This window comes from Pseudoxanthomonas sp. 97-1-1 (genome assembly GCF_057773125.1).
In genome coordinates this window covers 562657-673419 of the sequence record NZ_JBYMTJ010000001.1, presented here as the reverse complement: position 1 = coordinate 673419, position 110763 = coordinate 562657, and the positions used below count along the sequence as shown (strand labels likewise).

The following is a 110763-nucleotide window of genomic DNA, read 5'->3' as shown; positions in this document are numbered from 1 at the left end:
AGCATCCACAAGGTCGACGAGCACGTGCGTGTCGCGGACCTGGAGGCACTGCCGGGCCTGTACCAGGCCCTGGTCGAACGGCTGATGCTGCCGGCGCGCGCGCCCTGAGGCATTTGCGCGCTGCCGGTCGCTTTCGGATGAAACAGTTGCCAAGCGGCGGCGGGACCGGTTACGGTCGCGCCATGCCCTGCCGCACCGCCATCAACAACAACCGCAATAACCTGCGCCCGAACAACGGGACGCGGGCGATGCGGCTCTGCGACTAGGCAACGAAAGACCTGCCGGATACCAGAAACCCGCATCGCGAGATGCGGGTTTTTTCGTTTCCGGCTTCCATCATCGAACCCCACCAGGAGTTTCCTCCCATGTGTTCCATCTTCGGCATCTTCGGGCTGCAGCCCGGCGACGACATCCAGGCCCTCCGGCGACAGGCGCTGGAACTTTCGCAGAAGCAGCGCCATCGCGGACCCGACTGGAGCGGTGTCTACCATGACGACGGCGCCATCCTGGTGCACGAGCGGCTGGCCATCGTCGACCCGGCCGGCGGCTCGCAGCCGCTGCGTTCGGCCGATGGGGCGCTGGTGCTGGCGGTCAACGGCGAGATCTACAACCATCGCGAGTTGAAGGCGGAACTGAAGCAGGACTACGCCTTCCAGACCGGTTCCGACTGCGAGGTCATCAATGCGCTGTACCGCGAGGACGAACCGGCGTCGTTCCTCAACCGCCTCAACGGGATCTTCGCCTTCGCGCTGTGGGACAAGGCGACGGGCCGGGCGCTGATCGCGCGCGATCCCATCGGCGTGTGCCCGCTGTACTGGGGCCACGATCGCGAGGGCCGGCTGTGCGTGGCATCGGAGATGAAGGCGCTGTCGCCGATCTGCGCGGATGTCGCCCAGTTCCCGCCGGGCCACTACTACGAGACGTCGACGCGGACGCTGGTCAAGTACTATGAAAAGCCGTGGCGTGATTACGCCGCAGTGGAGCATGTGGAAGTCGCCAGGCAGGAGCTGCGCGAAGCATTCGAGCGCGCCGTGCATCGCCAGCTGATGACCGACGTGCCCTACGGCGTGCTGCTGTCCGGCGGCCTGGACTCCTCGCTGGTCGCGGCTGTCGCCGCGCGTTATGCGCGGCATCGCATCGAGGACAACGACACGACCGAAGCCTGGTGGCCGCGGCTGCACTCGTTCGCCATCGGCCTGGACGGGTCGCCCGACCTGGCGGCGGCGGAAGTCGCGGCGAAGGCATTGGGCACCGTGCACCACGGCTTCACCTACACGTTCCAGGAGGGGCTCGACGCCATCCCGGAAGTGATCCGCCACATCGAAACCTACGACGTCACGACCATCCGCGCCTCCACGCCGATGTACCTGCTGGCGCGTCGCATCAAGGCGATGGGGGTGAAGATGGTGCTGTCGGGCGAGGGCAGCGACGAGATCTTCGGTGGCTACCTGTACTTCCACAAGGCGCCGGACGCGCGCGAATTCCACGAGGAGCTGGTGCGCAAGCTGGACGCGCTCTACAACTACGACTGCCTGCGCGCGAACAAGTCGATGATGGCCTGGGGCGTGGAACCACGCGTGCCGTTCCTCGACGTGGAGTTCCTCGACGTGGCCATGAAGATGGATGCCTTGCACAAGATGATCGACAAGGGCAGCGCCGGCGCGCAGCGGATGGAGAAGGGCATATTGCGCGAGGCGTTCGAGGGCTATCTGCCGGAGTCGATTCTGTGGCGGCAGAAGGAGCAATTCAGCGACGGCGTCGGCTACGGTTGGATCGACGGGCTGAAGGCGCATGCGGAGGCACAGGTCAGCGATCGCGAACTGGCGGCGGCCGACAAGCGCTTCCCGGTCAATCCGCCGCAGACCAAGGAGGCCTATTTCTATCGCACGCTGTTCGAACAGCACTATCCGGGCCAGGCCTGCGCGGAAACGGTGCCGGGCGGCAAGTCGATCGCGTGCTCGTCGCCGGCGGCGATCGCGTGGGATGCCAGCTTCGCGAAGATGGCCGATCCGTCCGGCCGTGCCGTGGCCGGCGTGCACGCGGCGGCCTTGCAGGCGGGCTGACGATGTCACCCGCCGACGTGGTGCGCGAATGGGTCCGCCGCTTCAACGCGGCGGACGTGGATGGCCTGGCCGCGCTGTATGCGGAAGACGCGGTGAATCACCAGGTGGTGGCCGACCCGCTGCTCGGACGCGAGGCGATCGCGAACCTGTTCCGCACCGAATTCGCGCGCGCGACGATGGTGTGTGAGGTGGAACAGATCCTCGAGGACGGCGAGTGGGCCGTGATGGAATGGCGCGATCCGCTCGGACTGCGCGGCTGCGGCTTCTTCCGCGTGCGCGACGGTCGCATCGTGTTCCAGCGCGGCTACTTCGACCAGCTCAGCTTCTTCCGCCAGCAGGGGCTGGCGGTACCGGATCACTACCTGGGCTGAGCGTTGGCGGGACGCAGCGTCAGTGTGTGGGCGGCATCGCCCGGCAGGAATGGCGTCGGCCGTCCGTGTACCCAGTCGTCATGGCCTGCGCCCCAGAACGGCGACATCGGGTGGCCACTCTGGCCGCCCGGCATGTGGATGATGCCGTCGGCCTCGTGGCCGGGCGACACCACCATGCGTTCCGAGGCGCCGAAGGACGGACCCTGCACGCGCGGCATGGCGCCGTCACCGGCGAGCGGTTCGCCCGGCATGCAGAGCTTGGGCTTGAGGAAGGCGGGCAGGGCGTTCGCCAGCGGATGGCAGATCTTCGCAGTGTTGCGCTCGCCCCAGCGACGCTGCGCCAGCGGCCCTTGATCGGCCAGGTCGTCGCGGACTTCCTTCGCCGCGTCTTCCAGCAGGGCATCCCACGTCCTGTAGCGGCGCGACAACAGATGCGGGGGACGCTGTTCGAGCAATGGCCAGGCGACGCCTTCCAACTGCGGCAGGTCGGGCATGATGAAGTCGTTGCCCAGGGCTGCCTGTGCCGGTGCGGTCAGGCCATCGGCGATGCGCGCATGCACGGCGAGGCGCCAGGCGCGCACGAGGCGATAGCTGACGGAGTCGACGCTGGCGACGCCTTCCCAGGTCCTGCCCGCATCCGCGAGTGCCTTCACGGAGGAGTCCGCGGGCGATCGTCCGGCTTCATCCTGCAGCAGTTGCCACCAGCGCTGCAGGAACACGGCGCGATCGTCGAGCTGGATGGCCAGCAGGTCCTTTTCGGTGAAGCCTTCCTTCGCCAGCAGGCCGTCGCGGATCTGCCTGGCACGCGCGCCCAGCGCATAGCCGCCATCGCCGACCCGTGCCAGCGCGTCTCCCTCCAGGACGCGCGCGTTCGCGGTCCACAAACGGTGGTTGGGCGGCGAGGTCAGTACCGGCGTGAGCTGGCTGGAGATGAGCCACGGCGTGCATCGGCTGGGTGGTGCGGGGGTGGCTGCTGATGCATCCGCGCTGCCGCGCGTGAACTCCAGCGAGTGCGTGCATGCACCCGCGCGCGATGCCAGTGGGCCCAGGATGCGCCAGGCGACGCGCCCCTTGTGGTCCGCGATGACGAGATTCTGTGCCGGCGTGGCGGTGCGCTGTGCGACTGACAGCACGGAGGGAAGATCACCGGCGGTGGCGAAATCCACCAGGCCGAAGTTCAGCGCGCCGGGCTGGTGTGCGACCCAACGCAGGGCCAGCGCGGGCTTGCCGGGCGTCGCGGGATGCACGATGGGCCCGTAGCGCGTGTCGACAACGTCCAGCGTGACGGCATCGGCACCGGCCACGCGGATGGTTTCGGCATGGTGTTCGATCGCATCGCAGGTGGCCGGATCATCGCCCTTGTTGCACGGCTTCACCGGATACCAGTCCGCGGTGTCCGCATAGCTGTTGGTGAAGCCCCATGCCACATGCCCGTTGCTGCCGACGATGATGGCGGGCAGGCCGGGCAGGCTGAAGCCGGATACATCGACCCTCCCGCCGGGCGCGCGCGGGTTCGGATAACGCAGGCGGACGCGGAACCAGATGTTGGGCGCACGCAGGCCCAGATGCATGTCGTCGGCAACGATGGCGCGGCCGTCGGCGGTCAGTGCGCCGGCCACCGCCCAGTTGTTGCTGCCGGGCGTGCCCTTGTCGGCCAGGCGCTGGTGCGAGTCGGTCTTCGGCATCGGCAGCGTGCGCAGGTCGACGCCCGTTGCCGGTGGAAGCGCGGCATTGCCTCGTGCCTGCCCGTAGAGCGGTGCGTCCCATTCGGTGCCATCGTGGGTCAGCAGGTCGAACAGGGCCGGCGGCACGTGCTGGCGGATCTTCCACAGGCCGAGCTCGCGCAGGTTCCCGGAGTCCTGCAGGTCGAAGTACATCGCGTATCCGGCCAGCGCCGAGTCGGTCACCTCCCAGGCGCGCGGCGATTGCCGCAGCAACAGGTAGGGCCAGGGACGTGCGCGCAGGTCGCCAAGTCCGGCGTTGACGCCAGCGGCATAGGCTTCGAGCTGCGGCATGCGGTCGCCCGCGAATTCGCCCAGGTGCGCGGATACCCGTGCGCGGATGCGGTGGGTGCGGCGCTCCTTGTCCATGTCCACCGCAATGGGGCCGAACAGTTCCGACAGTTCGCCGGCGGAACTGCGTCGCATCAGGTCCATCTCGAAGTAGCGCTCCTGGGCGTGCACGTATCCCAGTGCGCGGGTGGCGTCGGCCTCGCTGGCGGCGTCGATGGTCACCACGCCCAGCGCATCGCGCTGGATCGAGACCGGTGCCGACAGTCCGGCCAGGCCGGACTCGCCTTCCAGCCGGGCCAGGCTGCCCCGCATCAACCACCACACCACAAGCAATGCCACGACGACGAGGGCCAACAGCAGCAGCGCGATGCGCCGGGTCCACTTCAGCATTGCGGGATCCTTGCGGTAGGAGCGTGGGGGTCGCGGCCGATTATTCCATGGAAGCCATGACCGCCACTGCCGCAGCGCAACGACGAACGAGAGTGATTCCGATTCGGTCATCATGGTGCCCGATCGGGCATCCTGTGCGCCTCGCTACCGGAGCCACGTGCCATGAAAGGCCATCCCGACGTCGTCGACTATCTCAAGTTCCTGCTGCGCGGCGAACTCGCTGCCCGCGACCAGTACTTCATCCATTCCCGCCGCTACGAGGACATGGGGCTGAAGGCGCTGTTCAACCGCATCGACCACGAGATGCAGGAAGAGACCCAGCACGCCGATGCGCTGCTGCGCCGCATCCTGTTCCTGGAGGGCGATCCGGACATGCGCCCGGAGTCGTTCGTCGCGGGCAGGACGGTCGAGGAGATGCTGCAGCGCGACCTGGAGGTCGAGTACGCCGTACGCGCGAACCTGGCCAAGGGTGTCGGCCTGTGCGAACAGCATGGCGACTATGTCAGCCGCGAGATCCTGCTGGCCCAGCTCAAGGATACCGAGGAAGACCACGCGCACTGGCTGGAACAGCAACTGGGCCTGATCAAGCGCCTGGGCATCGAGCTGTACCTCACGTCGAAGCTGGACGGTGGCAGCGTTTCGGGCTGAGGCGAAGACTCAGGTCCGGCGAAGCCGATAGACGGCGGTGGTGAGCGCGGTCAGGCCTTCAGCCTGGAAGCGCGGCTCCTGGTCCAGGATGTCGCGCCGCTCGAGCAGCACGTGCTGCCACGGTGAAGCGAACAGCGCCTCGACTTCCGCCTGCCCGACCGAGAATGGCGGACCGTCCTTCTGCTGCTGCGGGTACTCCAGCGTGATCAGCAGGCCCCGGCAGCCGGACGGCAACGCGGCATACAGCGTGTCGAGGTAGCGGCGACGCAGGGCGGGCGGAAGCGCGATCAGCGCTGCACGGTCATAGACCGCCTCCACATCGGCAAGCAGCGCTGGCTCCAGTCCGAACGCATCCCCCTGGATGATCTCGATGGGGCCGGCAGTGAAGTGCTCGCCGTACTGGCTGACTGTCCTGACCGGCTCCACGCCCGCCTCCTGGAAGAACTGCGCCACGGCCAGGGGCGACAGTTCCACGCCCAGCACGCGGTATCCCTGCGCGGCCAGCCAGTGCATGTCCAGCGATTTGCCGCACAGCGGCACCAGGACGCGGGCATCGGCACGCACCTGCAGCGATGGCCAGTGTTTTTCCAACAGCGGCATCACGTCGCTGCGGTGGAAACCGATCTGGCCTTCCTGCCATCGCTGCAACCAGAAATCGGCATCCATTCGTGCGGCCCTCGTCGAAACCGTTGGATTGAAACTCGCCCAGCTGTTGTAGGAGGGGCTTCAGCCCCGAGGCTTCTCCGCGTGTAAAGCGGTCGGGGCTGAAGCCCCTCCTACAGCAATGCCGCCCTGTTGCATGCAGGTCGTCGCGATCACGAACGCGCCGCAGCGCGTCCATGCGGTGGACTACTGGACATCCAGTCCATCGACCTTCTGCCAACCCCGCGGCAACAACCCACCCCGCGTCGCTCGCGCACCGACGTAGGCATCCAGGTCCTTGAACGACAGGCTCATCGTGCGCTGGCCGCTTTTCACCTGCAGCGTGCCGCCGGGCGACACCGCGGCGATGGCGACGACATGCTCGGTGCCCAGCTTGGCCTTCGGGATTTCGATGATCTTGTTGCCCTTGCCCTTGTCGAGTTCCGGCAGTTCGCTGACGGGGAACGCCAGCAGGTGGCCGGCGCTGGTCACCGCGACGATGCGGTCGGTTTCCGCATTCGGCACCGCCGACGGTTGCAGTACATGGGCACCGGCGGTCAGGTTGAGCATGGCCTTGCCGGCCTTCTGGCGACCGGTGAGGTTCTCGAAGCGGGTCACGAAGCCGTAGCCATGCGACGAGGCCAGCACGAAGCGCGTGTCGTTGTCGCCGCTGGCCAGCGCCTGGAACGATGCGCCCGCGGCAGGAGAGAACCGGCCCGTGAGGGGCTCGCCATTGCCGCGCGCCGATGGCAGCGTGTGCACGGCGGTGGAATAGCTGCGGCCCTCCGAATCGAGGAACGCCACCTGCTGCGTACTGCGCGAACGCACCGCTGCGAGCAGGCTGTCGCCGTCGCGGTAGGAAAGCGTGGCCGCATCCATGTCGTGGCCCTTGGCCGCACGGATCCAGCCCTTCGCCGACATCACGACCGTCATCGGCTCGCTGGCAACCAGTTCGGTTTCATCCAGCGCCTGTGCGGCATCGCGTTGCACCAGCGGCGACATGCGCGCGTCGCCGAATTTCTTCGCATCGGCGGTGAGCTCGTCCTTGATCAGCTTTTTCAGCCTGGCCTTGGAGTCCAGCGTGGCGATCAGCTTCTCGCGCTCGCTGGCGAGTTCGTCCTGCTCGCCGCGGATCTTCATTTCCTCAAGGCGGGCGAGTTGCTTCAGCCTGGTGTCGAGGATGTAGTCCGCCTGCTCCTCGCTCAATGCGAAGCGTGCGATCAGCGCGGCCCTGGGCTCGTCCTCGGTGCGGATGATGCGGATGACTTCATCCAGGTTGAGGAACGCCACCAGCAGGCCTTCCAGCAGGTGCAGGCGGCGCTCGACTTTTTCCAGCCGGCGCTTCAGGCGGCGGGTGACGGTGTCGCTGCGGAAGGCCAGCCACTCGGTCAGCAGCATCTTCAGGTTCTTGACCTGCGGCCGGCCATCCAGTCCGATGATGTTGAGGTTGACCCGGTAACTCTTCTCCAGGTCGGTCGTGGCGAACAGGTGGCCCATCAGCTGTTCGGCATCCACGCGGTTGGAGCGCGGGATCAGCACCACGCGCACGGGGTTGGCGTGGTCGGATTCGTCGCGGATGTCTTCCAGCCAGGGCAGCTTTTTCGCGCGCATCTGGGCGGCGATCTGTTCGATCACCTTCGACGGCGAGACCTGGTAGGGCAGGGCATCGATGACGATGTTGGCGTTGTCCTTGCGCCAGACGGCGCGCGCGCGGACGCTGCCGGTACCGTTTTCGTACATCGCGCGCAGGTCCGATGGCGCGGTGATGATCTCGGCCCTGGTGGGGTAGTCGGGGCCCCGCACGTGCTCGCACAGGTCGGCGACGGTGGCATCCGGGTCGTCGATCAGCCGGATGCAGGCGCTGACGATCTCGTTGAGATTGTGGGGCGGCACGTCGGTGGCCATGCCGACCGCGATGCCGGTGGTGCCGTTGAGCAGCAGGTGCGGCAGGCGCGCCGGCAACCAGGTGGGCTCCTCCAGCGTGCCGTCGAAATTGGGCGTCCAGTCCGCCGTGCCCTGGCCCAGCTCGCCCAGCAGCACTTCGGCGATCGGCGTGAGCTTGGATTCCGTGTAGCGCATGGCCGCGAACGACTTGGGATCGTCGGGCGAGCCGAAGTTGCCCTGGCCTTCGATCAGCGGATAGCGGTAGGAGAACGGCTGTGCCATCAGCACCAGTGCCTCGTAGCACGCGCTGTCGCCGTGCGGGTGGTATTTGCCGATGACGTCGCCGACGGTACGCGCGGACTTCTTCGGCTTGGCGCCGGCATTCAGGCCCAGCTCGCTCATCGCATAGACGATGCGCCGCTGCACGGGCTTCAGACCGTCGCCGATGAAGGGCAGGGCGCGGTCGAGCACCACGTACATGGAGTAATCGAGGTAGGCGCGCTCGGCGTACTCGCGCAGCGGTATCTGCTCGAAGCCGTGGAAGGTGGGGCGGATCGTTTCGGTCATTGCGGGCTTGCAGTCTGCAGGTCGTGGTCGACCCCGCCATTCTACCCGCCGCCCCGTCTCACCCGATGCTACCGGGCAGCAACGGACCGTCCAGCCACAGCCAGCGCGCCAGCCACGCCGTGGTGAAGGCGATGCCCAGCGTGAGCGGAACGCCGACGCGCAGGAAATCGCCGAAGGTGTAGCGGCCGGGGTTGAGGATCAGCAGGTTGCCGTGGTGGCCGATCGGGGTGAGGAACGAGGCCACCGCTCCCATCGCCGTGCATACGACGAAGGGCACCGGGTTCAGCTCCAGGCCACCCGCCAGCGCCAGCGCGATGGGGGCGAGCAGTACCGTCGTCGCGGCGTCGGACAGGATCTGCGTCAGCAGCGCGGCGGTACCGAACATCACCAGCAGCAGCACCAGCGGCGACCAGTGTGCGGTGTGGTTGAGCAGCAGGTCCGCCACCAGCGCCGCAGTGCCGGTCTTCTCCATGGCGATGCCCAGCGGGATGACGCCGCCGATCATCACGAAGATACGCACGTCGATTTCCTGGTAGGCGCGCTCGATGTCCACGCAGCGCGTGAGCACCATGGCGACCGCGCCGGCAAGGAAGGCGATGTGCGGCGCGAGCACCTCGGTGGCCGCGGCCGCCACCGCCGCCGCCATGATCAGCAGGGCGATGGGCGCACGACGACGCGGCTTCTCCCTGCCACCGAACGGCATCAGCATCAGGAAGCCGTGATGGGCCGCCAGCGGTTCGAGATTCTGCTGCTGGCCCCACAGCACGAGCAGGTCGCCCTCCTGCAGCACCATTTCCGAGAGCTCGCCATGCAGCCAGCCTTCGCGGCGCCACAGGCCGACCACCACCACGCCCAGGTTCCGCAGGAAATCGATGTCGGCGACGCTGCGGCCGACGAACTCGGAATGCGGCGCGACCACGGCCTGTACCAGCTGCTCTTCGCCCAGGGCTTCGGTCTTCGGTTGGTCGTTTGGTTTTTCGCCGTACTTGGCCACGGCATGCAGGGCCAAGCCGGGCTCATTGCGGATGGAGGCGATCTCGTCCGGCGAGGCCCGCACCAGCAGCACATCCCCGGCATCGAGCTTGCCGTCCATCCGCTGGTTGCGGCGACGCATGCCCTGGCGCAGCCAGTCCACCACCTGGAGCCGCTTGTCGAACGCTTCGGCGAATTCGCCGCGCGTCTTGCCCACCCACGGCGAGGCTTCTTCCACCAGCAGTTCGGTGTAGTAGCGGTCCAGCTTCAGGTAGTCGCCCTGCGGTGTTTCACCCTCGCGCTTGGGTACCAGCCAGCGTCCCAGCAGCATGTAGGCGGTCCCCAGCACCACCAGGGCGGCACCGATGGGCGTGATGGCGAAGATGTCCAGCCCCGGCAATCCCGCGCGCTTGATCAGGTCGTTGGACAGCAGGAAGGCGGGCGCGCTGAACAAGGTCAGCGTGGTGCCGAGCGATGCCGCCAGCGACATCGGCATCAGCAGGCGCGATGCGGCAAGCTTCTGCTCGCGGGCGATCCGCATCAGGATGGGCAGCATCATCGCGGTGACCATCACGTGGTGCGAGAACGCCGCCAGTGCGGCAGTGGCGGGCATCACCACGGCGATCGTGCGCCATTCGCTGCCGCCGGCCGCCCTGCCGATGCCGGCACCGATGCGTTCGGTGATGCCGGTGGCGGACAAGCCGGCCGACAGCACGAACACGGCGGCGACGATGATCGCCGGTTCGCTGGCGAAGCCCGACAGCGCTTCCTTCGGGCCGAGGATGCCCGTCAGCGTGAGCGCGAGCAGCGCAAGCAGCGCGACCAGGTCGACGCGGAGTTTTTCGCTGACGAACAGACCCAACGTGATTGCCAGGATGGCAAGGAAGAGGATCTGCTGGAACTCCATTCGCGCCCCCTGTGTTCGATGTCGGGTCGGATGTCAGGCGCCCAGCCTAACGCGTGCGGCGATGCGTGCGCCCGGCGTCGTCGCGGGGACCGGCGGGTGCGTCGTGACGAAGCACGCAGGCCGGAACCCCGAAAACAAGAAACCCCCGCTTGCGCGAGGGTTTCGTGATGCGTGGTGCCCAGGAGAGGACTCGAACCTCCACGGTTTTACCCGCTAGTACCTGAAACTAGTGCGTCTACCAATTCCGCCACCTGGGCAGGTAAGCGAGGCGCGCATTTTGTGGGGAGTGCGGGGGATTGTCAACGGTCCCCTTCGCATGGCGTTGTTCAGGCGGGGTGTACCATCCCCCCATGACCAACAAGACACCACGCAGCGGCGGCAAGACGCCCGCCGGGAAAGGAAGCAAGCCAGGCGGCACGCCCGGTTCCCGCAACGCCGGCAAGCCGGCCCCCTCTGGCAAGTCCGGCAAGCCCGGCAAGCCGGCCAAGAAGAGCCTCCCGCCCTGGATGCCCGATGTGCCCGCGCGAGCGCCGTCCCGCACGCATGCCGGCGCACCGCCCGCGCGCCGCAACCCCGGCTCCGGATCACGTACGGGCGGTCGTTTCGTCGATCCGCATGCGCAACGCGAAGCGCAACGTTATGAACAACCCATCGCCAGTCGCGAGGCCATCCTCGGCTTCCTCGAAGCAGCGGAAGGTCCGCAGACGGCGGAGGAAATCGCCGGTCCACTGGGCCTGGACGCACCCGAGCGTTTCGATGCGCTGTCCAAGCGGCTGGGCGCGATGGTCCGCGATGGCCAACTCGTGCAGAACCGGCGCGGCGGTTTCGCGCCGGTGCAGCAGACCGACCTCATCTCCGGCACGGTGATCGCCAATCCCGACGGCTTCGGTTTCCTGCGTCCTGATGCGGGCGGCGACGACCTGTTCCTGCCGCCCTACGAAATGCGCAAGGTCATGCATGGCGACCGCGCGCTGGCCAACGTCACCGGCATCGATCGCCGCGGTCGTCGCGAAGGCAGCATCGCACGCGTGCTGGAGCGTGGCGTCACCCGCCTGATCGGGCGGTTCGGTTTCGAAGTGGGCATCGCCTACGTGGCGCCCGACGACAAGCGCATCCAGCGCAACGTCCAGATCCCGCAGGACGCGACCGGTGGCGCGCGCGACGGCCAGCTCGTCGTGGTCGAACTGACCCAGGCGCCGGACACCCGGCGCCCGCCCATCGGCAAGGTCATCGCTGTGCTCGGCGACAGCCTGACGCCATCGCTGGTGGTCGAGGCTGCGATCCACGGCCACAACCTGCCGCACGAGTTCCCGCAGGAGGTGCTGGACGAGGCCACGGCCGTGCCGCTGGTCATCGAGCCCTCGATGATCGGCGATCGCGTGGACCTGCGCGACATGCCGCTGGTGACCATCGACGGCGCCGATGCGAAGGACTTCGACGATGCGGTGTATTGCGAAAGCAATCGCCAGGGCCTGCGCATGAAGAACCGCAGCGGCTACCGCCTGGTGGTGGCCATCGCCGATGTCTCGCACTACGTGCGCCCGGGTACGCCGCTGGATGATGAAGCGCAGAAGCGCGCGACCTCGGTGTACTTCCCGGGTTTCGTGGTGCCCATGCTGCCGGAGACATTGTCCAACGGCATCTGCTCGCTGAATCCGAAAGTGGACCGCATGTGTTTCGTCTGCGACATGCAGGTCAACAGCGAGGGCGAAGTCACCCAGTCGAAGTTCTACGAGGCGGTGATGCGCTCGCACGCACGCCTCACCTACGACCAGGTGTGGAAGGCAGTGGGCGAGGGCGACGCCGAGGCCCGCCAGTCCATCGGCGCCTTGCTGCCGCAGGTCGAGCGCCTGCACGAGCTGTATGGCCTGCTGGCCAAGGCGCGCGAGAAGCGTGGGGCGATCGAGTTCGAGACGTCCGAAGTCCGCTTCGAGCTGGACAACCGCGGGGAAGTCACCCAGGCCGGCATGTTGCAGCGGAACGATGCGCACAAGCTGATCGAGGAATGCATGATCGCGGCCAACGTGGAAGCCGCCAGGTTCCTGCTGGGCGCGCGCATTCCCGCGCCGTACCGTGTGCATGACCGGCCGCCGGAATCCAAGTACGCCGACCTGCTCGAGTTCCTGAAGGAATTCAAGTTGAGCCTGCCGGCCTGGAGCAAGGTGCAGCCACGGGATTTCACCCAGCTGCTGAAGAAGATCCGCGAGCGTCCCGACGTGGCCCTGCTGGAATCGGTGGTGCTGCGCAGCCAGAGCCTGGCGGTCTACTCGCCGGACAATGCGGGCCATTTCGGCCTGGCACTGGAGGCCTACGCGCACTTCACGTCGCCCATCCGCCGGTATCCCGACCTGCTCGTGCACCGCGCCATCAAGTACGCGCTGACCAAGGGCAAACCGGAGAAATTCCTGTATTCCGCGCACGAGATGGCGGCCCTTTCGCTGCAGTGTTCAGAGCGCGCGCGACGCGCCGACGAAGCCGAGCGTGAAGTCGATGAGCGCTACCGTGCGGCGTGGATGGAGCAGCATGTCGGCGGCCAGTTCGACGGCGTGATCAGCGGCGTCACCAGCTTTGGCCTGTTCGTGGAGCTGGACCAGTCCAAGGTCAACGGCCTGGTCCACGTGACCCAGCTGCCGCAGGACTATTACCACTTCGATCCGCTGCGCAAGACATTGTCGGGCGAGCGCCGCGGCATGTCGTTCCGCCTGGGCGACCGCGTCCGCATCATCGTGCTGAAGGCCAGCCTGGAGGAACGCAAGATCGACTTCCGCCTGGTCGACGACAAGGCGAAAGACGGTGGCACGCCCTCGCCCCAGCCGCGTGGGCAGCCGGCCAAGCGCAGGAAGCAGAAGTACTGATTGAAGCCTGTCGTCCCAGCGCACGCTGGGACCCAGCTTGATCTTGGCTTTCTTCAAGGACCTGCGTGAAACGGCAGCATCAGGATGGATCCCGGCTTCCGCCGGGATGACGATCAAGGGCGGCACCGTCGTCCCAGCGCACGCTGGAACCCATTTTGATCTTCGCTCTCTTCGCACGGACCTGCGTGCAACGGCAGCATCAGGATGGATCCCGGCTACCGCCGGGATGACGATCAAAGGCGACACTGTCGTCCGGTGCTTGTGGGATGACGGGACCCTTGTCGTCGGGCGTTGCAGGATGGGCGTGCTCCTGCAACGACATGCGCATCCCACGCCAGGAGCGTCAGTCCATGTCCATCCCGACCCACTCCGGTGGCTGCCAATGCGGCGCGATCCGCTTCCGCGTCAGCGGCGAGCTGAAGGACGCTTCCATCTGCCATTGCCGCATGTGCCAGAAAGCATTCGGTGCGTACTACGCGCCGCTGGTGTCCACGCGCGGCGCGGTGCTGGCGTGGACGCGGGGCGAACCGAAGCGCTTCCGCTCGTCCAACGTCGTCCGGCGCGGCTTCTGTGCCGACTGCGGCACGCCGCTGACCTATGAGGCGCCCGACGGCGTGGCGCTGGCCGCGGGGGCATTCGACGACCCCTCGGGATTGCCGCCGTGGGTGCAGTACGGGGTGGAAGGCAAGCTGCCGTACGTGGATACCCTGCCTGCATTGCCGCAGCGGCGCACCGAGGAAGACGAGGCGGCGGCCTTTCTTGCCGGAGTGGTGTCGTTCCAGCATCCCGACCACGACACGGCCGCGTGGCCGCCGCGCTGAGCGACCGGTCGGTGCGATAATGCCGGCCTTTCCAACGCGGCCGTACAGCGCATGAGCAAGCAGAACCAGTGGATCGTCGGCGTCAACGCGGTCGCTTCGGCCGTCGAGAACGATGCCGACAACGTGCGCGAGATCCTGATCGAGGGAGGCAGCAAGAACGCGCGCCTGACCGAGATCGAGGAGAACGCACGTCGCAAGGGCATCGACGTGCGTCGCGTCACCGGGCAGGCGCTGGACGGCGTGGCCGGCGCGTTGCGCCACCAGGGCGTGGCCGCGCGCTATGCCGCTGCCAGGACCTGGGACGAGAACGAACTGCAGGGTCTGGTGGAAGCCGCCGAAGGCAAAGCGCTGTTGCTGGTGCTGGACGGCGTGCAGGATCCGCACAATCTTGGCGCCTGCCTGCGCAGCGCCGCCGCGGCCGGCGTCACCGCCGTGATCATTCCCAAGGACAAGTCGGTCGGCGTCAACGCGACCGTGCGCAAGACGTCGGCCGGTGCGGCCGACCGCATTCCGGTCGTGCAGGTCACCAATCTCTCGCGTTGCCTGCGCGACCTGCAGCAGCTCGGCGTGTGGATCTATGGTCTGGCCGGCGAGGCGGATGCCTCGCTGTACGCCACAGACCTGCGCGGCAACGTGGCGCTGGCGCTGGGCGGCGAAGCCGATGGCCTGCGTCGCCTGACCCGCGAGCATTGCGACGGGCTGGTGAAGATTCCCATGCCCGGCGACATCGAAAGCCTCAACGTGTCGGTCGCGGCCGGCGTCACCCTGTTCGAGGCCGTCCGCCAGCGCCAGTAAAGGAGTCCCCATGTCCCGCACGCCGCATCCTTCGTTCCCTCGACTGGCGGCGCTGCTGCTGGGGCTGTCCTCGCTCACCGCCATCGCGCAGGAAGCGCCGCGCGCACGGGCCCGCGACCTCGGTGTCGCCCCCGGCATCTTCGCGACCGGCACGCACAATGCCATCACCGATGTCGCCGGCGTGCGCGTCGGACAGGTGACGCTGAAGGAAGGCGACACCGTGCGGACCGGTGTCACCGCAATCCTGCCGCATGCGGGCAACACGTACCGCTCGCGCGTGCCGGCCGCAGTGCATGTCGGCAACGGGTTCGGCAAGTTCATCGGCAGCACCCAGGTCAACGAACTGGGCGAACTGGAAACCCCCATCCTGCTGACATGCACCCTGTGCGTGTGGAAGGCGGCGGATGCAATGGCGGCCTGGATGCTGGACAAGCCGGGCATGCAGCAGGTGCGTTCGCTCAACGTGGTCGTCGGTGAAACCAATGACGGCGGTCTCAACGACATCCGTGCCCGTCCGGTGACGGCCGAGGCGGTGCGGGGCGCGCTTGAAGCCGCCCATGATGGTCCGGTGCAGGAAGGCAGCGTGGGCGCCGGTACGGGTACGGTGGCGTTCGGCTGGAAGGGCGGCATCGGTACGTCCTCGCGCAAGCTGCCCGGTTCGCTGGGAGGTTGGACGGTCGGCGTGCTGGTACAAAGCAATTTCGGTGGCGTGCTGCAGGTATCCGGTGCGCCGGTGGGCCGTGAACTGGCGCGTTACGCGTTCCAGGATGCCGTCGCGGTGCGCGCCGGTGCTGGCCGCGGTCCTGCGGATGATCGCGGGGACGGATCGATCATCATCGTCATCGCCACCGATGCGCCGCTGGGCGACCGCAACCTGCGGCGCGTCGCCTCGCGCGCAATGATGGGGCTGGGCCGGACGGGCAGTTCGGCGTCCAATGGCAGCGGGGACTACATCCTCGCGTTCTCCACCGCCGAGTCGGTGCGGCGCGCCTTCGATGCGCCCCGGCTGGAAACCGCCGAACTCGCGAACGAGCAGATGAGCGCGGTATTCCAGGCCAGCGTGGAAGCGGTGGAAGAGGCGATCTACAACTCGCTGTTCATGGCCACCACCGTCAGTGGCAATGGCGAGACGGTCGAGGCGATTCCGCTGGACCGCGTACGTGACGTGCTGCGCCGCCATGGCATTGCGCCCACGCGGTAGTCCCGTGCGAGTTCAGTGCGCCACGTTGCGGATGAAGCGCAGCGGTGTGTCGCCATCGTTGCGATAGGCGTAGTCGCGGTCGCTGGGGAACACGAAGAAATCGCCCGCATCGACCGCATGTTCTCCGTCGGGCAGTTCCACCACCAGCGTGCCTTCGATGACGAAGAACATTTCGTGCCATCCGCTCGGGTCGGCCGCCGAGGTGTAGCGGTCCCCGGGCATCAACGTCCAGGCCCACAGTTCCACGTCGTGGGTTGCCGGTGCGCTGGCCAGCAGCACGCCCTGCGAGCCCGGCGTGCGCCCGCTCCAGACCAGGGCTTCGATGCGGTCCCGGCTCGGATTGCCCGGCGCCTTCACCAGGTCGGCGAACGTCACCTCCAACGCCTCGGCGATCCGGTCGAGGGTATTGAGGCTGACATTGGCATCCCCGGATTCGATCCCGACCAGCATGCGGCGGCTGACGTCCGAGGCATCCGCCAACGCCTGTTGGCTGAGGCCGGCTGCGGTCCGCAGGCGGCGGACGTTCTCGGCAACGTGTTCAAGTACGCTCATGGGCAGGGGTTGCGCACTATATTGCGCATCCGGTAAGCTTCGATGTGCGCAATATAGTGCGCAATTCGTTCATCCTTCAAGCGCGGCGCTTCCGGCGTCCGCAGGTAGTGTCGCCATGTCGTCCCCGAATTCCCCCGTGCCCGCCCACTGGCAGCCGATCGCGCTGCTGCTCGTCGCCATGCTGTCCATCCAGGCCGGCGCGTCGATGGCGAAGAGCCTGTTCCCGGCGGTGGGTGCCACCGGCGCCACCGCGTTGCGGCTGGCGCTGGCGACATTGATCCTGGTGATGGTGTTCCGCCCGTGGCGGGTACGCATCACGCGGGCGCAGTGGCCGCTGCTGCTGTTCTACGGCGCCTCGCTGGGGCTGATGAACCTGCTGTTCTACAAGGCCCTGGAAACGGTGCCGCTGGGCATTGCCGTCGCGCTCGAATTCACCGGTCCGCTCGCCGTGGCGCTGTTCGGTTCCCGCCATCTGCGCGACGTCGTCTGGGTGGCGTTGGCCGTCGCCGGACTGGTCCTGCTGGTGCCGGAGCAGGGCGCCCAGGCAGTGGACCTCGTGGGGGTGGCGTACGCGCTCGGCGCGGGTGCGTGCTGGGCGATGTACATCGTGTTCGGCCAGAAGGCCGGCAACGCGCATGGCCCGCAGACGGTCGCGATAGGCAGCTGCATTGCTGCGGCGGTGGCGGTGCCGTTCGGTGTCGCGCACGCCGGGGCAGCGCTGCTGGCGCCTGCATTGTTGCCCGTGGCGCTGGCGGTGGCACTGCTGTCCACCGCGATTCCCTACAGCCTGGAGATGGTCGCGCTGACGAAGATGCCCACGCGCACTTTCGGCATGCTGATGAGCCTGGAGCCGGCCATCGCCGCGTTGTGCGGCCTGCTGTTCCTGCACGAACGCCTGTCGATGCTGCAGTGGCTGGCCATCGCCGCGATCATCGTCGCGTCGGCGGGTGCCGCGATGACGGCACGTCCGGTCGTGGCGGCCGCCGGCAGCGGCCAGGGGTGATGCAGCGCGCTCAGCCCAGTGGGCGCGGCCACGCATTGGCGATCTTGCAGAACAGCCGCGCTGTCTGCTCGGCATCGTAGACGGCGGAGTGCGCGTCCTCCGCATTCCAGTCGAAGCCCGCCGCCTGCACCGCGCGCGCCAGCACGGTCTGGCCGTAGGCCACGCCGGCGAGCGTCACCGTATCGAACACGCTGAAGGGATGGAACGGGTTGCGCTTGTGCGCCACGCGCGTGACCGCCGCATTGAGGAAGTTCAGGTCGAAGTGGGCGTTGTGGCCTACCAGGATCGCGCGTTGGCACCCGTGCTTCTTTACCGCCGCACGCACGGGCGCGAAGACATGGTCCAGCGCATCCTTTTCCTGTTTGGCGAAACGGAACGGGTGGTCGAGGTCGATGCCGGTGACTTCCAGCGACTTCGGATCGATTTCGGTGCCGGGCGCCGGATGCAGGTGCACGCTGGCGGTCTCGCCGCAGACCAGCAATCCGTTTTCGTCCAGGTCCAGCGGCACCGCAGCCATTTCCAGCAGTGCGTGGCGGTTCCAGTCGAAGCCGCCGGTCTCCACATCCACCACCACCGGCAGGTAACCGCGGAAGCGCTGGGCCATCGGGGTGATGCGGGTGGGTTCGGTGGCGTTTTCCATGTGGGAAAGGGTAGCAGACGGCGTGGCGCTTCTTCTGCTGGAAACCCAGCCGCGAGCTCGCAGTTGTAGGAGCGACGTGAGTCGCGACCGCACGCGATCGGCGTTCCGGTTCTCCCGGATCTTCGCGTAGCGGTCATGCGACACCTGCCTGTCGGACGGGCACGCGTGCGTCCCGGGTCTGCGGTCGCGACTCACGCCGCTCCTACAGAAGTCAGGGACGCGTACCCAGCAGCGTGCCTTCTTCACGCATACGGGAAAGCATGGCGCCCCCCTGGTCGACGAAGGCGGGCAGGTCACCCACGCCCGCTTCGACCGCGAGTTGCCGCAGCGCATCGCCACCGCTGCGACCGCCTTCGCCCAGCAGTTCCATCAGCCGGTACACCAACGGCGAGATGGCCGCGAATCTCACCTGGTGGCCGGCATCACGCCGGACGAGCAGCAAGGTCGGTTCGGAGGGCGCGGTGTCGGGCAGGTAATCCGGTCCGATGCGGTGCACGGGCCATTGATAGGCGAGCGCCCATGCGAAAGGCGATACCACCGGCTCACCCGTGACAAGGTCGCCGTCCGGCACGTGGGGTGGCACGGTGTCATCGGCGATCTGCAGCGCCAGTTCGACCCATTCGTAATGCGCCAGTTCGCGCAGCCAGGCAGGCAGTGAGTCGTTGCGCCCGGCACGTGACTCCAGGTAACGGATGAACTCGCGCGCCACTTCCGGAAACAGGGGCGTCCTGCTGCGGTGTTCGGCATAGAACTGCCGTACCAGCATGCACCAGGCATCGTCACCCAGGGTCTTGCGGATCACCGGGAAGTTGCCGGCCAGCAGGCTTTCGATGTTGTTGAAAAACAGGTCGCGATAGACCGCCAGCCGGCGTGCCTCGATGCCCGGTGGTGGCGGATGCGCCGAGGGATCGCGCAGGTGGCGCGACAGGGCGAATTGCTGGTCGCGCAGCGCGTCAGCCATGCAGCGCGTGTCCGTCGGAGGTCGCGTGCGCCGATTGCAGGTGACGGATGCGCTGGAGTTCCGCAGCGAGTTCGGCCAACGGAGGGAAATTGAAATCGCGCTCCAGCAGGGTAGGGCGCACGCCGTGCGTCGCATAGGCCAGTGACAGCAGCGACCACACATCGTCCTTTACCGGCGCGCCATGCGTGTCCACCCTGAGGTCGTCGGCTTCGTCGTAGTGGCCGGCGATGTGGTACGAGGCGATCCGCGCCGACGGCATGCGCGCCAGGAAACCACGCGCGTCGTAGCCATGGTTGATCGCATTGACGTAGATGTTGTTGACGTCCAGCAGCAGATCGCAGTCCGCTTCGGACAGCACCGCGATGATGAAGTCGGCTTCGTCCATCGCCTGGTAGGGCGCGGCGTAGTAGGAGACGTTCTCCACCGCGATGCGCCGGCCGAGGGCGTCCTGTGCCCGGCGGATGTGCGCCGCGACATGCCGCACCGCTTCCTCGGTGAAGGGAATCGGCATCAGGTCGTACAGGTGGCCGTCGTCGGTGCAGTAACTCAGGTGTTCGCTGTACAGCGCCACGCCGTGCTGGTCGAGGAAGCGGCGCGTGCGGGCGAGGAAGGTATCGTCCAGTGGTGCAACGCCGCCGAGCGACAGCGACAGGCCGTGGCAGGTCAGTGCATGGCGCGAGGACAAGGTCTGCAGCGCTTCACCGTAGCGGCCGCCCACGCCGATCCAGTTGTCCGGCGCGCATTCGAGGAAGTCGAACGCATCCGCCGGCGCCGCCAGCAGTTCGTCCAGCAGTGCGCGACGCAGGCCGAGGCCGGCGGAAGGGGCGGGCGGGGAGCGGTTCATTGCGACACGGCGACGTCCCGCCTTCCGGAAAAGACGGGACCGTCGTTCAGTGCGGACGGATCAGCCTTCGGTCTTCTTGTCGGCACCGCACTTGCCTTCGCCACACTTGCCTTCACCGCACTTGCCCTCGGTGCCCTTGGCACCGGCGTGGGCCTTGTGCTCGGCCGCGTCGATGAAGCCGTCCTTGTTGGTGTCGATGTCGGCGAACTTTCCGGCCTTGTCGGGATGCGCGGCGGCGAATTCGGCCTGCGAGACCTTGCCGTCCTTGTCGGTGTCGGCCTTGGCCATGCCGCACTTGCCTTCGCCGCATTTACCCTCACCGCACTTGCCTTCCCCCGCCTTGGCGGCCTCGGGTGCGGCCAGCAGGTAACCCTGCGCCAGTGGTTCCATCGCGAAGCTCGAACCGGCCAGCAGGATGCCGCCCGCCAGGGCAACGGCGATGGTGGCGGGCTTGGTGGTGTTCTTGGACATCGTGGTCTCTCCCGGGAATGTGCGGGGTATCCGCACCAACGTGGCGGGATTGTAGCCGCGGGACGTTAGCGGTTCGTGTGGGCAGGGGGCTGGAACGGAAACGCCCCGCAATGGCGGGGCGTTCCGGGTGCTGCGGTGCGGCGAAAGCCTCAGATGACGCCGGTGGTGCTGGTCTCGTCGCGCTTGTCGCGCGGGGGCAGCGGCTGCTCGCCATGCACCAGGAACCAGACGTTCTCGGCGATGTTGGTGGCGTGGTCGCCGATCCGCTCCAGGTTCTTGGCCATGAACAGCAGGTGGGTGCACGGGGTAATGTTGCGCGGGTCTTCCATCATGTAGGTCAGCAACTCGCGGAACAGCGCGGTGTAGTGCGCGTCCAGTTCGGCGTCGCGCGCGCGGACCTGGACGGCCTGTTCGGCATCGCCGTTCTGGTAGGCGAGGAGCACGTCGCGCACCTGGCGGGCCGCCAGCTTGCCGAGCGCGCGCAGGCCGGTGATCTGCGGCATCGGCGGCGACACGTTGAGGGCGATCGAACGCTTGGCCACGTTGGCCGCGTAGTCGCCGATGCGCTCGATGTCGGCCGGGATGCGCAGCCCGGCGAGGATCTCGCGCAGGTCGCGCGCCATCGGCCCGCGCAGGGCGAGGTGCATCACGTCGTGGCTGACCTGGTGCTCGATGGCGTCGATGGCTTCGTCGTTGGCGATGATGCGCTGGGCGGCCTTGTCGTCGCGGCGTTCGACCACGTCCAGCGCGGCCTCCAGCTGGGCGACGGCAGTCTCGCCCATGCGCACGATCTCGGCCACGATGCGGCGCTGTTCTTCGTCGTAGCTCTTCACGATATGGTCGTTCGGTTGGGTGTTCATGGGCGTCCTCAGCCGAAACGGCCGGTGATGTAGTCTTCCGTCTGCTGCTTGCCGGGGTTGGAGAAGATCGTCGACGTGACGTCGTGCTCCACCAGCTCGCCCAGGTACATGAAGGCCGTGTAGTCGGACACGCGCGCGGCCTGCTGCATGTTGTGCGTCACGATGGCGATGGTGTACTGGTGCTTCAGTTCCTCGATCAGCTGTTCGATCTTGCTGGTCGAGATGGGATCCAGCGCCGAGGTCGGCTCATCGAGCAGGATCACGTCCGGGCGCAGCGCCACGGCGCGCGCGATGCACAGGCGCTGCTGCTGGCCGCCGGACAGGCCCAGCGCGCTCTGCTTCAGCTTGTCCTTGGCCTCTTCCCACAGCGCGGCCTGGCGCAGCGCCTGTTCGACGCGCACGTCCATCTCGGCCTTGCCCAGGCGCTCATGGTGGCGGATGCCGTAGGCGACGTTCTCGTAGATCGTCATCGGGAACGGAACGGGCTTCTGGAACACCATGCCCACCTTGCTGCGCAGGCGGTTCATCGGGTACTTGGCGTCCAGGATGTTCTCCCCGTCCAGCGACACCACGCCGGTGGCGCGCAGCTTGGGATAGAGCGAATAGATGCGGTTGAACACGCGCAGCAGCGTGGACTTGCCGCAACCGGACGGACCGATCAGCGCCGTCACGCGCTTCTCGGGGATCTCCAGGTTGATGTTCTTCAGGGCGTGGTAGTCGCCGTAGTAGAAGTCCAGGTCCTTGGCGGCCAGCTTCACCTTGGCCTGCGCGCTGTGCTCGTCGTGGCGCTGGGTGGCAACGACCGAAATGCGGGCCGCGTCATTCATGGGTCACCTTGTTTCGAAGAAGGATGGTTCGCGCAGCCAGGCTGAGCAGGAGGACCAGGGCAGTCACCAGGAATGCACCGGCCCAGGCCAGCGAGTTCCACGAGTCGTAGGGGCTCATGGCGTACTGGAAGATCACCATGGGCAGGTTGGCCATCGACTGGTTGAGGTCGGTGCTCCAGAACTGGTTGTTGAAGGCGGTGAACAGCAACGGTGCGGTTTCGCCGCTGATGCGCGCCAGTGCCAGCAGCACGCCGGTGACGATGCCCGGCAATGCAGAACGCATCAGCACCTGCGTGGTCACCTTCCACTGCGGCACGCCCAGCGACAGCGCGGCCTCGCGCATCTGCTGCGGCACCAGCCGCAGCATCTCGTCGGTGGTGCGCACGATGACGGGCAGGGCGATGAATGCCAGAGCGACCGCACCGGCCCAGGCCGAGTAGTGGCCCATCTGCGCCACCATCACGGTGTAGATGAAGAGGCCCAGCACGATGGACGGTGCCGACAGCAGGATGTCGTTGACGAAGCGGACCGTTTCGCCCAGCCAGTGCTTGTTGGCGTACTCGGCCAGGTAGGTGCCGGCGGCCACACCGATGGGCGTGCCCAGCAGGATGGCCAGGAGGCTCATGACCACGCTGCCGAACAACGCGTTCGCCAGGCCGCCGGGTTCGTTCGGCGGCGGGGTCATCTGGGTGAACAGGTCCAGATTGAGGCTGCTCATGCCCTTGGTGATCGTGGTCCAGAGGATCCAGACCAGCCACATCAGGCCGAAGATCGCAGCCGCAATGGACAGCGTCAGCGCGACGCCGTTCTTGACCTTGCGGAAGGTGTACAGGGACGCGGACATCAGTTGCCCTCCCGCTTGGCCAGCTGGCGCAGCATCAGGCGGGCGATGGCCAGCACGATGAAGGTCAGCAGGAACAGGGTGAAGCCCAGCAGCAGCAGCGAGCCCTTGTGCAGCGGGTCGGTGGCCTCGGCGAATTCATTGGCGATCGTGGAGGCGATGGACGTGCCCGGTTCCAGCAGGGCGGCGCTGATCGTGTAGGCGTTGCCGATCACGAACGTCACCGCCATGGTTTCGCCGAGTGCCCGGCCCAGGCCGAGGAACACGCCGCCGATCACCGCCGAGCGCGTGTAGGGCAGCACCACGTCCCACACCACTTCCCATTTCGTGGAGCCCAGTGCGTACGCCGATTCCTTCAGGCGGCCCGGCACGGTCAGGAAGACCTCGCGCATCACCGACGACACGAACGGGATCACCATGATGGCCAGCACCAGCCCGGCGGTCAGCATGCCGATGCCGAGCGGCGGGCCGGACAGCACCGCGCCGATCAGCGGTAGCTGCCCCAGGTTGTCGTTGATCCACGGGTAGACGTGTTCGCTCAGCTGCGGCGCCAGCACGAACAGGCCCCACATGCCGTAGATGATCGAAGGAATGCCGGCCAGCAGCTCGATCGCCATCCCGACCGGGCCGCGCATCCACGCAGGCGCCACTTCGGTCAGGAACACCGCGATGCCGAAACTCACCGGCACCGCGATCAGCATGGCGACGCCGGCGCTGACCAGCGTGCCGAACACCGGCACCAGGGCGCCGAATTCGCGCGTGCCGACATTCCATTCGGTGCTGGTGAAGAAGCCCAGGCCGAAGGTCTGGAGGGCTTCGCGACCGCCCCACAGCATCGACAATGCGGCTGCGATCAGCGAGATCAGGACGAACATGCCGGCGCCGGTCATGGTCCAGCGGAACAGCTTGTCGGCACGCGCGTCGCGCGTGGTACGCACATCCGACAGGGAAGCGGGGAGAGCGGTGGCGTTCATGCAACCCGGGAGATAGGGGGGAGGGGCTGGTGCGAAGTGTTCAAGTGCACGTTGTCGCGGTTACCGCGTGATGACACCGGGCCGCTCATGGGGCGGCCCGGCGCGTTCCCTTCAGAGCTTGATTTCGGCGGCCCAGTACTTCTCGATCTGTCCCACCAGCTCGGGCGGCAGCGGAACGTAGTCCAGTTCGTTCGCCTGCGCCTGGCCCTGCTCGTAGGCCCACCTGAAGAAGTCCAGGGTGTGCCTGGCTTTCGCGGCATCCTTCGGCTGCTTGTAGACCAGGATGAAGTTGGTCGCCGTGATCGGCCACGCCTGTTCGCCGGGCGCATTCGTGATGACCAGGTTGAAGTCCTTGGCATTCGCCCAGTCGGCGCTGGCCGCCGCAGCGGCGAAGCTCTCCGCCGTGGGCTGCACGAACTGGCCGGCCGCATTCTGCAGCGACGCGTACGACATGTTGTTCTGCTCGGCGTACGCCAGTTCGACGTAGCCGATGGAGCCCTTCAGCTGGCGCACGTACGCCGCCACGCCTTCGTTGCCCTTGCCGCCGACGCCGCCGGGCCAGTTGACGCTGGTACCTTCGCCGACCTTCGTCTTCCACTCGCCGCTGACCTTGGACAGGTAGTTGACGAAGTTGAAGGTGGTGCCCGAGCCATCCGAGCGGTGCACGGTATTGATCTTGCCGGCCGGCAGGGTCACGCCCGGATTGAGCGCGGCGATGGCCGGATCGTTCCAGGTCGTGATCTTGTGCAGGAAGATGTCGGCCAGCACGGTGCCGCTGAGCTTCAGCTGCCCGGGCTGCAGGCCTTCCACGTTGATGACGGGCACCACGCCGCCGATGACCGACGGAAACTGGCCCAGGCCAGCCTGCGCCAGCTCTTCGGACGACAGCGGCTTGTCCGACGAACCGAAATCGACGGTCGCGGCCTTGATCTGCGCGATGCCGCCGCCCGAACCGATGGACTGGTAATTGATCTTGGCGCCGGTGGCCTTGTTGTAGTCGGTCGACCAGCGGGCCATCAGCGGGTAGATGAACGAGGCGCCGGCCCCGGTGATCTCGGCGGAGATCTTCTGCGCACCTTCGGTCGCTGCCGGGGTGGCCTCATTGCCTGCCGTCGCGGCGGGTGCGTCGGTCTTGCCGCCGCAACCGGCGACGAACAAGGCGGTTGCCAGGGCCAGCGTGGCCAGGCGAGCGTTACGGACGTGCATGGGATCTCCGGACGTGTCGTTTGTGATCCACGCTATGAAATGATGTTTTTGTTACAGCGTGATGACATGGCGGTCTCGCACTGTCATGCGACAGGACGTGCCTGTTCGTGCGCCAAAAAAAGGCGGGCCCGAAGGCCCGCCCGGGTGATGCAGGCGCGGGAGGAACGCCGCATCGGGCCGGCACGGGGAGAGACCGTGCCGGCGGGTGCGATCAGTACTTCAGGTTGGCCTTCCAGTAGGTCTCGATCTGCTGCACCAGGGCCGGCGGCAGCGGCACGTAGTCGAGCGACTTGGCCTGGGCGTCGCCATTGGCGTAGACCCAGCGGAAGAAGTCGCGGGCGTCCTTGTTGCCCTTCTTCGGTGCCTTGTACATCAGGATGAAGTTGGTGGCGGTGATCGGCCAGGAGTTCGCGCCCGGGGCATTGGTCATGACCAGGTAGAAGTCCTTCGACTTGCCCCACTCGGCGCTGGCGGCGGCGGCGGCGAAGGATTCCTCGCTGGGCTGCACGTAGTTGCCGGAGGCGTTCTTCAGGCTGGCGTAGGCCATCTTGTTCTGCAGCGCGTACGACAGTTCGACGTAGCCGATGCCGCCTTTGATCTGCTTCACGTAGGCCGCGACGCCTTCGTTGCCCTTGCCGCCCACGCCGGTCGGCCACTGCACGGAGGTGCCTTCACCCACCTTGGTCTTCCACTCCGGGCTGACCTTGGACAGGTAGTTGACGAAGTTGAAGGTGGTGCCCGAACCGTCCGAACGACGGACCACCGTGATGCGCTGCGCCGGCAGCGTCAGGCCGGGGTTCAGCGCGGCGATGGCGGGATCGTTCCAAGTCTTGATGGTGCCCAAGAAGATGTTGGCCAGCGTGGGGCCATCCAGCTTCAGCTGGCCCGGCTTCAGGCCGGCCACGTTCAATACCGGCACCACGCCGCCGATCACCGACGGGAACTGGGCCAGGCCGTACTTGGCCAGCTCTTCGGGCTTCAGCGGGGCATCGGAAGAACCGAAATCCACCGTGCCGGCCTTGATCTGCGCGATGCCGCCACCCGAACCGATGGACTGGTAGTTCACGCGGTTGTTGGAAGCCTTGGCGTAGTCGGCAGACCACTTGGTCATCACCGGATACACGAACGATGCACCGGCGCCGGTCACGTCGGCAGCGAACGCCTGCGCGGAGAAAGCAGACGCCAGCGCCAGCAGCGCCACGCGGGATTTGATCGAGTTCAACACGGAAGTCTCCTGGGAGAAGGCAGGGTGAAAGGCACAGGCGTGCCCGTTGGGTGGCCATTCCACGACGTTTGTGTGACAGCCCCGTGTCGTGATTGCGACAGTCGCGTGACGGAATCCGGGCGGCCCATGCGTGGTCGCCACGTGCCACCTCTCCGTGACTGTGGGCGAGCGGAGCGGGGGGGAGGGATCGGCCACCGGACGCGACCCGTCCCGCCATCCGCTTCCTTTCTATATATGCGGCTGACCACCGCGGAGCCGCTGGCGGGCGTGGTCGCCGTCTCGCTGTCACACGACGGTCATGAAACTCACATGTGACTGCAAGATTTCACTCCCATCCTTTAGCGCATCTTTGACGGGCGCTTAATGATTTCCGAAGGTGAACTCGGAAGTGAAGCACGGCGTCCACGAAGCCAGCGTCCTTACTCCTACTTCCACTCGGAGAGTCACCATGCGTTATTCCCTCCTGGCTGCCGCGCTTGCCGTTGCCATGGGCAGCACCAGCTTTTCGGCCGCCGCTGCCGACAACCGTGACCAGCAGATCGCCGAACTGAAGGCGCAGCTGGAAGCCATGCAGACCAAACTGCTGGAACTGGAAGAACGCACCGACGCGCAGTCGGACGTGAACCTCGACACGGCGGCGCAGCTGGACAAGCTCAACACCGGCTCGCCGAAGATCGACACCAAGGGCGGCATCAAGGTCACCTCGGCCGACGGCAAGTTCGAAGCTACCGTGGGCGGCCGTATCCACTTCGATACCTATGCCTTCGATCGCGATCTCGCCAGCACCACGGGCACCACCGAGTTCCGTCGCGCGCGCCTGACCCTGGGCGGCAAGGCCTATGGCTGGGAATACAAGCTGGAGCAGGACTTCGGCGCCGGCACCAACCTGGACGGCCTGCGTGATGCCTATATCGCCAAGTCGGCGCTGGGTGGCAAGTTCACCATCGGTCACTTCAAGCCTTACCGCGCGATGGAAGAACTGACCAGCTCCAACGAACTGCTGATGATGGAGCGTCCGTTCGCTTCGGCCACCGGTCTGTTCAGCAGCCGTCAGTTCCAGCAGGGCGTGGGCTACCTGCGCGCCGGCGAGAACTACACCGCCGGCGTCAGCGTGTTCAACCTGCGCGGCGCTGCAAGTGCACGCAACGAAGGCGTCGGCTCGGCCGGCCGCGTGACGTTCGCGCCGATCAACAACGACAACAACACCCTGCACTTCGGTGCGTGGTACAGCTACGAGAACGCCAACAACGGCTCGGACAACCTGGCCGCCACGTTCAACTACGCCGGCCGCCGTGGCCCGTCGCAGGCCATCGCCACCACCACCGGTGCGAGCCGCAACCAGGTGACCGCCTACGCGCTGGAAGCCGCCGGCTCGTTTGGTCCCGCGTTCTTCCAGGCCGAGTACGCCGATGCCACCTTCGGCCAGCCGCTCGGTCGCGACCAGGACGTGACCAGCTACTACGTGCAGGGCAGCTTCATGCTCAACGGTGGCCACAAGGGCTACAAGGCGGCGACGGGTGTATTCGCATCGCCGAAGTACGTCGACAAGGGTCTGTGGGAACTGACGGCGCGCTATGACTATGCAGAGAACGAAACGCTGAACCGCGAGGTCACCAGCTGGATCCTCGGCATGAACTACTACGTCAACCCGAACCTGCGCTTCATGTTCAACTACACGCAGGGTGACAACGAAGTCACCGGCGACGAGACCGCCCAGTACGCGCTGCGCACGCAGTTCAGCTGGTAAGCACCGCACAGGCTGCAAACGAGAAACCCCGGGCATGTCCCGGGGTTTTTTATATAGGGTTTCACCGTGGGAGCGACGCAAGTCGTTATGAGGCTCTACCAGCGACCCCATCGCGACTTGCGTCGCTCCCACACAGGGCTGCCTCCGAGGCCTGCCGCGGACATACCTGCGGGCGCTCACGGAGGCAGCGTCTTGTCCTTGAACCGGCAGAGGTCGCGGATCACGCATTGCGGACAATCCGGTTTGCGCGCCTTACAGACGTAGCGGCCATGCAGGATCAGCCAGTGATGCGCGTCCTGCATGAACTCCGCCGGCACCACCTTCACCAGCCTGTCCTCCACCGCCCGCACGTCCTTGCCCGGTGCAAGCCCGGTCCGGTTGGCGACGCGGAAGATGTGCGTGTCCACTGCCATGGTGGGCTCGCCGAATGCCGTATTCAGCACCACGTTGGCGGTCTTGCGGCCCACGCCGGGCAAGGCTTCGAGTGCCTCGCGCGAACGTGGCACTTCGCCGCCGTGTTCGTCGAGCAGGATGCGGCAGGTGGCGATGACGTTCTTCGCCTTCGCGTTGAACAGGCCGATGGTCGAGATGTACTTCTTCAGCCCGTCCTCGCCCAGCGCCAGCAAGGTCGCGGGCGTGTTGGCCACGGGGAACAGGCGCCGGGTCGCCTTGTTGACGCCCACGTCGGTCGCCTGCGCGGACAATGTCACTGCGACCAGCAATTCGAAGGGCGTGCTGTATTCCAGCTCGGTGGTCGGCTTCGGGTTGAGCTCGCGCAAGCGCGAGAAGAGCTCCACGACTTCCGCGCGCGTGAGCGTGGGACTGCGCCGGGGCGCACGCGTCATCGCTTCGACCTGTCGGCTGCCTTGGCCTTGGCACGTGCCAGGATCGCCGCAGCGCTGGCAGGCAACGCAGGGCGCTCCGGGGCAGAGGACGCGGTGTCCGTGCTGGCAGGGACGGCCGCCAGGCGTCGGGCTTCGCGTTCCTGTGCGCGCCGGGCCAGGCGCACCTGCCGCAACCGGTAGCGGCGGCGGGCGTCCCAGGCGGTACGCAGCCGCGCCTGCGCCTGCATCACGGGCGCGATCGTTCCTGGATCGCCACCCGTGCACCCGCAGGCAGTGAACGTCATCAGGCCCGCCTCGATCGCGCCATCGACATCGTCTGCCATGAGCAGGGCATGCAGTGACCGCGCGAGGTCGCACGCAGGGCAGGGACAGGGAGTCATCGCGATGCCCCGCCGCTCAGCGCCCGGCGAAGGCCGGCTTGCGGCGTTCGATGAAGGCACGCGTGCCTTCGCGCATGTCATCGGTGGCGAACATCAGGCCGAACTGCGCGGTTTCGTACTGCAGCCCTTCTTCGATGCCGCACTCGCCGCCGACATTCACGGCATCGAGCGTTGCGCGCAGTGCAAGCGGCGCGGACGCGGCCAGTTGCGCCGCGACCTTCGCCGTTTCGGCCTCCAGCTCCGCCACCGGCACCACGCGGGTGACGATGCCCAGCTGCAGTGCACGCTCGGCCGTAACCGGGGCACCGAGCAGGCAGAGTTCCAGCGTGGCCGAACGCCCGGCCAGGCGCAGCAACCGCTGGCTTCCACCGAAGCCCGGGATCAGTCCGAGGTTGATCTCGGGTTGGCCTACCTTGGCCGTATCCGCCGCAATGCGGAGATGGCAGGCCATGGCCAGTTCCAGCCCGCCGCCCAGGGCGAAGCCGTTCACCATCGCGATGACCGGCTTGGGCAGCGTCTCGATGCTGCGCATCAGTTTCTGGCCGCGCAGGGAGAAATCGCGACCCTCCGTGGCGCGCAGGTCTGCCATTTCGGCGATGTCGGCGCCAGCGACGAACGCCTTGGGGCCGGTGCCGGTCAGCACGACGACTCTGACGGCCGCATCGGCAGCTGCTGCGTCGAACGCCGCCTGCAGCGCATCGAGCGTGGCGGCATTGAGGGCATTCAGCTTGTCGGGGCGGTTCACGGTGATGCGGCGGACACCTTCCGCATCGGTAACGAGGACGAGACTGTCGGGCATGGGTTTTCTGCGATGAATTGTAAAATTTGAGTGAAGCGGGAACTCTGCCATGAAGGCCCGGTCAGACCAGCCTGTCGTCAGTGGCGGTTAAGCGCCCCGGCGGCTATCCTAGCGCGTCCATTTCCAGGCGGTATGCCGCCGCCCAATCCGGAGAGTGTGTTGATGAAGGTGCGTTCGTTAGTGGTCGCAGTTGCGGCATTCGCCATGGCCGGTAGCGCCCTGGCCCAGGACGTCTCGTCCGAGAAGGGCAAGTTGAGCTACTACTTCGGTTACGACTATGGCAACAATCTGGCCGAGCTGACCGCACGTGGCGAACAGCTGGACATCAATTCGGTGGTGAAGGGCCTGCAGGACGCCTACGCCAAGCAGAAGCCGGCGCTGACGTCCGAGCAGCTCAAGCCCGCCCTGGAAGCCTTCCAGAAGCGCGAGCAGACCCGCGCGCAGCAGGCCAAGGCCGAGTACGACAAGGTGGCGGCCGAGAACAAGACCAAGAGCGACCAGTTCATCGGTACGTTCAAGGGCCAGCCGGGCGTGAAGTCGCTGGCCAGCGGTGTCCCCTACAAGGTGCTGGAGAACGGCAACGGTGCCAAGCCGACCCAGGCCAGCACGGTTGAACTGCTGGTGTCCGGTCCGTATCCGTTCGGCCAGCGCCCGGCCGAGGCACGCCCGGCGCAGCAGATGAAGGACCTGAAGGTCAGCGCCGTCGAGATGCCGGCCATGCGCGAAGCCCTGCTGCAGATGCCTGCAGGCGCCAAGTGGGAAGTCGCCCTGCCGCCGGACAAGGCCTATGGTGCCGATCCCCGCACCGGTTTTCCGCCGAACGTGGCGGTGGTCTTCGAGATCAAGCTGGTCAGCGTCAAGTGACGCAATGACGCGTCCGCGCACCGCGCGGGCGCCCCGGTCATTGCGTCATCCCCGCGCAGGCGGGGAGCCAGTGGCTGTCAACACCACGTTCCGTCTGCGCCGGCCTTGTGCCGGCGCAGTGCTTTTCAGCGGCGGGCAGCGTTTCCGCGCTACCCTCCGCAGGTGCCAGATGAAATGAATACCGCTTTCCGCGCCGTGCTCAGCCCATGCATCGGCGTCTGTACGTTGGACGACGAGGGGCTCTGCGTAGGCTGTCTTCGCACCACTTCGGAAATCGCGCGCTGGTCGCAGATGAACGATGACGAACGCTTGCGTCTGATGGGGGCCGTGCTGCCGGCCCGCGAGCGGGCGCGCGTGCCGCTGGAACAACGTCTGCGCGAAGGTGGCGCCCTGCGCCGCGCCCTGCATCCGCTGGGTGCCATGCCGGCCGAGGCGGGCTGGAACCACGATGATCTGGTCGACCTTCTGCCGCCGGGACCATTGGCCGAAGCGGCCGTGCTGGCGGGACTGATTCCCCGCGAGGAGGGCACCCAGGTGCTGCTGACCCGCCGCACCGATGGCCTGCGCCACCACGGCGGGCAGGTGAGCTTCCCGGGCGGCCGCATTGAGCCGACCGATGCCGATGCCATCGCGGCGGCCTTGCGCGAAAGCCATGAGGAAATCGCGTTGCCGGCGTCGCAGGTGACGCCGCTGGGCTTCCTCGATCCATTCACGACGATCAGTGGATTCCGCGTGGTGCCGGTGGTCGCGGTGATCGACCCCGCCTTCGTGCCAGTGCCCGAACCGAATGAAGTGGCCGATGTGTTCGAAGTGCCGCTCGACTACCTGCTGTCGCCGGACAACCTTCGCCGCGTCGAAGTCGACTATCGCGGGCGCCGGCGCGTCGTGCTTGAGTACGCGTGGCCTGGACAGCGCATCTGGGGCGCGACGGCCGCCATCCTGTTCAACCTGCGGCAACGGCTGGAGCAGCTTGCATGAATACGAACTGGAACACCTTGGTCGATGCGCCTGCGTTGTCCGCCGTTCTCGGCGATCCGGGAGTGCGGCTGGTGGATGCGCGCTTCGTGATGCTCAATGCGGCACCGGATGCGGGCCGCCAGGCCTATGCCCATTCGCACCTGCCCGGCGCGGTGTACGCCGACCTGAATCTCGACTTGTCGGATCTGTCGAAGGTCGGTGAGGGTCGCCATCCGTTGCCCGACAGCGACGTGCTCGCCCGCAGGTTGGGCGAATGGGGGATCGGGCCGGAACACCAGGTGGTGGTCTACGACGCCGGCGACGGCAGCATGGCGGCCGCGCGCCTGTGGTGGTTGTTGAGGCTGATGGGGCATCCGCGGGTGGCGGTGCTGGATGGAGGATTGGCCGCATGGCGTGTCATGGGTGGAGAGGAAACCGCCGAGGTTGCCGCACCGCCACCTGTCGCGGCGTATCCGTCGCGTATGGATGGCCGTCAGCTCGTCAGTGCGGACGAAGTCCTGGACCGGTTGGACGAAGACAGTGGTTGGCTTGTCGATGCGCGGGCGGCCGAGCGCTTCCGTGGCGACGTCGAACCCATCGATCCGGTCGCCGGGCATGTGCCGGGCGCGCTCAACCGTCCGTTCGCACAGAACCTGCGTGAGGGCCGTTTCAAGCCGGCGGAGGAGCTCCGCCTCGAGCTGTCTTCGCTGCTGGGTGCGCGCGCTCCTGGCGACACTGTGTTGATGTGCGGATCCGGCGTGACGGCTTGCCACCTACTGCTCGCCTTCGAACACGCCGGCCTGCGCGGTGCGCGGGTGTATCCCGGTTCGTGGAGCGGCTGGATCAGCGATCCATCGCGTCCTGTCGCCCGCGGCGACTGACGGCGCGACGCCTCACTTCTTCAGCTTGTCCACCAGAGCGCGCAACGCCTGCTGCGTATCGGGCGCATGCCATGCATCGACGAAGCGTTCCAACTGGATCAGGGAAGGGTCCAGGGCCTCGACCAGGTCGCGGCGGGCGAGGGCGCGCGTCTGCAGCATCGGGTGGTGCGGCAGGCCCAGCAGTTGCTGCAGCCAGGCCACCGAATGGGCGACAACCTCCTGCTGATCGACCAGTTCGTCCACCAGGCCGATGTCGAGCGCACGTTCGGCGGGCACCATTTCGCCCGCGACCAGCAGGCGTTCCGCGCGGTAGTTCCCGACCACGCGACGCATCAGGCGCTGGATGCCCTCCGGTACCACCAGCCCCACCTGGGTCTCGTTGAGACCGAGCGCGAAGGGACGGGCGGGATCCGCGCTGCGCGCCATCACGCGATAGTCGCAGCACAGCGCCAGGACGCAGCCGCCGGCCGGCGCGTGGCCGGTGATGGCCGCCACCACCGGTACCCGTGATTCGGCCAGCGTGCGCGCCGCGCCGAAGAATGCCTGCCAGGCATCGAGAAGCGCCTTGCGGTCGTCGCCCAGCGAGAGCAGATAGGGAACGTCCATGCCGGCAGAGAAGATCTTCGGGTTGCCGGCCAGCACGATGCCGCGCGCGCCATCGTCCATCGCGTGGTTGATCGCCTCGATCAATGCGCGGCACAGGTCGGTATTCAAGGCATTGACCGGCGGCCGGGCGAGGCGGATCTCGCGGATGTCGCCGTGATCGGTGGTGTCGATGAGCGCCGTCATTCATCCTCTCCCTGAAGTCAGGCCAGTATCATAGGCGCATGAACCGTCGCTCCGGAACGATCCGCCTCTCCGCGCTGTTGATCGCCTGCATGGGCTCCGCCAACGCGGCGGAGTGCCTGCCCGTGGTGAAGGGGGCCTGGGTGCGCCTGCCACCGGTCGCGATGCCGATGATGGCGGGCTTCGCCCGCATCGAGAATCCCTGCGCGAAGCCGGTGAGCGTCACCGGTGCCGAAAGCCTGGCCTTCGCCGACGTGTCGCTGCACGAGACGCGCGAGGAAAACGGCGTCAGCCGCATGCGCGAAGTGGCCACGCTGCCCATCGCGCACGGCAAGGCCGCCGAACTGAAGCCCGGCGGGCTGCATCTGATGCTGCATGGCCCTTACGCGCCGATAGCGGCTGGCGAGAAAGTCGTGATCACGTTGAGGCTGGCCGACGGGCGTTCACTGCCCGTCGCGTTCGACGTGCGCAAGACCGCGCCCTGAGCGCGTCGATTCCTATAGGAGCGACGTGAGTCGCGACCGCGGACCTGAAGCGACGCGGCAGAACCGGAAGCATGGACCAGCGTAGACGGAAGCAATTGGATAGCCTTTTGCATCCGCTGTCCCAGGAAGATTCCGGTCGCGACTTACGTCGCTCCTGCAGGGGGCCAAGAGCGCCGTTATTCCGACACCGCGCGGATCGCCGCCGGCAGTGGCGCGCTGTGGCCGGTCTGCGTGTCCATCCACACCACCACCACGTTGCCGTCGGAATACAGCACGCTGTCGTCCTTCGCCGACACGATGCGGTGGCCGATGGTCACGCTGCTGGTGCCCAGGCGGTCGACGTAGAGTTCCACCACCACGTCGTTCGGCCAGGTCAGCGGGCGCTTGTAGTTGATGTTGTTGGCGGCCACGACCGGTGCGATGCGGTCCGTCATCGACACGTCCGGCACCGTCAGCATCCAGCGCACGCGTGCTTCTTCCAGGTACGAGATGTACTTGGCGTTGTTGACGTGGCCCATGCTGTCCATGTCGCGCCAGCGCACGCTGATCGGGATCTTCGCCAGCAGTTTGCGGCCAGCGTCGTTGGCATCGGGAGTGGTGCTCATCGTGCGGCCTTCTTCGTCGTGGACTTGGTGGTTTTCTTGGTGGCGGACTTGCGCGGGGGTAGCACGTCAGGCTTGGCGACCGCGGCCGGCTTGCTGGCCTTGGGCGTCTTCGATTCCGGCAGCAGCTTGGCGAGGAAGCGTCCGGTGTGCGAACCGGGGTGCGCCGCGATGTCTTCCGGCGTGCCGGTGGCCAGGATCTGGCCGCCGCGATGGCCGCCTTCCGGCCCCAGGTCCACCACCCAGTCGGCGGTCTTGATGACGTCCAGGTTGTGCTCGATCACCACAATGGTGTTGCCGTCGTCGCGCAGCTTGTGCAACACGGCCAGCAGGTGCTCGATATCGTGGAAGTGCAGGCCGGTGGTCGGCTCATCCAGGATGTACAGCGTGCGGCCGGTGTCGCGGCGCGAAAGTTCCTTCGACAGCTTCACGCGCTGCGCTTCACCGCCGGACAGCGTGGTCGCGCTCTGGCCCAGTTTGATGTAGCTGAGGCCCACGTCCATCAGCGTTTCCAGCTTGCGCGCGATCGACGGCACCGGCTCGAACAGGGTCAGCGCATCCTCGACCGTCATTTCCAGCACGTCGTTGATGTTGTAGCCCTTGTAGAGGATTTCCAGTGTCTCGCGGTTGTAGCGCTTGCCGTGGCAGACATCGCAGGGCACGTACACGTCGGGCAGGAAGTGCATCTCCACCTTGATCATGCCGTCGCCCTGGCAGGCCTCGCAGCGGCCGCCACGCACGTTGAAGCTGAAACGTCCCGGCGAGTAGCCGCGCGCGCGCGACTCCGGCACCTGCGCATACAGTTCGCGCAGCGGCGTGAACAGCCCCGTGTAGGTCGCCGGATTGGAACGTGGTGTACGGCCGATCGGCGACTGGTCGATGTCGACGACCTTGTCGAACAGGTCCAGGCCGGTCACTTCACGGTACGGTGCCGGCTTGTGCGAGGCGCCGTTGATCTCGTTGGCGGCCAGCGAGTACAGCGTGTCGTTGATCAGCGTGGACTTGCCCGAACCCGATACGCCGGTGATGCAGGTGAACAGCCCCGACGGGATGTCCAGGTCCACGTCCTTCAGGTTGTTGCCGGCGGCGCCGCGCAGGTGCAGCGTCATCTTCGGGTTCGCCTTGTGGCGCGCCTTCGGCACTTCGATCTGGCGCTTGCCGGACAGGTACTGTCCGGTCAGCGAGCGCGGCGACTTCAGCAGGTCGTCCAGGGTGCCCTGGCCGACGATCTCGCCGCCGTGCACGCCGGCACCCGGTCCGATGTCCAGCACGTAGTCGGCCATGCGAATGGCGTCCTCATCGTGCTCCACCACGATCACGGTGTTGCCGAGATCACGCAGGCGCGTCAGCGTACCGAGCAGCCGTTCGTTGTCGCGCTGGTGCAGACCGATGCTGGGTTCGTCCAGTACGTACATCACGCCGACCAGGCCGGCGCCGATCTGCGAGGCCAGGCGGATGCGCTGCGCTTCACCGCCGGAAAGTGTGTCGGCCTTGCGTTCCAGCGTCAGGTAATCCAGGCCCACGTCGACCAGGAATCCCAGGCGTTCGGCAATTTCCTTGACGATCTTGGTAGCGATCTCACCGCGCCAGCCGGGCAGGTCGAGGCCGCGGAAGAACGCCAGCGCTTCGTCCACCGGCAGTACCACCAGCGATGGCAGCGGACGGTCGGCGACGAACACGTTGCGCGCGGACTTGTTGAGGCGTGCGCCCTGGCAATCGGGGCAGGGACGATCGCTGATGTACTTCGCCAGTTCCTCGCGCACGGCTGGCGATTCCGTCTCGCGATAGCGGCGTTCCAGGTTCGGCACGATGCCCTCGAAGCGATGCTTGCGCTGCGTGCGCCCGCCCGATTCGGTGAGGTAGGTGAAGGTGATCACCTCTTCGCCACTGCCATACAGCACCGCCTGCTGCACTTTCTCCGGCAGCGACTGCCACGGCGCGTCGGTGTCGAACTGGTAATGCTTGGCCAGCGATGCGATCAGCTGGAAGTAGTAAGCATTGCGACGATCCCAGCCGCGTACGGCACCGGCGGCCAGCGACAGCTCCGGATGCACGACCACGCGCGAGGGGTCGAAGAACTGCGCCACGCCCAGGCCGTCGCACGTGGGGCAGGCGCCGACCGGCGAGTTGAACGAGAACAGGCGCGGTTCCAGTTCCGGCAGCGAGTAATCGCAGACCGGGCAGGAATATTTCGACGAGAACAGCAGCGGGGCCGCGTCGGGCTGGTCGAGCGACATCAACTGCGCCATGCCGTCGCCCAGCTTCAGCGCGGTCTCGAAACTTTCCGCCAGACGCTGCTTGAGGTCTTCGCGCGGACGGAAGCGATCGATCACCGCTTCGATGGTGTGCTTCTGGCGCAGCGCCAGCGGCGGCACGGCGTCGATCTCGTGCAACTCACCATCGACGCGAACGCGCACGAAACCCTGCGCGCGCAGCTGGTCGAACACCTGCGCATGTTCGCCCTTGCGCTCGCGGATCACCGGTGCCAGCAGCATGTAGCGCTGCTCGCCGTCGAGGGCCAGCACCTGGTCGACCATCTGGCTGACGGTCTGCGCCTCCAGCGGATAGCCGTGGTCCGGGCAGCGCGGCAGGCCGACGCGGGCGTACAGCAGGCGCAGGTAGTCGTAGATCTCGGTGATCGTGCCGACGGTCGAACGCGGGTTGTGGCTGGTCGACTTCTGTTCGATCGAGATCGCCGGCGACAGGCCCTCAATGTGGTCGACGTCGGGCTTCTCCATCACCGACAGGAACTGCCGCGCGTACGCGGACAGCGATTCCACGTAGCGGCGCTGACCCTCGGCGTAGATGGTGTCGAACGCCAGCGACGACTTGCCGGAACCGGACAGGCCGGTGATCACGATCAGCTTGTCGCGCGGCAGGTCTAGATCGATGTTCTTGAGGTTGTGGGTGCGGGCTCCGCGGATGCGGATGAAGTCCATGGCCATCGGGTGGGGGGATCCGGAAAGCGAACAAGGAAGCGTAGCGATCTGCCTAGGTGGGGGCAAATAGCGCCATTGCCATCGAAGCAGCGGGTTCGGGTGGGCGCTCAGTCAGCCGGGCAGCCGGTCGGGTGGGCCTGGCTGCCGCCGTGCCCGCGACCGCCGTCCGCAAGCAGGGCCACGGTGGGGGCGATCCATCCAAGTCATTGATCTACAATGGTCCGCCCCGTTGCCGGCGGGGCCTGTTACCGCCATCAGCCGCCAGTCTGCGCGCCAATGCGGACATTCCCTGTCCGTGAAGAAAGTCCCCGGGGAGCCGGAGGCTGGTCGGGGGTGGGGAGCGGGTTGACCGTAACTCGCTGAATCCACTAAAATTCCGCTTCTGTCCGCCCTCGATGGCAGGCAGGCTCCAGAAAATAACTACAGAAACCAAGGAATCCACATGTACGCAGTCGTAGTCACGGGCGGTAAGCAGTACCGCGTGATGAAGGGCGAGACGCTCCGCGTCGAGAAGCTCGAAGCCGAAGCCGGCAACGAACTCACCTTCGACAACATCCTGATGCTGGGCGATGGCGAGACCATCAGCCTGGGCGACGCCCTGAAGGGCGCCACCGTCACCGCGAAGGTCGTCGGCCATGGCCGCGCCGACAAGGTGCGCATCATCAAGTTCCGCCGCCGCAAGCACCACATGAAGCGCCAGGGTCACCGGCAGCATTACACCGAAATCGAAATCACCGGCATCAACAAGTAAGGAGAAGCAGTCATGGCACATAAAAAGGGCGTAGGCTCATCGCGCAACGGCCGCGACTCCAACCCGAAGATGCTGGGCGTCAAGGTCTTTGGTGGTCAGGCGATCGATGCGGGCAACATCATCATCCGCCAGCGTGGCACCCAGTTCCATCCGGGTCCGGGCGTCGGCCTGGGCCGCGACCACACGCTGTTCGCGCTGGTCGACGGCAAGGTCGAGTTCTCGATCAAGGGCGCCAAGAAGCGCCGCACCGTGAGCGTGGTAACGGAAGCCTGAGGCTTTCGCGCACGCCGAGCGAAGGGCCCCGCCGCGTGCGGGGCTTTTCGTTTGCGGGCACCGTGGCTGCGGCTGCGGCATGATTTCAACGCCCTGGCTTCAACCCCGCTTCACGCACCTGTTGCACCTTCCCCCCCCATTACGTCAGTCCAATCCCATGAAACTCGTAGACGAAGCAGAAATCCAGGTCGGCGCCGGCAACGGCGGCAACGGTTGCGTGGGGTTCCGCCGCGAGAAGTTCATTCCGCTGGGTGGGCCGGACGGAGGTGATGGTGGTAACGGCGGCAGCGTCTGGCTGCAGGCCGACGAGAATCTCAACACCCTGGTCGACTTCCGCCACCAGACCCAGTTCCGCGCCCAGCGTGGCGAGAACGGCATGGGTCGGCAGATGTACGGCAAGGCCGGCGAAGACCTGACCATCACCGTGCCCGTGGGCACGGTGGTGACCAATGTCAGTACCGATGAAGTGATCGGTGACCTTACCCGGCACGGCGACCGCCTGCTGGTGGCCAAGGGCGGCAAGGGCGGGCTGGGCAACATGCATTTCAAGAGCTCGATCACCCGTGCGCCGCGCAAGGCGACGCCGGGTGAAGAGGGCGAGGAGCGCCTGCTGAAGCTGGAACTGAAGCTGCTGGCCGATGTCGGCCTGCTCGGCTTCCCCAACGCCGGCAAGAGCACCTTCATCCGCGCGGTGTCGGCGGCGACGCCGAAGGTGGCCGACTATCCGTTCACCACGCTGTACCCGAACCTCGGCGTGGTCAGCGTGGAAGCGCACCGGAGTTTCGTGATCGCGGACATCCCGGGCCTGATCGAAGGCGCCGCCGACGGTGCCGGCCTGGGCGCGACGTTCCTGCGTCACCTGCAGCGCACGCGCATCCTGCTGCACCTGGTGGACATGGCGCCGATGGAGGGCGGCGTGGACGGCATCGATCCGGTCGAGCAGGTCCGCGCCATCGAGCGCGAACTCGAGAAGCATGATCCCGAACTGCTGCAGAAGCCGCGTTGGCTGGTGCTCAACAAGGCCGACCTGATGTTCGAGGATGAGGCCAGGGAGCGGGCGGACGAGATCATCGCCAGCCTTGGCTGGACCCGGCCGTGGTACCAGGTGTCCGCCATTTCGCGCGAGGGCACCTGGCCGATCATGAAGGACGTGATGGCGTTCTTCGACCGCCTGAAGGAAGAGGCCGACGAGGCCGCCCGCGAGGGCGGAGAAAAATAAGCCCGCCGGAAGGCGGGTTTTTTTCGGTGTGGTTGGCGATCGTACGGTTCCGGCATCCCGGCATTGACGCGCAGGCAAAAAGAAACCCGCCTTGCGGCGGGCTTCCGTGTCTTCGCGTTGCATACCGCCGTGAATCAGGCCGCTTGCAGGGCCTTGATGCGGGCGTTCAGGCGGCTCTTGTGGCGGGCGGCCTTGTTCTTGTGGATCAGGCCGCGCGAGCTCAGGCGGTCGAGGATCGGCTGGGCCGTGACGAACGCGGCCTGGGCGCCGGCGGCGTCGTTGGCGTCGAGCGCCTTCAGGACTTTCTTGACGGCGGTGCGCAGCATCGAACGCTGGCCGGCGTTGCGCGCGTTGCGCACGACGGTCTGCTTGGCGCGCTTCTTGGCGGACTTGATATTGGCCACAGTGGGATTCCTGGTGAATACCTGAGAGAATTCAGGGGGTGAACGGAAGACGGGTAATAGAGCCGGAAATTATGGGGCATTCAATGGGTTGCGTCAACCTGGGTCGTCCCCGGGAAAAGGGGGGGCGATGAGCGGCAGGTTGCTGCGTTCGGCCGCCGTCTTCAGCTCCATGACCTTCCTGTCCCGGCTCTCGGGACTGGTCCGGGACCAGGTCTACGCCCACGTCTTCGGAGCGGGCGGGATGATGGATGCCTTCTTCGTGGCGTTCCGGATCCCCAATTTCATGCGGCGGCTCTCGGCCGAAGGGTCGTTCTCGATGGCCTTCGTCCCGGTGCTGGCCGAGTACAAGGCCACCCGCAGCGCGCAGGAGGTCAAGGCTCTGGTCGATCGGGTGGCCGGCACCCTGGCGGCCGCGCTGATGGTGCTGACCGCCATCGTCATCCTGCTGGCGCCGCAGATCGCCCGCCTGATCGCGCCGAACTTCGATGCCGCGCAGATGGCGATGCTGACCGACCTGCTGCGCATCACGTTCCCCTACGCGCTGTTCATCTCGCTGGCGTCGCTGGTCGGCGCTGTGCTCAACAGCTACCAGCGTTTCGCCATCCCCGCGCTGTCGCCGGTACTGCTGAATGTGGCGATGATCTCGGCGGCGCTGTCCGCCAAGCACTGGTTCGGCAGTTCGGTGATGGTGCTGGGGTGGGGCGTGTTCATCGCCGGCGTACTGCAGTTGGGGTTCCAGTTGCCGTCGCTGTTCCGGCTCGGCCTGCTGCCGCGCCCGCGGCTGGACTTCGCCCATGCCGGCGTGCGCAGGATCCTGACCCTGATGGTGCCCACGCTGTTCGGCTCCTCGGTGACCCAGTTCAACCTGCTGCTCAATACATGGATTGCCGCGCTGCTGGTCAGCGGCAGTGTCAGCTGGCTGTACTACAGCGACCGTCTGCTGGAATTCCCGCTGGGCATGTTCGGTGTCGCCATCGGCACGGTGATCCTGCCGCACCTGTCCAGCCGCCATGCCGAAACCGACCCGGACGGTTACTCGAAGGGTCTGGACTGGGGCTTCCGGCTTTGCCTGCTGATCGGCCTGCCGGCCTGCGCCGGGTTGGTCCTGTGCGCCCAGCCGCTTCTGTCGACGCTGTTCCAGTACGGCCAGTTCGATGCCACGGACGTGCAGATGGCCAGCTGGAGTCTGATGGCCCAGTCCATCGCCGTGCCTGCCTTCCTGCTGGTGAAAGTGCTGGCACCGGCGTTCTATTCGCGCCAGGACACCCGCACCCCGGTGAAAGCCGCGATCGTGGCGGTTCTGACCAATGCGCTGTGCACGCTGCTGTTCTTCGCCGCGATGCTCTATGGCACGGAGCCCGGCCGCCAAGCGCTGGAGGCGGCCGGTGGCAACCTGAAGAATGCGCTAGGCCAAGTGCAGGGCGCCCACGCGCTGCTGGCGTTGGCCATCGCCATCGCCGGCTGGGTCAATGCGTTGCAACTGGCCTGGCTGCTGCGGAAGGCAGGCGTCTATCGCCGCCAGCCGGGGTGGGGTCGCTTCCTCCGCCAGATCGGTGTGGCGACATTCGCCATGACGCTGGTGGTGCTGGCATTCCGGCTGGCCTGGCCGGACTGGTCGGCTTGGGCATGGTGGGAACGAGGGTGGCGCCTGGCGGTGACGGTGGGCGCAGGCGGCGCGCTCTACGGCGGCCTGCTCTGGCTGCAGGGCATCCGTCCACATGACCTGCGTGGGCATTGAAGCTGGCCCGGGCGGCTATACTTCAAGGTCTTGCGACGCAATCCCGGTCCGGCCTTGCATGGTCGACCTTCAGACAGGAATCCATGAGCAGGCTGTTCCGTGACGTCGATGGCGGGTCTCTGTGCCCGCACGGTAGCGTGGTCTGCATCGGCGCCTTCGATGGCCTCCACTCGGGCCACCGTGCGCTGGTGCGGCATGCGGTGACGCGTGCCCGTGCGCTGGGCGTGCCGGCGGTGGTGGTCACCTTCGAGCCGCTGCCGCGCGAGTTCTTCGCCAGGGACAACCCGCCGCCGAGGCTGACCCTGGCCCGGGCCAAAGTCGAAGGCCTGCTCGACCTGGGTGCCGATCATGTCGGCCTGCTGCGTTTCGACGCAAAACTCTCGGCCATGTCGGCCGAAGACTTCGTCCGCACGCTGCTGGTCGGTCGCCTGGCGGCACGCGAAGTATGGATCGGCCCGGAGTTCCGTTTCGGCCACCGTCGCGGTGGCGACCTCGCCCTCCTGCAGGCGATGGGGAGCGAACTGGGTTTCAGCGCCGGCGAAATCGAGCCTGTGCACGCCCAGGGCGACCGCGTCTCCAGCACCCGCATCCGTGAAGCGCTGAAGAGCGGCGACTTCACCACCGCCACCCGCCTGCTGGGTCGGACGTACGCGATCGGCGGCCGCGTCGTGCGCGGCAAGCAGCTAGGCCGCACGCTCGGCTTTCCCACCGCCAACCTGCGCTTTCCGAAGACGCCGGCCTTGTCCGGCATCTACGCCACCTGGGTACACGGCGTTGGCGACAAGCCCTGGCCGTCGGTGTCCAGTTTCGGCACGCGGCCGACAGTGGACGGCGTGGAGCCGTTGCTGGAAGCCCACCTGTTCGACTTCGCCGGTGACCTCTACGGGCGCCATATCGAAGTCGAGTTCGTCGCCAAGCTGCGCGACGAACTGAAATTCCCCGATCTGCCCAGCCTTACCGAGCAGATGCATCGCGATGCCGACCAGGCGCGCGCCCTCCTTTCCGAACACAAAGAACGAGTGACGGCGTGAGCCAGGATTACAAAGCCACCCTCCATCTGCCCGCGACGGACTTCCCGATGCGCGGTGACCTGCCCAAGCGCGAACCCGACACGCTGGCCCGCTGGGAAAGCGAAGGCCTGTACGCCCGCTTGCGCGACAACGCGAAGGGTCGCCCGCTGTTCGTGCTGCACGATGGTCCGCCGTACGCCAACGGCGCGATCCATCTCGGCCACGCGGTCAACAAGATCCTCAAGGACATCATCGTCAAGTCGAAGTACCTGGCCGGCTTCGATGCGCCGTACATCCCGGGCTGGGACTGCCATGGCCTGCCGATCGAGATCGCTATCGAGAAGAAGTACGGCAAGGTCGGCGTGAAGCTGGACGCGGTCGAGTTCCGCCAGAAGTGCCGCGAGTACGCCGAGTCGCAGATCGACATCCAGCGCAAGGACTTCAAGCGCCTGGGTGTGACCGGTGACTGGGACAACCCGTACAAGACGCTCGATTTCCGCTTCGAAGCCAACGAGATCCGGGCGCTGGCCAAGATCGTCGCCAACGGCCACCTGACCCGCGGCGTGAAGCCCGTGCACTGGTGCTTCGACTGCGGCTCGGCGCTGGCCGAAGCCGAGATCGAATACGCCGACAAGGTCTCGCCGGCGGTGGACGTGGCCTACGCTGCGCGCGACGCGCAGGCGGTGGCGAAGGCGTTCGGCGCCACGGTGCCGGCCGATGTCGAAGTCGCCCTGCCGATCTGGACCACGACCCCGTGGACGCTGCCGGCCTCGCTGGCGATCTCGGTCGGTGGCGAACTGGAGTACGCGCTGGTCGAAGGCCCTGCGCACGACGGCAGGCGCCGCTGGCTGGTGCTGGCCGATGCGCTGGCTGCGCGCGCGCTGCAGCGCTACGGCGTCACCGACGTGGTCGTGCATGCGCGCGTGAAGGGCAGTGCGCTGGAAGGCCTGCTGTTCGCGCATCCGTTTTACGACACGCGCGACATCCCCGTGCTGCTGGGCGACCACGTGTCGGCCGAGGACGGTACCGGCGCCGTGCACACCGCGCCCGGCCACGGCCAGGAGGACTATGTCGTCAGCAAGCAGTACGGCCTGCTGGACAAGTACACCGCCGCCCAGCTCAATCCGGTCGATGGCCGTGGCGTCTACCTGCCGTCCACACCGGCCGCGCATGGCGTGGAGCTGGCCGGCCTGCACATCTGGAAGGCGAACGACACGATCGTCGACGTGCTCAAGCAGAGCGGCGCGCTGCTCGCCTTCAGCAAGCTGGAGCACAGCTACCCGCACTGCTGGCGCCACAAGACGCCCATCGCGTTCCGCGCCACGCCGCAGTGGTTCATCTCGATGGAGCAGGCCAACCTGCGCGCCGATGCGCTGGAAGCAATCAAGCACGTCGGCTGGTTCCCGCAGTGGGGCGAAGCCCGCATCGCCGGCATGGTGGATGGACGCCCGGACTGGACCATCTCGCGCCAGCGCACCTGGGGCGTGCCGATCGCCTTGTTCGTGCATCGCGAAACCGGCGAACCGCATCCGCGCAGCGTCGAGCTGATGCGCGCCGTGGCCGACAAGGTGGAGCAGGGCGGCGTCGACGTCTGGTACACGCTGGACGCGGCCGAACTGCTGGGCGACGAGTCGAAGGATTACGACAAGATCACCGACATCCTCGATGTCTGGTTCGACTCTGGCGTCACCCACGAAGCGGTGTTGCTGGAGCGCGGCATCGGCAAGCCGGCCGACCTGTACCTGGAAGGCTCCGACCAGCACCGCGGCTGGTTCCAGTCATCGCTGCTCACAGGCGTGGCGATCGACAAGGCAGCCCCGTACAAGCAGTGCCTCACCCACGGCTTCACCGTGGACGAGCACGGCCGCAAGATGTCCAAGTCGTTGGGCAACGGCATCGAGCCGCAGGACATCATGAAGACCCTGGGCGCGGACATCCTGCGCCTGTGGATCGCCAGTGCCGACTACAGCAACGAGATGTCGCTGTCGCAGGAAATCCTCAAGCGCAACGCCGACGCCTACCGGCGCCTGCGCAACACCGCGCGCTTCCTGCTCAGCAACCTCAACGGCTTCGACCCGGCGCGCGATCTGGTCGCGGTGGATGACATGGTCGCGCTGGACCGCTGGATCGTGCACCGCGCCTTCGAGCTGCAGGAAAGGATCAAGGCCGCCTACGAGCGCTACGACTTCGCCGAGATCGTGCAGGCCCTGCTGAACTTCTGCAGCGTCGACCTCGGTTCGCTGTACCTGGACGTCACGAAGGACCGCCTGTACACCATGCGCGAGGATTCGCGCGGGCGGCGCAGCGCGCAGAGCGCGATGTACCGCATCGCCGAAGCCTTCGTGCGCTGGGTGGCGCCGGTGCTCACCTTCACCGCCGACGAGATGTGGGCGTACCTGCCCGGCGAACACGCCGGCAACGTGCTGTTCGCCACCTGGTACGACGGCCTTGCGCCGCTGCCGGAGGGCGCGGCACTGAATGCCGCCGACTTCGACGAACTGCTCGCGTTGCGCGAGCAGGTGGCGAAGGTGCTGGAGCCGATGCGCGCCAACGGCCTGATCGGTGCCGCACTGGAAGCCGAGATCGCCGTGTCGGTGAGCGCGATCAAGGCAGCGAAGTGGCAGCCGCTCGCGGAGGAGCTGCGCTTCCTGTTCATCAGCGGCGACGTCACCGTCTCCGAGGTCAGTGCCGACGAGGTCTTCGTGCTGGCCACCCCGACCACCAAGAGCAAGTGCGTGCGCTGCTGGCACTACCGCGCCGATGTCGGCGCGCATGCCGGGCATCCGGAGCTGTGCGGCCGCTGCGTCAGCAACATCGACGGCGCCGGCGAAGACCGGGTGTGGTTCTGATATCTCCCTGTAGGAGGGGCTTCAGCCCCGACTGCCCGCCATCGGAGCATCGGGGCTGAAGCCCCTCCTACAGGTTTCTTCCAATAGGAACATGATGAGCAAACATCCCAAACCCAATGCCCTGATCTGGCTGCTGCTGTCGGCCGTGGTGATCGGCCTTGATCAGTGGTCCAAGGCCTGGGTGCTGGCGTCGCTGCCGGAATACACCGCCATCCCGGTGATCGAGGGCTTCTGGAACTGGTACCGCACCTACAACACCGGCGCCGCCTTCAGCTTCCTCGCCGATGCCGGCGGCTGGCAGTTGTGGTTCTTCACCGTGCTGGCGGTGTGCATCAGCGGCCTGCTCGGCTTCTGGCTGTCGCGCACGCGCCGCGGCGACTGGCGCCAGGCGTTGCCATACGCACTGGTGATCGGCGGCGCGCTGGGCAACGTCATCGACCGCCAGATCCACGGTCACGTGATCGACTTCATCCAGTGGCACTGGCGGGACCACTTCTGGCCGGCGTTCAATATCGCGGATTGCGCGGTGGTGGGCGGGGCCATCGGTATTGCGCTGTTCGGCCTGTTCGAGGGCAAGAAGAAGACCGCGTAGGGCGGGCCCTGGCCCGCCGCGCGATGACGCATCAACACGGTGGGCCAGGGCCCACCCTACGAAACGCGTCGCGGCGGTCTGCCCTTACCCCGTTCCCCTCTTCCGCAGGCGGGAGAGGGGTGCAGGTGCCACGCGGGATCGGCACCGGCAACAGATTCATCTTTTCATTTCTCCGCCTTCGGTAATATCGGTCTTATGGACGTCCTGCTCGCCAATCCCCGTGGTTTCTGTGCCGGCGTCGACCGCGCCATCGAGATCGTCAAGCGCGCCATCGAGACGCTGGGCGCGCCGATCTACGTGCGGCATGAAGTGGTGCACAACCGCTTCGTCGTCGATGACCTGAAGCAGCGCGGCGCGATCTTCGTCGAGGAACTGGACGAAGTGCCGGACGGCGCGACCGTCATCTTCAGTGCACACGGCGTGTCGCAGGCGGTACGCGGCGAAGCCGCGCGACGTGGCCTGAAGGTGTTCGACGCCACTTGTCCGCTGGTCACCAAGGTGCACCTGGAGGTCGCGCGCCACTGCCGTGCAGGCCGCGACGTGGTGCTGATCGGCCATGCCGGCCATCCCGAGGTGGAAGGCACGATGGGGCAGTGGAGCCGAGAAGGCGGCGCCGGCAGCATCTACCTGGTGGAAGACATCGACAATGTCGCCACGCTCGAAGTGAGCCAGCCCGACAACCTCTTCTACACCACCCAGACCACGCTGTCGGTGGACGACACCGTGGGCATCATCCAGGCACTGCAGGCGCGCTTCCCGGCGATCCATGGGCCGAAGAACGACGACATCTGCTACGCCACGCAGAACCGCCAGGACGCCGTGCGCGATCTGGCCAAGGAATGCGATCTAGTCCTGGTCGTGGGTTCGCCCAACAGCTCCAACTCCAACCGCCTGCGCGAGCTGGCCGAGCGCGATGGCGTGGAGTCGTACCTGATCGACGGCGCGCACGAGATCGACCCGCGCTGGATCGAGGGCAAGCAGCGCATCGGCGTAACGGCCGGCGCCTCGGCGCCCGATGTCCTGATCGAAGGCGTCATCCAGCGCCTGCGCGACCTCGGCGCTGGCGGCGTCAGCGAACTCGCAGGCGAGCCCGAGAACATGGTCTTCGCCCTGCCGAAGGAACTTCGGCTGCAGCTGGTGTCCTGACGGCGCCCATGCCAGGGCGGCGGGCATGGGAAGCCGCAGCGGATCCGGGTCTCTGGCCCGACGACATCCGACCGGCCTTGGCCCCGGTGCCGTTCCGTCGGGCGAAGCGCGACGCACTTCTCGTCGGATGACGCTGCGGGATGACTGAAAAAAAAGCGCCCGCGGCCTCGTCGCCACGGGCGCCTGTCGGCACCTGTCCTGCGGGCGGTGAGCCTAGCGGTACACGCGCTCGCAACGGCGTTCGACGATGCGGTCGCCCTTGTCCTCCTGGCTGTTGCCCTGCACCTTGCGGCCGATGGCACCACCGGCCACCGCACCGCCGACCGTGGCGACTTTCTTGCCGCTGCCGCTGCCGACCTGGTTGCCCAGCAGGCCGCCCACGACCGCACCGATGGCCGTGCCCGCCACGCGGTTGGGGTCCTTGCTGTTCTTCTGCACTTCCACGTTCTTGCAGACGACCTTGCTGCCGTCGCTGAAGCGGCGGCCTTCGTCTTCCGGGCCGTACGTCTGTGCTGCGGCGGCCGACATCACCGACATCAGGCCCAGCGACAGCAGGAGGCGAGGGGTATTCATGTCGAATCTCCTTGGTGGGTAGCGCCACGCGAGCGTGCGCGGCCAGTCGCGAACGACAGGTGAAATCCGCGTTGCGCATTCATGTTCCAGCGCAGTGCCCGTGACGCCTGCGCCACAAACATGACGGCGGGCTGACGGATGGCGGGCGATCTTGACGGGCGCACCACATCGTCCGCTTTAGGTTGCAGGCATCCCCGATGAAGAGAAAGGAGTCGCGCCATGCATACCCCCGAAGAACTGGAAAAGAAGCTCTGGAAAGCAATCAAGTCCGATCGCACGCTGATGCTGGGGCTGGATGGCGCGGAGGAGGGCCATACGCGGCCGATGACGGCGCTGCTGGAACATGAAGGCCGCGGTCCGTTGTGGATTTTCACCGCCACCGACAACCAGCTTGCCCAGCGCACGCGATCCCCGCAGCGGGCATTGGCCACGTTCGCGTCGATGGGGCACGACGTGTTCGCCAGCCTGCAGGGCATGCTGGTCCGCGATGACGACCGTGGCGTGATCGATCGCTTGTGGAACCCCTTCGTCGCCGCGTGGTACGAGGGTGGCAAGGATGATCCGAAGCTGGCGCTGCTGCGCTTCGATGCCGAGCACGCGGAGATATGGCTCAACGAGCAGAGCCTGCTGGCCGGCGTGAAGCTGCTGTTCGGCGTGGACCCGAAGGAGGACTACCAGGACAAGGTGGCCGACGTGGATCTGCGCACCCACCTCGCCTGATCCAGCGGCATCCATAGGCCGGAAGTCACGCCCTCCCCAACGGCGCCTGACTCCGGCCCCACCGGTTTGGCCGGAGCGCGTTGTGACGCCCGTGAACAGGGAAAACCAACGCGCTGGAACAGGGGCCAGGCCGCGGTGATCACTCACCGGATGTCATGCCCCATGCTGTTGTATTCGCAAACCCACCTGCACAACCTGCTGGATCGCCTTGAAACCAGCGATGCCCGCACCACCGGCCAACTCGAAGCCCTCACCGTGTGGGTGGCGGCACTGGTGCAGACCCATCCCGACGGCGAACGCCTGCGTGCGACCGCACAGGCGCTGTCCGCGCGCAGTCCGTTCCGTGCGCTGTGCCAGTACCAGGAGGAAGTGGCCGCCTACGACGCCACGTTCTGCCAGTTGCAATCGCTTGCGCCACGATGCGACCCCGCTCCGCGCGCACGTCTGCCGCTGCCACCGAACGTATGAGGCGCGCCTCTCCCGATGCAGGCCGCGCCGTCGCGTACTAGGTGGTGGGGCACAGGGCCACTGCATCGAGTGAAGCTGTCACCGACCGGACATGTCGCGCTTGCCCCTCATCCGGCCTTCGGCCACCTTCTCCCCGCTTCGCAGGGAGAAGGATGCATCGGTGTGAGTGCGGAATGTCCTGCATCATGAAGAGGGTACCGCGCCAGCGATCCTTCGACGGGGACGCACTTGCAGCCAAGCTGGACGAAGCTAGGGCTTCGTACAACGGTACCCTTGTGGTCGCCGTGGCTGTTCACCTGGATCCGGATTGCCGCTGCTGCGGCGCCGACCACGCATGCAGTGTTGCGCGCGGTTTGGAAAGATGGCGTCAACGTACGCAAGCTGCTCGCGGCGAACTGCGCGCGGGGTCACACGGGGGCGTGAATGCGCGCTGTCCCGCTAGTGAGTCTCCGACGCTTGGTCGCCGGTATCGACGAACACGGGGTTGGAATAGAACCACAGGTCCCGCCAGGGATCCTCGCCAGGCACGTCCGCGAGCGGCGTCGTCTCCAGCGTGTTGCTGCCGCGTGCACGCACGAACGCGCCGCGCGCGGGAACCGGCAGGTCCCAGGTGACGATGCGCCAGGGCCCGTCGGTGCGCCACGTGCCGGCGGTCCAGCGCCTGCTCTGCATGCGTGGCGTGCCATCCTCGCCGGACGTGCCGACGATCAGCTCCAGCTGCGCCAGCGACGGATGTTCGCCATGGTGGTTGGGCCGCGCCGGTTGCCGCACCCGCAGCTCGATGCGCATCGTCGTGCCCGGCGGCATCGCCAGCGTGTCGCCCAGCGTCGCTGTGCGCGAGTCCCGGCCCGTTGCGCGGACCGTCAGTTCCAGTGCATCGATCACATCGCCCGTGACCGCGAACATGCGGCCATGGCGCAGGCCGTCGAGGATGTCGCGCGCGTCGCGTCGTGCCCACACATAGGTCTTGCTGTATTCGCCCGGGTCGTAGTCGCGCCCGCCGTCGCGCAGGTTTTCGTGCGAATCGGAGGAGGCCGTGATCCAGAAGCGGCGGCCTTCCGCGAGCAGCGTGTCCCACACGCCTCCGACCTGCGTGGTCATCTGGTCGAAGCCGCCGAAGGTGGGTGCGGCGGCGTTGCGATACAGGCCGCGTTCGGTGCGCGTGGCCTGGTGGCCGGGTGCGCCTTCCATGCCCACCAGCACGCGTGGTGCGGTGTCGTGCCACGCGCGCAGTTCGGTGGGCTCCACCTCGCCCCAGGCGCCAACGCCGGTGGCGGTGCGCGAGGGGTGGTTGACGAACATCAGCGGTGGTGCAGGCAGGGCGCGCATGTGCGCCAGCGCATCGATCATGGTCTGGCCGTCATCGCGCGCCAGGCCATCTATCGGTTCGTTGCGGCTGAAGCGGTGCTCGATCTCCACCAGTTCATCGCGCTCGTGCTTGCCGGGGGCGATGACCAGCGAGGCGTGCTCGGCCCCGGGCACATCGAACTCCATGCCGTTGAACTGGATCAACGATGGAACATCGCGGCGCGCCTGCTCGAGTGCGGGCCATGCATGTTCCCGCGTCACCCTGGAGTGACCGGGGCCGCCATGGTCGGTGTGCACCATCCAGGCAAGGCCGTGTCTCAGCGCCTGGCGGGCATTGTGGCTGCGTGTGTAGGGAGAATCGCCGCCCCGGATCGGCGTGGGCGGGGTGGTGGTGCGGTCCCAGTCCACGCTCCACTCGCTGTGCACGTGGTGGTCGCCGGCTTGCCACGCGCGGCCGGCGTCGGCGTCTTCCGCGTGCACGACGGGAGAAAGGCCGAGCAGGCCCAGGCAGATCAGGTGACGCAACATCGTGGACTCCTCGGACGGGCGCGACATCGCGCGCCGCACGTGCCGGGCCGCCGCAACGGCGGCCCGGGCGTGGACAGGAAGGCGCCGCCCGGAACGGGCGGCGCGGGCGCTCAGAAGTCGGCGCGCAGGCCGAGGCTGATGCGACGGCCCGACTTCTCGTACATGGTCGGGAACGAGGGATCCATCGTGTAGCCGCTGGTCTCCTCGTCGGTCATGTTGATGCCCTTCAGGCTGAGCTTGAGGTGGTCGTTGATCCTGTAGCCGATCGAGATGTCCAACTGGCCGTAGGCGTCGCGCCAGATCGGATACATGTTGTAGCCGATCGACTCCACGTACTCGTCCTTGTGGTTGTACGACACGCGCGCATCGAAGTGCTGGTTCTCGTAGTACGCGGTGAAGTTCCAGGTCTTCTCCGCCAGGCCGGGCATCGGCGTACGGATGCCGAGGTCGGATTCGCCGGCCAGCGAACTGTCCAGCATCGTGTAGTTGGCATTGATGCCGAAGCCGTCCAGTGCCTCGTGGAACGCGCGCAGCGGGAGGTTCGCGATCAGCTCGATGCCGTCCACGTCGTACGAGCCCTTCGCGTTCACCGGCTGGTACACGTCGAAATCGTAGTAGCCGTTGAGCGTGCCGTTGGCGTTGTAGACCGCGACGTCCTCGACCACGCCCGTCAATGCGCTGACCACCACGCCATCGATCTTCTTGCGGAAGTACGACGCCGCCAGCAGGCCGCCATTGTCCAGGTACTTCTCCAGGCCGATCTCCCACTGCTTGGCATAAGTGGGCTTCAGGTCCGGGTTGCCATCGGTGAAGCGGAACGAGCTCCAGCTCGCCGTGCGCTTGTAGGCCACGTCGCTGAGCGAGGGGCGGATCAATGTCTCGGAACCCGCGGCGCGCAGCAGCAGGCCGTCGGCCAGTTCCGCGGTCAGGTTGAAGCTGGGCAGCACGTCGGTGTAACCGCCGTCCTTCGAAACCGGCGTATCCGTGTAGCCGGTGCTGCCATCGGGGTTCTGCACCGGGTGGTAGCCGAAGGACACCACCGAAGTGTCGACATAGCGCGCGCCCGCATTCACCGTCACCGGCACCCGGCCGATGTTGAAATCCAGGTTCGCCATCGCGTACAGGCTGGCGACCTCCTCGTCGACGCGGTAGTACTGCGCATCGTCGAACGGCGTGGAGAATCCGGGGTAGCGGAAGTAGCCGCGTGCGAAATCGTTGGAGACCTGCTGCCAGTCGAGGTCCTTCACGCTGTAGGCGCCGCCGGGGACGATATCGCCGATCCACTGCAGCGGGCTGTCCGCCAGCGTGCGCGTGTTGACCCATGAGGTGTCGCCGGGGCCCGGCCCGGTGATCTTGAGTTCGCCGTACTGTCGCTCCTTGCTGCGATCGGTGTAACGCGCGCCGAACTGCACGTTCTGCAGGGCCGGCAGGAAGGGCAGTTCGAGCTTGCGCGTCACGTCCACCTTGGCGGCGTACTTGTCGTCGTTGATCTTCTCCAGCGTGGTCTCGTACGCCTCGAACAGGTAGCGCTCGGGCGAGCCGTACATGTCGAAGCCGGCGGAGCTGGCGCTGGGGATCGTCTCGCCGCTGCGGCCGGTCCAGCGCGTGCGGGAGGGCGCATAGGCGACGTGCTTCAGGTTGGAATAGTCCAGCGTCTTCTCCGCACCGGAGTAGCCGGCCATCGCTTCCACGTCCCAGAGGTCGTTGTTCCAGTCCAGCGCAAGGCTGTACTGGCCGTAGTCGGTTTTGTTGATGCGCTCCTTGCTGAGGAACTCATGCTGGGTGGCGGTGTACGACACGTCGCGCAGCACCAGCATGCCGTAGTCGGACAGCGTGGTGGCGTCGTACTCGTGGATCGTCTCCAGCGTGCTGCGGCTGGAGGCCGAGTACGCCGCAGCGTCGTATTCGTCCTCGGTGGTGTCGTAACCGCCGACCATGGCGTCGAAGGTCAGGCTGAAGGTGCTGCTGGGCCTGTACTGCAGCGACGCGGTGGCGCCCCACTTTTCCTGGTCGTTGAGGTACGCGCGGTCGCCGACCTTGTCCTGGAACACGATCAGGTTGCTCTCGGCGGTATTGGCGCGGTTGTTGATCACCCAGCCGGTATCGCGCTCGATCACGGCTTCGGCCTGCGAACCGCGCGTGCCCGACGCGCCGAGGAAGCGCGACATCGGGCGGAAGTTGATGCCCGAGGTCGAATCGGTGCGGTTGGTGCGCTCGGCATGCGAGAACGACACCAGTGCACCCCAGTCGCCCCAGGTATCGCTGGCCAGGAAGGCGAACTTCGGATCGGTCTCTTCCGAGATCGAGTTGTGCGCGCCTTCGGCGGACGCCACCAGCTTGCGGCCGTTGTAATCGAACGGACGTGCAGTGGAGATCTCCACCGAACCGGCGATGCCGCCTTCCTCGTCCGCTGCCGTCGGCGACTTCTGCACGGTGACCTGCTGGATGATCTCCGAGGCGAACAGGTCGAACTCGACATCGCGCCCACCGCTGCCGGAGGCGGTGGCGAGATCGTTGATCGATACGTGGGTGTACTCGGAGGGAAGGCCGCGCACGTTGACCTTGCTGCCCATGCCCTTGTTGCGTTCGATGGTCACGCCCGGCATGCGCTGCAGGGCCTCGGCAAGGTTCTGCTCCGGGAAGTCGGCCACGTCGGTGGCGACGATGGAGTCGGAAAAGCCCACGTTGTAGCGCTTGATGTCCACCGCCTGTTCCAGGCTGCGGCTGTAGCTGCCCACCACGGTGACGCTCTCCAGCTCCTGCGCATCCACCGCCTGTGCCGTGGGTACGGGCGCGGGGGCGGCCGGTGCCGATGCGGGTGTTGCCGGGACGGTCGGCGCACTGGCAGCGTCGGATTCGATGGTGACGGTGCTGGCGTTGAGATAGCGGAAGCGCAGGCCGGTGCCTTCGAGGAGATGGGTGAGGGCCTGCTCGGACGACAGGCCGGCGGGCACGGCGCGCGTGCGCGGATTGCCTGCCTGTGCGTTGTAGACGAACTGCAGTCCGGTCTGCCGCGACAGCGCATTGAGCGCGCTGTCGAGCGATTGCGAGGGGATGACGTCGGTCGCGACGGTCGCCTGTTGGGCGGCGACGTGGGCGGTCGCTGTCTGCAGGGCCAGGGCGATGGAAAGAACGAGGAGTCGGCGCATCGTGGTGTCCGGGTGGAGTGGGGTGGTGGCGCGCGACAACACGCACGCACCCCCACTACGAGGGCCCACGGCGCCGGTCGGGCACCGGTTTTCCCATGAATTTTTTCTTACAGCGCCAGCTTCACCACGCACCATGCGCGGGTGCATGATGCGAACGCACGCGGATCTCGCGCGCATCGGCGCTGACCGCGAGCGTGGGTTGTTCGTCCAGGAAGGCGCGCAACGACGCCACGTCGTCCGCGCGCAGGTTGCCGGTCAGGCGCAGCGCGCCGGCCTCGCTGTCGTCCACGCGCAGGCGCACGGTGTTCATGCGGTTGAAGCGGTCGGCGATGTCGCGCAGGGGTTCGTCGCGGAACACGACACGCCGTTGCCACCACGCCGTCATGGCGCCGACATCTTCCTGCACCACACTGACCTTGCGGTCGGCGTGGGCCACGTGCGCGGATTGTCCGGCCGTCAGGTCGGCGAGCAACCGCCCCTTGCCCGCACGGTCGATCACGTGGATGCGCCCCTCGGCCACGCCGAAGCGCGCCTGGTCGCGTTGCAGCGATACGTCGAAAGTGGTGCCGATGTCGCGCACTTCCAGTCCGGCCGCGTGCACGGTGAACGGGCGGCGATCTTCGGCCACGACGAAGCTCGCCTGGCCGCGCGCCAGTTCGACGCGCCGGCGCAGCAGGCCGATGGTTGCGGTGACGTCGCTTTCCGCATTGAGATGCATCACCGTGCCGTCTTCGAGCGTGACCACGCGCGGCGTGCCATGTGCGGCGGTGTAGTGGCGCGCGCTGGGCAGCGCTGCATGCACGGCGACGCCGATGCCCAGCAGTACGGCCGCCGCGGCGGTGATGCGTGGCAGGCGACGCGGCGGCGCGCGCGTGACGGGTACACGCGCGGTGCGCAATGGCAGCGGGATGATGTTGTCGCACGTGCCCGCTTGCTCGGATTCCGCGGGCAGCCCGCGTATGGCATCGCCGATCTCGGCGGCGACGCTTGCGATGGCCAGGTATTCGCGCAGGTGCGCGGGCGAGGCCACCAGCCATTCCATGAAGCGCTGCTGGTCGGCGGGGGCCAGCGCGCCTTCGCGCTGCATCACGTGCCAGTAGGCGGCTTCGCGGGTGGCGGCGGCAGCACCGGGAGGGAACAGGGGCGTGGTCATCATGCGGCCCCCATCGCACGACGGCATACGGCCAGGCCGCGCACCACGTGCTTCTTCACCATGTGCGAAGACACGCCCAGGCGTTCACCGATCTGGCGGTAGGTCAGGCCGTCGCGATACTGCATCACCAGCACCGCGCGCGTACGCGCAGGCAGGCTGGCCAGCAGGGCCTGCATGTGTTGCCGGCGCTGCGCGCGCTCCGTTGCATCCTCCACGCCGTCCACGCTGGTGACCAGCGCGGCGACCTGCTCCACATCTTCCATGGGCACCGGCGTGCGCTGCCGGCGTGCAGCCTGTTCGCGCGCGAGGTTGAGCGCGACGGTGAACAGGTAGGCCTCGGGATTGGCGATGTGCTCGCCCTGGCCCTGGTGCGCGCGCAGCAGGCGCAGGTAGGTTTCCTGGACGAGGTCTTCGGCTTCGTCGTTGGCGCCGCGGCGCGCGAAGAAACCCCGGAGCGCGGGTGCCTGGTCGGTGAACACACGCGTGAGCGCGCGGATCGCGTGTTCGGCCAAGGTCCCGTCCCACGGTGCAGGAAAGGGCGGCAAGGTACGCGGCGTGGATGACGGTTCAGTGACACCCGCCGCACGCGGTCACAGGCGACTGATGCAGCGCAGGCGGATCGCGCCGGCGGCCACGCCCTGTTGTGCGGCGGCGCGTGCGCGCAGCGCCTGCGCCGCAACGTCGGGCGCTTCGCAGGCGAGCATCACCTGGCCCCAGGCGATGCACTGGCCGGCGTCGTAGACCTCGTAGTCGGCGAAGTAGTGGCGGGTCTGCGCGACGGCGATTGCGTCAGGTGCCGACGTGCACATCGCACTCGCACTCCGCGCAACCGAGCTGTTCCAAGGCGATCTCCAGCGCCAGTGCGTAGCTGCGTGCGCCGTAGCCGTCGACGACCGCCAGGCGCCGGCCAGTGGTGGCCGGCAGCACGTGTGGGTGTTCGCCGAGGTCGCCATGTACTTCCACGTAGGGATGCATGAGATCGTGCACCGCGCGCTGCAGCAGGGGATGGTCGATGAGTGCGCCAGGATCGAGCAGGGTGGCGCGTACGCCCCATTCATTGGCCAGGCGCAGGGCGGCCAGCACTTCGGTGGTGGAGGCGCAGCTGCGTACGGCGAGGGTCTGTCCGGCGCAGCCGGCGCGCTGCACCAGGGCGCCGAGCACCGACGATGGCAGCGGGGGTGGCGGTGAGGTCAGGGCGTCGTGGCATTCGGGGCCACGGATGACGAGGATGGACATGAGGGGCTCCGGCTCAGGCATGGAACGTCCCTGCCGACGGGGCGGGACGCAGGCGGCGCAGCGCGACTTCCAGCGCCATCGCGTAGGCGCGCGGCAGGTCGTCGCGCAGGATCACGGTGACCAGCGGCACGTGCTGCGGCAGTACGCGCGGTTCCAGCGCGTGTGCGGCATCGGCATGCACTTCGATGTAGGGCGAGGGCAGGCTGTCGAGCGCGTCGCGCAGGGCGCGGGCCTGGGTGGTGTCATGAACGGCCAGGTCGCCAACATCGAGCAGCAGCATGTCGGCCGGGTCGGCATGCGCGCGGCGCAAGCCGGACAGCAGGTCGCGGACCGTCGTGAAGACGCGGCAGTGCAGCGCTTGGCCGGCCGCGTTCGCACGTTGCCGCAGCGATGGATAGATGGAGCGGGTGTCGGAAAGCGCAGCATGCGGGCCGCGCAGGATCAGGATGGACATGCATCGGGTCGTGGCGCACATCGCGTGCGGTGTGGCCACGATAGGCGTCCCTCGCGTAAAGCCGCCATGCCGACACACCTTCGGCGGCGTAAAGAAGGCGTAGCGTTTTCAGCGGGCCACGATCAGGAGCACGCCTGCCAACGCGAGGGCCGGTGTCCACGCCGCATCCGGCGCGCATGCGCGATGCCGCAGCCCGCGGCAGACCCCACGGGCGACGACCTGGGTTGTCGCCAGCATCGCCAGCAGGTGCAGGGCCACGGCGGCGAACATCAGCGGCAGCGATCCGGTCGCGGTGATGGCACGCGCGGGCCCGCTCGACACGCACAGCGGCAGCAGCGCGGGTACCAGCATCAGGCCGCTGCCATGCGCCGTGCCCATCAGGCAGGACCAGGCGGCCAGGCCCGCCCGTGATCGATGCGCGACGTGGGCAGCGGGCTTGCACGGTCGCCGGACCATCTGCCATGCCGCCAGCGCAAGCAGGCAGGCACCGGCCACGACCTGCACGCGATGTGGCGCCCACCGCGCGCCCTGCATTACCAGCACTACCACGAGCGCCACCGACAGCGCGTGCCCGATGGCGATCGGCAGCAGGGCGCGGCGCACATCGCGCGCATCGCCGGACCGCGCGGCACGCGCCGCCGCGAACATCCAGCCGTTCGCCGGGCTCAGGCCGTGCAGGGCACCAAGGCCGGCGACGGCCAGCCACGGAAGCCATGCTTCGGACAGGCTCATGACAGCGCGCTACCTCAGGGCTTGGCCGAACAGCACGCCCCCGCCGTGGCGACGGGCGCCGCATCGTAGCGGTCGTGATGGCGTACCCAGGCCATCGGGTAGTCCTCCGCGTCTTCATTGCGCCCGTGCGGGGTGAGGTCCAGCAGCGCGTAGGTGTGCATCATCGCTTCCACGCCGCGGCCGTAGCGCGAATAGGTGTGGAAGACCTGGCCGGCATCGTCCCGTACGAACACGCTGATGCCGGGCGCTTCCTCGTGCGGGAACGGTTGCCGCGTGTAGTTGTAGTCCACCGCGCCGCGCGACATCTCCTCCCGGGTGAAGTTGACGCCGAAGTCGTGGTTGAACGAGGTGCCATGCGAGGACACCCACGGAAAGGTCCAGCCCATGCGCTGGCGGAACGCTTCGATGTCGGCCAGTGGTGCGCGCGACACCGCGATCAGGGTGAGGTCGCGCTGGGCCAGGTGCAGCTGCGCACCGGCATGGTGGTCGGCCATGAAGGAGCAGCTCTTGCAGCCCTGCTCCCAGCCGGGCGCGAACATGAAGTGCTGCACCATCAACTGGCGGCGGCCGTCGAACAGCTCCGCCAGCGTGCGCATGCCGTGCGGCGTGTCGAAGGCATAGGGCGTGTCCACGCGGACCCACGGCAGGGCGCGGCGTTCGCGTGCGATCCGGTCGTGCAGGCGGGTGAGTTCCTTTTCCCGCGCGAGCAGCGCGAGGCGGGCGGTGCGCCATGCGTCGCGGGAAACGATGGCGGGCGTGTCGTGTGCAGGCGCGTTCATGGCAGGCTCCTTGGCGTGGGTGCAGGCGGGCAAGCAGGCGAGCGTCATCCGTGCCGCATGCCTGCATGCAGTGGAGGAAGGAATTCAGGGGCGCCGCACGGGGCGGCAGGCGGTATCAGTCGACGCGTGCGGGACGCCTTACCGCGCGCAGCATGCCGCTGGGGCCGCCGCCGCAATAGAACAGGTCGCCGCCGTCGGATTCCAGGCCGCTGATGCCGACGCCTGCGGGCATGTCGAGGCGTGCCAGCACGCGGCCATCGTGCGGATCGATGTGGCGCAGGTCGCTGTCGTCGCCTTCCCACGTGGCGTGCCACAACTCGCCGTCGACCCAGGACACGCCGGTGACGAAGCGGTCGGATTCGAGGGTACGCAGCACGGCGCCGGTGGCCGGGTCGATCTGCACGATGCGGCGTTCGCGGTACTGGCCCACCCACAGGCTGCCGTCGGACCACGCCATGCCCGAATCGCCGCCCTGGCCCGGCGCGGGAATCGAGGCGATCACGGCGCCGGTGGCGGGATCGATCTTGTCGATGCGCGCTTCGGCCAACTGGTACAGGTGCGTGCCGTCGAACGCGGTGCCGGCATCGGCCGCGCGCGGAAGGCTGCGCGCGATGTCGCCGCTGGCGGGATCGATGGCGATGAGACGGTCGCCGGTGGCGGCCCACACGTGGTGGCCGTCGTGGGTGACGCCAGCGACACCGCCATTGGCCTGGAACGGGCCGTATTCGCGGACGATCTCGGCGGGACTGGCGGCGGCGTGGCGGGTGGTGTCGTTCATGGCTTGCTCCGGGTGTGCGGGGACGGGGCCAATCTACGCACCCGTCGGCGTGGCGGGGAGTAACAAGATCGTCGTGAATCCAACCAGCGGAGGGGCCACCCAGCGTTGCGCGCGGGCGCGCCCGATCGCACGGACCTGGCCGGCCGCTTCCATCGCGGCGAGTGCGCGCTGCACGGAGCGCTGGCTGTCGCCGGTGGCCAGTGCGAGTGCGGAGGTGGACCAGGCCGTGCCGTCGGCCAGCAGCCCGTGCAACGCGCCCTGTTCGCCTTCGACCGGCGATGCAAGTACGACCGCGCCGCGCGTGCCGTGCGGCGTGAGCTGGAAACCGCGTGCGGTGGCGGTGAGGTCGGCGAATGGCGCAAGCAGGCGGCGCAACCGCCCGATCTCCACGCGCAGCCGTGCGCGATGCGTCTCATCCGGTTGGCGCGTGCGGAACACGCGCGCGATCAATGCGTTGCGGTCGACATCGCCGGGCCAGCCGGTGGCGAGTGCACGCAGCAGCGCGAACAGCACGGGGCGCCGCGCGAACGATGCCATGCCGGTGGCATCGCGCACCGCGTGGCGCATGGCATCGACGACCAGCGTGCCGGAAGCGAGCAGCGCTTCCACGTCGTCCAGCGTGACGGGTTGCTCGTGGCCTCCGTGCAGGATGCGCGCGGCAGGACGCCGCAGACTGGCGTCGGCCTGCGCGATCTCGGCGGACAGCGCGGGGATGCCGGCCAGCGAGGCGGCGGTCCGTGCACGCTGCAACGCCAGACGCGCATCGCGCGTGCGCAGCGAGCGCAGTGCGATCTCGGCGGCGGCGAGTGCAGCCAGGGCATGGTGTGCGGCGGGCGCGCCCTCCAGATCGAGCGTATCCAGGGCGGCATGCGCGGCTTCCAGCCGTCCGAGCAGCAGGTGACGGCGCAGGGCAATCAGTTCCGCATGGCGTGCGTTGGCGCGGTCGCCGCGTGCGGCCAGTGCCTGTGCGGCGGCGTCCAGGCGCTGCGGCTCGGCGCCGAAGTCGCGCAGGGCCAGTGCCACCTCCGCCTCGGCGACCACGCAGCGTGCCCGCGCCAAGGGTTCTCGCGGACCGAAGCCACGCGCGGCACGACGCAGGAGATCGCGCGCGCGCGGATAGTCGCCGAGCTGCGCCATCGCGATGCCGCGCAGGGCCAGTGCGGGCGGGTCGTCCCGCCAGCCCACGTGCTTGAGCGCGCCCAGGACATCGCCGGCCGTCAGGGCCCGGCCGGCGGCGGCGATCAGGGAATCCATGCCGGCAGCCTACCGTGCGGGCGCGTCGTCGTCGCGGGTCGTGCGGGTGCTATTCCCTATTCCGCTTCCAGCTTCCGCCGCATGCGCGTGTAGTCGCGGCGGTACTGGCGGGCCAACTGCGTTTTCTTCGTCGCGCCGAGGATCTTGCCGGACACCTGGAAGAACTTCTTCTCTTCCTCGCGCAGGTGATGGTGCACCTTCTCCGACAACTCGCGCGCCTTCTTCAGCCAGGCGGCGTAACGGGGGTCGAGGGACTGGAGGTCTTCGACCAGCTCGTCAATCTGGTGGTGTTCGTGCAGGGCGTGGCGGGAAGAATCCAGCCCCATGTCGTCCATCAGGATGGGCGCGTAGAGAAAGCGCTCCTCCGCGGCGGCATGCGCGGCCAATTCGATCCGGAGCCCAGTGAACAGGTCGAGCCGCTCGCGCGTGCCGGGTTTCGAACGCAGCAGGCGGCGGCACAGCGAGCGCTGGGTTTCATGGCTTTCGCGCAGGGCGTCGTAGATGGATTCGGGCATGCAGTGGTTTCCTGGCCAAGGGCTGGGATGGGCATGGATCAGGGCAGGGTACGGACCTTGGGTTCGCGTGCGTACTGGCGGGTGCGCGCGGCCTTGATGAAGGCGGCGGTGTCGCCGGCGTTGACCACGCCGGCATCCTTGCCGATGCCGGCGGCCTTGATGACCGCGGCGGCGCCCTCGTCATGCGCGATGGCCTTCAGGTGGCCGAACGCATCGCGTACCCAGTCCACGGCGGCGGCTTCGGCGGCGAGCGCCTTGCCTGCCGTCTCCGACAGCACCAGCGCCACGGCGTCGAACACCATCGAGGGCGTGCCGGCCAGCTGCCCGTCGGCAGGCTGGCGCTTGCCGTTGCCCAGCTTCGCACCGCCGATCTTCGGCGCAACGATCTTCACCTGCGCACCATCGGCTTCCGCTGCCTTGCGCAAGGCGGCGATCGCGGCGGCGTCCGATCCTTCATCGATCAGGATGCCGACGCAGCGGCCCTGCAGCGTCGGCTTCATCTTGCCGATGATCTGCAATGCAGGTGAAGGCGGCATGTCCTGTGGCGCGACGGTGGTGGCCGGTGCCGGCGGCAGTGCATCCAGGCCCAGGCCATCGGCGACGCGCTTGGCCAGGCCTGCATCGACGTGGCGGAGGTGGCCGACGATCGCTTCGCGTACGTGCGGTGTTTCCACTTTCGACAACTCGAACACCAGCGCGGCCGCCATGTGCGCCTGCTCCGGCGCGGTCTGGCTGCGGAAGAACATCCGCGCCTGGCTGTAGTGGTCGGCAAAACTCTCCGGCCGCACGCGCCCTTTGCGACCCTCCGCCACGGTCGCATGGCTGCGGAAGCCGGCCGGTGTTTCCCGCGGCGTATCGGGCTGCAGGCTGCTGGGCTCGTAGTTCACACGGCCCTTCGGCACCTGCATCTGCATGTGGCCGTCGCGTTGCAGGTTGGCGAACGGACACTTCGGCGCGTTGACCGGGATCTGGTGGAAGTTGGGGCCGCCCAACCGCGAGAGCTGCGTATCCAGGTAGGAGAACAGCCGGCCCTGCAGCAGCGGATCGTTGCTGAAATCGATGCCGGGCACGATGTTGGCGGGGCAGTAGGCGACCTGTTCGGTTTCGGCGAAGAAGTTGTCCGGCCAGCGGTCCAGCACCATGCGGCCGATCACCGTCAACGGCACGAGCTCTTCCGGAATCAGCTTGGTGGGATCCAAATGATCGAAGGGGAACGCATCGGCCTGTTCCTCGGTGAACAGCTGCACGGCCAGTTCCCATTCCGGGAAGTCGCCCTTCTGGATGGCTTCGAACAGGTCGCGGCGATGGAAGTCGTTGTCGGCCGCCTGCAGCTTCACTGCTTCGTCCCACACTGTCGACTGGATGCCGAGCTTCGGTCGCCAGTGGAACTTGACGAAAGTGCTGTTGCCCTTGGCATCGAGCAGGCGGAAGCTGTGCACGCCGAAGCCTTCGATCATGCGCAGCGAGCGCGGGATGGTGCGGTCGCTCATCGCCCACATGATCATGTGGAACGCTTCCGGCGTCAGCGAGATGAAATCCCAGAACGTATCGTGCGCGCTGCCGGCCTGCGGATAGGCGCGGTCCGGTTCCATCTTCACCGAATGCACCAGGTCGGGAAACTTCATCGCGTCCTGGATGAAGAACACCGGGATATTGTTGCCCACCAGATCCCAGTTGCCCTCCTGCGTGTAGAACTTCACCGCGAAGCCGCGCACGTCGCGCGGCGTGTCCACCGAGCCCGCGCCGCCGGCTACCGTGGAGAAGCGGCAGAACACCGGCGTACGCACGCCGGTCTCGTTCAGCACGCGCGCGGTGGTGTACTTCTTCAGCGATTTCGTCAGTTCGAAGTAGCCGTGCGCGCCGGAGCCGCGCGCATGCACGATGCGCTCGGGAATGCGCTCGTGGTCGAAGTGGGTGATCTTCTCGCGCAGGATGAAGTCTTCCAGCAGTGTCGGTCCGCGATCGTGCGCGCGCAGCGAGTTCTGGTTGTCGCTGACCGGGATGCCCTGGTTGGTGGTCAGCGGCGGGTGCTTGCCACCTGCGTTGAAGTGGAGCTCGCCGCCGTTGCCGGGTGTCGGCGTGTCGGCCTTGCCGGTGTTCGATGAGGGGGAGGGGGATTTGCGTGCGGCCATCTGGGGTCTCCTGGACGACGGACCAGCCATCGCGGTGCGCGAGGGTCTGCATCCGCCGATCATCTGCGTCCGCGTGTGGAGAGCGCGTTACGGTGTCTTGGCTGTACGCATTGACGCCGTGCTGACGAATGGTCGCGGACACTCGCTGTCCGCATGCCGTGCCATCACTGTCGGCTCTTCAACCGGAGGATTGCGCTTTGGAAACCAACGAACTGCATCGCGGTCGCCTGATCGACCATATCCAGCTGGTCGTGCGCGACCTGGACGCCAGCCGCACGTTCTATGCCGCCGTGTTCGAGGTGCTCGGCGTGCCGATGGGCGGCGAGGATGAGGGATATTTCTGGGCGGACGAACTGTTCGTCTCCACCGCCGACAGCGAAGCGGCGCAGGGCGAACTCACCGGCCGCCATCATCTGGCGTTCCAGGCGCAGGACCGCGCGATGGTGGATGCCTTCCACACGGCGGCGCTGGCGAACGGCGGTACCGATCACGGCGCGCCCGGCGAGCGCCCGTACCACCCGGGCTACTACGCGGCATTCGTGCTCGACCCGGATGGCAACAACATCGAAGCGGTCTATCACGGCGAGGCGAAGCGCAGTGCGCCTTCGGTCAAGGTGGAGTTTTGAAACATCCTTCTCCCCGCGTGGCGGGGAGAAGGTGCCCGGAGGGCGGATGAGGGGCGTGCGCGGCAATGGATAGGGCGCGTCGGCATAGCATCTCCGTTCGCCCCTCACCCGCCTTCGGCACCCTCTCCCCGCTGTGCAGGGAGAGGGAAGAGCTGCGTCATCCACTGGATTACAGGAACATCCCGCCCGACGCCTCGATGCGCTGCGCATTGATCCAGCGATTGGCCGGCGACAGCAGCGAGGCGACCACGCCGCCGATATCGTCCGGTACCCCGACCCGGCCCAGCGCGGTCTGCGAGGCGACGAACGCATTGAGCTGCGCGTTGTCGCGCACGGCACCACCGCCGAAGTCGGTCTCGATCGCGCCAGGCGCGACGATGTTCACCGCGATGCCGCGCGCGCCCAGCTCCTTTGCCTGGTAGCGCGTCAGCACTTCCATCGCGCCCTTCATCGCCGCATACGCCGCGTAGCCGGGCAGGGCGAAGCGCGCCAGGCCGGACGAGATGTTGATGATGCGGCCGCCGTCGGCGAGCAGCGGCAGCAGCGCCTGGGTGAGGAAGAACGGTCCCTTGAAGTGCACGTCGACCAGCGCATCGAACTGCGCGCGCGTGGTCTCGGCGAAGCCGGCATGCACGCCCATGCCGGCGTTGTTGACCAGATGGTCGAAGCGATCGCGGCCCCACGAGGTGAGCTGGGCACGCACCGCGTCAACGAAGGCGTCGAACGTGCCGCTCTGGCCCACGTCCAGCGGCACCGCGGCGGCGCGCTGGCCGAGGGCTTCGATCTCGGCGACGACGGCTGCGGCCTCGGCCTGCTGGCTACGGTAGGTGAGGATGACGTCGTGGCCCTGGCGGGCGATGGCGAGGGCCATGTTGCGGCCCAGGCCGCGGCTGCCGCCGGTGATCAGGGTGAGGGGGGAAGGGGTCTTGGTCATGGCAGGTCTCCAGTCGGGGAAGGCGGTGGATTCACCGTGGGGGCACTGTATTGGGCGGTAATCCTTGGATAAATCGGCTTAAACTGATTTGACCGTTCGCCGATGGCGAACAATCACTGGAGCCGCCATGCACCGCCTCGACGCCATGCAGGCTTTCGTCCGGGTCGCCGAGATGGCCAGTTTCACCCGCGCCGCGGACAGCCTGGGCCTGCCCAAGGCCAGCGTGTCCACTGCCGTCCAGCAACTGGAAGCGTGGGTGGGCACACAACTGCTGCACCGGACCACGCGGCGTGTGCAGCTGACCCAGGACGGCCGGGCGTTCTACGAGCGCTGCCAGGACCTGCTGGCCGACATGGACGAGGTGCAGCACCTGTTCGTGCGCACACCCCAGGCATTGCGTGGCCGGCTGCGCGTGGACATGCCGGCGCGGTTCGCACGGCATTTCGTGCTGCCGCAGCTGCCGGCCTTCCTGCACGATCACCCGCAACTGGAACTGGAACTGAGCTGTACCGACCGTCGGGTGGACGTGGTGCGCGAGGGCTTCGACTGCGTGCTGCGCGTGGGCACGCTGGCCGATACCAGCCTGATCGCGCGGCCACTTGGCCAGTTGCGCGTGGTGACCTGCGCCAGCCCGGCGTACCTGCAGCGGCATGGCATGCCGCAGTCACCGGAGGACCTGCATGCGCATCGCATGATCCACTACGCCAGCACCTTCGGTGGCAGGCCGGATGGATGGGAGTACTGGGACGGGGTGCAGTTCACCAGCGTGCCGGTGCAGGGTGCGCTGACGGTCAACAGTTCCGATGCCTACGAAGCCGCCTGCATCGCCGGCCTGGGGCTGATCCAGGCGCCGGCCGCAGGGTTGCGGGCATTGATCGACCAGGGCCTGCTGGTGGACGTGCTGCCGCAGTACCGTGCCGAAGCGATGCCGGTGTCCCTGCTGTATGCGCATCGTCGCCACCTGCCGCAGCGCGTGCAGGCATTCATGGCATGGCTGGCGGAGACGGTACGGCCCTCCCTGGATGCCTGATCCACGACGTGGCGTGCGCGGCGCACCTCATGCGGTCTGCCGTCCGCCGGTGTCGGCTTGCGCGTGGCGACGCACGAGGAGGCGGAAGAACGGGCCGGTCAGCAGGGTCGACAGCACGGCCAGGGTGACCAGTGCGGCGAAGGCGTGTTCGGACAGCAGGCCGTGGTCACGCAGGATGGTGGCCGCGACGATTTCCATCAGCCCCTTGCATTGCAGCAGCGCACCCACGGCCAGCGCTTCACGGCGCGACAGCGAGGGGGCCGGCGGACACAGCAGCACCGCGACCAGCTTGGCGACGACCGCCAGCACGAGCAGCACCAGCGACGCCTGCAGCGAGGCCCAGCCCAGCACGCTGCCATCGATCTTCAGGCCGCTGTGGCCGAAGAACAGCGGCGCCAGCCCGATCAGGGCGAACTGGCCCAGGCGTTCCACTGGCAGTCGCCTGGACCATGCCGGCGGCACCATCGCGCCACCGAAGTAGGCGCCGAGCAATGCATGCAGACCCAGCTGCGAACTCGCCCAGGCGCCAGCCACGAGGAACACCGGCAATGACAGCCACACCAGCCACAGGGGCAGCTGTCCGTGCATGCGCTGCGCCAGCGTGCCGGCGGCGGCCAGCATGACGAGCGTACCTGCTGCGAGCAGGTGCAGGGCGGAGGCGCCGGCCAGAAGCGAACCGCCTTCGGCCGCCAACAACAGCAGTGCCAGGCCGATCCACAGTACGGCGTCGTCGATCACGGCGATGCGCAGCGCGAGCTGGGTCAGCGGCCGGTGCAGCGGGCCGAGTTCGCGCACGATACCGATCAGCACCGGCAGCGCGCTGACTGCGATGCACAGGCCGATCGCAAGCGCCCCCATCCAGGCGCCGCCTTCAGGCGTCTCCCAGCCCGGCAAACCGGTGAAGTAGGCATGCGCTGCAAGCGTGCCGAGCGCGAACGGCAGCAGCAGCGCCATGCCCGCGCTGGCGACGAAGCGCAGCGCTTGCGTGCGCGGCAGCGGCTTGGCATCGGCGGTGGTGGGCAGGTGCGCGGACTGGCGCGTTTCCAGGCCGGCGGTGAACGCAAGCAGCAGCACGCCGATGAAGCCGATCTGGTCGCCCAGCTTCGACGGTACGCCCCAGCTGGCAGGCAGTACGCCGGTGGCGGCCAGCAGCAAGCCGATGATGATGGGGATGACGGCGATGGGAATGGAACGCCCCAGCACGCGCCACGCCGTCCAGGCCAGGCCGATGAAGATCAGGGCATCGAGGGCGAGCGCAGTCAGGTCGGTCATGGTGGCGATGTTACCCGCGCGCCGCACGCGGTATCGCGTGGCGTTGGATACCCATGCCGGGTTTCAGATCCCGTAGTCAGGCAAGGCCAGTTCGTCGTGGAAGTAGCGGCCCATCAGGAGCCTGGGGAAGACGGGGAGCCGCATCAGGAGCGTGGTGTAGTCACGCAGGCGCACGCCCAGCGCCGTTCTGGGCACGAACGAGGCTGCCAGGCTTTCCGCGTGTTTCTGCTTGCGGGCGACGACTGCGTGTAGCCGTGCTTGGTAGCGGGCGAGCGCAGCAGCGGTGTCGTCGCCGTGCCGGTGCAGCTCGCCCGCGAGCACGTAGGCTTCCGCCAGCGCGAAGCCGGCGCCTTCTCCCGCGATGAGGGAAGGGCACGCAGCGGCGTCGCCGATCAATGCCACGTTGCCCTGGACCCAGCGGTCCATGCGGATCTGGCTGATGCTGTCGAAGTAGATGTCGTCCGTCCGTGCGATGGCTGAGACGATGGCATCGGATTCCCACCCGATGCCGTCGAGGGCGCGGGTCAATGCGGCCTTCCGTCCGGCATGGTCGCGGGGCGTCCCGCCCGCGAGGTGCTCGTCGCGCAGCAGGACGAAGAAGAGCATCCGATCGTCGCGCATCGGAAAGCGGGCCACGTAGCGGCCGGGCGCGGTGTACGCCACATAGGCATTCCCGTTGCGCGGCCGGTAGCCGGCTGCCTCGAATGAGGCGACGTGGCATCCCATCGGGTACTCGAACCGGGTATCGGGGCCGAACACGTGGTGACGGACGCGCGAATGCAGGCCGTCGGCGCCGATCACGAGATCCGCCTCCTGCGGTGGCGCATGGTCGAAGCCGACGCGTACCCGTGTCCCGTCATCGTCGATGGTGGTGACGCTGTCGCCGAACCGGGTGTCCACCTGGCCGTCCAAGGCGCCGTAGATGGCCGCGGCGATGTCGGACCTCGCCAGCGTTGCCATGCGCCCCTTGGCGAGCTTCAGCAGCACGCTGGACGGGTAGCCGCCACGGGTGCGCCCGGCACGGTCCACCATGCGCAACTCGTCCGAATGGTGCTGCAGTTCCAGCAGCCTTGGCAGCAAACCCATCTTTTCCAGTGCGTCGTAGCCGATGCCCCACAGGTTGACCACGAACCCGCCGGTGCGCAGATCGGGCGCGCGTTCCACCAGCGTCACGTCGTGGCCGAGCCTGCCCAGCCAATACGCGAGCGCGGTACCCGCGATGCCGGCTCCGTTGATGACTACCTTCATCGACGCGTCTCCCCGTGAGTCGAATGCAAGCGTGCCCAGTATCGCGCGTGCACGCACGTTATAGCGACGGTACGAAAAAGCCCCGCATCGGCGGGGCTTTTTCGTCATCCGTGGTACCGCACTCAGGCGTCCACTTCGTCCTTGTACGCATCCACCGGGATGCAGGCGCACACGACGTTCTTGTCGCCGTAGACGTTGTCCACGCGGGCGACCGGCGGCCAGTACTTCTGCAGCTTCAGCGTGGCCAGGGGGAACGCGGCCAGTTCGCGCGGATAGGCGTGGGTCCACTCGCTGGCCATCACCATCGTGGCGGTGTGCGGCGCGTTCTTCAGCGGATTGTCCTCGCGGTCCAGGCGGCCGTCCTCGACCGCGCGGATTTCCTCGCGAATCTCGATCATCGCGTCGATGAAGCGGTCCAGCTCGTGCTGCGATTCGCTCTCGGTGGGTTCCACCATCAGCGTGCCGGCGACCGGAAAGCTCAGCGTGGGCGCGTGGAAGCCGAAGTCGATCAGGCGCTTGGCCACGTCCTCGGCGCTGATGCCGGTGCGGTCCTTGATCGGGCGCAGGTCGAGGATGCACTCGTGCGCCACCAGGCCGTTGCGGCCGGTGTAGAGCGTCTCGAAATGCGGTTCCAGCCGCTTGGCGATGTAGTTGGCGTTGAGCAGCGCCACCTGGGTGGCCTTGCGCAGGCCCTGCGCGCCCATCAGGGTGACGTACATCCAGCTGATCGGCAGGATGCTGGCACTGCCGAAGCTGGCCGCCGACACCATGCCGACATCGCCTTCGCCGCCCAGCTTCTTCGGCAGGTACGGCGCCAGGTGCGCCTTCACCGCGCACGGACCCACGCCGGGGCCGCCGCCGCCATGCGGGATGCAGAAGGTCTTGTGCAGGTTGAGGTGCGAGACGTCCGACCCCCACTTGCCCGGCTTGGCCACGCCGACCAGGGCATTCATGTTGGCGCCGTCGGTGTAGACCTGCCCGCCATGCCGGTGCACGATCTCGCAGATCTCCACCACGTCTTCCTCGAACACGCCGTGCGTGGAGGGGTAGGTGATCATGATCGCGGCCAGGCGTTCGCTGTACTTCTCGGCGGCGCGGCGGATGTCCTCGACATCGACGTTGCCGTTGGCATCGCACTTGGTGACCACCACGGTCATGCCGCACATCTGCGCGGACGCCGGATTGGTGCCGTGCGCGGATTCCGGGATCAGGCAGATGTCGCGGTGCGCTTCACCGCGCGAACGATGGTAGGCGCGGATCGCCAGCAGGCCGGCGTACTCGCCCTGCGCGCCGGAGTTGGGCTGCAGGCTGACCGCGTCGTAGCCGGTGCATTCCACCAGCATGGCTTCCAGTTCGTCGATCAGCTGCGTATAGCCGGCCGTCTGGTCCGCGGGCGCGAACGGGTGGATGCCGCCGAACTCCGGCCACGTCACCGGGATCATCTCGGCGGTGGCATTGAGCTTCATGGTGCAGCTGCCCAGCGGGATCATGGTGCGATCCATGGCCAGGTCCTTGTCGGCCAGGGCACGCATGTAGCGCAGCAGTTCGTGTTCGCTGTGGTGCGTGTTGAACACCGGGTGGGTCAGGAAGTCGCTGGTGCGGCGCAGGGCGGCAGGCACCAGCGAGGGCGCGCCGGCGTCCAGGGCGTCGACCGACGGCAGCGTGGCGCCTTCACCGGCGAACACGCCCCACAGCGCTTCCACATCGGCGCGCGTGGTGGTCTCGTCCAGCGAGATGCACAGCGAGCCATTGCCGCGCACACGCAGGTTGATGCGGGCGGCATGGGCGCGGGCGAGGATGGCGTCGCGTGCGTCGCCCGGTTCGATGCACAGCGTGTCGAAGGCGCTGGCATGCACGGCCGGGTAGCCCAGCGTGCGCAGGCCTTCGGCGAGGATGGCGGTCAGGCGGGCCACGCGGTCGGCGATGCGCTTGAGACCCTCCGGGCCGTGGTAGACGGCGTACATGCTGGCCATGACGGCGAGCAACACCTGCGCGGTACAGATGTTGGACGTGGCCTTCTCGCGGCGGATGTGCTGCTCCCGCGTCTGCAGGGTCAGGCGATAGGCAGGCTTGCCCTCGGCATCGACCGACACGCCGATCAGGCGACCCGGCATGCTGCGCTTGTAGGCATCGCGGCAGGCCATGAACGCGGCGTGCGGGCCGCCGAAACCGAACGGCACGCCGAAGCGCTGCGAGTTGCCGATCACGATGTCCGCACCCATTTCGCCCGGCGGCTTCAGCAATGTCAGCGCGAGCAGGTCGGTGGCGACGACGAACAGCGCGTTGTGCGCGTGGATGGTCTCGGCGTCCTTCGTCCACTCCTCCACCCAGCCGCTGGAGGCGGGGTACTGCACCAGCACGCCGAAGTAGTCACCGCCGGCCAGCTTCTGGTGGAAGGCATCGGTGGAACGCACGACATCGACGGTGATGCCCAGCGGTTCGGCGCGGGTGGCCAGCACTTCCAGGGTCTGCGGGTGGGTGTCGCCGGCGACCAGGAAGGTGTTCGACTTCGACTTGGCCGAGCGCTTGGCCAGCGTCATCGCTTCGGCGGCGGCGGTGCCTTCGTCCAGCAGCGAGGCGTTGGCGATCTCCATGCCGGTCAGGTCGGCGACCATGGTCTGGAAGTTGATCAGCGCTTCCATGCGGCCTTGCGAGATCTCCGCCTGGTAGGGGGTGTACGCGGTGTACCAGGCCGGGTTCTCGAGGATGTTGCGCAGGATGACCTTCGGCGTGAGCGTGCCGTAGTAGCCCTGGCCGATGAAGCTGCGGAACACCTGGTTGCGCGTGGCGACGGCACGGATCTTGGCCAGCGCCTCCTCCTCGTTGATCGGCGCGGGCAGGGCCAGCGGCTGTGCGGACTTGATGCTGGCCGGCACGATGGCGTCGGTCATCGCCTCCAGCGAGTCATGGCCGACGATGCGCAGCATGTGTGCGATCTCGGCGTCGTTGGGGCCGATGTGGCGTTCGAGAAACGCACCGTGGTGCTCGAGCTCGCGCAGGGAGGGGGTGTTCGACATGGGAGGCATCCGGGAAGGGCAATAGGACCGGGCACGCGGAAACCGCGTGTGGGATGCCCCTCTGTCCTTTTGCCTGAGAGTTTGGAAGCGCGGCGGACGAGGTCGCGTGCTTCGTGCCCCTTCGGCGCCGGCGCTGCCACGAGGGCGGCCGGTCTCTCCAGAGTGTTTGCAGCAGGGGTGGTATCGGGCCTGAGCGATTACGGGCGTTTGCGCCTTCGGCAGCACGTCGCGGACGACGGGCTTCTCCCACCGGGTCTTGCCGGCCGATTATAGCCCGGCGCGGCGGGCCGCTGGCGGTTTCGGCGTACCATGTGCAGCCCCGCGCCGCCTGTTCATGCATGCCGGCCGCGCCCGCCTGGAGTTTTTCCCCGCAATGACGGCTCCCCGCGCCATCTCCAATCGCCGCCTGGCCATCCTGCTGGGTGGGCTGGCGATGTTCGGCCCGTTCTCCATCGACACGATCTTCCCTGCGTTCCCCGCCATGGGCGCGCACCTGGGCGCCGACAAGGTGGCGATGCAGCAGACGATCAGCGTGTACCTGCTGACGTATGCGCTGATGAGCCTGGTGCATGGGCCGCTGTCGGATACGTTCGGCCGCAAGCGGGTGATCCTGGGGGGGCTGATCGTGTTCCTGCTGGCGTCGGTGGGCTGCGCGCTGTCCACCGACATGGCCACGCTGCTGTTCTTCCGTGCCGTGCAGGGCCTGTCGGCGGGCGTGGGCTTCATCGTGGGGCGCGCGGTGATCCGCGATGCGCGCAACGGCGATGACGCGCAGCGGCTGATGAGCCAGGTGTCGATGATCTTCGGCATCGCACCGGCCATCGCACCGATCGTGGGTGGCTGGATCCTGGGCTGGAGCGCGTGGCCGATGATCTTCTGGTTCCTCGCCGGGTTCTCGCTGCTGTTGCTGGTGGCGGTGGTCGGCTGGCTGCCGGAGACGCATCCGCCCGAGGCACGCCTGCAGGTGTCGCCCCGTCGCCTGCTGCGCGATTACGTGGGCATCGTGCGCAACCGGCGTTTCGTGCGACTGGCGCTGGCCGGTTCGCTGAGTTTCGGTGGCCTGTTCCTGTACATCGCCTCCGCGCCGGCGTTCGTGATGGACCTGCTGCATCTGAACGAACAACAGTTCGCGTGGCTGTTCCTGCCGACCATCGGCGGCATGGTGCTGGGCGCGTTCCTGTCCGGGCGTGCAGCGGGACGTGTCGACGGCGCGCGCCTGGTGAGGATCGGCTACGCGTGCATGGCGCTGGCGATGGTGGCGAACGTGGCCTACACCGCCTGGGCGGGCGATGACATCCGCGTGCCCTGGGCGGTGCTGCCGATGATGCTGGCGGCACTGGGCGTCGCTCTGGTGTTCCCGATCCTGACCCTGGCCATCCTGGACATGTATCCGCGCCAGCGCGGCGCCGCTTCGTCGCTGCAGGCGTTCAGCAACCTGGTGGTCAACGCGATCATCGCCGGCCTGCTTTCACCGCTGCTGAGCCATCATGGCCTCCACCTGGCACTGGGCATGGCCGGCTTCGTGCTGGCCGGCTGGCTGATGTGGCAATGGGAAGCGAATGCCAGCCGGCGCCTGCCCGCGTGCCCGCGCGAGCCCGCGGCGCTCGAACCCACCGATCAACTCTGACTTCCTGCGAGACCGTCCATGTCCATCCAGTCCAAGGCGCGCCGCGAGGCGAAGAAGCGCAAGGCGACCAAGGCGCACAACCAGGCGCGAGCGAATGCGCCCGCCATCGAGCCGCATGCCGAGTTGCGCAATCCCGAGGGTGAACTGCTGGCTGGCGTCGTGCGTCAGGCCGGCGTCTGGGTGCTGGGCATGGACGGCCGCATCGCGGGCACCTCCGACAGCGCCGCCGAAGTGCTGGCGATGATCAAGCAGGCGGCGGTGCTGCACGAAGCACAGGGCAACGCGGTACGCCTGGTGTATTCCGACGAACTGCGCGATACCGCCGTGATCGAAGCCGCCACGCAGGGGCTGACGCTGGAACAGTTCGAAGCGCAGCTCGCCGAGCAGATGAAGACGGGCAAGCCGGATCCGGCGCCGGACGTGAACTGAGGCGCGTTGTATCCCTGTAGGAGCGACGTCAGTCGCGACCGCGGACTGGGACTGGCCATCGACCAGTCACGAGGTGGCCGTGGTTCCGCTGCCGCACTCTGTGCTCATCTTGGTCGCACTCGACTCCTCCAGCCGTGCGGTCGCGACTGACGTCGCTCCTACAACGTCGCATGCCGTCGGCGCAGCCACACCGCCAGCCCCGCCATGACGCCCACCGGCACCCAGATCCAGCGCAGTTCCGACGCCAGCACCTCCGCGCCACGCGCGCTGAAGAAACGGTTCGCGAAGGGCGACACTTCGATCACGCGCCAGGGCGCGAAGTGACGTGCGTCGGACCACGGCCAGAACAGCGCGACACCCAGGCCACCATCGGTCAGCATGTCCAGCAGTGGATGCGAGGCCACGGACAGGGCGATGAACAGGAATGCGGTGACGGCGCGCACCTTCAACCACCGCGCGAAGCCCGCCGCGAATGCACCGCAGAAAACGGCGAATGCGAGCGAGTGGCTGGCGCCCCGATGGCCGAAATCATGCGCGTACTCGATCCCCAGCTTGAACATCGCCACGTCGGCATCCGGCAGCATCGCGGCGGCCATGCCGGCGGCGACCAGTTTCGGTGGAAGACGTGTCCGCCCCAGGGCAACGCCGGCGGCCAGGGGGATCAGGGCATGGGTAAAGATGGTCGGCATGGCAGTGGATGCTCTCCGGTCGGTTCGCATCCAGCCTGCGCGCGCGATGTGTGCTGGCGATGAAGCCTGTGAGGGTCCGCAAAGGAAGAGGCCGGCATACGCCGGCCTCTTCGTCGCCTGCTCGCTGCGATCAGCGCTCGCGCAGCGAGTGTCGCGTGGGGGTCATCGTGCGGGGACGTTCGATGGCGGGCCGCGCAGTCGGCCTTGTCATGGTTTCCGTTGGGGTGATGGTGCGTGAGCCCTGGCCCTGCGCGACGGCGCCGGCGGAACGTACCAGCGGCTGCGAGCTGTTCTCGCGGACCGGCTCCGAGGCTATCCACTGTTTGATGTGCGGAAAGACCAGGTCGAGCCGCGAGTAGTGGTCGCGGTTGAGGGCATTTCCGGTGGAACCGGTGTTGGAACACAAGGCATCGCCACCCAGCAGGCCACCCCGCAGGCGCAGGCTGTTGTCGCGGTAGCGCGTGAACAGGCCCGAGCCGCTGCTGCCACCTTCCGTGGTGCCTTCGAGCCAGGCCACGGTATAGAGTTCGGCGTAGGCATCGGTGACATGCTGGCCCCGGGATACTTTCTTGGCGTCGCCCTGGGGATGATGGATGGCGATGACGTCCGCGCTGGTGGCCAGGGTGCTGGCATCCCAACCTGCGAACGTGGCATTGGCGGGAGCAGGATTCTTCAGGCGCAGCAACAGCGCATCCAGGTCTTCGTCCGCATACAGCAGGTCCGCGCCGCCGACCACCGGGTTGCGCCTCGCGCCATCCGCGCCGCCACAGGTGGAGTTCTCGTACGCCCAATAGGTGTTGAGCGTGTTGGCTACCGACTGGCTGGAAATGCAATGTGCCGCGGTATAGAAGTAGGGCACCTGCGTCGAGGGGACGGTGTCGTTGAGCAGTGTGCCGGTGCAGACATAGCCCTTGCCGTCGCTCTCGACGAAGGTCATGTGGGCCACGGCGTTTTTCGCCTGCACGAAGGCAGGGCCGTACTCGGCAACCTTGCAGACCACGTCGATGTTGCAGCTGCCCGCATCGCCCAGCGACTTGAGCAGCTTGAAATCGTTGCGGCTGTTGGTCAGCAGGTGCGACAGCTTCGGTGCCTGCAGACGTGCCTGCAATGCCTTGACGTGCGCGGGACGATAGATCTCGATGATCTGGGTGGCGCCGTCGGTGCCTGGTGTCCAGTAGATGCCTTGTGCATCCACCAGTTGCTGGGCCTCGGATGCGTTCACCGTCGCAACCGCTTGTGAAGGCGCGTCGGAGCCACCGAAGCGCAGTTCGACATGCGGATGCAGTCCCTGCAGTTGCAGTCCCACGCGCAGGCCGAGGGCATCCGGCGACGTGACCTGCAGGCGTGCGACAGCGCCGCCGGTCTTCAGGGGAATCCAGCGCAGCACTGGCGTCGTGCGGTCGACGCCTTCATCCGCCAACCCCCGGCCCACGCCTATCTGGGTGGCCTTGATGCGCTGGACCGTGTTGTACCGTTGCACGTCGAGCAACCGGCTGATGGATAGTTCCCGATAGCGCAGCGGGGTGGCGTTGCGTGACGGGAAGGCGGCGAGCTTCCATTGCGTTGGCGCCAACGTGGGCGTGCGGCTGGTTTCGCTGCCGACCTGCGGGCCGGTCTGTGCGACGGCGCAGTGAGGCGAGGCCAGCAAGACAAGCAGCAGGGTCGACAGGGGGTAGCGCGCTTTCATCAATGACATCCTTGTGGCCATGTGTTCTGAATAAAAAGACGGGCCGTCACCGGCCCGTCCCGTTGCTGCAGCTTACGACTTCGCCGGTGTCGCGGGCGTCGGCGTGGCTGCCGTCGCAGGCACCTGCCAGCCGCAGGTCTGCCCTTCGTTCTGCTGCTTCAGCCAATCCTGCAGCGGGGCGAAGTATTCCAGCACCGCGCCGGCGTCCATCTTCTCGCCGCCGGTGAGTTCCTTCAGCGTGGACTGCCACGGCTGGCTGGCGCCCTTTTCCAGCATCGCCCAGAACTTCTGGCCCGCCGCCTTGTTGCCGTAGAAGCTGCAGTTGTACAGCGGGCCCTTGTAGCCGGCCGCATCGCACAGGCCCTTGTAGAACTGGAACTGCAGCACGTGCGAAAGGAAGTAGCGCGTGTACGGTGTGTTGCCCGGCACGTGGTACTTCGCACCCGGGTCGAAGAAATCCTCGCCGCGCGCGGTGGCCGGCGCCACACCCTGGTACTTGGCCTTCAGTTCCCACCAGGCCTTGTTGTAGTCGGCCGGCTTGATGCTGCCGTCGAACACACCCCAGCGCCAGCGATCGATCATCAGGCCGAACGGCATGAACGACACCTTCGCCAGCGCCATGCGCATCTGCGCATTGATCAGCGCTTCGTTGCTCTGCTGCGGGGCGTCGACCATGCCGATCGACTTCAGGTAGTCCGGCGTCATCGCCAGCACCATGGTGTCGCCGATCGCTTCGTGGAAGCCGTCGTGCGCGCCGGTCTGGAACAGTGGCGGCAGCTTGTTGTAGGCCAGGTAGTAATAGACGTGGCCGAGCTCGTGGTAGATGGTGGTGAAGTCTTCCTCGTTCGGCTTGATGCACATCTTGGTGCGTACGTCGCCGGCCATGTTCATGTCCCATGCGCTGGCGTGGCAGACCACGTCGCGGTCCATCGGCTTGATGAACTGGGTCTTGGACCAGTAACTCTCCGGCAGCTTCGGCATGCCGAGGCTGGTGTAGAACTCCTGCGCACGTTCGGTCATCTGCTTGGCGACCTGCAGCTGTGCCTCGCGCTCGGCCTGGAACAGCTTGTCGGTGCCCGGTCCCGGGCCGGCCTTGCCGAGTGCCGCCTGGTAATCAGCCTGGTACTGCTTTTCCAGCGCGCCGGTGATGTCGAGGCTGCCGGCACCCTTGTAGGGCTCCAGTACGTCCCACAGGTTGCCCCAGTCCTGCTGCCACATGTTGCCCATCAGGTGCGCCGGCAGCAGGCCGTTGACCTGGCCCTTCTCCACGCCGTAAGTGGCCTGCAGCTTGGTGCGGGTGTAGCAGTGCAGCTGTTCGTAGAGCGGCTTGACCTGGCCCCACAGGCGATCGGTTTCGGCGGCGATCTCGGCGGGCGTCATGTCGTAGCCGCTGCGCCACATCTCGCCGGCATCGGCGAAGCCCATTTCCTTGGAACCTTCGTTCACCAGTTCGACGAAGCGCGTGTAGTCGGCGCGCATCGGCTGGGCGATGGTGTGCCAGCCCTGCCATGCGTCCAGCTGGGCGTCGTAGTCGCGGCTGCTGCGCAGCACATCCTCGAGTTCACCCAGCTGCCGACACTTCTTGTCGTCGCCCTCGCCGGTGCAATAGGTGCCGGCACCGTAGGTGCCTTCCATCTTGGTGGCGATCTGGGTCAACTCGGCCAGCTTGGCCGGATCCTTCGGCGCCGGCATCGCGGTGGCCAGCTTCAGCAGCTGGATGGCGCGCGCGGTCTCGGGCGACATCTTCTGGCCTTCGAACTTCTTCGCCTGCTCGATCCAGCTGTTGAGCTGGGTCAGGTAGCGCTCGTTGCCCTTGGCGGCGAGCAGCTGGCTGTCGTCGTTGATGTAGGTGCTGGACAGCCATTGCGCGGCGGTCAGCTCCGGGTACATCTTCTTGAACTCGTCGTTGACCCGCGCGATGAACTGGTCGGCGGTCTCGCCCTGCGGCGCGGTGGGCACGCCGGCAGTGTCTGCGGCGGGCTCGTCCTTCTTGCAGGCGGCGAGCGTGGCGACGCAGGCGCCGACGGCGAGTGCGAGCAGGAGGTGGCGTTGCTTCACGGGAAGTCCTTCAGGGTGCGGCGGGCGCAGGAACCGGAAGGGTAGTGAGGGTGGGGGAGGGGGTGCAAGTGCGGCGCCCCCTTACTGCAGGAGCGACGTAAGTCGCGACCGGAACGTTGAACGACCCAGGGCGCGCAAAAGCATGCCGCAGAGCCGTTGTTGGCGCCTTCGCGACAGGCGGGGTGTCCTGGTTGGCGCAGGCGTGCGGTCGCGACTCACGTCGCTCCTACAGGGACGGCCCGTCAGCGGTGAGGCAGACCGTGTTCGTCCAGGAAGGCGCGGGCATCGTCGGCGTCCTGCTCGAACCACGCCTGCGTCGATCCCAACCGGTACGTGTAGCCCCATGCGTCCATGTCCGCCATCAGCCGGCCGCGACCCACGCCCGGCAGTTCGTCGGCCAGGATGATCTGCAGGCAGCAGGTGGCGTCTTCCTCGATCACCGAATCGGTGGCGTCGGTGTGCACCTGCGCGCGCCGTTCCGGCGGCAGGACGATCAGGTGGCAGGCTTCGTGCAGCATCGAATGCACGGGTGTGTCACCACGGACGTAGACGTTGTGGGCGATGACGCCGGCTTCCGGTTCGCCCCAGAAGCTGCCGGGAATCGGTGCGCCGTCTTCGATGCGGTGCAGGACCAGTCCGTAACGCGCCAGCAGCGTGGCCGCGGCACCGAGCGGCAATGCCGCCACGCGCATCACGTCGGGTTCGAGGGTGTCTGCAGCGGCATTCATGCGGGCGGGACAGTCAGGGCGGAGCGATGCTCCGCCCGTGGTCAGGAGTTGCCTTCAGGCAGCGCGACCGAGATGTCCAGCACGTCGTGGTCGCCGTCCTTGATCAGGTCGACCTTCACCGCGTCGACGTCGACGTTGACGTACTTCTTGATGACTTCCAGCAGCTCGCGGCGCAGCAGCGGCAGGTAGTCGGGGGCGCCACGCGAATTGCGTTCCTGCGCGATGATGATCTGCAGGCGGTTCTTCGCGGTCTCTGCGGTGTTCTTCTTCGCCTTGAGGAAATCGAACAGGCCCATGTTCAACCTCCGAACAACTTGGTGAAGAAACCCTTCTTCTCAAGGGTGATGAAACGCATCGGGCGGTCTTCGCCCAGCAGGCGCCCCACGGTGTCGTCGTAGGCCTGGCCGGCCGGCGACTCCAGGTCGAGGATGACCGGTTCGCCCTTGTTGGAGGCGTTGAGCACGTCGCCGGACTCGGGGATCACGCCCAGGGTCTTCAGGCCCAGCACGTCTTCCACGTCCTTGATGCTGAGCATCTCGCCGCCTTCCACGCGCGCCGGGTTGTAGCGCGTCAGCAGCAGGTTGGCCTTCAGCGTCTCGCCGTTCTCGGCCTTGCGGGTCTTGGAGTCCAGCAGGCCCAGGATGCGGTCGGAGTCGCGCACGGACGACACTTCCGGGTTGACCACCACGATGGCCTGGTCGGCGAAGTACATCGCCAGGAACGCGCCCTTCTCGATGCCGGCCGGCGAGTCGCACACGACATAGTCGAAGCCGTCGTCGGACAGGTCCTTCAGCACTTTCTCCACGCCTTCCTTGGTCAGCGCATCCTTGTCGCGGGTCTGCGAGGCGGCCAGCACGTACAGCGTATCGAAGCGCTTGTCCTTGATCAGGGCCTGCTTCAGGGTGGCTTCGCCCTGGGTGACGTTGACGAAGTCGTACACGACGCGGCGTTCGCAGCCCATGATGAGGTCGAGGTTGCGCAGGCCGACGTCGAAGTCGATGACCGCGACCTTCTTGCCGCGACGGGCCAAACCGCATGCGATGCTGGCGCTGGTGGTGGTCTTGCCCACGCCGCCCTTGCCGGACGTGACTACGATGATTTCAGCCAACGGTGTTCTCCTTGGTCGTTCTTCTATTCGGGGTAACGCAGCGCATCATTCCTGCGCGACGATCTTGAGTTGGTCCTGGTCCAGCCAGATCTGCACGGCCTTGCCGCGCAGTTCCTTGGGTACTTCCTCCATCACCTTGTAGTGGCCGGCAATGGCGACCAGTTCGGCATGGAACTCGCGGCAGAAAATGCGCGCATCGGCGTTGCCGCGCGCACCGGCGAGGGCGCGGCCGCGCAGGGCGCCGTAGATGTGGATGGAGCCGTCGGAGATGACTTCGGCGCCGGCACCCACGGTGCTCAGTACGGTCAGGTCGCGGTTTTCCGCGTAAAGCTGCTGGCCCGATCGCACAGGGGTCTTCTGGACCAGCCCAGGCCTGGTGTCGGCGGCTTTCGCCGTGGGTGCCGGCGCCGCCTTGGCGGGGGCAGGCGCGGGTTCGGCCCGCGCGGGTGCGGGTGTGGCCTGCGCCACCGGCTCGTACTGGGCACGGAACTTGGCCAGCAGGGGCAGGCCGAGTTGTTCGGAAAGGATTTCGGTTTCACGCGTGCCGTAGGCCAGCGCCACCGGGAGGACGCCGGCACCGCGCAGGCCGTCGATCAGTGCGCGTGCGGTTGCTTCGTCCGGCAGGCGGGTCAGGCCGCCGAAGTCGACGATCACGGCAGCGCGGCCGAACAGCTTTGGCGCGCGCTCCACGCGCTCGCGCATCTCGCGGATCAGCTGGTCGACATCGAGGGTGCGGATGCGGAGGTTGGCGATGCCGACCTGGCCGATCTTCAGTTCACCGGCCTGTTCGTAGTCCATGGAGGCTCGCGTCACGCTCATGTACCCGTCGGCCGTTGCGTGCTGGCATCGGCCAGCAGCCGGGTGCGGGCCCACGGTGCGTCCGGCAGGGCGTCGCCATAGGTCTCGCGGACCCACGGATAGCTGCACAGTTCCTTCATCAGCATGCTGGCGCGCACGTTGGCCTCGGCCATGACGTTCTGGCCGATCTCGCGGAAGCCGAAGCTGCCATGGAAGAGCAGGGCGGGGTCGGCGCCATGGTCGAGGAAGACTTCGCAGGCCAGCTGCGGATAGCGCAGTTCCGCATAGCTCTGCACGTCGGCGTAGAACGCCCGGCCCACGCCACCGCCGCGGCGGCGGCTGGCCACCACGATGCGGTCGATGTAGAAGAACTGGGGGTAGCGCTCGCGGAACCAGGCGAAGTTGCTGCTGTCATGCCCGGCGTTCGAGCCGAAGCCGACCAGGAAACCGGCGAGGTTGCCGTCGCGTTCGGCGACGCGGAAGTACTCGGCCTGTTCGTAGAAGCGGCGGACCTTGGCCGAATCCAGCGGCAGGATCGCCAGTCCGGCATTGTTGTTGAGGGCTAGGACGGAATCCAGCTCGTGCTCGCGCACGTCGCGGATGACAATCGACATTACCTGACTCCGAACGGGTCTTGCAGGGTGGCGCACGGCCAAGCGGGGATTATCGCATGGTGCCGCAGCGACGGGCGAGGCGGCGGGTGAGCGGGGGATGAACCCGGCCATCCCCATTCCAACGCGGGCATGACTTTAGTTGGGACATGGCCGCGCGCGATTCCGCCTAAGATGCCCGGATGTTGGGACGACTCAGCCATACCCGCCTGCTGCGCGCCGCCGGGCTCTACACATGGGCCCTGGTGGGGATTCCCATCATCCTGAATGTGTGGGTGCTGCCGCCGTCCAGCGGAACGGACGAGCAGGGCGTCAACCTGCCGCTGACCGCGCTGTGCTACTTCACCTTTGGCGGCGTCTACTGGCTGGCGACGCGTGCGCTGGATGGCCGTCGGGATGGCCTGCCGGTGGCATGGAACGTGCCGCTGGCCATGGTGCTGACGGCGACCGCGATCGGGGTGGGCTTCTATACCCAGACCGGGCTGGGCGCCGTGCTGCTGCTGATCATGGCCGGCGTGCTGCCCTGGCTGCTAGAACTGCGCTTCGCGGTGGCCTGGCTGCTGGCCGCGCACGTCCTGCTGGTGCCGTCGTTCATGGCCCGCGACGACTTCAATTTCTGGGAGGCCCTGTTCCAGTCGATGTTCTACGTGGGGTTTTCGGCCTTCGTGCTGATCACCACCTACGTAGCGCGCCAGCAGGCCCAGGCACGTGAAGAGCAGCGGCGACTCAACGCGGAACTGCGCGCCACCCGCGTGCTGCTGGCCGAGAGCGCCCGGGTGAACGAGCGCACCCGCATCTCCCGCGAATTGCACGATCTGCTGGGGCACCACCTGACCGCCCTGAGCCTGAACCTGGAAGTTGCCGGCCACATGACCGAGGGGCGCGCGCAGGAGCACGTGCGCCAGGCGCATACGCTGGCCCGGCTGCTGCTGACCGACGTACGCGAAGCCGTCAGCCAGCTGCGCGACAGCGGCGGCATCGATCTGGGGGCGGCGCTGGTTCCGCTGGCCGAAAAAGTCCCTTCGCTGGCCATCCACATGGATATCGAAGAGCCCCTGACCCTCGAAGACCCGCACCGCGCCCATGTGTTGCTGCGGTGCACCCAGGAAATCATCACCAACGCCGTCCGCCATGCCAACGCCCGCCACCTGTGGCTGCATTGCCGGCGCGACGGGGCGAAGATCCTGATCGATGCCCGCGACGACGGTGCCGGCAGCGGGCAGGTGGTCGCCGGCAACGGCCTCACCGGCATGCGCGAGCGCCTGTCCCAGTACGGTGGCGACCTGCGCATCGAGACGCAGCCCGGACGGGGCTTCTGCCTGCACATCGCGTTGCCCGTCAACGAGGCCGTACCCGGCCTCGCGCCCCGCCCCCTTCCCCAACCCGAACCCACACCCGAGCTCAGCTCCGGAGGAACCCCGTGATCCGTGTCTGTCTGGTCGACGACCAAACCCTGGTACGCCAGGGCATCCGTTCCCTGCTGGCGCTGGACGACGGCATCGAGGTGGTGGCCGAGGCCGCAGACGGGAAACAGGCCGTCGACCTGGTCCCGCAGGTCAACCCCGACGTGGTGCTGATGGACATGCGCATGCCGGTGATGTCGGGTCTGGAGGCGCTGCAGGCGCTGGCCAGAACAGGCCAGCTTCCCCCCACCATCATCCTCACCACGTTCGACGACGACCAGCTCGTCCTTGCCGGGCTGAAGGCCGGCGCCAAGGGCTACCTGCTGAAGGATGTGTCGCTGGAGCAACTGGTCGGCGCCATCCGCACCGTGGCCGGCGGCGGCTCGCTGGTGCAGCCGGCCGTCACCCAGCGCCTGCTGTCCGGCCTGGAGCACATGCGCAACGAGTTCGTCAGCCTGGACCGCCCGGATCCGTTGACGGACCGCGAGACCGAGATCCTCCGGCTGATGGCCAGCGGCTTCTCCAACAAGGAGATCGCCAACTCGCTGGGCGTGGCCGAGGGGACCATCAAGAACCATGTCTCCAACATCCTCTCCAAGCTGGGTGTGCGCGACCGCACGCGGGCGGTGCTCAAGGCGTTCGAACTGCAGTTGGTCTGAAGCCCGCGGCAGGCTCTGTTGCTGCGGCGCACAGGTGCGCCATGGCCGCCGAGGCTCCTTTCCATACGCCCCGGAATAGGGCGGCCAACCGGTGTCAGGTGGGCTGCCCGAAGGCTGCCAACCCTGCTAGGATGCGCGTTGCATTTTTTTCACGGCCGAGGCACCGGCCCCCGGAGACTCCTGAATGACCCGTTTGATCGAGTTCGTGATTGCGTTGGCGCTGGTTCTGGCGCTGTTTCTGGTGATCGGCCTGGTCCTGCCGTCCTCGCGCGAGTTGCAGGAAAGCGTCGAGACCAACCGTCGCATGACCATCGTGTTCGACACGCTGAACAACGTGCGTCGACTGAAGGACTGGAACCCGCTGATCCCGAGCGCGGCCAACGAACTGAGCTACTCGGGCGGGGAAGACAACTCCGGCGTCGGCGCGAAGGTGGACTTCAACTCCGCCAATGCGGGCTGGGGCCAGGGCAGCTGGGAAATCGTCGAGAGCGAGCGTCCGGCGCCGAGCGGTGGCACCGGCAAGATCACGTATGCGATCACCGACAAGCGCATGGGCAGCGACAAGCGCAGCGTCTTCACGCTGGAGCCGAGCGGCAAGAACAACCGCAACGTGAAGATCACCCAGAGCTACGAGGTGAAGTACGGCTTCAACCTGCTCGGCCGCTATGCCGGCATGTACGTGAGCCGCCACGTCGGTGACGCCGTCAAGGCCGGCCTGTCGAAGCTGACCAACATGCTGGCTACCGTGCCGAACTTCGACTACCGCACCGAAGGCAGCCCGCTGACCGACCTGAAAATCGTCGAGGTGCCCGCCGAAGACCTGCTGGTCGTCAACGCAGGCAACATCGACCGCACCAACGACGCCATCAAGGCGTCGATCAAGCAGAACCAGGAGTGGATCAAGCGCGTGATGGATGCCAACGGCCTGGTCGCCGCCGGTCCGCTGCGCATCATCACCACCGACTTCGGCACCGAGAAGTACGCGTTCGACGTGGCGCAGCCGGTCCGCAAGGGCAGTGCGGCGCCGAAGGCTGATGCCGCCGCCGGTGAAACGGCACCTGCCGCCGCGCCCGCACCCGCGCCGGTCGCTTCCGCAGGCGAGTTGAAGGTCACCATCCCCTCGGGCGCACCGGTCGAGTACGTTCGTACCGAAGCCCGCAAGTCGGCGTTCGCCAGCTACACCGGCTACATGGCCGAGCTCGACAACCAGCGCAATGCGCTGCGCGCCTGGGCCGTCACCGCCGGCCACGAAGTGGTCGATCGTCCGTACGAGTCCTGGAAGTCGGGTGTCGATGGCTCCTTCGATGCCGGCGGCAAGTTCGACATCTATTGGGCGGTCAAGCAGTAACGCTGCCCGGACCATCGTCCGCAATGACGAGTGCCACGCCAACGCGCCGCTTCATGCGGCGCGTTGCGTTTGTGGGAGCACGAATCTCCGCGCTTCTTTCCGCCCCTGGCAGGATGCCGGCCCTTCCACGAGGTCTGCAGCACCCATGAATTACGACCGTCGCCAACGCAAGCCTTCTTTCCTCGCGTTTTCCGGGGCCGTGTTCGCCGCTGCGGCTGTCGGCCTGTCGGCGTATGCCTCGCACGGCGTGGGTGCCGGACTTGCGCAGTCGCACCTGCAGACCGCAGCGTTGTTCGCTTTCGGGCATGGGCTTGCCTTGGCGGCGCTGGCGCCCGGCACCACGCGGCGCATGGGCAAAGTGGCGTTGTGCCTGCTGCTGCTGGGCACGCTGCTCTTTTCGGGCAGCCTGGTGGGCGGCGCGCTGGGTGGCCTGAGCACGCGCCTCGCCCCGGCCGGCGGCATTACCCTAATGCTGGGCTGGTTGCTGTGGGCGCTGGACGCGGTCCGGCGCTGACGCCATGCCCCGTCACGCGCGCGGCTTCGATACGGAACATGCGTGGGACCATCTGACCCGGCGCGACCGCAGACTGGGTGCGTGGATGAAGCGGATCGGCTACATCGAACCGCAGCCCACATGGAAGAAGACCTTCGACCCCGTCGATGCGCTGGCCAGGGCGATCCTGTACCAGCAGCTGAGCGGCAAGGCCGCCGCCACCATCGTGGGGCGCGTGGAAGCGGCGATCGGCAGTGCCCGCCTGCACTTCGACACACTGGGCCGGATCGACGACGTCGCGCTGCGCGCCTGCGGGGTTTCCGGCAACAAGGCACTGGCGTTGCGCGATCTCGCGGCGCGTGAGCAACGGGGCGAAATCCCCACGCTGCGGCAGATGTCCACCATGCATGAGGACGACATCGTCGCCGCGCTGGTGCCCATCCGCGGCATTGGTCGCTGGACGGTGGAGATGATGCTGATGTTCCGCCTGGGACGGCCCGATGTGCTGCCCATCGACGACCTTGGCGTGCGCAAGGGCGCGCAGTTCGTCGACAAGCTGGATGCCATGCCGACGCCGAAGGAATTGCTGGCTCGCGGTGAGAAATGGGGCCCTTACCGCACCTACGCAGCGCAATACCTGTGGCGCATCGCGGACTTCGGTGTCGAGGCGAAGGCGCCGACGAAGCGTTCGCAGGATTGACCGGGGATCCTGCCCGCCTGTGAAAAGGCGAGCCTTCGGAGTCGCTCAGCGCGCGCTACTGTCGGTGGCTTTTACGGCGAACAAGGGGTCCTCGCTGAGCGAGCGCCTGGGTGCTGGCGGGTTGCGTTTCCAGTCCCGCAGGAAACGGTGGTAACGGTAGGTCGCCGTCATCGCACGGAAGTAGAAGATGGCGAACACCAGGCCCAGCACAAGCCCGGAGGGCTTGCCGGTCTCGACCATGACCAGGATCTTCGACAGCACGAAATAGAGCAGCATGATCGTGGCCGCCGTGCGGCTGCGCTTGTGGATGCCGAACGCGAGCAGTGCGATCAGGCCGACATCGACGAGATTCCACGCGTCGTAACCAATTTCACGGTCGGCACCTCCCAGCGAAACCAGGGTCACGAGCAACGTCATCGCGCCGGAGATGCATGCAGCGACCCAGCCGTGCTTTATCGGGCGCGTGATTTCGTCTGGCAGGTCACGATCGAGAGGCTGGCGTGCATCGGCCACCGTCGCGGCGGGACTTTCATACGGGTTGGGTGTGCTCATGGCTTCCTTCCGGTTGGATTCCAGGGACGTAAGGGGCCGAACGACGCCTTCGCCTCTACCGCCGTCGGCGGTATTCGTCGGCTGACCCGCGCCCAGCGTGTGCGCCGCGAGCCCATACCGTCAAGAGGTGGTCGCTCCCACGAAACACCAATGCCAAGGCTCATAGACGATGCCATGCGGATTGCCGCGCGGGTAACTCAAGACAAAGCCGAAATCGCCGGCATGCCCGGTCAGCCATGCGAAGGCGGCAGTGTGCTCGAACGACTCTTCGGCCGGCGGCTCGCCGGGCGCGCCGATGTCGAGCGCATTGCCGCTGTGGTGTTCGCTGTATCCGGGTGCCGCGTTCACGGTAAGGATCTGGTCCACCGTCTGCCCGCGCGCGCGCTTCCGCGCGAAGATCCCAAGCTGGTAATCGTGGCTGCGATAACCGGAGATCGCATCCAGCGATATGCCCTCACGCGCGGCAGCCGCCTGCATTGCGCGCCAGGCCCGGGCTGCGCCGGCGGTCAACCACAGCGGCCGGCGGTAGCGGTCGAATCCGGCGAATGCGAGGGCCGCGGGTTCCGCGACCAGCGGCAACCCCGTGCGTTCGCCGTATCCCTCATCCAGTCCCAGCGCGTGGAGTCGATCCTGCAGGGCATGCAGTGGCAACGAGCCCGGCGCACTTGCATCAGAACCGCGCGTGCCTGCTTCGAGTCTGTCCAGCGCATCCCACGCGTCATCCAGCCCCGGTTCCCGACGAAGGCATGGCACCAGCGGTTGCACGGCGCGGCGGGAGATCGCCGCCAGGTAGCGGCCGTCGTGCTTGCGGCGCAATACGGTATGCGCCGTCGCGACAGCGCGCGCGTCAGCGTTGCTGCGCACGCGCAGCAGGTCGGCAGGCCATAGTTCGATCTGCGCCGTGTTGAGCAGGATGGATTTCAGCGGTCGGGCGGGCAGGCGGTGCATGCCCGCAGCTTAGCGGCGCGGCGTGGGGGCCGCCAGTTCGCGCAGGCGTGCCAGCACATCGGCAGGGCGCGTCGGGCTGAGCATCAGGAGGCCGCCATCCCGCTGTGGCAGCAGCAGGACACGGGTACGGTCGGTGACCAGGCAGAACGCCCTGGTGAGGTTGCGCAAGCGGAAATGGCCGGCCTTGAAGCCCGGCAGGCTGAAACCGTTCGTCTTCAGCATCGGTGCCAGGTCGGTGTGTTCTTCCAGGCTCAGTATGCGTGCCCTGTCGAGATCGAAGGCTTCCACGGTGAGCTTCCTGGTGTAGAACGTCGCGAGCACCTGCAATTCGCGGTTGTCCAGCACGATCCGGCGACGCCGCAGAGCGAAGGTGAGCACCACGCCGACGGCCAGCACGAACGGCACCGCCAGCCATGCCACCGAGGGCGGCGGTGTACGGGATTCCATCGTCATCGCCACGATTACCGCGCCGATCGCGGCAAGCACCGGCAGCCACAGCCACCAGGCGACGTGGGAGGACAGCGGGGCGACGTCGAATTCCTGCTTCTGGTGCATGGGGTTCCTAGTGCGCGTCGGCGGAGGGAATGCAGGCGTGGAGGGTGTCGGCGGTGGCCAGCAGCCGCAGGGCTTCTTCGCTCAGTCGCTGCTGCTGGACCTGACGTGACACGCGCGCGACACCATCGCCAGGCTGGAATCCATAGTCGCCGAACTGCGAATGGTTGCCGCCCTCGATTTCAATCCAGCGTGTATCGGACGGCAGCAGGTGCCGGTTGCGTGCGACGCGCGCGGGCGTGGCCAGGCCATCGCGTCCGCCCACGAGCTTGGTGACCGGCAGCTGCAAGGCAGACAGGTCCGCATCGCGAGGATGCGAAGTGGCCACGAGCAGCAGCGCCGTGCTGCGTTCGGGATGTGCGAGGACATGGCGCGATGCCACTTCGCCTCCGCGCGAATGCCCGCCGATGACCCAGCAACGTACCGCGGACATGGCCGCCATGGCGGCGCGGCCCCGCTCCAGGACGGGCGACCCTTCCGCGCCCCCCAGAGCGCCGCGGCGCGGCAGTTCGATGACGGCGGCGGGATAGCCGGCTTCGGCGGCATTCCGGGCCAGTCGGGCGTAGGCGCGAGGGTCGACCAGTGCGCCGGAGAAGAACAGCAGTCCCGTCGCATGCAGCGATGTGGCACGTGGCCTGAACTCCCAACGGCCATCGCCGTGCACCACGACAACACGATCGTCGGTCAGGGAGGCGCGGCGACCGTCCGCATTCGCACGGTACGCGAGCAGGCACCAGACGGTGAACACGACAGTGGCTGCCAGCCCCAGCGCGACCCAGATGCGCTTGATCCGTCGAACGAGCCCGGCCACGGCGTCGGTGCTCAGGCCGGCTTCCGGAAGAACAGGCGCACCGAGACTTCGTGCTCGATGAAGAGCGTGCTGACCAGCTCCCATCCTTGCGCGCTCATCTTGTCCAGCTCCTGCTGGATGCGGTCGGTGAGCTTGCCGGCGAACATCTTGTACGGAACCTCGACGACCTTGTGGCTCCAGCGGTGGTTCATGGCGATTCCTTCCTGGTGTTGGCGGACGCATCGCCCTTCGGCAACCGTCCAGACTTGCGCAATGCATCGCGCAGCACGTATTCGATCTGGGCATTGAGCGATCGCAGTTCGTCGTCCGCCCAGCGCTGCGCCGCGGCCAGGACCTCGGCATTGATGCGCAGCGGATAGGCCTTCTTGTCCTGCTTCTCGCTCACGGGTTGTTCCTGTTGCGGCGCAGCTGCAGCAGCATCGACACGATCAGCGCATTCACCAGCACGACCAGCGCGATCACGATGGCGTGTACCCGGCCGTTGTCATCGCCGGCCCAGTACACGCCCACGGCGCCGGCCTGGATCGCCAGTCCCACCAGCACCCAGTGCACGGCCATGCCGCGCGAGCGGGCATCGGGTCCGCGGCTCATCCATGCGCCGATGAGCAGGGCGGGCAGGCCGGAGATGGCGAGGACCAGCGGAACGAGGGCGTTCATGCGCGCGCGCCCGTGTCAGTAGATGGAGCCGGTGTTGACGATAGGCTGGGTGCCGCGCTCGCCGCACAGCACGACCAGCAGGTTGCTGACCATCTGCGCCTTGCGCTCCTCGTCCAGCTTCACCACATCGTTCTTCTGCAATTCGGCCAGGGCCATTTCGACCATGCCGACGGCGCCGGCCACGATGCGCGTACGGGCTGCGATCACCGCGTTGGCCTGCTGCCGCTGCAACATCGCCTGGGCGATCTCGGGTGCATAGGCCAGATGGCTGATGCGGGCTTCGATCACGTCCACGCCGGCCCTGCCCAGGCGCTCGGCGATCTGTTCCTGCAGGTGCTGCGAGATCTCCTGCGGGTGGCTGCGCAACGCGATCTGGCCATCCTCGTGCTGGTCGTAGGGATAGCTGGAGGCCATCGCACGCAGCGCGGATTCGGACTGGATGTGCACGAAGCTCTCGTAGTCGTCCACGTTGAACACGGCTTCGGCCGAATCCACGACCTGCCACACGATCACGGCCGCGATCTCGATCGGGCTGCCATCCAGCTCGTTGACCTTCAGGCGGCTGCTTTCGAAATTGCGGATGCGCAGGGAGATCTTCTTCTTGGTGAAGAAGACGTTGTTCCAGCGCAGGCCGTTGTCCTTCACCGTACCCACGTACTTGCCGAACAGGCTGAGCACGGCGGACTGGTTGGGTTCCAGCTTGTACAGGCCCGCCATGACGAAAAGGGCGGTGGCCCCCAGCAGGGCACCCAGCAACAGGCCGGCAGGCTGCTTGTTGGCGGCGGCCGTGATGAAGATGGCGGCGGCTCCCAAGGCCAGCAGCAGGACTCCCAGCAGGACCGGAATTCCGGGCAGCGACGACTTGGCGTTCTCTCTCATGGCACATCCCCTTGTTGGAGACTTAAAGATATCAATTTGATATCAGATGTCAACGAGCTGCATCCGCCGTCCGTCGGCCCGCCCGGTAAACTGGCGCCCTCTTTCCACGGACCACCGCGCATGACGACCCTCGGCACCCCGCTTACGCCCCACGCCACCCGCGTCCTGCTGCTGGGGTCCGGCGAGCTGGGCAAGGAAGTGGCCATCGAGCTACAGCGACTGGGCGTGGAGGTAATCGCCGCCGACCGCTATGCCGATGCCCCGGCCATGCAGGTGGCACACCGCTCGCACGTGCTGGACATGCTGGACCCGGCGGCGATCCGCGCACTGATCGCGCGGGAAGAACCCCACCTGGTGGTGCCCGAGATCGAGGCCATCCATACCCAGACGCTGGTGGAACTGGAAGCCGAAGGCGCTGCACGGGTCATTCCCACCGCGCGCGCCGCACGGCTGACGATGGATCGCGAAGGCATCCGTCGGCTGGCGGCGGAAACCCTCGGCCTGCCGACATCGCCCTATCGCTTCGTGGATACGTTCGAGGAGTATCGCGATGCGGTGAAGGCCATCGGCCTGCCGTGCGTGGTCAAGCCGGTCATGTCGTCGTCAGGCAAGGGCCAGAGCACGCTGCGCGGCGAGGCGGACATCGACACGGCCTGGGACTATGCCCAGACCGGCGGTCGCGCCGGTGCCGGTCGCTGCATCGTCGAGGGCTTCATCGATTTCGACTACGAGATCACCCTGCTGACGGTGCGCCACGCCGGCGGCACCGCGTTCTGCGACCCGATCGGCCACTGGCAGAAGGATGGCGATTACCGCGAGAGCTGGCAGCCGCAGCCGATGACGGCGCGCGCGCTGGAGCGGTCGCAGCAGATCGCGCGGGCCGTGACCGACGACCTGGGCGGCTGGGGCCTGTTCGGGGTGGAGTTGTTCGTCAAGGGCGACGATGTGTGGTTCAGCGAAGTGTCGCCGCGTCCGCACGACACCGGGCTGGTCACGCTGGTGTCGCAGGCATTGTCGGAGTTCGCGCTGCATGCACGCGCGATCCTGGGCCTGCCTATTCCGGTCATCCGCCAGAGCGGGCCGTCCGCCTCATGCGCGATGCTGGCGCATGGCTGCGGCGTGCCGCTGTTCGGCAACGTGGAAGGCGCGCTGGCCGCGCCTGATACCGCGCTGCGCCTGTTCGGCAAGCCGCGTGTGGAAGGACATCGCCGCGTGGGCGTGACGCTGGCGCGTGCGGACAGCATCGAGACTGCGCGGGCGGCAGCGCGCGCGGCCGCCGAAGCCATCACCATCGAACTGGAATGAGGCGCGCGCCATGAACGGAAATACCGGCTACGCCGTGTTCTTCTTCCCGCAGGCGCTGGAAGCACTGGGTGAAGCGATCAAACCCTATCTGACCAACCAGCCCGAAGGCCCGCACATCTTCTGCAAGGAGATCGATACCGGCGGCGCCTTCACCGAAATGACCCTGGTGGGCAAGGATGCCGAAGGCCATGACGTGCAGGTGGAGCTGATGGTACCGGGCAGCATGATCCGGATGATCGTGTCGGCGCAGAACGAGGCCGTCTTCGGCTTCGGCCCACGGATCGCGGCGCCGGCTGTGGGGGCGGCATAAGTCGCGCCGCGGCGCTCCGCCCTAGAGGGCCAGGTCCACCCACACCAGATGATGATCGCTGCCATCGGCGATGGCGGCGTCCGGGTGGTCCTTCTTCGGCCAGAACACGCCGCTGCCCGTCAACGCGAAACCGGTGGACGGCAGCACGTAGTCCAGGCGCAGCGCGCCGTTCCGGCGCCCGAAATCACCCGTGACATGCGCGGGTGCGCCATGGCGCTGCAAGCCCTTCGCCGCGTAGGCGAGCGCGACTTCTTCGCCGCCTTCGCTGCGGGGCGTGGCCATGCGCATCACGCGCGGGTGTTCTAGAAGCTCGATGATGGCTTCGTGGTGGCCGTCGCCATCGGCGGGATCGTTGTTGAGGTCGCCTGCAATGACGAAGCGCGCGTCGGCGGCAAGTCCCCCGCATCGCCCCTGGTCGTCGCAGAGCCACGGGACATCGCTCGCGCCCAGGTATTCGCGCCACAGCCGGATTTCGTCGGCATTGCGCAGCCCGTTGCGGTTCTCCGGGCCATCGAACACGGGCGGCGTCGGGTGCGAAACCAGGAAATGCACCACGCCGTCCTGTATGCGAACCGGCACGTCCCAGTGCGATTTCGACGACAGGCGCAACTGCTTCCAGACGGCGTCGGTGTAGAAAGGTTCGTGTGTCGTCGGGTCGACGGGGTTGCTGGCACCGGGCACCGCGCTCCACCGCAACAGCTGGAACGTGCGTACCTGCGCTTCGTCGATCGGGAAGCGCGACAGCACCAGCATGCCGTACTGGCCGGGGTGCAGCCCGTAGCCCCAGGCATCGTTGCCGCGCTCGCGTCCCGTGCTGCCGACACTGCCATTGCGGTCCAGGTCCAGGCCGCTGGGTACGCCGGTGTTGACTGGCGCGAGATACCGGTAGGCGTAGTGCAGCGGATCGCCGCCGCCGGGCTGGGCGACATCCAGATAGCGCTGCTGGAACAGGTCGGCGGCGCGGTGTGCGTCGTCGTAGTCGAACTCGTTGAGCAGCACCAGGTCGGGGCGCACCTTCTGCAGCACGGCGGCGATCTTGCGCGCATGCGCGTCGTCGCCTTCCAGTTGCCTGATCACGCCACCTGCGTCATCGGAGAACAGCGACGTGTTGTAGGTCGCCACGCGCATCGTCACGACCTGCCGGCCGGCAGGCTCGCCTGGCTTCTTGAGTGAGTGGCAGGCAGCGAGCGTCATCGTGAGCAGGAGGAAGAGGGTGCGCATGCGTGGATTCTGTCATGCCGCTGTGACAGGCGTAAAAAAAGCGCCCCGGGAGACCGGGGCGCCGCGGGCCAGCGACGAGGTCGGCCCGGTGGAACGTCAGAACGAACAGCCCATCGCTGCGTACGCGGTCTTGGCCTGGTCCATCGCGGTCTTGCACTGGGCGGCCAGTGCCGTCTTGTCGGTGACGGCGGCCCAGCTGGCCTTCGACTGCTCGATGCCTTGCTTCATCATGTCGCGCTGCGCTTCCGGCACCTTGTCGCTGATGCAGGCGTAGACCTTTTCGAGGTACTGGTCGCATTCGGCGACGCCGGTGCCGGCATCGACCGTGTCGGACGTGGCGATGGCCGCATCGGCAGCAGCCGGCGCCTCTACCATGGGAGCATCCGCCGGGGGAGTCGCCTCGTCGGCGGGTTTGCAGGCCGACAGGGCCAAGGTGGTCAGTGCCGCAAGGGCAAGGAGGTTGAACTTCATGAAAGCTCCGAACGGATGAGTGGATGTCTTGATTCCCGCGCCGACGCCGATCGCGCCGGTGGCACATTCTGTGCACTTCATCACGAAGTTGCTATTCACATTTACGTCCCACACTCCGCGCACGAACGCGGCCTCTCGACTCACAGATGCGTGCGAACCCAGCCACGCCCGTCGAAGCATTCCAGCGGAGCGAAGCGGCGCTTGTAGTCCATCTTGCGGTGGCCCTCTATCCAGTAACCCAGGTAAAGGTGCGTGTAGCCATCCCGCCGAGCCCATTCGATCTGCCGCAGGATCGCCAGCGTACCCAGGCTGCGCGCTTCCAGCGCAGGGTCGTAGAAGGTGTAGACCGCCGACAGTGCGCCCGGGATGACATCGGTCACCGCCACCGCGAGCAGCTGGCCGTCCTCGCGCAACTCCACGAAACGGCCACGTGACCAGCTGCCCACCAGGAACTGGTCGAACTCCGTCGCCCCGTGGTCGTCCATGCCGCCCAGCGGATGGCGGGCGGCCAGATAACGCCGGTAGAGGGCCAGGTGTTCCTCGCCACGCAACGCGGCGACGATCCGTGTCTCCACGCGCGTGTTGCGCGCGGCGCAGCGGCGCTGGCTGCGGTCCGGGGCGAAGTCGGCCACCGGGATCCGCACCGCCACGCAGGCACGGCATTGCCGGCAGTGCGGGCGGTAGACGATATCGCCCGAGCGACGGAAGCCCCAGCCCAGCGCATCCGGATACAACTGCGGCAGGCGCGGGTCGCGCGGGTCCAGCACCAGGTCGCGCGCGACGCGGTCGGGCCAGTATCCGCAGGGATGCTCTCCGGTATGGAACAGGCGCAGGTCGTCGATAGGCTGGTTGTTCTCGCCCACGTCATCCTCCCCAGCGCGCGGCCAGCGGCCAGAACGCAAGGCCCGCCATTGCGCCAACCACCGCGCCTGCAAGCAGGTCGCGACGCGTGTGGCGTTCCAGGGCCAGGCGCGACCATGCGATGGCGGTGGCGAACAGCAGGGCGATGACCATCCACAGTGTTCCCACCTTGTGCAGCAGGAGCGCGGCGAACACCGCGAATGCGAGGTGCAGGGAGAGCTTGCACCAGCGCGCCGCGAGCATGGCCGCCAGGATCATGAACGCCGACAATGCCAGCCCGAGCGCAAGCAACGGTTGAGCCCCGCGCCATGCGACCAGCACGGCGCCAGCCGTCAGTGCGATCAGCAGGAAGCGATTCAAGGCGCTGCGCTCATGCCGCGCACTGGCGTCCACGTGCCCCCAACGCCCACGACGGACCTGCCACCAGGAGAAGCCCATTACCAGCGCAGCGAATGCGCCGAAGCCCAGTGCCGACCACGCGGCTGTACGGCGGTCCCCCTGCGCCAGCGCGATGGCGAGCACCGCCATCGGCAACACCAGCATCGGGTGGCCGAAGATGGAGAGGGCGCGGGCGAGTGGGGCAGGCATGCGGTCAGCATACTGCGGCGCCGGTGTCGCGTGGACCGCGACCGTCCGCTGGCTGAACGCGGCCGTCGGCGCGTCAACGCGGGCAGCATCAGCGCGTTTTCGGTGTCAGTGGCGCAACCGGCGCCGCGTCTCCAGGAGAACATGATGAACCGCAAGACCCTGCTTTTCGTGGCCGTGCTGGCCGCCCTTGGCGCCGGCTCCGCGCTGGCCGCCACACAGGCCGGCGACGCGCAGAAGCCGGCGCGCGCGAGCCTGGACAAGAATGCCGATGGCGCCATCGACAAGGCTGAAGCGGCGGCGCATCCGCGCCTGGCCGAGCGTTTCGCCGATCTGGACAAGAACGGCGATGGCAAGCTGACTGCCGACGAACGTCCGCAGCACAAGGGAATGCGCGGACATGGTCGCCATGGCGGATCGCGTCACGGCGATGGCTTCAGGAAGCTGGATACCGATGGCGACGGCAAGGTCAGCCGTGCCGAAGCCGCAGCGCAGCCACGTTTCGCCGAACGCTTCGACACGATGGATGCGAACAGGGATGGCGTGATCGACCGCGCCGATCGTGAAGCGCGCGGCAAGCAACGCCGCGACGAATGGTTCACCAAGGCCGATGCCGACAAGGACGGCAAGCTGACCCGTGCGGAGATCGACCAGGCGGACGTGCAGCGTCGCACCGAGTTCCAGCAGCGCGTGCAGGCCCGCATGGATGAGCGCTTCGCCGCTGCGGACAAGGACAGGGATGGGAGCCTGTCGCGTGAAGAAGTGAAGGACAACGCTCGTCTGGCCAGCCGTTTCGATGCGCTGGACGCCAACAAGGATGGCGCCCTGTCCCGGGAAGAGCTGGTCGCCGGTAAGCCTTCCCGACGCTGAGCACCACGCACGCACGCGGGTTTCCGGGTGCGTGCGTACCGGGTCGTCAGAAAGAGAGGCGGCCCGACATGATCAGTCCCGTGAACAGTCCGGTCAGCGCCAGGCCAACAGCCAGCACGAGACCCCACATCCGCCAGAAGCGCTGGCGCTGCACCTGCCGGCGCATGCCTTCCGGGTCGCGTTGCAGGTCCCGGTCCTGGCGGCGCTTCAGGATGCGCGGCAGCCAATGCCCGCTGGCCCAGCAGATGCCGCCGATGTAGACCAGGGTTACCCCCAGGTGCGGTACCCATCCGCGCACCTGTGCCAGGGCGATGATGCCCGCGACGAAGCCCGCGATCAGCAGGGTGCAGAACACGCCGTAGCGGACCAGGTCGCGTCGTTCCTGGGCATCCAGAGGATCCTTCAGTGGCTTGCGGATGCCGAACCACACCGCACTGATACCGATGAATGTTCCCAGCGCCGCGACGCCTGCCGATCCGCCCAGCAGCTTCAGCAATCCCTTGCCTGCAACCGCACCGCCAGTGCCGAGTACAGCGGCCCCCGCGGTGGGCGGTGCAGCAACGGCCAGCATGCCCAACACTCCGCTGGCGAACGCCGCCGACGGCGCCGACGTGTGCGCGAACTCGGCGAAGCGCGTCATCAGGTCTTCGCGCACGTACTGGCGCGCACGCGACAGGCGCTTGCGCACGGCGGCGTCGGTGATGCCCAGCAAACGGGCGACCTGATGCGAGCGCTGGCCTTCGCGATAGTAGAGCAGCAGCACTTCGCGACTGTCTTCCGGCAAGGCCGCGATGACCTCGCGCGCGGCCTGTTCCTGTTCGGTCTGCAACAGCGTCTCGGCCGGCGTGGGCGCGGTGTCGGCGGCGAGCGTCAATGCCAGTTCCGCCGTACCGCCCGTCATCGGACGCCGTCGCTGCGCGCGCAGATGGTCGCGCGCCAGGTTGCGGGTGATCTCGCGCAGCCAGGGCAGGAAGCTGTCCGGGTTCTTCAGCGTGGCCAACTGCCGCCACCCTTTCAGGAACGCCTCCTGCGCGATGTCCTCGCTGGCCTGTACATCGCGCGTGATCGCCAGCGCAATGCCGGTGATGGCGTTCTGGCACATCGCCACCACGCGGCCGTACGCCGCATGGTCGCCGCGCGCGGCCGCCGGCAATGTCTCACGCAGGGAAAGTTCGATCGCCAGGGCGTCCATCATGTCTCCGCTTCTTCATGGTCATGCAGGCACGACGACCGGCGAAGCAGAGTGTGACCCGTGCGCGAGGGCCGGGGAACTACAGGGGCAGTCGCCCGCTGTCGATCAGCGCATACAGGATGGCGCCGATAGCGAGCACGCTGGTCAACGCCACGGCCTTCCTGCCGATCACGTAGTCGTAGCCGCGCCGCCGTTGCGTGTTGGCCGGATGGGCGAGGATCGGATCCATGATCCGGGGCAGGGTGACCAGGTACTGGTAGTTGATCACGCACAGGCCCGCCAGCGTGACCAGGCCGATCGCCACCCAGCCGGTCGCGATGACCGTCGCCAGCATGAGACAGAACAGCCACACCGAGCCGGAGGTCGCATTGAGGGCCATGAAGCGGCGTACCTGCTGGCGTTCCTGCGCGGTCTGGCAGAAGCGCGCGAGATACCACCAGGTGAAGGCATAGCCGACCAGGCCACCGATCACGCCGCCCAGGACACCGCCGAGGGCGGCCGGGTGCTGGGTGATCTGTTCGAAGATCACGCCCAGCGAGCCGCCGGCCACGCCGCCGGTGATGCCGCCCGTGGTCAGGCCGCCCGTGCCCAGCTTGCCCACCAGTCCGGTGCCGAGTACGCCGGAGCCGATGACTGTCGCTGCGCTTGCCGCTGGCACTGCGCCGACCAGTCCACCCAACACGATCATGGTGAAGGCTGCACCGGGCGCCGTGGTGCGCGCGAAGTCGCTGAAGCGCTTCAGCAATTCTTCGCGTACGCAGGCGCGGGCGCGCGACAGGCGCTTGCGCACGGCGGCATCGCTGAGGCCCAGCAGCTCGGCTACCTGCTGCGAACTCTGGCCTTCGCGATAGAACAGCAGGAGGGTTTCGCGACTGTCCTCCGGCAGTGCGGAAATGATCTCGGTGGCAGCGATTTCCTCCTCCGTCTGCAACAGGCGCTCCGACGGCGAAGGGTCAGGATCGGCGGCCATGCCGATGGCGATCTCGGCCGCTTCGCCGGACAACGGGCGGCCGTGCTGCGCACGCAGCCAGTCGCGAGCCAGGTTGCGGGTGATCTGGCGCAGCCAGGGCAGGAAACTGGCGGTGTTCTTGAGCTTGTCGAGCTGCTGCCAGGCCTTGAGGAAGGCCTCCTGCGCGATGTCTTCGCTGGCCTGCACGTCGCGGGTGATCGCCAGGGCAATCGCGGTGACGGTGTTCTGGCAGGCGTTGACGATGCGGCCGTAGGCTTCGTGGCTGCCGCGCGCGGCAGCGGGCAGTTCGGTCTGCAGCATCAGGTCGAGGGCAAGGGCATTCATCGGGTCAGGGTCATCGGAGGGGCTGATGACCCTGACGGACCGGTGCGACGGATGTGACCGGAACCGGCACTGCAGGTGCCGGGCTCAGCCGCCGGTGGCGGGCTGGATGCGGATGCGGTCTTCTTCCGGCGCTGCATCGGCCGGTGCGGGGGCGGGCGTTTCCTGCGGTTGCGGTACCGGCGCGGGCGCAGGCACAGGCACAGGCACGGGGCGCCGCATCCACATCACGGCCGCAGCGAGGGCGATCAACGCCAGCAGGACCAGGCGGATGCGCCAGGCCCACGACCGCCGCGGCGCGGCGTCGGCTTCCTGGTCGGTGCGGAACGTCAGCGTGGGCCCCTGGCCCGGACGCGTGGTCTCCAGCAGGCCGGCTTCGCGCAGCAGGGCGCGGGCGCGTGGCTGGTCTTCGGCATGGCGTACCCACAGCGCGGGCTGCAGCTGCGCCTTCACCGGTTCGGTATAGCTGAATTGTCCGCCGCGCTTGCTCTGGTAGGAGCGGCCGTTGCTGATGAAGACGGGAATGCCCGCCTCGGTCAGCATCTTGGCCACGCCTTCGACGGTCTCGATCCGCTGGCTGGAGAACACTTGCCGCATGCGTGCGCCCTCAGTCCTTCGCCGGCACGGCCGACGCCGCTTCCGCGTCCGGCACCACGCGGATCAGGCCTTCCTGCGCGGTGCTGGCGACCAGCCGGCCCTGGCGGTCGAAGATCTGTCCCCGCGCCAGGCCGCGCGAACTGCTCGCACTGGGACTGTCGATGGAATACAGCAGCCAATCGTCCGCGCGGAACGGGCGATGGAACCACAGTGCATGATCCAGCGACGCCATCTGCACGTTGGGCTGGTAGTAGCTGATGCCGTGCGGATAGGTGGCTGTGCCCAGCAACTGGAAGTCGGAGGCATAGGCGAGCAGCGCGCGATGCAGTTCGGGCGAATCGCCCACGGGTTCGCTCAGGCGGAACCAGACCTGCTGGAACGGCGGGCGCTTGGGCGGGTTCAGTTCATCGCGCGGATAGACGTGGCGGAACTCGAACGGCCCGCGCCGCGACATCCAGCGCTGGACCTTCGGCGGCAAGGTGGCCATCACGTCCGCGGGCACGGGTGGGGCATTGGCGATGTCTTCCGGCTGCGGGACTTCCGGCATCGACAATTGGTGTTCCGCGCCGTCTTCCCCGGCCTGGAACGACGCGGCGCAGAAGAAGATCACCCGGCCATGCTGGATGGCAGTCACCCGGCGCACCGAGAAACTGCCGCCATCACGCGTGCGGTCCACTTCGTAGACGATCGGGGCTTCGATGTTGCCGGCACGCAGGAAGTAGGCATGCAGAGAATGCGCGCGGCGCTCGCCGCTGCTGCCATCCACGGTGGCCTGTGCGGCCGACAGCGCCTGGCCCAGTACCTGGCCGCCAAAGACATACTTGGTGCCGATGTCGCGACTCTGGCCGCGGAACAGGTTGTCTTCCAGCCGCTCCAGCGACAGCAGTTCGATCAGTTCGGAGACGACGGGTTCGGGGGCGGGGGACAAGGGCGGCGCCTATGGCAAAGACCGGCGAATTATAGCGATCACCCTGTAGGAGGGGCTTCAGCCCCGATGCCTTGTCGCCGGGTGCAGACGAAAGCGTCGGGGCTGAAGCCCCTCCTACACTGCGTGGGGCACCAGGCGCTCCAGCGGGGTGGCGCGCAGCACGGCATCCCAGGGGAACAGCGGGCCGGGATCCATCTTGCGCGGCACGCTGACGTCCGGGTCGTCGCTGGCGGGTTCGCGCGCGGTGTCCAGTTCCTCGTGCCCGGCGATGTAGCGCAGCGCGGGCAGTTCCTGCCGCAGATGCTCCAGCAGCGCTTTCAGGGCGTCGATCTGCGCGTCGGTGTAGGGCTCTTCCATCTTCTGGCTGCCGACGGCGAGCCAGTCGGGATAGCGTCCGGTATTGACCAGCTCGATGCCGACCGAGCGCGGGTTGTAGCCGCGCACATGGTGGGCGACGCGGTCCGGCCGCACGTAGACGTGCACGCTGCCGTCCCGGTCGATGTAGTAGTGGCCGCTGTTGCCGGTGCCGGAGGCATGCAGAATGCGTTCGCCGTACTCGCGGGCCATCGCCAGGTCGGGCAGTTCGGTGCAGTGGACCACCACCAGGTCGATCTGCGCCAGCGGGCGCGCTTCCAGCTTCTCCTCGTAGGGCAGCGGATCGACGATGCAGGCGAAAGTGGGGCGTTCGATGCTCATGCGCCGATGCTAGCAGGCGGGGGCGGGCCGTAGCCCGGTCCGGTAAACTGGCCGCCGTCCCCGCCAAGCCGGTTCCTCATGCCGCTCAACCCCGAATCCCCGCTGGCCAAGCTCATGGCCACCCTGCCGCGTGCCGGCAAGGTGGAGTGGATCGGCCTGCGACCGGCCCGCGATGAGGTCATGGTCGCCACCGGGATCGTCGAAGCCGTCACCGGCGTTGGCCTGGTCGGGGACCGCTACAAGGGCGGCAGCGGCAAGCGCGGCATCACCCTGATCCAGGCCGAGCACCTGCCGGTGATCGCAGCGCTCGCGCAGCGTCCGGACCTGGCGCCCGCGCTGCTGCGGCGGAACGTGGTCGTCTCCGGCATTCCGCTGATCGCCCTGAAAGAGCGACGTTTCCGCATCGGCGACGCGGTGTTCGAGGGCACCGAGGAGTGCGATCCGTGTTCGCGCATGGAAGATGCGCTGGGCCCTGGCGGCTACAACGCGATGCGCGGCCATGGCGGGCTGTGTGCGCGCATCGTCGAGGGCGGCACGTTCCGCGTCGGCGACGCGGTGGAAGCGCTGTGATGCGCGGCCACTGCATCCTGTCGCACGGCTTCGAGAGCGGTCCCGACGCCACCAAGGTCACCGCGCTGGCGGATGTCGCCGAACGCCTGGGTTGGAGCCACGAACGTCCCGACTACACGGACCTGGACGCGCGGCGTGATGTCAGCTCGCTGGGCGATGTGGTCGCGCGGCTGGATCGCCTGCGAGGCCTGGCACAGGCGGCGGCCGCGCGCGGCCCCGTGGTGCTGGCCGGCTCCAGCCTCGGCGCCTACATCGCCGGCCGCATCTCGCGCGAAGTGCCGGTGCGCGGCCTGTTCCTGATGGCGCCGCCGATCAGCATGGGTCCGCTACCGGAACTCGATGCCGCTGCGGTGCCGGTTTCCGTCATCCACGGGTGGGATGACGAACTGATTCCCGCACAGGCCGTGGTCGACTGGGCGCACGCGCGCCGCGCCCGCCTGCTGCTGGTGAACGACGGGCACCGGTTGTCGGACCACGTGGCTGCGTCGGCGGAAGCATTCGGGCAGTTGCTCGCCGGTCTTTGATTTTCCCTGCCGACATTCCGGCGCATGCCGGGCTTTCAACCGCCGAACGGCGGATCATCCATCTTGCTTCGCGCTGTCACTGCCAAGGTCGGACGCAACATCGACATGGTTCCCCGCTTTCGCGGGGATGACGACGCTCAATATCCGAGGTTTCCCTTGAAGTTCTTCGTCTCCTGCGCCAAAGGCCTGGAATACCTGCTCGCCGACGAGCTGCTTGCGCTCGGCGTGCCCAAGGCCACTGCCACCGTTGCGGGCGTGAATGCCGATGGCGAACCGCTGGATGCCCAGCGCGCCGTGCTGTGGTCGCGCCTGGCCAGCCGCGTGCTGTGGCCGATCGCCGAGTTCGAGTGCCTCGACGAGCAGGCGCTGTATGACGGCGTGATGGCGATTGCATGGGAGCAGCACACGCGGCCGGAGCTGACGCTGGCGGTCGATGCCCACGTCTCCGGCGAAGCCATCACCCATGCGCGCTACGCCGCGCAGCGCGTCAAGGATGCGGTGGTCGACCGCCTGCGCCAGCAGGGGCTGGAGCGGCCCTCGGTGGACGTGGAACAGCCCGACGTGCGCATCAATCTGTCGCTGCGCAAGGGGCGCGCGACGATCTCCATCGATCTGGGTGGCGGGCCGATGCATCGTCGGGGTTGGCGGCAGGCACAGAACGAAGCGCCGTTGAAGGAAAACCTCGCGGCCGCCGTGCTGATGCGTGGCGGCTGGCCGGCGCTGTACCACGAAGGGGGCGCGTTGCTGGACCCGATGTGCGGCAGCGGCACGCTGCTGATCGAAGGCGCGCTGATGGCGGCCGACGTCGCACCCGGCCTGCAGCGGCACGGCGGCCTGTTGCCATCGCGCTGGCTGGGCTTCGATGCGGAGGCGTGGCGTGCCCTCTTCGCCGACGCGGTACAGCGCGAATCCGAGGGACGCAAGGCCCTCAGGCCGGCCTTCTTCGGCAGCGATGTCGACCTGGGGTCGATCCGCGCCGCTCGGGACAACGCGGTGCTCGCGGGCCTGGCCGGCCAGTTGCAGTTTGAGGCGTGCGACGTGGCGCAATTGCCCGTGCGCGAAGAACCACGCGGCCTGGTGGTCTGCAATCCCCCCTACGATGAACGCCTGGCAGCCGACGCCGCGCTGTATCGCGCGCTGGGGGATGCGTTGCAGCGCGCGGTGCCGCAATGGCGGGCCAGCCTGCTGTGCGGCAATGCGGAGCTGGGGTATGCCACCGGCCTGCGCGCCGGCAAGAAGTACCAGTTGTTCAACGGCGCGATCGAGTGCGCCCTGATCGTCTGCGACCCGGTCGCGGTGCCCGCACGCGAACCGCGCGAGGCGCGTCCGCTGTCGGATGGCGCGCAGATGGTGGCCAACCGCCTGCGCAAGAACCTGAAGAAGTTCAAGAGCTGGCGCGCGCGCGACGGCGTCACGTGCTACCGCGTCTACGATGCCGACTTACCCGAGTACGCCGCCGCCATCGACGTGTATGCGGAGGAAGGCGGGGAGGCGCGGACTTTCCTGCACGTGCAGGAATACGCCGCGCCCGCCACCATTCCCGAGCACGACGTACGTCGCCGTTTCAGCGAGCTTTTGGCGGCCACGCGCGAGGTGTTCGGCGTGCCGCAGGAGCAGATCGCGGTGAAGTCGCGCGAACGCGGCAAGGGCGGCGCGAAGTACGGCCGCATGCAGCAGCGGGACGAATTCGTCGTGGTGCGCGAATCCGGTGCGCTGCTGCGGGTGAACCTGTTCGATTACCTGGACACGGGCCTGTTCCTCGACCACCGCCCGCTGCGTTGGCGCATGGCGCAGGAATCGCGTGGCAAGCGCTTCCTCAACCTGTTCTGCTACACCGGCGTGGCCAGCGTGCAGGCGGCGGTGGCAGGCGCGGCGACCACGACCAGCGTCGACCTTTCCGCGACCTACCTGCAGTGGTGCGCTGACAACCTGGCCGAGAACGGCCTTGGCGGTTCAAAGCATCGTCTGGTGCAGGCGGATGCCATGCGTTGGCTGGAAGCGGAGCAGGGCGAGTACGACCTGGTCTTCTGCGACCCGCCGACATTCTCCAATTCCGCCCGTGCCGACGACTTCGACGTGCAGAAGGAGCAGGTGCGCCTGCTGCGCGCGGCGGTCGCCCGCCTGGCGCCGGGCGGCGTGCTGTACTTCAGCAACAACTTCCGCCGCTTCAAGCTGGACGAGGATGCGGTAGCCGAGTTCGCGCGCTGCGAGGACATCAGCGCGAAAACCATTCCGCCGGATTTCGAGCGCAACGCCCGCATCCACCGCGCGTGGCGGCTGACGCGGGCGTAAGCCGCTTCAACCGACGATGAGGACGAAGTCGCCGCGCTGGGATGCCATCGACAGGGCCAGCGTGCTCCGGCTGGAGGCCAGATCGGCGGCGGAGAGTGCCGTGCTCGGGGGGTGCGCGCGGTAGCTGGCGTCTTCTGCGAGCGTGTCGCGCACCACGTAGCCCATCAGCACGTTGACCAGTTCGCCCAGCGCATCGATGGCGAGTTCTTCGTCGCATTCCTCGGGCGTGATCGACAGCAGCGAGCAGGCCATGGCCCGGGCGATGGCGCGACTGCAGCCCACGCCGACCAGCAGGGATTCCGAACCGGCGTCGATGCGTACGTGCGCGGTGACGTCGCAGGCGTCCAGCACGGCATCGTCCGCGATGCCCGATGCCTGGCACTGGCTGCCGGCCAGGCGCGGGAACAGGCGGTTGCAGACCCGGATGGTGCTGGTGGCCATGTCGGCCAGCGTGTGGCCGGCAATGCCCAGCGCCAGCGCATGGTTGGCTTCGTCGAGGTCGCGGCGATGGGCGACCAGTTCGGCGTCGAGCAGTTCGGCGCTCACTGCGCCCTGCTCGACCAGGATCTGGCCGAACAGCTTGCGGCCTTTCTTCTGGGCGGTCAGCAGTACATCGAGTTGCCCGGCATCCAGCAGGCCCATTTCCAGGGCGATGTCGCCGAAGCGCCGGTCTTCGGCACGCTGGCGCTCGTTGATGCGGCGGGCCTGCGCGGCATCCAGCATGCGATGGTGGACGGCCAGCTCTCCGAGCAGGGGATTGGACGCACGCTGCGCATCGAGCGCGGCGAGGAGTTGTGCGGAGGTGATGGTGCCGCGTTCCAGCAGGAACTGGCCCAGGAATTTCGCTGCCATGGTGTCGTCTCGTGCGGAAGTGAAGGAAGGGCGTGCGCGGCGGTCAGGCGACCGCTTCGTGCAGCACGCGATCCATCACTTCGGGATCGATGGGTTTCTGCAGGTACGACCGCGCGCCCAGCTTCAGACATTCCTCGATGTCGCTCTGTGCGCCGAGCGAGCTGAGGATCACCACGCGCGCGGCCGGATCCTGCGCGAGGATGCGGCTGAGTGCCTGCTTGCCGTCGCATTCGGGCATCACCAGGTCCATCAGCACCAGGTCGGGGTGCAAGGCCTGGTACTGGTTGACGGCCTCGTGGCCGTTGCCGGCTTCGCCGACCACTTCAAAACCGCAATCGGCAAGTTGGCGCGCAGCCAGCATGCGCAGTGCGCGCGAGTCGTCGCAAAGCAGGACGGTCGGACGTGACGTCATGGTGATGGATCCCCCTGTTGGATCGTTAGGGCCCCGCGGCATTGACCGACGCGGGGCGACATGTAGGCACTATCGGCCTGTCCGGGGAGATCTTGAGCGCGGGCGTGGAGGCGATGCTCCGCAGGTGTCAGGGCTGCGGGAGATCCCCTGTCGCGAGCGCTTCCTCGATGCCGCTGAATGCCGAGCGCGCGCCGGCAGGGGAGCTTCCGGTGTCGGTGGCGAAATAGGCCACGCCGGTACCCGCGTGCAGGTCCACCCACAGGCCCGAGCGCAGTCCGTACGCGTCGCCGGCGTGGCCGGCCCGTGCGATGCCATCACCGAAGGGATCGTCGCCGCAGCCCGCCACCGGAGTGGCCAGCGTCTGCACGGCCAGTCCGTAGCGGCAGAAGAAGGCGTTCGCCTGGCCGCTGCCGGTGTCCTCCTCGTGGGTCACGCCGTTGCGGCCGTCGAACGTCCATTGAGGTCCCAGGAGTGCGGCGACGCTGGCCGGTTGCAGCAGTCGCACGCCGTCCACCTCGCCGCGATTGAGCAGCAGGCGGCCGATTTTCGCCAGGCCGTTCGCGGAGATACGCAGGCCGCCCTGCGGGGAGAACAGGGCGCCGTTTTCGCCGGGCTTCCAGCGCGCAAGGTCGCAGGCCGCCCCGTCCCCGACCACCACGGCGCAGGCCGGTTTGCCGGCACGGTTGTCATCGCGCACCGGTTGGCCATCGCGGTACAGCACGACGGCGCGCGCGGCTGTCGCGCTGTCGCAGCTTTCCCAGTTGAAGCAGGCATCGAGCCGCAGCGGATCGATCAGAAGTCGCCGCATCAGCAGATCGAAGCGTTCGCCGGTGGCATTCTCCATGGCCATCGCCACCAGCGGGAAGTTGAGGTTGGTGTAGCGGAAGTGCGTGCCCGGCGCATGCGCGTCGTCCCAGGCCTTCGGATCGTCGAGGATCGTCTTCAGGGGTTCGCCCAGCGGCGTGGCGTAGTAACCGGCGGCGTCGGTGAGGCTGGACTGGTGGGACAGCAGCAGGCGCAGGGTGATCTTCGTTGCGGGAAAGCGCGGATGGCGCAGCGGCCAGCCGAGATAGGTGGATACGTCGGCATCCAGGTCCAGCGTGCCGGCCTCCACCAGCCGCATCACGCCGATCGCGGTGACCAGCTTGGAGATCGACGCGACGCGCACGGGATCGTCGGCGGTGACGTTGCGGCCGGTGGCGAGATCGGCCTTGCCTTCGACGCGGGTCGCGACGGTGCCATCGCGATCGAAGGCGACACGTACCCATGCGACGGGTTCCGCCGCCGAGGCAGCCATGGCGGCACCAAGGCAGGACAGCGACAGAATGAGGCGGCGTAGCGACATAGGCCAGTACCGTGCGGGGACCGGCCCCGACTTTACTTCATCGTCGGCATCACGAATTCGGCGGCGTGTGTTTCCGGCCAGCGGGCGGTGACGGTCTTCAGGCGCGTGTAGAAGCGCACGCCGTCCGGGCCATGCACGTGCAACGGGCCGAAGATCGAACGCTTCCAGCCGCCGAAGCTGTGGAAGGCCATCGGCACCGGGATCGGCACGTTGATGCCGACCATGCCGGCCTGCACGCGGTGCGCGAATTCGCGCGCCGCACCACCGTCGCGGGTGAACACCGCAGTGCCGTTGCCGTACTCGTGCTCGTTGACCAGGCGCAGCGCCGCGTCGAGGTCCGGCACGCGCATCACGCACAGCACCGGGCCGAAGATTTCTTCGCGATAGATGGTCATGCCCGGCGTCACCCGGTCAAACAGGCAGCCGCCAAGGAAGAAGCCGTCGGCGTGGCCGTCGACCACGTGCCCGCGGCCGTCGACGACGAGCTCCGCGCCCTCCGCCACGCCGGCATCGACGTAGCCGCGCACCTTGTCGCGGTGCGCGCCGGTGACCAGCGGGCCCATCTCGGGATCCTGGCAGCCGGGACCGATCTTCAGCGCCGCCACCTTGGGCGCCAGCGTGGCTACCAGCGCATCGGCCGTGGCATCGCCCACACAGACGGCGACCGAGATGGCCATGCAGCGCTCGCCGGCCGAGCCGTAGCCGGCGCCGAGCAGCGCGGATACCGCGCCGTCGAGGTCGGCATCGGGCAGCACCACCATGTGGTTCTTCGCCCCGCCCAGCGCCTGCACGCGCTTGCCGTTGGCGCTGCCGCGCGCGTAGATGTATTCGGCGATCGGCGTGGAGCCGACGAAGCTCAGCGCCTGCACGCGCGGTTCGTCGAGCAGCGCGTCCACCGCGACCTTGTCGCCGTGGACGACATTGAACACGCCGTCCGGCAGGCCCGACTGCTTCAACAGGTCGGCCATAAACAGCGCCGCCGACGGATCGCGTTCCGACGGCTTCAACACGAACGTGTTGCCGCTGGCCAACGCCACCGGGAACATCCACAGCGGCACCATCGCGGGGAAGTTGAACGGCGTGATGCCGGCCACGACGCCCAGCGGTGCGTATTCGCTCCACGAATCGACATCGCGGCCGACGTTCATCGAATGCTCGCCCTTGAGCAGGTGCGGGATGCCGCAGGCGAACTCCACCACTTCCAGCCCGCGGGTCACTTCGCCGCGCGCGTCGGACAGCACCTTGCCGTGTTCCGAGGTGATGATCTTCGCCAGGTCGCCGGCGTGCGTTTCCAGCAGTTCCTTGAAGCGGAACATCACGCGTGCGCGATTCAGCGGCGTGGTGGCGGCCCATGCGGGGAAGGCGGCGGATGCGGCGTCCACGGCCTGCTCCACGTCATCGGCCGAGGCCAAGGGCACGCGGGCGGTGACGGCGCCGGTCGCGGGGTCGAATACGTCGCCGAAGTGGCCGCTGGTGCCCTCCATCCGCTGTCCGTTGAAGAAGTGATGCAACGCTTCGGTCATGGCCGACTACCTGGTGGAGTCCCTCTCCCCGCATGCGGGGAGAGGGTGCCCGGAGGGCGGGTGAGGGGCGACGGAGCCCTTGTCTTCAATCGTGGCGCGGTGTTTCGAGTGTTGCTTTTTCCAGTCGCTCGATAGGGTCGTCATGGTCGAGGCGGTGATGGCTCCGGCGTGCCCCTCATCCGCCTTCGGCACCTTCTCCCCGTGGGCGGGGAGAAGGGAACAGCAGGATCAGGCCAGCGCTTCCCGCGCCGGCACGTACGCGTAACCGAGATCGTCGGCCACGGCCTTGTAGGTGATCTTGCCGGCGTGTACGTTCAGGCCGTTGAGCAGGTGCTCGTCGTCCAGCATGGCCTGCTTCGCGCCTTTGTTGGCCAGCTGCACGGCGAAGGGCAGGGTGGCATTGGTCAGTGCGAACGTGGACGTGCGGGCGACGCCGCCGGGCATGTTGGCCACGCAGTAGTGGATGATGCCGTCCACTTCGTAGGTCGGGTTCTGGTGGGTGGTGGCCTTCGAGGTTTCGAAGCAGCCGCCCTGGTCGATCGCCACGTCCACCAGCACCGAGCCCGGACGCATCAGTTTCAGCTGGTCGCGCGAGACGAGCTTGGGCGCGGCGGCACCCGGGATCAGCACCGCACCGATCACCAGGTCGGTGTCCGGCAGGCGTTCCTCGATGGCGTCGCGGGTTGAGTAGATCGTGGTCAGCTGGTGGCCGTACAACTCATCCAGGTACTTCAGGCGGTCGAGCGAGCGGTCCAGGATGGTGACGTGTGCATTCATGCCCATCGCCATGCGCGCGGCGTTGATGCCGACCACGCCGCCGCCGATCACCAGCACTTCGGCCGGCTTCACGCCCGGCACGCCGCCGAGCAACACGCCGGAACCGCCCTGCGCCTTTTCCAGCGCGTGCGCGCCGGCCTGGATCGACATGCGGCCGGCGACTTCCGACATCGGCGCGAGCAGCGGCAGGCCACCCTTGCGGTCGGTGACGGTTTCATAGGCGATGCAGGTGGCACCGGAGGCGACCAGCGCCTTGGTCTGCTCCGGATCGGGTGCGAGGTGCAGGTAGGTGTAGAGCACCTGGCCGGGGCGCAGCATGGCGCACTCGTTCGGCTGCGGCTCCTTGACCTTGATGATCATGTCGGCGCGCGCAAAGATCTCTTCGGCGGTATCGACGATCTGCGCGCCGGCCTTGACGTACTGCTCGTCGGTCAGGCCGATGGCCTTGCCGCCGTCGCGCTGCACGAGGACCTGGTGGCCATTGGAGACGAGTTCGCGCGCGCCGGCCGGGGTAAGGCCGATGCGGTATTCGTGGTTCTTTATTTCCTTGGGGACGCCAATCAGCATGTTGCTCTCCAGTAGCGGGAAGGGGCTTCGCGCGTGGGGAGCGCTGGTGCCATTGGTCCGTAATTTTACGCGGTTGCCCGTATGGTGTCCGCCAGGACATCCACGATCCGGTCGATGTGGTGCTTTTCCACGATCAGGGGCGGCGACAGGGCGATGACGTCGCCGGTCACCCGGATCAGCAGGTGGCCCTCGTGGAAAGCACGACTGAACACATCGTAGGCCCGCGCGCCTGGTGCACCGGTGCGTGGCGCCAGCTCGATCGCGCCGACAAGGCCGTAGTTGCGGATGTCCACGACGTTGGGCAAGCCCTTGAGCGAATGCAGCGCATCCTGCCAGTAGTCGCCGAGTTCCAGCGCCTTGTCGAAGAGGTTTTCTTCCTCGTACGTATCGAGCGTGGCCAGCGCAGCGGCGCAGGCCAGCGGATGGCCGGAGTAGGTGTAGCCATGGAACATGTCGATGGCGCTGTCCGGCCCGCTCATGAACGCGTCGAACATGCGGTCCGACACGAAGGTGGCGCCCATCGGCACGCAGCCGTTGGTGATGCCCTTGGCGGCGGTAATCATGTCCGGCGTGACGCCGAAGCGCTGCGCGCCGAAGGCATGCCCCACGCGGCCGAAGCCGGTGATCACTTCGTCGAAGATCAGCAGGATGCCGTGCCTGTCGCAGATCTCGCGCAGCCGCTGCAGGTAGCCCTGCGGCGGGATCACCACGCCGGCGGAACCGGAGATCGGCTCGACGATGACGGCGGCGATGGTGGAGGCGTCGTACAGCGCGATCTGCCGCTCAAGGTCTTCGGCCAGTTCGATGCCATGCGGCGGCAGGCCTTTCGAGAACGCATTGCGCGACACGTCAAGCGTGTGGCGTATGTGCGAAACGGCGGGAAGTCCTGGGCCGAACCACTTGCGGTTGTTCGGCAGGCCACCCACGGACATGCCGCCGAAGCCGACACCGTGGTAGCCCTTCTCGCGACCGATGAAACGCGTGCGTTGGCCTTCGCCGCGTACCCGGTGGTAGGCCAGGGCGATCTTCAGCGCGCTGTCCACGGCTTCCGAGCCGGAGTTGCTGAAGAACACCTTGTTGAGGTCGCCCGGCGCAAGCGCGGCCAGTCGTTCCGCCAGCCTGAACGGCAGCG

109 protein-coding genes, 1 tRNA gene, 1 pseudogene and 1 riboswitch (2 of these 112 cut by a window edge) are annotated in these 110763 nt (G+C 67.3%); of the genes and pseudogenes, 39 read left to right on the top strand and 72 right to left on the bottom strand.

Going from position 1 to position 110763, the window contains the following annotated elements; translation table 11 throughout:
- From dapE to AC3DET_RS03255, 3 genes are all read left to right on the top strand, one after another.
- Window positions 1-108: the end of a succinyl-diaminopimelate desuccinylase gene (gene dapE / locus AC3DET_RS03265; RefSeq protein WP_488390700.1), read on the top strand. It extends 1035 nt beyond the left edge of the window; 108 of the gene's 1143 nt are visible here — the last part of the coding sequence; its start codon lies beyond the left edge, outside the window; the stop codon is at window positions 106-108.
- Window positions 109-365: 257 nt separating this feature from the next.
- A complete protein-coding gene (asnB, locus tag AC3DET_RS03260; RefSeq protein ID WP_488390699.1) occupies window positions 366-2063 on the top strand; it encodes an asparagine synthase B in 1698 nt (565 codons plus the stop codon).
- A gap of 2 nt (window positions 2064-2065) precedes the next feature.
- Window positions 2066-2434: a nuclear transport factor 2 family protein gene (locus AC3DET_RS03255; protein ID WP_488390698.1), complete on the top strand. Its 369-nt coding sequence runs from the start codon at window positions 2066-2068 to the stop codon at window positions 2432-2434.
- Here the strand turns inward: AC3DET_RS03255 and AC3DET_RS03250 are convergent.
- Window positions 2422-4836: a penicillin acylase family protein gene (locus tag AC3DET_RS03250; protein ID WP_488390697.1), complete on the bottom strand. Its 2415-nt coding sequence runs from the start codon at window positions 4834-4836 to the stop codon at window positions 2422-2424. The two genes, AC3DET_RS03255 and AC3DET_RS03250, sit on opposite strands and share 13 nt — an antisense overlap.
- 162 nt (window positions 4837-4998) lie before the next feature.
- Here AC3DET_RS03250 and bfr point away from each other — a divergent pair, with 162 nt between their 5' ends.
- Window positions 4999-5484 carry a bacterioferritin gene (bfr, locus tag AC3DET_RS03245; RefSeq protein WP_192200597.1) on the top strand — a complete coding sequence of 162 codons (486 nt, stop codon included), beginning with the start codon at window positions 4999-5001 and terminating at the stop codon, window positions 5482-5484.
- 9 nt (window positions 5485-5493) lie between these two features.
- Here bfr and AC3DET_RS03240 read toward each other — a convergent pair whose 3' ends face one another.
- From AC3DET_RS03240 to AC3DET_RS03225, 4 genes are all read right to left on the bottom strand, one after another.
- A complete protein-coding gene (locus AC3DET_RS03240) occupies window positions 5494-6150 on the bottom strand; it encodes a thiopurine S-methyltransferase (RefSeq protein ID WP_488390696.1) in 657 nt (218 codons plus the stop codon).
- A 183-nt stretch (window positions 6151-6333) separates the two neighbouring features.
- Window positions 6334-8577 carry a DNA topoisomerase IV subunit A gene (gene parC / locus AC3DET_RS03235; protein WP_488390695.1) on the bottom strand — a complete coding sequence of 748 codons (2244 nt, stop codon included), beginning with the start codon at window positions 8575-8577 and terminating at the stop codon, window positions 6334-6336.
- Window positions 8578-8635: 58 nt separating this feature from the next.
- Complete coding sequence (locus AC3DET_RS03230) at window positions 8636-10456, bottom strand: SLC13 family permease (RefSeq protein ID WP_488390694.1); 1821 nt, start codon at window positions 10454-10456, stop codon at window positions 8636-8638.
- Between the two features lie 172 nt (window positions 10457-10628).
- Window positions 10629-10713: transfer RNA gene (locus AC3DET_RS03225), tRNA-Leu, on the bottom strand.
- 93 nt (window positions 10714-10806) lie between these two features.
- Between AC3DET_RS03225 and rnr the strand changes: the two genes are divergently transcribed.
- From rnr to AC3DET_RS03205, 4 genes are all read left to right on the top strand, one after another.
- A complete protein-coding gene (rnr, locus tag AC3DET_RS03220; protein WP_446537485.1) occupies window positions 10807-13311 on the top strand; it encodes a ribonuclease R in 2505 nt (834 codons plus the stop codon).
- Between the two features lie 350 nt (window positions 13312-13661).
- Window positions 13662-14132, top strand: coding sequence for a GFA family protein (locus tag AC3DET_RS03215; protein WP_488390693.1), 471 nt, complete (start codon window positions 13662-13664; stop codon window positions 14130-14132).
- Between the two features lie 51 nt (window positions 14133-14183).
- A complete protein-coding gene (rlmB, locus tag AC3DET_RS03210) occupies window positions 14184-14927 on the top strand; it encodes a 23S rRNA (guanosine(2251)-2'-O)-methyltransferase RlmB (RefSeq protein WP_337730272.1) in 744 nt (247 codons plus the stop codon).
- Between the two features lie 10 nt (window positions 14928-14937).
- Window positions 14938-16128, top strand: a complete 1191-nt coding sequence (locus tag AC3DET_RS03205) for a DmpA family aminopeptidase (protein ID WP_488390692.1) — start codon at window positions 14938-14940, stop codon at window positions 16126-16128.
- A gap of 12 nt (window positions 16129-16140) precedes the next feature.
- Here AC3DET_RS03205 and AC3DET_RS03200 read toward each other — a convergent pair whose 3' ends face one another.
- The gene (locus tag AC3DET_RS03200) at window positions 16141-16680 is read right to left on the bottom strand and encodes a helix-turn-helix domain-containing protein (RefSeq protein WP_225590811.1); all 540 of its coding nucleotides are present in this window, start codon (window positions 16678-16680) and stop codon (window positions 16141-16143) included.
- 115 nt (window positions 16681-16795) lie between these two features.
- On the opposite strand from AC3DET_RS03200, the gene rhtA reads away from it, so the two are divergent.
- On the top strand, window positions 16796-17683 hold the full coding sequence (gene rhtA / locus AC3DET_RS03195) for a threonine/homoserine exporter RhtA (protein ID WP_488390691.1): 888 nt from the start codon (window positions 16796-16798) through the stop codon (window positions 17681-17683).
- A 10-nt stretch (window positions 17684-17693) separates the two neighbouring features.
- On the opposite strand, the gene rnt is transcribed toward rhtA, so the two are convergent.
- The 10 genes from rnt to pstS (AC3DET_RS03145) all read right to left on the bottom strand — a co-directional run bounded on the left by rnt (window position 17694) and on the right by pstS (AC3DET_RS03145) (window position 26529).
- Window positions 17694-18323 (bottom strand): ribonuclease T, encoded by a 630-nt coding sequence (gene rnt, locus AC3DET_RS03190; RefSeq protein WP_225590812.1) that lies wholly within the window; start codon window positions 18321-18323, stop codon window positions 17694-17696.
- A 211-nt stretch (window positions 18324-18534) separates the two neighbouring features.
- Window positions 18535-19284, bottom strand: a complete 750-nt coding sequence (locus tag AC3DET_RS03185) for an HvfC family RiPP maturation protein (protein ID WP_488390690.1) — start codon at window positions 19282-19284, stop codon at window positions 18535-18537.
- Window positions 19277-20128, bottom strand: coding sequence for an HvfB family MNIO-type RiPP peptide maturase (locus tag AC3DET_RS03180; RefSeq protein ID WP_488390689.1), 852 nt, complete (start codon window positions 20126-20128; stop codon window positions 19277-19279). Before AC3DET_RS03180 ends, AC3DET_RS03185 begins: the two co-directional genes overlap by 8 nt.
- A 60-nt stretch (window positions 20129-20188) precedes the next feature.
- Window positions 20189-20599, bottom strand: coding sequence for an HvfA family oxazolone/thioamide-modified RiPP metallophore (locus tag AC3DET_RS03175; protein WP_488390688.1), 411 nt, complete (start codon window positions 20597-20599; stop codon window positions 20189-20191).
- Between the two features lie 149 nt (window positions 20600-20748).
- Window positions 20749-21459 carry a phosphate signaling complex protein PhoU gene (phoU, locus tag AC3DET_RS03170; RefSeq protein WP_337730266.1) on the bottom strand — a complete coding sequence of 237 codons (711 nt, stop codon included), beginning with the start codon at window positions 21457-21459 and terminating at the stop codon, window positions 20749-20751.
- An 8-nt stretch (window positions 21460-21467) separates the two neighbouring features.
- Window positions 21468-22286: a phosphate ABC transporter ATP-binding protein PstB gene (pstB, locus tag AC3DET_RS03165; protein WP_192200611.1), complete on the bottom strand. Its 819-nt coding sequence runs from the start codon at window positions 22284-22286 to the stop codon at window positions 21468-21470.
- A complete protein-coding gene (pstA, locus tag AC3DET_RS03160) occupies window positions 22279-23130 on the bottom strand; it encodes a phosphate ABC transporter permease PstA (RefSeq protein WP_192200612.1) in 852 nt (283 codons plus the stop codon). The genes pstB and pstA overlap by 8 nt, the downstream gene beginning before the upstream one ends.
- The gene (gene pstC / locus AC3DET_RS03155) at window positions 23130-24101 is read right to left on the bottom strand and encodes a phosphate ABC transporter permease subunit PstC (RefSeq protein ID WP_192200613.1); all 972 of its coding nucleotides are present in this window, start codon (window positions 24099-24101) and stop codon (window positions 23130-23132) included. Before pstC ends, pstA begins: the two co-directional genes overlap by 1 nt.
- Before the next feature lie 111 nt (window positions 24102-24212).
- Window positions 24213-25307 (bottom strand): phosphate ABC transporter substrate-binding protein PstS, encoded by a 1095-nt coding sequence (pstS, locus tag AC3DET_RS03150; protein WP_488390687.1) that lies wholly within the window; start codon window positions 25305-25307, stop codon window positions 24213-24215.
- A 211-nt stretch (window positions 25308-25518) separates the two neighbouring features.
- Entirely contained in the window at window positions 25519-26529 is a 1011-nt protein-coding gene (pstS, locus tag AC3DET_RS03145; RefSeq protein WP_225590940.1) for a phosphate ABC transporter substrate-binding protein PstS, read from the bottom strand.
- 451 nt (window positions 26530-26980) lie between these two features.
- On the opposite strand from pstS (AC3DET_RS03145), the gene AC3DET_RS03140 reads away from it, so the two are divergent.
- On the top strand, window positions 26981-28279 hold the full coding sequence (locus AC3DET_RS03140) for an OprO/OprP family phosphate-selective porin (RefSeq protein WP_446537477.1): 1299 nt from the start codon (window positions 26981-26983) through the stop codon (window positions 28277-28279).
- A 176-nt stretch (window positions 28280-28455) separates the two neighbouring features.
- Here AC3DET_RS03140 and nth read toward each other — a convergent pair whose 3' ends face one another.
- The 3 genes from nth to AC3DET_RS03125 are packed head-to-tail and all read right to left on the bottom strand — an operon-like array spanning window position 28456 to window position 30303.
- The gene (gene nth, locus AC3DET_RS03135; RefSeq protein ID WP_446537476.1) at window positions 28456-29124 is read right to left on the bottom strand and encodes an endonuclease III; all 669 of its coding nucleotides are present in this window, start codon (window positions 29122-29124) and stop codon (window positions 28456-28458) included.
- On the bottom strand, window positions 29121-29504 hold the full coding sequence (locus AC3DET_RS03130) for a hypothetical protein (protein ID WP_488390686.1): 384 nt from the start codon (window positions 29502-29504) through the stop codon (window positions 29121-29123). Before AC3DET_RS03130 ends, nth begins: the two co-directional genes overlap by 4 nt.
- A 16-nt stretch (window positions 29505-29520) precedes the next feature.
- Complete coding sequence (locus tag AC3DET_RS03125; protein ID WP_488390685.1) at window positions 29521-30303, bottom strand: enoyl-CoA hydratase/isomerase family protein; 783 nt, start codon at window positions 30301-30303, stop codon at window positions 29521-29523.
- Window positions 30304-30465: 162 nt separating this feature from the next.
- On the opposite strand from AC3DET_RS03125, the gene AC3DET_RS03120 reads away from it, so the two are divergent.
- From AC3DET_RS03120 to AC3DET_RS03110, 3 genes are all read left to right on the top strand, one after another.
- Complete coding sequence (locus AC3DET_RS03120; protein WP_142123851.1) at window positions 30466-31167, top strand: FKBP-type peptidyl-prolyl cis-trans isomerase N-terminal domain-containing protein; 702 nt, start codon at window positions 30466-30468, stop codon at window positions 31165-31167.
- 174 nt (window positions 31168-31341) lie between these two features.
- Complete coding sequence (locus AC3DET_RS03115) at window positions 31342-32145, top strand: CoA pyrophosphatase (RefSeq protein ID WP_488390684.1); 804 nt, start codon at window positions 31342-31344, stop codon at window positions 32143-32145.
- A complete protein-coding gene (locus tag AC3DET_RS03110) occupies window positions 32142-33005 on the top strand; it encodes a sulfurtransferase (protein WP_488390683.1) in 864 nt (287 codons plus the stop codon). The genes AC3DET_RS03115 and AC3DET_RS03110 overlap by 4 nt, the downstream gene beginning before the upstream one ends.
- 12 nt (window positions 33006-33017) lie before the next feature.
- On the opposite strand, the gene AC3DET_RS03105 is transcribed toward AC3DET_RS03110, so the two are convergent.
- The gene (locus AC3DET_RS03105; RefSeq protein WP_488390682.1) at window positions 33018-33794 is read right to left on the bottom strand and encodes an enoyl-CoA hydratase/isomerase family protein; all 777 of its coding nucleotides are present in this window, start codon (window positions 33792-33794) and stop codon (window positions 33018-33020) included.
- A 38-nt stretch (window positions 33795-33832) separates the two neighbouring features.
- Between AC3DET_RS03105 and AC3DET_RS03100 the strand changes: the two genes are divergently transcribed.
- On the top strand, window positions 33833-34276 hold the full coding sequence (locus tag AC3DET_RS03100; RefSeq protein WP_488390681.1) for a copper chaperone PCu(A)C: 444 nt from the start codon (window positions 33833-33835) through the stop codon (window positions 34274-34276).
- A 176-nt stretch (window positions 34277-34452) separates the two neighbouring features.
- Here AC3DET_RS03100 and AC3DET_RS03095 read toward each other — a convergent pair whose 3' ends face one another.
- Window positions 34453-34881 (bottom strand): acyl-CoA thioesterase, encoded by a 429-nt coding sequence (locus AC3DET_RS03095; RefSeq protein WP_488390680.1) that lies wholly within the window; start codon window positions 34879-34881, stop codon window positions 34453-34455.
- Entirely contained in the window at window positions 34878-37823 is a 2946-nt protein-coding gene (gene uvrA / locus AC3DET_RS03090) for an excinuclease ABC subunit UvrA (RefSeq protein WP_488390679.1), read from the bottom strand. Before uvrA ends, AC3DET_RS03095 begins: the two co-directional genes overlap by 4 nt.
- Before the next feature lie 436 nt (window positions 37824-38259).
- On the opposite strand from uvrA, the gene rplU reads away from it, so the two are divergent.
- From rplU to cgtA, 3 genes are all read left to right on the top strand, one after another.
- Window positions 38260-38568, top strand: a complete 309-nt coding sequence (gene rplU, locus AC3DET_RS03085) for a 50S ribosomal protein L21 (RefSeq protein ID WP_055935657.1) — start codon at window positions 38260-38262, stop codon at window positions 38566-38568.
- 12 nt (window positions 38569-38580) lie between these two features.
- Window positions 38581-38841 (top strand): 50S ribosomal protein L27, encoded by a 261-nt coding sequence (gene rpmA / locus AC3DET_RS03080; RefSeq protein WP_142123858.1) that lies wholly within the window; start codon window positions 38581-38583, stop codon window positions 38839-38841.
- Between the two features lie 157 nt (window positions 38842-38998).
- Entirely contained in the window at window positions 38999-40060 is a 1062-nt protein-coding gene (gene cgtA, locus AC3DET_RS03075; protein WP_488390678.1) for an Obg family GTPase CgtA, read from the top strand.
- Between the two features lie 134 nt (window positions 40061-40194).
- Here cgtA and rpsT read toward each other — a convergent pair whose 3' ends face one another.
- Window positions 40195-40464, bottom strand: coding sequence for a 30S ribosomal protein S20 (gene rpsT / locus AC3DET_RS03070; protein ID WP_192200626.1), 270 nt, complete (start codon window positions 40462-40464; stop codon window positions 40195-40197).
- Between the two features lie 127 nt (window positions 40465-40591).
- Here rpsT and murJ point away from each other — a divergent pair, with 127 nt between their 5' ends.
- The 5 genes from murJ to ispH all read left to right on the top strand — a co-directional run bounded on the left by murJ (window position 40592) and on the right by ispH (window position 47799).
- Entirely contained in the window at window positions 40592-42202 is a 1611-nt protein-coding gene (murJ, locus tag AC3DET_RS03065) for a murein biosynthesis integral membrane protein MurJ (protein WP_488390677.1), read from the top strand.
- 83 nt (window positions 42203-42285) lie between these two features.
- Complete coding sequence (locus tag AC3DET_RS03060) at window positions 42286-43233, top strand: bifunctional riboflavin kinase/FAD synthetase (protein WP_337730254.1); 948 nt, start codon at window positions 42286-42288, stop codon at window positions 43231-43233.
- Entirely contained in the window at window positions 43230-46061 is a 2832-nt protein-coding gene (ileS, locus tag AC3DET_RS03055) for an isoleucine--tRNA ligase (protein ID WP_488390676.1), read from the top strand. Before AC3DET_RS03060 ends, ileS begins: the two co-directional genes overlap by 4 nt.
- Before the next feature lie 94 nt (window positions 46062-46155).
- Window positions 46156-46653 carry a signal peptidase II gene (lspA, locus tag AC3DET_RS03050; protein ID WP_337730868.1) on the top strand — a complete coding sequence of 166 codons (498 nt, stop codon included), beginning with the start codon at window positions 46156-46158 and terminating at the stop codon, window positions 46651-46653.
- 195 nt (window positions 46654-46848) lie between these two features.
- A complete protein-coding gene (ispH, locus tag AC3DET_RS03045; RefSeq protein ID WP_192200631.1) occupies window positions 46849-47799 on the top strand; it encodes a 4-hydroxy-3-methylbut-2-enyl diphosphate reductase in 951 nt (316 codons plus the stop codon).
- A gap of 213 nt (window positions 47800-48012) precedes the next feature.
- Here ispH and AC3DET_RS03040 read toward each other — a convergent pair whose 3' ends face one another.
- Window positions 48013-48372, bottom strand: coding sequence for a glycine zipper 2TM domain-containing protein (locus AC3DET_RS03040; protein WP_192200632.1), 360 nt, complete (start codon window positions 48370-48372; stop codon window positions 48013-48015).
- Between the two features lie 219 nt (window positions 48373-48591).
- Between AC3DET_RS03040 and AC3DET_RS03035 the strand changes: the two genes are divergently transcribed.
- Both AC3DET_RS03035 and AC3DET_RS03030 read left to right on the top strand, forming a co-directional pair.
- Window positions 48592-49092: a pyridoxamine 5'-phosphate oxidase family protein gene (locus tag AC3DET_RS03035; protein WP_488390675.1), complete on the top strand. Its 501-nt coding sequence runs from the start codon at window positions 48592-48594 to the stop codon at window positions 49090-49092.
- Between the two features lie 162 nt (window positions 49093-49254).
- The gene (locus tag AC3DET_RS03030) at window positions 49255-49560 is read left to right on the top strand and encodes a hypothetical protein (RefSeq protein WP_192200634.1); all 306 of its coding nucleotides are present in this window, start codon (window positions 49255-49257) and stop codon (window positions 49558-49560) included.
- 438 nt (window positions 49561-49998) lie between these two features.
- On the opposite strand, the gene AC3DET_RS03025 is transcribed toward AC3DET_RS03030, so the two are convergent.
- The 13 genes from AC3DET_RS03025 to AC3DET_RS02965 all read right to left on the bottom strand — a co-directional run bounded on the left by AC3DET_RS03025 (window position 49999) and on the right by AC3DET_RS02965 (window position 63578).
- The gene (locus AC3DET_RS03025; RefSeq protein WP_488390674.1) at window positions 49999-51396 is read right to left on the bottom strand and encodes a CehA/McbA family metallohydrolase domain-containing protein; all 1398 of its coding nucleotides are present in this window, start codon (window positions 51394-51396) and stop codon (window positions 49999-50001) included.
- 110 nt (window positions 51397-51506) lie between these two features.
- Window positions 51507-54545 carry a TonB-dependent receptor gene (locus tag AC3DET_RS03020; RefSeq protein WP_488390673.1) on the bottom strand — a complete coding sequence of 1013 codons (3039 nt, stop codon included), beginning with the start codon at window positions 54543-54545 and terminating at the stop codon, window positions 51507-51509.
- A gap of 121 nt (window positions 54546-54666) precedes the next feature.
- Window positions 54667-55701 carry a FecR family protein gene (locus AC3DET_RS03015; protein ID WP_488390672.1) on the bottom strand — a complete coding sequence of 345 codons (1035 nt, stop codon included), beginning with the start codon at window positions 55699-55701 and terminating at the stop codon, window positions 54667-54669.
- Entirely contained in the window at window positions 55698-56210 is a 513-nt protein-coding gene (locus AC3DET_RS03010) for an RNA polymerase sigma factor (RefSeq protein WP_337730247.1), read from the bottom strand. Before AC3DET_RS03010 ends, AC3DET_RS03015 begins: the two co-directional genes overlap by 4 nt.
- Before the next feature lie 78 nt (window positions 56211-56288).
- On the bottom strand, window positions 56289-56507 hold the full coding sequence (locus tag AC3DET_RS03005; RefSeq protein ID WP_446537462.1) for a hypothetical protein: 219 nt from the start codon (window positions 56505-56507) through the stop codon (window positions 56289-56291).
- Complete coding sequence (locus AC3DET_RS03000; RefSeq protein ID WP_446537461.1) at window positions 56488-56934, bottom strand: 3-dehydroquinate dehydratase; 447 nt, start codon at window positions 56932-56934, stop codon at window positions 56488-56490. The genes AC3DET_RS03005 and AC3DET_RS03000 overlap by 20 nt, the downstream gene beginning before the upstream one ends.
- A gap of 13 nt (window positions 56935-56947) precedes the next feature.
- On the bottom strand, window positions 56948-57388 hold the full coding sequence (locus tag AC3DET_RS02995) for a hypothetical protein (RefSeq protein WP_488390671.1): 441 nt from the start codon (window positions 57386-57388) through the stop codon (window positions 56948-56950).
- A gap of 108 nt (window positions 57389-57496) precedes the next feature.
- Complete coding sequence (locus AC3DET_RS02990) at window positions 57497-58120, bottom strand: hypothetical protein (protein WP_446537459.1); 624 nt, start codon at window positions 58118-58120, stop codon at window positions 57497-57499.
- A 14-nt stretch (window positions 58121-58134) separates the two neighbouring features.
- Window positions 58135-58899: a DUF899 domain-containing protein gene (locus AC3DET_RS02985; RefSeq protein WP_446537458.1), complete on the bottom strand. Its 765-nt coding sequence runs from the start codon at window positions 58897-58899 to the stop codon at window positions 58135-58137.
- 115 nt (window positions 58900-59014) lie between these two features.
- Window positions 59015-59677, bottom strand: coding sequence for an NHL repeat-containing protein (locus tag AC3DET_RS02980; RefSeq protein WP_446537457.1), 663 nt, complete (start codon window positions 59675-59677; stop codon window positions 59015-59017).
- Window positions 59678-59710: 33 nt separating this feature from the next.
- The gene (locus AC3DET_RS02975) at window positions 59711-60931 is read right to left on the bottom strand and encodes a helix-turn-helix domain-containing protein (protein ID WP_488390670.1); all 1221 of its coding nucleotides are present in this window, start codon (window positions 60929-60931) and stop codon (window positions 59711-59713) included.
- Window positions 60932-60987: 56 nt separating this feature from the next.
- Complete coding sequence (locus AC3DET_RS02970; RefSeq protein WP_446537455.1) at window positions 60988-61446, bottom strand: hemerythrin domain-containing protein; 459 nt, start codon at window positions 61444-61446, stop codon at window positions 60988-60990.
- Window positions 61447-61484: 38 nt separating this feature from the next.
- Window positions 61485-63578, bottom strand: a complete 2094-nt coding sequence (locus AC3DET_RS02965) for a catalase (RefSeq protein WP_488390669.1) — start codon at window positions 63576-63578, stop codon at window positions 61485-61487.
- 197 nt (window positions 63579-63775) lie between these two features.
- Here AC3DET_RS02965 and AC3DET_RS02960 point away from each other — a divergent pair, with 197 nt between their 5' ends.
- Window positions 63776-64204 carry a VOC family protein gene (locus AC3DET_RS02960; RefSeq protein WP_446537453.1) on the top strand — a complete coding sequence of 143 codons (429 nt, stop codon included), beginning with the start codon at window positions 63776-63778 and terminating at the stop codon, window positions 64202-64204.
- A gap of 169 nt (window positions 64205-64373) precedes the next feature.
- On the opposite strand, the gene AC3DET_RS02955 is transcribed toward AC3DET_RS02960, so the two are convergent.
- Window positions 64374-65138 carry an SDR family NAD(P)-dependent oxidoreductase gene (locus tag AC3DET_RS02955; RefSeq protein ID WP_488390668.1) on the bottom strand — a complete coding sequence of 255 codons (765 nt, stop codon included), beginning with the start codon at window positions 65136-65138 and terminating at the stop codon, window positions 64374-64376.
- 127 nt (window positions 65139-65265) lie between these two features.
- Here AC3DET_RS02955 and AC3DET_RS02950 point away from each other — a divergent pair, with 127 nt between their 5' ends.
- The gene (locus AC3DET_RS02950) at window positions 65266-66168 is read left to right on the top strand and encodes a LysR family transcriptional regulator (RefSeq protein ID WP_488390667.1); all 903 of its coding nucleotides are present in this window, start codon (window positions 65266-65268) and stop codon (window positions 66166-66168) included.
- Window positions 66169-66195: 27 nt separating this feature from the next.
- On the opposite strand, the gene AC3DET_RS02945 is transcribed toward AC3DET_RS02950, so the two are convergent.
- The 3 genes from AC3DET_RS02945 to gcvP form a co-directional block, all read right to left on the bottom strand.
- The gene (locus AC3DET_RS02945; protein ID WP_488390666.1) at window positions 66196-67440 is read right to left on the bottom strand and encodes a cation:proton antiporter; all 1245 of its coding nucleotides are present in this window, start codon (window positions 67438-67440) and stop codon (window positions 66196-66198) included.
- Window positions 67441-67503: 63 nt separating this feature from the next.
- Window positions 67504-68688, bottom strand: a complete 1185-nt coding sequence (locus AC3DET_RS02940) for an FAD-binding domain (RefSeq protein WP_488390665.1) — start codon at window positions 68686-68688, stop codon at window positions 67504-67506.
- Window positions 68689-68810: 122 nt separating this feature from the next.
- Window positions 68811-71714 (bottom strand): aminomethyl-transferring glycine dehydrogenase, encoded by a 2904-nt coding sequence (gene gcvP / locus AC3DET_RS02935; protein WP_488390664.1) that lies wholly within the window; start codon window positions 71712-71714, stop codon window positions 68811-68813.
- Between the two features lie 42 nt (window positions 71715-71756).
- A riboswitch (glycine riboswitch) is annotated at window positions 71757-71876 on the bottom strand.
- Between the two features lie 202 nt (window positions 71877-72078).
- Between gcvP and AC3DET_RS02930 the strand changes: the two genes are divergently transcribed.
- Together AC3DET_RS02930 and AC3DET_RS02925 are read left to right on the top strand one after the other, a co-directional pair.
- The gene (locus AC3DET_RS02930) at window positions 72079-73332 is read left to right on the top strand and encodes a multidrug effflux MFS transporter (RefSeq protein ID WP_337730231.1); all 1254 of its coding nucleotides are present in this window, start codon (window positions 72079-72081) and stop codon (window positions 73330-73332) included.
- Window positions 73333-73350: 18 nt separating this feature from the next.
- On the top strand, window positions 73351-73761 hold the full coding sequence (locus tag AC3DET_RS02925; RefSeq protein WP_192200655.1) for a hypothetical protein: 411 nt from the start codon (window positions 73351-73353) through the stop codon (window positions 73759-73761).
- A 187-nt stretch (window positions 73762-73948) separates the two neighbouring features.
- Here the strand turns inward: AC3DET_RS02925 and AC3DET_RS02920 are convergent.
- The 8 genes and pseudogenes from AC3DET_RS02920 to AC3DET_RS02885 form a co-directional block, all read right to left on the bottom strand.
- A pseudogene (locus tag AC3DET_RS02920) lies at window positions 73949-74450 on the bottom strand (metal-dependent hydrolase); the annotation flags it as partial.
- Window positions 74451-74580: 130 nt separating this feature from the next.
- Window positions 74581-76137: a trypsin-like serine peptidase gene (locus tag AC3DET_RS02915; protein WP_488390663.1), complete on the bottom strand. Its 1557-nt coding sequence runs from the start codon at window positions 76135-76137 to the stop codon at window positions 74581-74583.
- A gap of 72 nt (window positions 76138-76209) precedes the next feature.
- Complete coding sequence (locus AC3DET_RS02910) at window positions 76210-78195, bottom strand: M2 family metallopeptidase (RefSeq protein WP_488390662.1); 1986 nt, start codon at window positions 78193-78195, stop codon at window positions 76210-76212.
- A gap of 242 nt (window positions 78196-78437) precedes the next feature.
- The gene (locus AC3DET_RS02905) at window positions 78438-78887 is read right to left on the bottom strand and encodes a hypothetical protein (protein WP_337730867.1); all 450 of its coding nucleotides are present in this window, start codon (window positions 78885-78887) and stop codon (window positions 78438-78440) included.
- Between the two features lie 77 nt (window positions 78888-78964).
- Window positions 78965-79219, bottom strand: a complete 255-nt coding sequence (gene minE, locus AC3DET_RS02900) for a cell division topological specificity factor MinE (RefSeq protein WP_192200660.1) — start codon at window positions 79217-79219, stop codon at window positions 78965-78967.
- Between the two features lie 2 nt (window positions 79220-79221).
- Window positions 79222-80031, bottom strand: a complete 810-nt coding sequence (gene minD / locus AC3DET_RS02895; protein WP_142123892.1) for a septum site-determining protein MinD — start codon at window positions 80029-80031, stop codon at window positions 79222-79224.
- A gap of 45 nt (window positions 80032-80076) precedes the next feature.
- Window positions 80077-80850, bottom strand: coding sequence for a septum site-determining protein MinC (gene minC, locus AC3DET_RS02890; RefSeq protein ID WP_488390661.1), 774 nt, complete (start codon window positions 80848-80850; stop codon window positions 80077-80079).
- Window positions 80847-81443, bottom strand: a complete 597-nt coding sequence (locus AC3DET_RS02885) for a GNAT family N-acetyltransferase (protein WP_446537443.1) — start codon at window positions 81441-81443, stop codon at window positions 80847-80849. The genes minC and AC3DET_RS02885 overlap by 4 nt, the downstream gene beginning before the upstream one ends.
- 179 nt (window positions 81444-81622) lie before the next feature.
- Between AC3DET_RS02885 and AC3DET_RS02880 the strand changes: the two genes are divergently transcribed.
- The 5 genes from AC3DET_RS02880 to AC3DET_RS02860 all read left to right on the top strand — a co-directional run bounded on the left by AC3DET_RS02880 (window position 81623) and on the right by AC3DET_RS02860 (window position 86043).
- Complete coding sequence (locus AC3DET_RS02880; protein WP_488390660.1) at window positions 81623-82864, top strand: sensor histidine kinase; 1242 nt, start codon at window positions 81623-81625, stop codon at window positions 82862-82864.
- Window positions 82861-83502 (top strand): response regulator, encoded by a 642-nt coding sequence (locus AC3DET_RS02875; protein ID WP_142123895.1) that lies wholly within the window; start codon window positions 82861-82863, stop codon window positions 83500-83502. The genes AC3DET_RS02880 and AC3DET_RS02875 overlap by 4 nt, the downstream gene beginning before the upstream one ends.
- Window positions 83503-83686: 184 nt before the next feature.
- Complete coding sequence (locus AC3DET_RS02870) at window positions 83687-84850, top strand: polyketide cyclase (RefSeq protein WP_488390659.1); 1164 nt, start codon at window positions 83687-83689, stop codon at window positions 84848-84850.
- A 145-nt stretch (window positions 84851-84995) separates the two neighbouring features.
- The gene (locus tag AC3DET_RS02865) at window positions 84996-85364 is read left to right on the top strand and encodes a DUF423 domain-containing protein (RefSeq protein WP_488390658.1); all 369 of its coding nucleotides are present in this window, start codon (window positions 84996-84998) and stop codon (window positions 85362-85364) included.
- A gap of 4 nt (window positions 85365-85368) precedes the next feature.
- On the top strand, window positions 85369-86043 hold the full coding sequence (locus AC3DET_RS02860; protein ID WP_488390657.1) for a DNA-3-methyladenine glycosylase family protein: 675 nt from the start codon (window positions 85369-85371) through the stop codon (window positions 86041-86043).
- Window positions 86044-86088: 45 nt separating this feature from the next.
- On the opposite strand, the gene AC3DET_RS02855 is transcribed toward AC3DET_RS02860, so the two are convergent.
- The 8 genes from AC3DET_RS02855 to AC3DET_RS02820 form a co-directional block, all read right to left on the bottom strand.
- Window positions 86089-86595, bottom strand: a complete 507-nt coding sequence (locus AC3DET_RS02855) for a hypothetical protein (RefSeq protein ID WP_488390656.1) — start codon at window positions 86593-86595, stop codon at window positions 86089-86091.
- Window positions 86596-86715: 120 nt separating this feature from the next.
- Entirely contained in the window at window positions 86716-87543 is an 828-nt protein-coding gene (locus AC3DET_RS02850; RefSeq protein ID WP_488390655.1) for a M15 family metallopeptidase, read from the bottom strand.
- Window positions 87544-87552: 9 nt separating this feature from the next.
- The gene (locus AC3DET_RS02845; protein WP_488390654.1) at window positions 87553-88098 is read right to left on the bottom strand and encodes a PH domain-containing protein; all 546 of its coding nucleotides are present in this window, start codon (window positions 88096-88098) and stop codon (window positions 87553-87555) included.
- A gap of 7 nt (window positions 88099-88105) precedes the next feature.
- Window positions 88106-88906, bottom strand: a complete 801-nt coding sequence (locus tag AC3DET_RS02840; protein WP_488390653.1) for an alpha/beta hydrolase — start codon at window positions 88904-88906, stop codon at window positions 88106-88108.
- Between the two features lie 11 nt (window positions 88907-88917).
- Entirely contained in the window at window positions 88918-89097 is a 180-nt protein-coding gene (locus AC3DET_RS02835; protein ID WP_192200670.1) for a DUF4177 domain-containing protein, read from the bottom strand.
- Window positions 89094-89291 (bottom strand): type II toxin-antitoxin system antitoxin, encoded by a 198-nt coding sequence (locus AC3DET_RS02830; protein ID WP_298126394.1) that lies wholly within the window; start codon window positions 89289-89291, stop codon window positions 89094-89096. Before AC3DET_RS02830 ends, AC3DET_RS02835 begins: the two co-directional genes overlap by 4 nt.
- Complete coding sequence (locus tag AC3DET_RS02825) at window positions 89288-89563, bottom strand: hypothetical protein (protein ID WP_488390652.1); 276 nt, start codon at window positions 89561-89563, stop codon at window positions 89288-89290. The genes AC3DET_RS02830 and AC3DET_RS02825 overlap by 4 nt, the downstream gene beginning before the upstream one ends.
- Window positions 89564-89578: 15 nt before the next feature.
- Window positions 89579-90442, bottom strand: a complete 864-nt coding sequence (locus tag AC3DET_RS02820; RefSeq protein ID WP_337730216.1) for an SPFH domain-containing protein — start codon at window positions 90440-90442, stop codon at window positions 89579-89581.
- 120 nt (window positions 90443-90562) lie between these two features.
- Here AC3DET_RS02820 and purT point away from each other — a divergent pair, with 120 nt between their 5' ends.
- A complete protein-coding gene (gene purT / locus AC3DET_RS02815; RefSeq protein WP_488390651.1) occupies window positions 90563-91747 on the top strand; it encodes a formate-dependent phosphoribosylglycinamide formyltransferase in 1185 nt (394 codons plus the stop codon).
- A 10-nt stretch (window positions 91748-91757) separates the two neighbouring features.
- Window positions 91758-92057, top strand: a complete 300-nt coding sequence (locus AC3DET_RS02810; RefSeq protein WP_337730214.1) for a hypothetical protein — start codon at window positions 91758-91760, stop codon at window positions 92055-92057.
- 21 nt (window positions 92058-92078) lie between these two features.
- On the opposite strand, the gene AC3DET_RS02805 is transcribed toward AC3DET_RS02810, so the two are convergent.
- From AC3DET_RS02805 to AC3DET_RS02790, 4 genes are all read right to left on the bottom strand, one after another.
- On the bottom strand, window positions 92079-93278 hold the full coding sequence (locus AC3DET_RS02805; protein WP_488390650.1) for an endonuclease/exonuclease/phosphatase family protein: 1200 nt from the start codon (window positions 93276-93278) through the stop codon (window positions 92079-92081).
- A 96-nt stretch (window positions 93279-93374) separates the two neighbouring features.
- Window positions 93375-93749 (bottom strand): hypothetical protein, encoded by a 375-nt coding sequence (locus AC3DET_RS02800; RefSeq protein WP_446537432.1) that lies wholly within the window; start codon window positions 93747-93749, stop codon window positions 93375-93377.
- A 140-nt stretch (window positions 93750-93889) separates the two neighbouring features.
- Window positions 93890-94612 carry an arginyltransferase gene (locus tag AC3DET_RS02795; protein WP_488390649.1) on the bottom strand — a complete coding sequence of 241 codons (723 nt, stop codon included), beginning with the start codon at window positions 94610-94612 and terminating at the stop codon, window positions 93890-93892.
- A 1-nt stretch (window position 94613) separates the two neighbouring features.
- The gene (locus AC3DET_RS02790; RefSeq protein ID WP_446537431.1) at window positions 94614-95198 is read right to left on the bottom strand and encodes a phosphatase PAP2 family protein; all 585 of its coding nucleotides are present in this window, start codon (window positions 95196-95198) and stop codon (window positions 94614-94616) included.
- 141 nt (window positions 95199-95339) lie between these two features.
- Here AC3DET_RS02790 and AC3DET_RS02785 point away from each other — a divergent pair, with 141 nt between their 5' ends.
- Window positions 95340-96065, top strand: coding sequence for an EF-hand domain-containing protein (locus tag AC3DET_RS02785; RefSeq protein WP_488390648.1), 726 nt, complete (start codon window positions 95340-95342; stop codon window positions 96063-96065).
- A gap of 46 nt (window positions 96066-96111) precedes the next feature.
- Here the strand turns inward: AC3DET_RS02785 and AC3DET_RS02780 are convergent, their stop codons facing one another.
- From AC3DET_RS02780 to AC3DET_RS02760, 5 genes are all read right to left on the bottom strand, one after another.
- Complete coding sequence (locus AC3DET_RS02780; RefSeq protein WP_488391160.1) at window positions 96112-97257, bottom strand: RNA polymerase sigma factor; 1146 nt, start codon at window positions 97255-97257, stop codon at window positions 96112-96114.
- A 79-nt stretch (window positions 97258-97336) separates the two neighbouring features.
- Window positions 97337-98551 (bottom strand): RNA polymerase sigma factor, encoded by a 1215-nt coding sequence (locus AC3DET_RS02775; protein ID WP_488390647.1) that lies wholly within the window; start codon window positions 98549-98551, stop codon window positions 97337-97339.
- An 84-nt stretch (window positions 98552-98635) separates the two neighbouring features.
- Complete coding sequence (locus AC3DET_RS02770) at window positions 98636-99145, bottom strand: putative signal transducing protein (RefSeq protein WP_488390646.1); 510 nt, start codon at window positions 99143-99145, stop codon at window positions 98636-98638.
- Window positions 99146-99155: 10 nt separating this feature from the next.
- A complete protein-coding gene (gene tesB / locus AC3DET_RS02765; protein WP_337730207.1) occupies window positions 99156-100073 on the bottom strand; it encodes an acyl-CoA thioesterase II in 918 nt (305 codons plus the stop codon).
- A gap of 114 nt (window positions 100074-100187) precedes the next feature.
- On the bottom strand, window positions 100188-100769 hold the full coding sequence (locus AC3DET_RS02760; protein WP_488390645.1) for an N-acetylmuramoyl-L-alanine amidase: 582 nt from the start codon (window positions 100767-100769) through the stop codon (window positions 100188-100190).
- A gap of 78 nt (window positions 100770-100847) precedes the next feature.
- Here AC3DET_RS02760 and AC3DET_RS02755 point away from each other — a divergent pair, with 78 nt between their 5' ends.
- From AC3DET_RS02755 to rlmKL, 3 genes are all read left to right on the top strand, one after another.
- Window positions 100848-101339, top strand: a complete 492-nt coding sequence (locus AC3DET_RS02755; RefSeq protein ID WP_446537426.1) for an MOSC domain-containing protein — start codon at window positions 100848-100850, stop codon at window positions 101337-101339.
- Complete coding sequence (locus tag AC3DET_RS02750; RefSeq protein ID WP_337730204.1) at window positions 101336-101863, top strand: alpha/beta hydrolase; 528 nt, start codon at window positions 101336-101338, stop codon at window positions 101861-101863. Before AC3DET_RS02755 ends, AC3DET_RS02750 begins: the two co-directional genes overlap by 4 nt.
- 156 nt (window positions 101864-102019) lie before the next feature.
- A complete protein-coding gene (gene rlmKL, locus AC3DET_RS02745; protein ID WP_488390644.1) occupies window positions 102020-104155 on the top strand; it encodes a bifunctional 23S rRNA (guanine(2069)-N(7))-methyltransferase RlmK/23S rRNA (guanine(2445)-N(2))-methyltransferase RlmL in 2136 nt (711 codons plus the stop codon).
- A 6-nt stretch (window positions 104156-104161) separates the two neighbouring features.
- Here rlmKL and AC3DET_RS02740 read toward each other — a convergent pair whose 3' ends face one another.
- The 6 genes from AC3DET_RS02740 to aptA all read right to left on the bottom strand — a co-directional run.
- Window positions 104162-105007 (bottom strand): cyclic di-GMP-binding domain-containing protein, MshE-related, encoded by an 846-nt coding sequence (locus tag AC3DET_RS02740; RefSeq protein ID WP_488390643.1) that lies wholly within the window; start codon window positions 105005-105007, stop codon window positions 104162-104164.
- Window positions 105008-105050: 43 nt separating this feature from the next.
- Window positions 105051-105419, bottom strand: coding sequence for a response regulator (locus AC3DET_RS02735; protein WP_192200689.1), 369 nt, complete (start codon window positions 105417-105419; stop codon window positions 105051-105053).
- 127 nt (window positions 105420-105546) lie between these two features.
- Window positions 105547-106716 carry a serine hydrolase domain-containing protein gene (locus AC3DET_RS02730; protein ID WP_488390642.1) on the bottom strand — a complete coding sequence of 390 codons (1170 nt, stop codon included), beginning with the start codon at window positions 106714-106716 and terminating at the stop codon, window positions 105547-105549.
- An 80-nt stretch (window positions 106717-106796) separates the two neighbouring features.
- On the bottom strand, window positions 106797-108287 hold the full coding sequence (locus AC3DET_RS02725; protein WP_488390641.1) for a CoA-acylating methylmalonate-semialdehyde dehydrogenase: 1491 nt from the start codon (window positions 108285-108287) through the stop codon (window positions 106797-106799).
- Between the two features lie 228 nt (window positions 108288-108515).
- Window positions 108516-109631, bottom strand: coding sequence for an alanine dehydrogenase (gene ald / locus AC3DET_RS02720; protein WP_192200692.1), 1116 nt, complete (start codon window positions 109629-109631; stop codon window positions 108516-108518).
- A 65-nt stretch (window positions 109632-109696) separates the two neighbouring features.
- Window positions 109697-110763, bottom strand: the 3' portion of a protein-coding gene (gene aptA, locus AC3DET_RS02715) for an omega-aminotransferase AptA (RefSeq protein ID WP_488390640.1). It continues 304 nt past the right edge of the window; only the last 1067 of its 1371 coding nucleotides appear in the window; its start codon lies beyond the right edge, outside the window; it ends in the stop codon at window positions 109697-109699.

Bases quoted from the DNA above. Each gene is read 5' to 3' on its own strand.
- AC3DET_RS03250 (WP_488390697.1), bottom strand. From the start codon at position 4,836: ATGCTGAAGTGGACCCGGCGCATCGCGCTGCTGCTGTTGGCCCTCGTC.
- AC3DET_RS02985 (WP_446537458.1), bottom strand. From the start codon at position 58,899: ATGAACGCGCCTGCACACGACACGCCCGCCATCGTTTCCCGCGACGCA.
- AC3DET_RS02800 (WP_446537432.1), bottom strand. From the start codon at position 93,749: ATGAAGTTCAACCTCCTTGCCCTTGCGGCACTGACCACCTTGGCCCTG.
- AC3DET_RS02970 (WP_446537455.1), bottom strand. From the start codon at position 61,446: ATGCCCGAATCCATCTACGACGCCCTGCGCGAAAGCCATGAAACCCAG.
- murJ (WP_488390677.1), top strand. From the start codon at position 40,592: ATGAGCGGCAGGTTGCTGCGTTCGGCCGCCGTCTTCAGCTCCATGACC.
- AC3DET_RS03130 (WP_488390686.1), bottom strand. From the start codon at position 29,504: ATGACTCCCTGTCCCTGCCCTGCGTGCGACCTCGCGCGGTCACTGCAT.
- purT (WP_488390651.1), top strand. From the start codon at position 90,563: ATGACGACCCTCGGCACCCCGCTTACGCCCCACGCCACCCGCGTCCTG.
- pstS (WP_488390687.1), bottom strand. From the start codon at position 25,307: ATGCACGTCCGTAACGCTCGCCTGGCCACGCTGGCCCTGGCAACCGCC.
- AC3DET_RS02810 (WP_337730214.1), top strand. From the start codon at position 91,758: ATGAACGGAAATACCGGCTACGCCGTGTTCTTCTTCCCGCAGGCGCTG.
- AC3DET_RS02915 (WP_488390663.1), bottom strand. From the start codon at position 76,137: ATGAAAGCGCGCTACCCCCTGTCGACCCTGCTGCTTGTCTTGCTGGCC.
- rpmA (WP_142123858.1), top strand. From the start codon at position 38,581: ATGGCACATAAAAAGGGCGTAGGCTCATCGCGCAACGGCCGCGACTCC.
- asnB (WP_488390699.1), top strand. From the start codon at position 366: ATGTGTTCCATCTTCGGCATCTTCGGGCTGCAGCCCGGCGACGACATC.
- ispH (WP_192200631.1), top strand. From the start codon at position 46,849: ATGGACGTCCTGCTCGCCAATCCCCGTGGTTTCTGTGCCGGCGTCGAC.
- AC3DET_RS02730 (WP_488390642.1), bottom strand. From the start codon at position 106,716: ATGGCTGCCTCGGCGGCGGAACCCGTCGCATGGGTACGTGTCGCCTTC.
- AC3DET_RS03255 (WP_488390698.1), top strand. From the start codon at position 2,066: ATGTCACCCGCCGACGTGGTGCGCGAATGGGTCCGCCGCTTCAACGCG.
- AC3DET_RS02825 (WP_488390652.1), bottom strand. From the start codon at position 89,563: ATGAACGCCCTCGTTCCGCTGGTCCTCGCCATCTCCGGCCTGCCCGCC.
- AC3DET_RS03030 (WP_192200634.1), top strand. From the start codon at position 49,255: ATGCTGTTGTATTCGCAAACCCACCTGCACAACCTGCTGGATCGCCTT.
- AC3DET_RS03120 (WP_142123851.1), top strand. From the start codon at position 30,466: ATGAAGGTGCGTTCGTTAGTGGTCGCAGTTGCGGCATTCGCCATGGCC.
- AC3DET_RS02805 (WP_488390650.1), bottom strand. From the start codon at position 93,278: ATGCGCACCCTCTTCCTCCTGCTCACGATGACGCTCGCTGCCTGCCAC.
- AC3DET_RS02855 (WP_488390656.1), bottom strand. From the start codon at position 86,595: ATGAGCACACCCAACCCGTATGAAAGTCCCGCCGCGACGGTGGCCGAT.
- AC3DET_RS02735 (WP_192200689.1), bottom strand. From the start codon at position 105,419: ATGACGTCACGTCCGACCGTCCTGCTTTGCGACGACTCGCGCGCACTG.
- AC3DET_RS02785 (WP_488390648.1), top strand. From the start codon at position 95,340: ATGATGAACCGCAAGACCCTGCTTTTCGTGGCCGTGCTGGCCGCCCTT.
- AC3DET_RS02950 (WP_488390667.1), top strand. From the start codon at position 65,266: ATGCACCGCCTCGACGCCATGCAGGCTTTCGTCCGGGTCGCCGAGATG.
- AC3DET_RS03020 (WP_488390673.1), bottom strand. From the start codon at position 54,545: ATGCGCCGACTCCTCGTTCTTTCCATCGCCCTGGCCCTGCAGACAGCG.
- AC3DET_RS03060 (WP_337730254.1), top strand. From the start codon at position 42,286: ATGAGCAGGCTGTTCCGTGACGTCGATGGCGGGTCTCTGTGCCCGCAC.
- AC3DET_RS03015 (WP_488390672.1), bottom strand. From the start codon at position 55,701: ATGATGACCACGCCCCTGTTCCCTCCCGGTGCTGCCGCCGCCACCCGC.
- AC3DET_RS02880 (WP_488390660.1), top strand. From the start codon at position 81,623: ATGTTGGGACGACTCAGCCATACCCGCCTGCTGCGCGCCGCCGGGCTC.
- rplU (WP_055935657.1), top strand. From the start codon at position 38,260: ATGTACGCAGTCGTAGTCACGGGCGGTAAGCAGTACCGCGTGATGAAG.
- AC3DET_RS02860 (WP_488390657.1), top strand. From the start codon at position 85,369: ATGCCCCGTCACGCGCGCGGCTTCGATACGGAACATGCGTGGGACCAT.
- minC (WP_488390661.1), bottom strand. From the start codon at position 80,850: ATGAGCGTGACGCGAGCCTCCATGGACTACGAACAGGCCGGTGAACTG.
- rnt (WP_225590812.1), bottom strand. From the start codon at position 18,323: ATGGAAAACGCCACCGAACCCACCCGCATCACCCCGATGGCCCAGCGC.
- parC (WP_488390695.1), bottom strand. From the start codon at position 8,577: ATGACCGAAACGATCCGCCCCACCTTCCACGGCTTCGAGCAGATACCG.
- bfr (WP_192200597.1), top strand. From the start codon at position 4,999: ATGAAAGGCCATCCCGACGTCGTCGACTATCTCAAGTTCCTGCTGCGC.
- pstC (WP_192200613.1), bottom strand. From the start codon at position 24,101: ATGAACGCCACCGCTCTCCCCGCTTCCCTGTCGGATGTGCGTACCACG.
- AC3DET_RS03185 (WP_488390690.1), bottom strand. From the start codon at position 19,284: ATGGCTGACGCGCTGCGCGACCAGCAATTCGCCCTGTCGCGCCACCTG.
- pstA (WP_192200612.1), bottom strand. From the start codon at position 23,130: ATGTCCGCGTCCCTGTACACCTTCCGCAAGGTCAAGAACGGCGTCGCG.
- AC3DET_RS03000 (WP_446537461.1), bottom strand. From the start codon at position 56,934: ATGTCCATCCTCGTCATCCGTGGCCCCGAATGCCACGACGCCCTGACC.
- AC3DET_RS03200 (WP_225590811.1), bottom strand. From the start codon at position 16,680: ATGAGCGTACTTGAACACGTTGCCGAGAACGTCCGCCGCCTGCGGACC.
- AC3DET_RS02755 (WP_446537426.1), top strand. From the start codon at position 100,848: ATGCCGCTCAACCCCGAATCCCCGCTGGCCAAGCTCATGGCCACCCTG.
- cgtA (WP_488390678.1), top strand. From the start codon at position 38,999: ATGAAACTCGTAGACGAAGCAGAAATCCAGGTCGGCGCCGGCAACGGC.
- AC3DET_RS03230 (WP_488390694.1), bottom strand. From the start codon at position 10,456: ATGGAGTTCCAGCAGATCCTCTTCCTTGCCATCCTGGCAATCACGTTG.
- AC3DET_RS02870 (WP_488390659.1), top strand. From the start codon at position 83,687: ATGACCCGTTTGATCGAGTTCGTGATTGCGTTGGCGCTGGTTCTGGCG.
- AC3DET_RS02820 (WP_337730216.1), bottom strand. From the start codon at position 90,442: ATGAGAGAGAACGCCAAGTCGTCGCTGCCCGGAATTCCGGTCCTGCTG.
- AC3DET_RS03095 (WP_488390680.1), bottom strand. From the start codon at position 34,881: ATGAGCACCACTCCCGATGCCAACGACGCTGGCCGCAAACTGCTGGCG.
- ald (WP_192200692.1), bottom strand. From the start codon at position 109,631: ATGCTGATTGGCGTCCCCAAGGAAATAAAGAACCACGAATACCGCATC.
- AC3DET_RS03100 (WP_488390681.1), top strand. From the start codon at position 33,833: ATGAACCGTCGCTCCGGAACGATCCGCCTCTCCGCGCTGTTGATCGCC.
- AC3DET_RS02945 (WP_488390666.1), bottom strand. From the start codon at position 67,440: ATGACCGACCTGACTGCGCTCGCCCTCGATGCCCTGATCTTCATCGGC.
- AC3DET_RS03115 (WP_488390684.1), top strand. From the start codon at position 31,342: ATGAATACCGCTTTCCGCGCCGTGCTCAGCCCATGCATCGGCGTCTGT.
- AC3DET_RS02850 (WP_488390655.1), bottom strand. From the start codon at position 87,543: ATGCACCGCCTGCCCGCCCGACCGCTGAAATCCATCCTGCTCAACACG.
- AC3DET_RS03005 (WP_446537462.1), bottom strand. From the start codon at position 56,507: ATGTGCACGTCGGCACCTGACGCAATCGCCGTCGCGCAGACCCGCCAC.
- AC3DET_RS03180 (WP_488390689.1), bottom strand. From the start codon at position 20,128: ATGAACCGCTCCCCGCCCGCCCCTTCCGCCGGCCTCGGCCTGCGTCGC.
- AC3DET_RS02835 (WP_192200670.1), bottom strand. From the start codon at position 89,097: ATGAACCACCGCTGGAGCCACAAGGTCGTCGAGGTTCCGTACAAGATG.
- phoU (WP_337730266.1), bottom strand. From the start codon at position 21,459: ATGAACACCCAACCGAACGACCATATCGTGAAGAGCTACGACGAAGAA.
- AC3DET_RS03105 (WP_488390682.1), bottom strand. From the start codon at position 33,794: ATGACGGCGCTCATCGACACCACCGATCACGGCGACATCCGCGAGATC.
- AC3DET_RS02885 (WP_446537443.1), bottom strand. From the start codon at position 81,443: ATGTCGATTGTCATCCGCGACGTGCGCGAGCACGAGCTGGATTCCGTC.
- AC3DET_RS03040 (WP_192200632.1), bottom strand. From the start codon at position 48,372: ATGAATACCCCTCGCCTCCTGCTGTCGCTGGGCCTGATGTCGGTGATG.
- rlmB (WP_337730272.1), top strand. From the start codon at position 14,184: ATGAGCAAGCAGAACCAGTGGATCGTCGGCGTCAACGCGGTCGCTTCG.
- AC3DET_RS02925 (WP_192200655.1), top strand. From the start codon at position 73,351: ATGTCCATCCAGTCCAAGGCGCGCCGCGAGGCGAAGAAGCGCAAGGCG.
- AC3DET_RS02940 (WP_488390665.1), bottom strand. From the start codon at position 68,688: ATGAAGGTAGTCATCAACGGAGCCGGCATCGCGGGTACCGCGCTCGCG.
- rnr (WP_446537485.1), top strand. From the start codon at position 10,807: ATGACCAACAAGACACCACGCAGCGGCGGCAAGACGCCCGCCGGGAAA.
- lspA (WP_337730868.1), top strand. From the start codon at position 46,156: ATGAGCAAACATCCCAAACCCAATGCCCTGATCTGGCTGCTGCTGTCG.
- AC3DET_RS03140 (WP_446537477.1), top strand. From the start codon at position 26,981: ATGCGTTATTCCCTCCTGGCTGCCGCGCTTGCCGTTGCCATGGGCAGC.
- AC3DET_RS03175 (WP_488390688.1), bottom strand. From the start codon at position 20,599: ATGTCCAAGAACACCACCAAGCCCGCCACCATCGCCGTTGCCCTGGCG.
- AC3DET_RS03240 (WP_488390696.1), bottom strand. From the start codon at position 6,150: ATGGATGCCGATTTCTGGTTGCAGCGATGGCAGGAAGGCCAGATCGGT.
- AC3DET_RS02760 (WP_488390645.1), bottom strand. From the start codon at position 100,769: ATGAGCATCGAACGCCCCACTTTCGCCTGCATCGTCGATCCGCTGCCC.
- AC3DET_RS02930 (WP_337730231.1), top strand. From the start codon at position 72,079: ATGACGGCTCCCCGCGCCATCTCCAATCGCCGCCTGGCCATCCTGCTG.
- rhtA (WP_488390691.1), top strand. From the start codon at position 16,796: ATGTCGTCCCCGAATTCCCCCGTGCCCGCCCACTGGCAGCCGATCGCG.
- gcvP (WP_488390664.1), bottom strand. From the start codon at position 71,714: ATGCCTCCCATGTCGAACACCCCCTCCCTGCGCGAGCTCGAGCACCAC.
- nth (WP_446537476.1), bottom strand. From the start codon at position 29,124: ATGACGCGTGCGCCCCGGCGCAGTCCCACGCTCACGCGCGCGGAAGTC.
- AC3DET_RS02780 (WP_488391160.1), bottom strand. From the start codon at position 97,257: ATGGACGCCCTGGCGATCGAACTTTCCCTGCGTGAGACATTGCCGGCG.
- AC3DET_RS03035 (WP_488390675.1), top strand. From the start codon at position 48,592: ATGCATACCCCCGAAGAACTGGAAAAGAAGCTCTGGAAAGCAATCAAG.
- AC3DET_RS02995 (WP_488390671.1), bottom strand. From the start codon at position 57,388: ATGTCCATCCTGATCCTGCGCGGCCCGCATGCTGCGCTTTCCGACACC.
- AC3DET_RS03125 (WP_488390685.1), bottom strand. From the start codon at position 30,303: ATGCCCGACAGTCTCGTCCTCGTTACCGATGCGGAAGGTGTCCGCCGC.
- minE (WP_192200660.1), bottom strand. From the start codon at position 79,219: ATGGGCCTGTTCGATTTCCTCAAGGCGAAGAAGAACACCGCAGAGACC.
- AC3DET_RS02990 (WP_446537459.1), bottom strand. From the start codon at position 58,120: ATGAGCCTGTCCGAAGCATGGCTTCCGTGGCTGGCCGTCGCCGGCCTT.
- AC3DET_RS02725 (WP_488390641.1), bottom strand. From the start codon at position 108,287: ATGACCGAAGCGTTGCATCACTTCTTCAACGGACAGCGGATGGAGGGC.
- uvrA (WP_488390679.1), bottom strand. From the start codon at position 37,823: ATGGCCATGGACTTCATCCGCATCCGCGGAGCCCGCACCCACAACCTC.
- AC3DET_RS02980 (WP_446537457.1), bottom strand. From the start codon at position 59,677: ATGAACGACACCACCCGCCACGCCGCCGCCAGTCCCGCCGAGATCGTC.
- AC3DET_RS02955 (WP_488390668.1), bottom strand. From the start codon at position 65,138: ATGACCAAGACCCCTTCCCCCCTCACCCTGATCACCGGCGGCAGCCGC.
- AC3DET_RS02775 (WP_488390647.1), bottom strand. From the start codon at position 98,551: ATGAATGCCCTTGCCCTCGACCTGATGCTGCAGACCGAACTGCCCGCT.
- AC3DET_RS02975 (WP_488390670.1), bottom strand. From the start codon at position 60,931: ATGGATTCCCTGATCGCCGCCGCCGGCCGGGCCCTGACGGCCGGCGAT.
- AC3DET_RS02845 (WP_488390654.1), bottom strand. From the start codon at position 88,098: ATGCACCAGAAGCAGGAATTCGACGTCGCCCCGCTGTCCTCCCACGTC.
- AC3DET_RS02790 (WP_446537431.1), bottom strand. From the start codon at position 95,198: ATGCCTGCCCCACTCGCCCGCGCCCTCTCCATCTTCGGCCACCCGATG.
- AC3DET_RS02905 (WP_337730867.1), bottom strand. From the start codon at position 78,887: ATGCGCGTGGCGGCATTGCCGCTCGGTGCCGCGGCCACGCTGCTGGCG.
- AC3DET_RS02740 (WP_488390643.1), bottom strand. From the start codon at position 105,007: ATGGCAGCGAAATTCCTGGGCCAGTTCCTGCTGGAACGCGGCACCATC.
- AC3DET_RS03110 (WP_488390683.1), top strand. From the start codon at position 32,142: ATGAATACGAACTGGAACACCTTGGTCGATGCGCCTGCGTTGTCCGCC.
- AC3DET_RS02770 (WP_488390646.1), bottom strand. From the start codon at position 99,145: ATGCGGCAAGTGTTCTCCAGCCAGCGGATCGAGACCGTCGAAGGCGTG.
- AC3DET_RS03205 (WP_488390692.1), top strand. From the start codon at position 14,938: ATGTCCCGCACGCCGCATCCTTCGTTCCCTCGACTGGCGGCGCTGCTG.
- AC3DET_RS02965 (WP_488390669.1), bottom strand. From the start codon at position 63,578: ATGGCCGCACGCAAATCCCCCTCCCCCTCATCGAACACCGGCAAGGCC.
- pstB (WP_192200611.1), bottom strand. From the start codon at position 22,286: ATGAATGACGCGGCCCGCATTTCGGTCGTTGCCACCCAGCGCCACGAC.
- AC3DET_RS03215 (WP_488390693.1), top strand. From the start codon at position 13,662: ATGTCCATCCCGACCCACTCCGGTGGCTGCCAATGCGGCGCGATCCGC.
- AC3DET_RS03025 (WP_488390674.1), bottom strand. From the start codon at position 51,396: ATGTTGCGTCACCTGATCTGCCTGGGCCTGCTCGGCCTTTCTCCCGTC.
- AC3DET_RS02865 (WP_488390658.1), top strand. From the start codon at position 84,996: ATGAATTACGACCGTCGCCAACGCAAGCCTTCTTTCCTCGCGTTTTCC.